Genomic DNA, 115,343 nt, shown 5'->3' on the forward strand with positions numbered 1-115,343 from the left:
TGGCTTATAAGATCATGCGGGACATTGGGGATGAGTTCGGGCTTTCGGATATGGGTTGCCATACACTGCGGAAAACATTCGGTTATATCTTCTATAACGAAACAACTGACAAGGACATTGGCATGCTGATGGACTTCTTTAATCATGCTTCACCTAAGATTACGCTGCGCTATATTGGCATGGCTCAAGACAGCATGGATATGGCTCTCAAGCGTCACAAAGTGTAGTCAGTTACACATATTAAGGATAGGTGAAACTCGTTTCTGGGACAGGCTGAGAAGCCTTACAGGACAAGGGATTATGGTAGGTGCATGAGTTTAACACAATGTAAGATATGTGTAATTAAATCGCACAGGATTTACCAGTTATTTAATAGCAGCAGAGGGGTTAATTATGGGGCAATCACCACTTAAACCATGTAGTCGTGTGGGCTGTAGTAACCTCTCTAGAGGGCGTTACTGTGCCGACCATACACAAGAGAAACACCGCTATGATAGATACCGTGGGACAGCCGCACAGCGCGGTTATGACGGTCAGTGGCGCAAGGCTCGGCTCGGGTTCCTGCGGAAGCATCCACTGTGTGTATATTGCTTGAAGGTCGATAAGATTGAGGCTGCTACAGTGGTTGACCATATCGAACCGCATAAGGGTGACAAGGAATTGTTCTGGAGGCGCAGCAACTGGCAGTCACTTTGTAAGGTGTGTCATGATGCCAAGACAGCAAAAGAGGATGGAGGGTTTGGAAATGATGTGAGATAATGATAGCAAGGAGTGTGACTGCAAATGATAGTTAGATATACAAACCCTAGTCGAATAAGGGATCAGCTCTTACATTGTCTAGATGTATTGGGTGAGGAATACAACGAATTAGATTATGTGGTCGATGTCTACAAGAATGAGGATAGATTGAGAAAAGAAATGGTTGAATGTCCTGATATGTCACCGGAGGAATATCAACAGATACTTCATGGGGCGACACGGCCTCCTGCTATTGCAATGATGGAGTCTCGTACAATCAAGATTTTTTATTTTAACTTATCCAAGGAGAAACATAAACAAGATTTAGATTTAGCTTTTTTTCTCTTTCATGAAATGCGTCATGCATGGCAGAATCATCACGGATTATATCTTGATGAAGAAGGGGTGGCAAACCTTGATGAAAATATGGAAGAGTACAAGAATAGTGCCGCCGAGAAAGACGCCAATGAATTTGCAATGGTAACGATAATGGAGAACAAAGATAAGATCAGAAAAATTTTCAAAATGCCTGATTTCGAATTGAATTTGAAATGGTAAAGTCGCCATTACGGGATTTTTTTTTAATTTCTTAGGCCCCCCACCATCTTAAAAAATTTTTTTGTTCGTAATAGACCGCATCGGACTCTTGTGTGAAAAAAAGTCCCCAGTGAAAGTTTCTAAAGGAGGTGCGGAAGATATGCCAGATATTGTAAATTTTAATCACATGCGGGTGGGACAGAAAGGCGGTGGCAAGCATTGGACGGAGGCTGAGGTAATTGCTCGGGAAGCTGCTTCGAAAAAGTTTGATCGCAAGAAAAAGCTGACTTTGAAAATTCCCGGCTGGCTGAACGATGAAGCCCGGAAGGTTTGGCGCAAGACAGTAAAGGATATGGCCGAGTTTGAAGTCCTGGATAAAGTGGATGAAGATGTGCTGGGAGCTTATTGTGATGCGGTGGCAAAATATCAGGATGCGAACCGGCTTATTGACATTGAAGGGTATACGGAAACAAATGCTCAAGGGAATATGGTTGTCAGTGCTTATGTGAAAATGGCACAGAGCTATTCGCGTCTTATTCTTTCTTACTCCAACAAGCTTGGACTCAATGCGGAATCGCGGGCGCGGTTAGCGAAAAAGACGGCGGACCAGGAGGAAGATGAGAATGCCGGACTCTTCGATTAATTGGGAGGATGTTCACCCGACTAATCGCTACGCCGCCGAAGTTGTCATGGGATTACGGCCAGCCTGCAAGCGTGAGCAGCAGGCGTGCCAGCGACATTTATCCGATTTACAGCGGCAGGCGACGACTGATTTCCCTTACGTCTTCGATGAGTCCAGGGCTGACCGTATATTCGAATGGTTTGAGCGCTGCTGCCGTCATGTTCGCGGTCCGTTTTCCGGACAGCTTATAGAACTGCTGCCCTTCCAAAAGTTTGATTTGGGATGCGTCTACGGTTGGGTGCATATGGACAGTGGAAAGAGGCGCTTCACCAAGGCACTGCATCTTCGGGCGCGGGGGAATGTCAAATCAACTGAAATGTCTGGCCTGTCCCTTTATGGCATGTGCGGGGATTGTGTGTATCCGCCTGGAAAGCCACATTTGAAGCGTTACGAAGAAAGCCCGGAAGTTGAATGTGCGGCTGTCGATAAACAGCAGGCGAAGCGGGTCTGGTTGGATGCGAAGGCCATGGGGGAGAACAGCCCGGACATTTCCAAGCGGCTGCGGATCAAACGCACATACATCGAACACGCCCGGCGCGGCGGCTGGCTGCGTCCGTTGTCTAAGGATACTAAAAATAAGGACTCAGGCGCTCCGTGTCTGGTCATTATTGATGAGTATCATGCGCACCCGACCAGTGAAATCCTTGACGTATCTTATTCCGGCTTCGGTAAACGGCTGCAATCCTTAATGCAAATCATTTCTACTGCCGGTAAGGATGCCGAAAATAGTCCCTGTAAAAAGGAATATGATTCCCTGTGTAAGATGTTGGACGGCGATACTCCAATGATAGAAACCTATTATGTGATGATTCGGGAGCTAGAAAAGGCAGACGATCCACATAATGAACAAAATTGGGTCAAAGCCAACCCTATCCTACAGGAAGACAATGAATATGCCCAAGAGCTGAAGAAACAAATACGAATTGAGCATGACGAAGCGTATAATTCAGCAGATCCGCAGAAAATTCGGGAGTGGTTGACCAAACGTGTGAATCTCTGGCAGGCAGATAGCGAAAATAAATACATGTCCGGCATTATGGACAAATGGAAAGCACTCGCAGTGTCACGGAGTGCTTTTTTGGATTTGGTTCGCGGTTATGCTGCGCACAATGGACTTGACTTGTCTAAATCCACGGATTTAACCGCATCTGGCTTTGTGTTTCGGCTGGAAGACGGCCGTTATGCGGTCACTGCTCACGGATTTATGCCGGATGAAACAGCGACTAAGCATGAACACGGTGACCGTGTGCCTTATCGGGATTGGGCGGCAGGGGATTGGTGTACCCTTACACCGGGTTCTGCCGTGGACTACAGTTACATTAAAACCCATATGCAGAATCTGGAGCGGGAACAATCCTGGTTCATTGAGGAGGTTTGTTATGATCCATATAACGCCACTCACTTTACACAGGAGCTTGAGGCGGAAGGATACAACCGGGTAGAGATCCGGCAGGGCGTTCAAACCCTTTCGGAACCAACAAAGTTCTTCCGTGAGCTGATTCTGCGCAGCCTAATTGTTCATGATGGCAGTCCATTGCTAACCTGGTGCTTGTCTAATGCCATTGAAGTTTCGGATAACAACGGAAATATTAAACTTTCCAAGAAGCACAAGGATGACAGTCAGCGAATCGATTTATTGGCGGCCATTATTAACGCCATGGTCAGGGCCATGGTGGGCGACTCCACCATTAACCTGAATGATCACATCATGAGCGAGGACTTTTCCTTTTAGTAAGGAGGTGAAATGTGAAACGAAGAAACTTTGTGCAGCGCTGGTGGGACCGGCGATCTTCTGAGGACAGTTTACTTCATCCCCCGCAGTGGCTGCTTGATCTTTTTGGTGTCTCCAACACGGCAAGCGGCGAAACGGTAACCCCGGATTCTGCGCTGCTAAACAGCAACGTGTACACCTGTGCTTCCGTTCTTGGCGGGGATATTGGGAAACTGCCGATTCAAGTCTTTAAAAAGCGTGGGGCTGGGATCGAGCGTGACAGTAGTCACCCTGTCTCTCGGCTGCTGGGTTCTCGTCCCAATCCGTACATGAGCGCCTATACATTCAAAGAATTGATGATGGTTCATGTCACGGTTTGGGGCAATGGGTACGCAAACATTGAGTGGGAGACCAGCGGTCCCAATAACGGACAGCCAAAGGGGCTTTGGCCTCTTGATCCTTCCAAGACTGACGTTCAAGTCGATAAGGATACAGGACAGGTATGGTATGTGACGACGCTGCCGAATGGAGAAATGCGGAAGCTGAGACACTTTGATGTGCTTCATTTCAAGTCGATCAGCAAAAGCGGCCTAAAGGGAATCACGCCTATTTCCGTTATCCGGGAAGAACTTGGAGTGCAGAAGGCCCAGCGGAAGTTCTTAGGTGCCTTTTACGCTAACGGAACAGCCACACGCGGGATTCTCAAAATACCGAATGGCACTTTGGACAAACCGGCTAAGGATAAGGCTCGGGACGAATGGCAGAAAGCGAATTCAGGCTTGAACAATGCTCACCGGATAGCCATCCTGGATGCGGGCATGGAATATCAGAACCTTGGTATGCCTCTGAATGACGCTCAGTTCATTGAGACCAGTAAATTCGGCATCATGGAAACGGCAAAGATATACAAGGTTCCAGGGTACAAGCTGGGATTAACCGATGTGAAGTTCAGCAATATGGAGAACCAGTCCCTGGAGTATGTGAAGAGTACGCTACAGCCGATCTTCACGAATTGGGAGCAGGAATGTGATTATAAGCTGTTTACGGAGTCGGATCAAAGGAAATATTACACCAAATTTAATGTAACTGGCGAATTGAGAGGAGATAGCGCCAGCCGCGCAGCCTATTACAAAGAAATGATTACAATGGGAGTTTACACCATCAATGAAGTGCGGGAGCTCGAGGAGCAAGACAATATCGGTGACAAAGGAGACGTACACTTTGTCAGTCTGAACTATGTCAACCTGGAGAAGATGGACCAGTATCAAATGCTGAAAGCGGGCCTCGGGAAAGAGGCTACGAATGAAGGGGGGTGACAACAACAATGAGTGAAAAGGTTATTCGCTACTTGCCTGCCAAAATTGAGGTGCGTAGTACGGAGGGCGAAGGCGAAAGTCAGACGCAGACAATCGGCGGGTATGTAGTCAAGTTTAATCAGCGCAGCCAATTGATTTGGGGTGAATTTTACGAGCGTGTAGCCAAGGGGGCGTTTTCCCGCAGTCTTTCGGAGAACGTGATTAAGGCATTTTGGAATCATCGTAGTGATTTTGTTCTTGGATCGACAAAGCCGGGGACGCTGCGATTGCTGGAAGATGATGTGGGCCTGTCGTTTGAAATTGATTTGCCTAACAATACATGGGGCAATGATGCCTATGAATCTGTACGGCGCGGCGATGTTGACGGTGTGAGCTTCGGCTTTTATGTTCGGAGTAACGGCGATGCCTGGGAGTATATAAAGGAAGAGGATGTGTATATCCGTACCTTGCTTGATATCAATTTATTCGAAGTATCACCGACTCCCTTCCCGGCATACCTGGACAGCGAAGTGGATCAGCGTAGCATTGATCAGCTGGGCATTACGTCCAAAGAGCAGCGGAAAAATGAAAAAGAAAAACTATTACTCGAAATCGACCTGTTAGGGCTTGCCTAATAAGTCGATTTTTTGTTTTCCCAAAAAAATAAGCGGAGGTACATTATGGATCCGAAAGAACGCGAATTACGCCAGAAACTGGCGGCAAAGTTGGAAGAAGCTCGGTCACTTATGGAAGGCGGCAAGATGGAAGAAGCTCGGAACGCAAAGGATGCAGCTGCGGAATTGCGTGCACAAATTGATTTGATGGTGGAAATGCGGGGTCTGGATACGCCGGGTGATGTTGCACCGGTTGCAGAGCCAGAACATCGGGATAACAAGCCAAACAAGGAAGAGCAGTACCGTAACGCTTTCCTAAAGGAGCTGCGCAAGCGCAATCTGACAACGGAAGAACGCACTTTGTTGGATGCTTCAGCAGAAGAAACTCGTGCAGGCATGAGCGGCGAAACCGGAGAAGACGGCGGGCTTATTGTTCCACAGGATATTCAAACGATGATCCTGGAAAGAAAGCGTCAGTTTGTGTCACTGGAATCCTATATCACCGTAGAACCTGTATCGACTCGTTCCGGTTCGCGGGTTATCGAGAAAAATGCTGATATTACGGAATTTACTGAGATTACGGAATTGACTGACCTTGACGATATGGACAATCCCAAGTTTACACCAATCTCTTACACCATCAAGGATCGGGGTGGCATCCTTCCTATTTCCAATAGCTTGATCCAGGACACAGATCAAAACCTGATGTCCTATATTGCCAAGTGGATTGCAAAGAAATCCGTAATCACACGTAATAAGCTTGTCTTGAATTTGCTGGAAACGCTGACCAAAGTAGCTGTCTCAGGGCTGGATGCGATTAAAACGATTTTGAATGTAACCCTTGATCCGTCTATCAGTCTGGGAGCAACCATTATTACGAACCAAGATGGATTTAATTTCCTTGATTTGTTAAAAGATTCTGACGGAAAGGCCCTGTTGCAACCCAATCCGACACAACCCACACAGAAATTACTGTATGGTAAGCCGGTTGTCGTCATTGCTAATCGCTGGTTGCCTACTACTGGAACCACCACGAAGAAAGCGCCGATTATCATCGGCGATCTGAAAGAAGCGATTGTACTCTTTGACCGCCAGCAGTATTCCTTGGCTTCGACAAATGTCGGTGGGAAATCCTTTGGACGTAATTCGACCGATGTTCGTGCCATTCAGCGGGAAGATGTTAAATTTTTCGATAACGAAGCGGTTGTCTATGGTCAGTTGACCATTTCCGGTTCTGGTGCCTAATGCTGACTACAATTGATCGTCTACAGAAAGCAATGGGCGTTCAAGGTGATTCCTACGAAGATGAAATGCTGCAGATCCAAATTACAGCATCTTCCCAGGTCATTGAAAACTACTGCAAACGTTCATTCAAGCTGCAAAGTTATATTGAACGCCATAGTGGGAATTCCAGTTCCTCATATATTAACCTGCGGAATTATCCAGTGGAGAGCATCGAAGAAGTAGTTATTCCCGGAAAGCCAGTAGGAGATTATGAGCTGCTAGAAGAAGGGCGGATCTTTTGCCCTTCCGGCTGGCCTGTGGGTGAACACAATATAAAGGTAACGTACACCGCCGGTTATGTGTTGCCTGGTGATGCGACTACGGAAAAACCGCGCACGCTGCCGGAAGTGTTGGAGCTGGCATGTATATTTCATTCCCAATTAATGCTCCGTACACCTGGTGTGACTGCGGAGCGGGTAGGCGATATCTCGGTCAACTACAGCGCAGACGGTGACGGTTTACCACAAACTTTGGTATCTCTTATTTCTCCGTATGTTGGAAGGTGGGTATAGACATGGCAAGCCAAAGAGCAAGAGCACGACGGGTCGGTGTGCAAGTCACCGGCGAAGATAACCTGCGGTTGCTAGCCGAGCGACTTCGCCCATTGACCAAGAATAAGATTCGTATTGGTATGCAGGGTGATGCCGAACTGGCTATGATTGCCGGAGTCCATGAATACGGCTCGGTGAAAATGAAGATTCCAGCCCGTTCGTTTATCGGGACCGGAAAAAAGAAAGGACAGGCTCCTATAGGCAAGTTGGTCCGGGTTGGGGTGACAGAGATTGCCCACGGTCGCAAGCGGGTAGACGAATTGTTTACGGAGATTGGCGAAACCGGGCTAGACCGAATGAAGAAGAATTTTGAACGGATCAAGCAGCCACCCTTATCCGCCCGTTATGCCTCAAGAAAGACCGGCTCCCGAAAGCTGCTGCACCGGGAAGACGAGCTGCGCGACTCCCTGATTTATGACATTGTACCGAAGGGAAGGTAATCATGCGGAATTTCAGATTTGCTGGTACGCTTCGAAAATATGCTGAATCATACAAGTTAATTCGGGAAGCTGGAGGAACGCGTGACGATGCGGGAGATTGGATAGCTCAAGAACCAGAAACTATTTTGCTTAGGGGTAGCGTTCAGCCCATCAATACCCGGTTGTTGGCTGTGGAGGGTGGAAACTACACTGAATCTGACCGCAGGTTGTTTACAGTTTATAAGCACAAAAGTGACGAACTGATTCTGCATGCAGGTATTAAATACCGGGTTGTAGAACTGACGGAGCGGAATTATAGCGATGTCAATCAATATGTATTAAGGCGGGTGGTTGCTCATGCTGCCGGTTAGAAAAATCCGTGTGACAATCAAACAAGGGATAGAAGACGCCTTGTCCATTCCTGTCATTCCAATGAATAGCGGGGGAGACATTCCAGATGGGGATTTTATCACATATCATCTTGTTGGCGGATTTAAGCCTGTCGGTGGACAACCAGTAATAACCCAGCAATCCGAACAGAAGTACAGGCGGGAGACGGTGACTTTTACCGTCTCTTTCAATGTTTATGCCGATACAGAAGATGATTGTTTAGTTAACGCCATGAGGGTGAGAGATTGGTTTAAGTCAGACGGACATGAGCTGTTAAAGGACACACTTGACGTGATCGTGATTGAGATTGGAGAGATCCAGAACCGGGACATCAACATTGGTGAAGAGTGGGAAAGGCGTCAGGGCTTTGATGTTGAGTTTCGGGCCACGGATGTTGTGATAACGGATATGTCAGGCTGGATTGAGACAGCACCAACAACAAAGGAGTGAGTATTTTGAGTATTAGTGATGTTACGGTAACCATTGCCGTACAGCAGCCTACGCCGATCTTGGGCGGATTCGGGAAGCCCTTAATCTTGGGTAGCAGTACGGGAGGCAAGAATTTTAAAAACTACGCAGATATCAACGCGGTAAAGGCGGATTATCCGGCTTCGACGGAGGAATATAAGGCTGCATTTGCTCTGTTTGCCCAAAAAAATCCACCAGCAGAGATTGCAATTGTGTCTCGTAAGACGGGGGCGCCTACGGTAACACTAGAAGATTTGCTACCGTCCCTGTTCCTCAAGGATTGGCACTTCCTGATTACGACATCAACTGTAGTAGCAGACATTATTGCAATAGCTGACGCCGTGGAGGCAGATAAGTCTAGGCAATTTGTAGCCCGGACCAGTAACAAAGAGGATTTAGCCACCATCAAGGCTAAGGGGTATAAGAGGACGTTTGGAACGTATCACAAAACCATTGAAAACTATCCAGATGCAGCTTGGGTCGGGGCTGTGGGAAGTCTTCCCGTGGGCAGTGTGACTTGGAAGGGCTGGACGTTGGTTGGCATTGAACCTATGGACATTGACGCCACTGAACTTAATGCAATTCACGCACTGGGTGCTAATACCTATTTGACTAGAGCGGGAACCAACGTCACTAGTGAGGGGAAGTCGTTCAGCGGTGATTACATTGATTTTATTCACTGCCAGGATTACATCGTGTTTTCCATTCAGTATGCAGTGCAAGACTTATTTAACCAGGCGCAAGCTGCGCTTACGAAGATTCCATATGATAACCGCGGAATCGCTCAAATTGAGAGTGCAGTACGCACTGTTCTTCAGCGGTCTTTTCTTCAAGGAATGATCGCTGCTGATGATGATGGTGTACCACTGTATAACACTACGTTTCCACCACGTAGCCAAGTGGACCCGGCGAATATCGAGGCGCGTACTTACCCTGATGGTAAGTTTGAGTTTGTGATTGCTGGAGCAATTCATAAAGCTGCCATTAGCGGTACTATCAAATTTGCGTAATTTAAGGAGGGATTTAAGTGTCAGAAGCAAAAACATATGACCCTATGGACGTCACCGCAATTGTGGGTGGCGTTTTTTTAACGGGATTCGCAGAAGACTTAGTCACCGTGGCTAAGGATGAGGAAAATTTCAGTACAAAGGTAGGAGCGCAAGGTGATGTGGTCCGAACAAAGGTAAACAATCCACTCGGTACGATTACAATCACCCTTCAATGTACCAGCCCGCAAGTGCCTTATTTAGATGGACTTGGCAACAGCGGAAAACTGGTTCCGGTGTCCGTTGTTTATTCGGGGACACCCAAAGAAACAAACACCGCAACGCAGGCCTATCTTAAAAAACCATCAGACCGAGAGTATGGCGCGGAAGCTGGAGATCGTTCGTATGAATTTCAATGTCTTGACTTAAGCATGAACTAAAATCCAAAACTTGAGAGGAGCCAATATCCATGGCTAATACAAATTTTAAACAAAAAGAGATTACTACAAAAGCAGGTAAGACTTATACGCTTCAACATCCAGGTGTGCGCAATGTTACCCGAATTAATGACCGGGTAAAAAATAAGCATGGTGTGAATTCCGAAGAAAAGATTTGCGATGAAATGTTCAAACATGTTGTCGTACAACCCAAGGTAACTATTGACGATTTTGAGGACTACGGAGAAATGGTTGAGGTCGCCAACAAAGCCTTTTACTTTGTTACTGGCACTCCTGATCCAGACGAAGTAGACCCGGAAGAAGACAATGACGATAAGTAAAGAAGAAGCAAAGCGGCGGGCTAAAGAGAATTGGTCTTTGTGGCGGCTTTTACTGTCGGATATGGGCATTACCTATAATGACCTGGACAATATGGATCAGGATGACGTCGCCGAAGCCAACGCTGCCTTAGATATTCATATTGAACAACAGAATAAGCAAAGTAAGAAATAACAGGCGTCCTCCGGGGCGCCTATTTCTATTGCTAGAAAGGAGGGCATATGGCAGGTGGAATAATTGGATCATTAATGTACTCCGTGGGGTTCAAGTTTAACAGCAAGGGCTTGAATGATGCAGATAAGAAGGTTGGAAAGCTCACAAAAACGGTTGTTGGTCTTGGAGCTGCGGCTGGCGTTGCAATGGTCGGTATTGCGGCAGCTGGTATAAAAGCAGCCTCTAACTTTGAAACAGCAATGAAGCAAGTCGAAGGAGCTACCGGGGCAACGGCGGAACAGATGGAAGCTACTCGGGGGATTGCTAAGGATCTTTATTCCAACAACTTCGGTGAGGACTGGAACGATTTAGGGGCTGCCATTGCTAATGTACAGCAAGTTACCGGGCAGACTGGGGTTGAGTTGGAAAATACTACACGAAACGCCATTCTGATGCGGGATCAATTCGGGTTTGAAATACCGGAATCCATCAAATCTGTAGATACCATGATGAAACAGTTTGGTATAACCTCTGAGGAATCTTATAACCTGCTTGCTCAAGGTGCGCAGCGGGGGCTTGATAAATCAGGTGAGCTGGTGGATTCAGCGAATGAGTATGCCAACCAATTTAAATCGTTAGGCTTTACCGCTGACGAAATGTTTGATGTCTTCGCCGCTGGATCTGCGGAAGGTGTTTTTCAAGTTGATAAGGTGGGGGATGCGGTCAAAGAGTTTAACATCCGTTCCAAGGATGGCAGTAAAACATCTTCTGATGCATTTACAGCTTTGGGACTTAATGCAGAAGCCATGATGCAAGTCTTTGCTAAGGGTGGTCCAGACTCGAAGCAGGCATTCAGTGATATCGTATCCATGATATCGGATATTGAGGACCCCGTAGCTAGGAATAATATAGGCGTTGCGCTCATGGGTTCACAGTTTGAAGACCTTGAGGTTAATGTCATATCGGCAATGGGCGCTGCAACGCGGTCGTTTGATAAGACGAAAAAGACCATGGATGATTTGAACCGAATCAAGTTTGAAAAGCCTGGAGAAGCGATGAAAATGTTTGGTCGTCAGATCGAGGTCGGCATACTGATTCCTGTTGGACAAAAGTTGTTACCGTATTTAAACCGATTCGGTCAATGGCTATCTGACCATAAGCCGCAGATCGAGGCGGTGGGCAATGCAATTGGTGACGGTCTTGGGGCAGCAATCAATATGGTAAGCGGCTGGATTCAGGCGGCAATGCCTTATCTACAACAATTTGGAACACAAGCATTGCAAGTGTTTGGGTACCTGATTGATAAGGGGAAAGAATTGTGGACCTCTATCCAGCCGGTGGCCGTGATGATTGGGGAGACCTTGTTAAATGCCGCAATTCAATTATGGCCACATATCCAGCAAATCGGTTCATCAATTGCTGATGCAGCTAAAGCATTCTACGATTGGGAAGGATTTGCACCGGTGGTGAGCGGAATTGTCGCGGCACTGGTCACATATAAAACAGTCGTAGGCACGATAACAGTCGCAACCAAGATTGCGGCAGCAGCGACCAAAGCATGGACTGCAATTCAGAAGGCTTTTAGTATAGTCATGGCTGCCAACCCTATTGGCATAATTATCGCCGCCCTAGTGGGTTTAGGCGTGGCGCTGGTAGTCGCTTATAAAAAATCAGATAAGTTCCGGGCGTTTATTGACGGGATGTGGTCTGGAATCAAGACGGCTACCATGGCGGTACTGAATTTTTTCAAAATTACGGTTCCCCAGACCTTCATGACGGCCTTTAACGCAGTGACTGGATTTTTGAAGACTTGGGGAGTAACGATCCTGGTTGTGATTGGAGGCCCCATTGCATGGATCGTTGCCTTGGTCGTTAAATACTGGGACGAAATTAAGGCAGTGACATTTGCAGTGTTCAGCGCAATTGGTAGCTGGTTATCATCCATATGGAGCAGTATTAGTAATACTGTTTCTGGAGCTGCAAACGCCGTTTGGAATGCGATCACCGGCGCTTGGAATAGTGTTCTATCTACTACGTCAAACCTGATGACACAGGTATGGAATAAGATAACAAGCATTTGGGATTCAATCGTAAATGGAATTAAGACAGCTGGGACAAATGTTTGGAATGCCGTGACCACGATGTGGGGGAAGGTAACTGGTTTTTTTGATGGAATTAACCTTATGGACACAGGCAAAAAAATTATTCAAGGTCTGATCGATGGAATTAGTAATATGGCGGACACTCTTATGACTAAGGTCAAGGGGATTGCAGACAACATCAAAGGATTTTTTGGGTTTAAAACATCTGCGAGTGTGTCCGTTTCCACCGAAACTACAGGTTCCGCGGCGGTTGATGGTAGTCACGCGAACGGACTAGCAAATGTACCGTTTGACGGATATATTGGCGAACTGCACAAGGGCGAACGCGTTCTAACCGCCGAGGAAAACAAAGACTACAACAGAGTATACACGCCGGATTCGGCTCCTGCCCGGACAAGCAATAATCAAAAGATGAGCATCCCAGCACCAATAATCAACATTACGGTGCAAGGCAATGCGGATACAAATACGGTTCAGGAGATCGGAAGCGTTGTAGATCAAAAACTACAAGACTTTTTAGAAGCAGCAGCCCGGATCATGGGGGTGGAGATCGTTGGCGCTAATTGATGGTAAGTATATCACTGTAGAGTCTGAATCTCCGTCCTTTCCAGTGACTGTTACAGAGCAGCCAGTGGAAAAGGGGATTACCCTTATCGACCATGTGCAGCCCCAGGCTCGGATGTTGTCTTTATCTGGTGTGATCGTCGGACCCGAAGCAGCGAAGATCCGAGCCTATGTCATTGGGGCTAAGGATAAGGGTCAGATTATCAACTATATTGGCCGTAACCAATTCAAGGGCTTAATCACTGATTTTTCTACCGGGCATGAATATACCATTGCGGATGGCTTCACATTTTCCATGGAGCTGCGAGAGATAAGAATTGCAATGTCTTCGTATGTGGACACTCTTCCAGCACCTATAAAGACACAAGCTGCCAAAATCGTCAATTCTGGAACGAAACAGACCAAGGAGAAGTCTAGTAGTAAAAATAAGAAAACAACAACTACAAAGACTAAAACTAAAACAACCACCACTAAGAAAAAAGAAAAAGAGAAAGAAAAGGTCCAAAAGGTTAAGTTTAAGGAAGGTAGTAAGTGGAGGGAATAATATGAAGATTATCGAGATCGAGAAGGAAAACATTCCATATCGGTTTGATATATCCATCGCTGATGAAATCTTTACTTTCGAAGTTCATTATAATTCGGATTATGATTTCTTCACTGTGGATCTTGAAGGTGGTGGCGAGCAACTAGTATTTGGCGAAAAGCTTATCTATGGATTACCACTTTTTTATGACGTTCAGGATAACCGATTTCCCAAGTTGCTTATCGTACCCTGGGATGAATCGGGAAATAGCACAGCAGTATCTTGGGAGACGCTTGAGACAAGCGTCTTTTTGTATGTTATGGATGAGGATGAGGATAATGGCGAGTAGAAATTTCGGGCGGGTTGCGGAGATTATGACTGCCAATATGAAAATCATGCTTGATAAATACACGATGGAAGGATCTGTGCCTTTTGACAATGACGCGCTACCGAACGAGTCGGAGTTGCGGTTGTGGAATCTGGCACAGACCACCATTAATAACATCAAGCGTAACGCTGTAATCATGGTTAATGCAGGCTACCGTGGAGATATTGGACTTATCCTACATGGTCGTATTTCATCGGTCAGAACCAAGTGGGAGGGCGTGGACAAGATCACTACCATTAATGTCCTGGATAGTGAGGACTTGAGCAAACGCGAGGTTACAGAGATTGCCTTTGCTAAAGGCACCCTTGCCAGTGCGATCATTAAGCAAATGGCAGGATACATTGGCTTGCCGGTGGCACAAATGACACTTAATCAAGATTACAGATATCAAGATGGGTATACGGCAAAAGGAAAGGTAACGGATATCATTACAGAGGTTTGTAAAGATTGCGGAACTTCATGTTTTATTAATCAGAGTAAGTTATATGTTCGAAATCTCCGCAGCGGTGCTGACGGAGTCTTTGCCTTGTCACCAGATACTGGTTTGATCGGCAGCCCGGAGTATTTTGAAGACAACGGCATCCAGGGCTTTAAGATACAGGCTCAACTACAGCGCCGTTTAACCACAGCATCGGTCATTAACTTAACCTGTCGTGAGTGGTCAGGCAAGTTACATGTCCGCAGCGGTAGTCATAGGTTTTCGAATACCGGCGACTTTATCACAGAAGTGGAGGCGATTATGTGAATAAGACAGACCCAGCTGGAGCGCTGGCCCGTATGCTGGGCGGGCATGGAGCAAAGCAAGCTGACAATATCAACGTGGCTTTGCCGTGCAAGGTAATAACCTTTGACCCTGTGACGCTTACAGCCTCCGTGCAGCCTTTGCTCAAACTGTCCGCCGCTGCTCCTGCTCAAATCATGTCCGTACCCGTTAGCGGGCAGAAATTTAAATTTGAATTGGATATCGGTAACGGTCTCCGGGAGTTTGAAACGATCATGCGCCCAGCACTGGAACCGGGAGACACTGTCTTTGTCGTTTGCGCAGATGCTGAGATTAGAAAAACACTAACTGGTCGCGTGGCTGCGCCAGACTCTGTCAGGCGGCATAGTCGTATGGATGCCGTAATTGTGGGGGTGATGCCGTGTTCACTTTAAAAATTGACGATACCGGTGATATTGAGCTGAAATCTGGACAACTACAAATGGTTTCGGGTCAGGATGAAATCGCTCAATCCTGCCGGATTATCCTGGGCATAAACAAGGGCGAATGGTTTCTTAACCCAGAACTAGGCATTGATCATTCTAAATTTCTAGGCAAAGGTGTATCTGAGGATGAAATGCGAGATGAAATCATGTCAGGGCTTCTGCAAGAACCTCGGGTGCAAACAGTGGAATCCATAGATATAGAGATCGACCGTGCCAATCGGAGACTTATGATTGCATTTGTAGCGACTTCGAAAGAGGGTCAAGTCATAACGGCTGAGGGGGTAGAGATCGGTGGATGAACAAGGATTTAAGCGTCTCCGCTTTGTAGACTTTTTGGACGAAATGACTGATAAAGCAAAATCAGCGTTTGGCGACGAGGTGGACACCTCAGAAAATTCACCACTTGGAATGATCCTGCGCTTGTTCGCTTGGCATCTAGGCAAGGAAGATGAAAGATTAGAGGATGTCTACAACTCAGCCTCTCTCAACGCCTCCACGGGGGCAAACCTTTATAAACTTGGGGGTAATGATGGGTTGTCTATTTATAGTGAAGAATTTGCAAGTGGACAGTTAACGGTAATGGGTACACCGGGTTATGTGTTGCAGGCTGGATTTTTGGGCGCTACAGATTCCGGGGTGAGTTTTGAGACCATGGAGGATCTCACGCTCTCTGCAACTGGAAACGGGATAGTTGAAATTATGGCGATGGAAATGGGGGCGGCAGGTAATGTAGAAGCTCACAAAATAACTGTTATTATCAACCCTAATCCAGATGTGTTCAGCATTACCAATGTCACACCTACCAAGGATGGGCGTGACCGCGAGACTGATTTAGCTTTTCGGGAACGCATTTTGCAACGGAAGCAAAATCCTGGTACGAGTGGCAATAAAGCGGACTATCTTCGCTGGAGCCGGGAAGTTCCAGGTGTGGGGGCGGCAAGAGTGTTTCCGCTGTGGGCAGGTCCTAAAACAGTAAAGGTTGTCATCGCAGATACTGAAAAATTGCCCGCCTCTGCTAACTTGGTTGCCGAGGTTCAGGCATATATTGACCCGGATCCTGGGCTAGGAGAGGGGCAAGCACCTATTGGTGCTGTGGTAACAGTTTCCGCCGCCGTTGCTAAAACGATTAACATTGCTGCTAAGGTTGCTCTAGTTTCCGGTTATGCACTACAGGATGTCATTGAAGCGTTTCGCCTTAAGGTTGAGGACTGGCGAAAGAAAGCTGCGTTTGAAGTTTCCTATATCAGTCAGGCAGTGCTTGGTGCGCTGCTACTTGGAACGGATGGGGTGCTTGATTATTCATCTCTGACTTTGAACGGCAGCGGAGCAAATATTGCACTGACTGATGAAGAAGTGCCACTTCTTGGTACTGTAAATCTGGGGGTGTGATATGTCCTATCCAAACGACATTGATGTTTTTAACGAGAAGCTGAATAAGAATCAAACCGGGAAGAGTTACGTGATCGAGGAACGTCTGTCGATTGTAGGCGGTGTCTACGATGGTCCACTACGGCACGATAATATCAATAACCAAACGATCCGGGTGTTTGCCGGTTCCCGGTTTACAGGAGAAGAAATAAAAAACTATAGTATATCATTCCCTGATGCTACGCCATGGCGCCGGTTAATCAAGATTTTCACCTCTTTGTCTGAAGTTTACGTAACTTACGAAACACCAGGTGACACGGTAGAGGCTGATGATATTAATGCGCTACAAAGTGCAGTAACAGCCACACAAACAGAGGTAGAGCGGTATAAATCGAGTGGACTTATAGACGGCGGTTCATTTACGAGAGGGGTATAAGATGGCACAGACGATACAAATAAAACGTGGTACCAAAGCTCAACTTAGCACTTATGGGGCTTTGCTTACTGGTGAAATGGGTTTTTGTACAGATACGAAGGAAATATATATCGGAGATGGCACAACAAACTCAATGGTTGGGCGAGCTTTATCCGGTGCAGAGGCTTCGCGTCCGGTGGCCGCATCAGTCGGACGTCTGTTTTATGTCACGAGCGGTGCCAATAGCGGATATCTTTATTTTGATGATGGAACCACTTGGAGGCGAGTGAATGCTCAAGCACTCAGTGATTTAACGGGGTCGCTTGATAATATAGCGGATGGTGCTACTTATGCAAAGGTATTAAAGGCTGATGTCAGTGCGGGTCATATCAATAAGGTATCAGATGGCACGAATACTAAAACTGCTGCTGAAATCAAAAATCATATTGATGATGCAATTAAACACCGAGTCATTAATGATAGTGGGATTGCTATTACGGACTTATGGTCTGCTCAAAAAATCAAGAATGAGATTGAGTTAGCCAAGCATAACATCGAGCCGCAGGCGTCAGTTAAAGATCAGCATTTGTCCGCCCCGCCGGCAAGTCCCGTAGAAGCTGACCGTTATATTATTCCAGCATCAGCGACAGGGGCATGGGCAGGTAAGACAAACCAGATAGCAGAGTATCAGTCTGGAGCCTGGGCTTACTATATGCCTGCTGTCGGTTGGACTGCTTACGTTGACGATGAACAAAAAATCTATAGTTGGAACGGTACGGCTTGGGTTCGGACAGGTGGCGCCTTACAGACAATTACAGCGGGTAACGGTCTAACCGGTGGCGGACAGTCTGACAGTGTTACATTGACGGTTGGAGCCGGGAACGGGGTTGTTGTGGATTCTACAACCGTTGCAGCCAAGGCAGGCAAAGGCATTGTTGTTAACGTGACCGGGATCGAGGCTAATATTGATAGTTCCAGCATCGTCTACGATACAGCTAATGGCAATAAACTTACGGTGGCTACGATTGATGGCGGTACGTTCTAGGAGGTGAGGCAATGGCTAGAAAAGTAATGATTCAGATCCGACGAGGTCTAGAAAGTGCTATCGGCACACTAGCTGTCGGCGAGCTTGGCTATTGTACTGATACAAGCAAGTTATATATTGGTGGGACTACCGGTAATGTCTTACTGGTGGCTGCTCAAAGCTCAGGGGATATGCTTAAAAGTATCTATGATACAAACAATGACGGTAAAGTGGACTATGCTGCCAATGCTGATGCTGTTCCGTGGTCTGGCGTTTCAGGCAAGCCGGCAACATATCCACCATCATCCCATACGCACTCTGAATATATGGTTAAGGGTCCGGTAACGTGGAACCAGATTAAGGGGGTATAGTGTATGGCCTATGGAGAATCTCAATATGGCACATTACTATTTTCTGAACAGTCGGAAGATTCAGATCCTTCGATCGTTCCGATTCCTGATATAAGTAAATCCTTACCTGATATTTATCATAAATCTCAGAACGGAAATCTCAAAAAGCTACTGGATATCCTTGCAGAACAAATTGCAATTCTCAATAATCGAACGGAGGACATAAGGGCGCAAAACATTGTGGATATGTCCACATGGAGCCTGAGCCGTTGGGAGCAAGAGCTAGGTTTATCCGTTGACACCTCTAAATCATTTGATACCAGAAGGGAAATGATTAAGGCAAAGTTGCGAGGAATAGGGACAACCACTCCCCAAATGATTCAACGGACAGCCTCTGCATTTTCTGGCGGTGATGTATCAGTAGAAGAGGTTTCAAATGAGTATAAATTTATCGTTCGCTTTATCGGTGTTTTGGGCATACCGCCTAACATGACTGGTCTGATTCAGATTCTTGAAGAGATCAAACCTGCTCATTTGGCTTATGAATTTGCCTACACCTATACGTTTTGGGAGTCGGTAAAATCTCTGCTATGGTCCTCAGCTGCAAACAAAACATGGAATGAATTAAGAACCTTCGGATAGGAGAGAGGAAATGAAAAATACAGGAAATTTAGGTCTGAAAAAGCCAGAAGGCACAGATTTGGTTGATATTGACGATCTTAACTATAATGCTGACATAATAGATACTGCTATTAATAACAAGGTTGATAAAGTCACAGGCAAACAGTTATCGACCAATGATTACACAACAGCCGAGAAAACAAAGCTGACGGGTATCGCAACAGGAGCAAATAACTACGCACATCCTAATCATACGGGGGATGTAACCAGTAACGGAGATGGAGTAACAGCTATTGCTCCAGGCGTGATTGTGGATACTGATGTAAGTGCCTCCGCTGCCATTGCGTGGAACAAACTCAATAAAACAGGTGCATCCCTTGCGGATCTGCCCACACGTTCAGCCGCAGACCTTAACAGCGGCACACTCCCAGCAGCAAGACTCCCGGCGATTTCAGGTGATATTACAATGGCGGCTGGTACGAGTTCAGCGGCAATAACAGCTGGAGTAATTGTGAATGCAGACGTAAACGCCAATGCTGCAATTGCTTTTAGTAAGATAAATTCCGCGGATTCAATCATGGACAGTGATATCTCTTCCGAAGCATATATTGACATGAAGAAAATCGGCACCGGTCAGGTAGACAATACGAAGCTTGGTTATCTATCAACTGTAACTTCCAACATTCAAACGCAATTAAATAACAAAGCTTCTTTAGTTACCACACCGCAACAAACAACAGCAGATATTACCTACTATGTCCGTACAGATGGTAATGACGGGAATACGGGGCTGGCGAATACGGCTGGCGGGGCATTTAAGACAATCGGCAAGGCAGTCAGTATGATTCCGAAAATTGTTAATCATGCGGTGGTTATAAATGTTGGCGTGGGCACCTATCCAGAGCAAGTAATAATTGCGGGATTCAGCGGCTCTGGCTATATTACTGTTTCCGGGGATGCCGCAGCCAGTACAAGCCGTAGCGTTAATATCTTCACGGTGTACAGAAACCCAATACAGATAACTGTCAAGGGATTCAACATTACAAGCACAACAACCACAGCGCTCTACGTGGAGGGGTGCGCAAATGTGATTTTGCAGTATCTGAATATAGTAGGTGCAGCAACTGGTCAGCTAGGAATTCAAGTGCATTCATCAAAAGTCTTCATTAATGCAAGTGTTATCTCTAATAGAACCGCAGCCATGCAGGCTGTAATCAATGGAGAAATCATTTCAGATTCCAACTCGGGAACAGGCAACTACGATGCAGCTAATGCCGGATCTGGCGGAAAAGTGACGCTTACCGGAAGTAAACCGGCGGGAATTAATGAGACATCGGCGGGGGGAACGATATTTGTCGGTGGTGGTGTTATTAACCCATGGGGAGATAATACAATGAACAGCAGGAGTACAGTGGGCGCGTTTCAAACAACGGGCCAACTACAATCACTTAGTGCTGGTGTAACGACAAAAGTATTATTTCCAGGTCTAAACTATGACCATCTTGGTGAGTTTGTATCAAGTAGATTTACTGCGAAAAAATTAGGAATATACCTTATTACCACTACAATTGCATTTCCCAATCCAGCCATAAACAATCCGGTAAATGTATCCGTTTATCTTAATAATGTGGATACCGGACAACTGTACAATGGAACACAACTAACGGGCGCTACCGGAGTTGTGAACGGTGCTATTCAGTTGAAACTAGCCGCTGGTGATTATGTTGAAATATTTGCAATATCAACTCAAGCCGCTACATTAGGCGCATCAAGTTTATTCGCAATCACACAAATTGCATAAAGGGAGGCAATCCGATGAATATACCAACAGCAATTATGTACCTGTATTCTAACGCTGACCCAATGCGGGATTTTGTCGTGCAGGACAACGGACCAGAGCCAGTGTTGCGCCCGGGAGCCGAAGACAAAGGCCGTGTCCGGTATGAGATTAAGCAGCCGGACGAGGGCGAGGAACCCATTGAGGGTATACATTACCGTTACGGCATCGACTACAACTTACTCACTGAAGGCGAGGATTACGACCTTGTAGAGCGTGGGCAATTTATCGCGGTGTGGAATCTGAATGATCCGCAACCCACAGAGGCAGAGCTGCAAGCAGCTTGGACAGCCTACCAGGAAGCCGAAGCTAATAAGCCGCCAGAGCTGACGGAAACCGAGCAACTACGCGCTGATAACGCAGCTTTATTACTAGAGCTAGTTCAAACGCAGGCTAGGCAAGATCAAGCTGAACAAGATCAGGCTGCCTTACTGCTGAGCCTCGTGGAAGGAGGTGTGCTATAAATGAACTGGTACGCACTGGTTAAGCGATACTTTGACGCAGGGTTGTATACGGGGGAGCAGTTACAGGTATTTGTTACCGCCAAAAAGATAACAGCTAAACAAGCAGAAGAGATTACAGCCAACGCCGAATAGTAGGCGTTTTTATTTTGCCCTCGGATCTCCGGGGGCTTTCATTTTGGGGAGATAGATGGGGGGAGGGGCAATCGTGACAGAAATGGATGTACTTAAATATTTTTTAACGCAAGGTCCATTCGCGGTGTTATTCGTTTGGCTGCTGATCTACGTAATGCGCGCGAATAAAGAGAGGGAAGGACGATTGCAGGATCTACTAGGTAAGTTTTCTGAAAAATACGATGTAATCATCGTGGAGCTGCGTGAAATGAAAGAGCGTTTTCCACACAGAAATTAATAATATTGAGAGGATGAATTGATATGGAATGGAATGTAGTTGCGAATTTTATTAAACCGGAATTATTACTTATTGTTGCTGTATGTTGGGTGATTGGCTTTTGCTTAAAACAAACTCCGAGAGTACCAGATTGGACAATCATTTATCTGGTCACATTGGCCGCGATCATCATTGTATGTCTTACTCTTGGCTTTAATGTAGATAGTTTTGTACAAGGCATCTTGTGCGGAGCTGTGGCTGTATATGGTAATCAGTTGCTTAAGCAGGCAAAAAAGGGGGTTGATGAGTAATGCAAATCTTTCAGAAGGGAAATAAGCACACAAATTGTAGCGGTCGAGGTGGTCATATACCGATTGCTATTGTAAATCATATAAGTGGCGGTACGATGAGTTCTATGGATAGTTGGTTTCAATCTTCTGGTAATTTAGTTAGTAGCGCTCATTTTGGCGTTTCTAAATTGGGGGAGATCCACCAATACGTTGATATAACAAAAATGGCTTGGTGTAACGGAATCACAGTCGATTCAATTCCCAAAGCCAAGGCGGCAATCGTCAAGGAACAAGCACCAACAAATCCTAATAAGTACACTATCAGTATCGAGCATGAGGGTATGGATGGTAGTTTGACAGAGGCGCAGTTTGCTGCCTCCGTATGGCTACATAAATTTATTAGTGACGAAGTAAAAAGGCTCTACGGTAAAGCTATTATTCTGGATGAGAAACATGTGATAGGTCATTTTCAAATTGATCCGGTGCGAAAGCCTTATTGTCCCGGTGCGAAATTTCCATGGAGTCGGTTGTATACTGCTCTAAAAACTAAGGAGGTGGAAGATGTGAGGGTGGATAAGGCTAGCACTGTAGTAAATGGGGAAAAACTGAATGAAGGTAGTTTTCTGATCGAGGGGCGTACTTACGTACCATTGGCAGCCATCGGCAAAGCGTTGGGTGCAGTAGTATCTTTTGATAATGAAACTAAAACGGCTACTATCACTACCAAAAAGTAAATATCTAACTATTAGAGATACGAAAAAGCCTCACTAACCTATATAAGGTCAGTGGGGCTTTTTTTATTATAAGGATTAACGGCGTCCACTGGCTTTAATTAGTGCTGCAATCGAGAGGACCAATGCAGCAACAATTACTATCCAGGTAATCACGTTCAACATAATTTATTCCTCCTTTAGAGGGGCCGCAGCCCCCCGTTACTTAAAGAAAATCTTCGAAACTGACGGTGACTGTTCAAGATCAAAAAGCTCATCTTCAGTCACCCAAATTTCATTTGATCCCCCAAAACTCCAGAGAATTATAGCTAATCTCGCCATTTCCGTATTTCCTCCTGTGTATGCCCGCCGGCTAATTGTATCGTTCAAACCGTTTATGTTATGATTGGGTGGAGAGCAAGGGGTGCAACCCTTACTCTCCGGGAACCTATTTACGTTTGCGTGGTCCGCGGCGTTTTTTGGTTCCTTTCTTTTTGTCCTTTAGCAGCAGCGTTGCGGTAATGAGTTGAATGATTGCTGTAAGGAGCGTAACCCAATCTTTCATGTGCCTTGTTCACCTCCTTTCTATCTTTATTATACAACGAAATTCGTTGAATGTCAACGAATAACGTTGAACTATTTATTGTAATAGTGTATATTCTAGTTGAGGTGAAAAGGATGCTTAGGTTAAAAATTAAACAACTAAGAGAATTAGAAGATCTGAGTGTACGTCAATTAAGCGAAGCAACTGGTATACGTTGGAACACCCTAAGCGATATGGAGAAGAACACTGCTAAACATTGGCCGCATGAACACTTAGAAACGCTCATGAAATACTTCAAGTTAAAACACATCGATCAATTGATTGAATACGTGGAGGAACCCGGAGAATAACCGTGGCTCCTTTTTTTTACATTGATTTAAGAACGTACGTTTGGTTATAATACAAACAAATGTTCTTGTTTTGGAGGGGAAACAATGCTCAGTGACACAGCACGGAAACTGCTCATGATCATGACTCACTCAGCGAATCATCATGCTCATATGCCGAGTCTGCCTGAACTGGAACGTCTAAGTGGACGTATGCCAGTACCAATTAAAGCGGCTTTACTTGAATTGATACAAGAAAACTATATCGAGTGGAATCCAAACACACCGCCTGAGACAGCAATCATAATTGAGGGCTGGGAACGCCCAGATTCTCGTTTTAAAAGGCTTGGGACAGTGACCAATGAGATACAGTGGGGCATGGATGGCGGAAACATCGAATATTGGACTAAGTACTAGGAGGATTTGGGATGGCTGGAAAATTAGAAGCTAATGGACTATGGGAGGGAAGTCGAATGATTATGCCTGAGCACAAGCAGCGTATTCTTTCTGATTCGCGGCAAGAAGAGGTTCGTAGCAAGCCTGAGCTAGATCCTCAAGCGATAGAAGAGATCCAACAAATAATAACTCAATCAATGGAGGATCATAGCCCAATCACACTAGCGTTGTTTGATCCGATTGAGGATAAATCAATTCATGGCATAGTTATGAGGGTTGACCGTCAGCTGGGTCAGATAAAGATTCGTCGTGATGATGATTGGGATTGGATTAAAATAGAGGATGTTGTAGGTGCGAATACATAGTAAATTCCCAAGCGCTTACGAATTTAAAAACCCCGCCATTCAAAAGGCGGGGTTTAGCTATGTTCTATGTAAAGATGATAAGAATCACAATCAATACGGCAAAGGCAATACCTATAAACTTAAATATAGTAAGATTCTTTTTTCGATTTTCAATTTGTTTTGGTGTCATTTCATCCACATTTAGTGTCGGGGTACTACGACTAGAATGTGAAGATTTCCCTCCACCAATTTTTTTAGAGTATGAAAGCCCAGTTCCAGGAAGGGATACCGTAGCCCTTTTCCCACTAGGACCAGCACTAACTCGCGCACCTTTTACACCGGCGCTAATTCCAACGCCTTTTTTACCTACATTCAACTTCACTCCGCCACCAAGATTTATAGACTTTCTAAATCTGAACGATCCCATATTAATCACTCCAACAAGGAAATTTATTCCTAGTGTATAATATATTATTGAATGATGATATATAAGTTATCATTTATTAGTGGTTTGTATAAAAATAAAGGGGACAAGTCTATTTATGCAGACTTCCATAACTAATAAAAATCCCATCGACCATTTTTAATCGACGGGATAATATTTGTTTTCATAAAAAAAGTAACGTAAAAAATAACGGAATCGGAAAAGGATAGAAAAGATAATAAAAGGAATAATTCTCAGATGTCATTATATATACCGATGTTAAAGGCGAAAAAAAGTTCACGTAAGTCTTGAAAGGGGTAGGAAGTAATTCCTCCGATTTTTTAAAAATATACTACAACACTTTCTGGTATATCGGCAATGGTTAATGCTGCTATTTCTGACAACACTGTTTAAGTTTCTTTCAGAACAGCTACGCTTATGATATATTTTTAATATCTAATTACAATATTACATTAGGGAGCGATATAGAATGATCAAACATATTGTGTTTTTCAAATTAAAAGATCGGTCCGAAGAAAGCGTAGCGGCAACGGTAGCGGTATTGCGTAATATGGAAGGCAAGATTCCGCAGCTTCTCTCCATCGAGGTGGGTACTGACATCATTCATTCCGATCGTTCCTTTGATATTGCTCTAGTCACAGAAGTAGCTTCTCTAGAGGATTTACAGGCGTATCAGGTTCATCCGGCTCATAAAGAAGTTATTGCTCATATTAATGAAGTCAAAGAGCTCTCAATTGCTGTAGATTACGAAATTTAAGCTGCTGCTTGAATATAGTATCATCATTTTATACCGGAAGCGGTGACAGGAATGCGTGAGCTTGAGTATCCAATGGAAGCGTTAACTTATTTAGTCGTTTTTCTCGGAGCATGTTTCGTAATGTTCTTCTGGCTGAAACGCCGTGGCAAACGCGGTAAGTAGAGATTAGGACGATTCTCTAACTATTATCGATATGGGGGTATTGCTGTGTATTATGTCAACCGCAATCAAATCGAAACCATTCTAGCTCAAATCCCTGATATTACCGCTGGTCTTCGGACTGTAGCAGCTTCCTGGGATGGTACAACACTAACCGGACTAATACAGGAACGCAGCCTCCATCTGGCAATAGAGGTTGTAACAGACGTTGGTAGCTGTCTCATTGACGGGTTTATTATGCGTGATGCTGGAAGTTATGAGGATATAATTTCTATTATTCATGAAGAGAAAGTGCTAGGTCAAAGTGAGATTTATGAGAGATTGATAGAATTAGTTTCTCTGCGTAAGCCACTCGTTCAGGATTATTATGCCTGGGAGAGAGGTGATCTGCATCCACTTACCCCCATTCTTTCGGAAGTGCTTGAGCAGTTTGCCGTTGAGGTACGGAAATATTTGGACCAGGAGCTTGGAGCCAGTGTACCGCTATAATAGCATAGGATAGAATCACATAGAATAGGCGATAGCCGTGAAAGAGAGGGGTTCCTTTATGATGAAGATGGGGCAGGAAAGCGGATCGACAAGACAAATGATTATGACGCTCCTGAAGACGAAAGGAACACTGACCATCGGCGCGCTGGCAGAAGAATTGGGAATTACAGAGATGGGTGTCCGTCGTCATGTGCTTCAGCTGGAGCAAGAAGGGCTTGCAAAGACAAAAGTGGTCCGGCAAGCGATGGGGCGGCCTTTACATATGTACTCATTAACGGAGAGAGCCGAAGAATATTTTCCAAAAAGTTATCACAACTTGGCTTTGGAGCTTCTGCGTGAATTGGATTACGGCAGTGGACTGGATGCTGTTAATACATTATTTGAAGGCCGCCGCCGCCGGATGCTCGCTCAGTATGCTCCGATGATGGAACGGCGCAATTTGGAAGAACGCGTCGCCGAATTATCTTCTATCCAAAATGCCGGTGGATATATGGCAGAATGGAACCGTGAAGAGGATGGCTCATATGTCATAAGGGAGTACAATTGCCCGATTCGCCAAGTGGCTACCCAGTATCGTAAGGCTTGCCAATGTGAGCATAGTCTTTTCGAAGAACTGCTGGATGCTAAGGTAACACGTAATGAATGTATGGCAGAGGGCGGCCATTGCTGCCGCTACGCTATCGTACCCAAAAATGTTACAGACAAAACTTCTGAAAAGTTATAATAATTAGTCACAAGACAATCCCCTGCTGCTTATGATATAGCAGATATAGGCATTAGCCCGGTAGAGCGGGGAGCAATGAATTTAAAGGAGAGATGAAACGATGAAAAAGGACACCAAAGGTTTATTATGGGGCGCTTTAGTCGGCAGTGTGGTTGGATCGGTGACAGCATTGCTGTTCGCGCCTAAACCAGGTAAAGAGCTGCGCAAGGATATTGCAGAAGGAACTACCGCTGGTATTGAAAAGGTTCAAGAACTTGCCGTTCAAGCGGGAGATAAGAGCATTGAGATTTATGACAAGGCAAAAGATTCGATTGGGCATGTAGTGCATGAAGTTCGGGAATGGAGCAAATCATGTGCGAATGCTGTTGATGAAGAAGAAAAAATTACAGTAACTGTCAGCGGCATCGCTACAGAAGAAGCTGTAGAAGCAGTTGACGCTGTAGAAGCTGTTGAAGAGGCTGCTGCCACTTTGGAAGTGGAAACTGAGTTGGTTGAGGCCACTATAAGTGAAGATGTAAGTGAAGAATCCAGCTTTGAAGAAGTCGTTCAAGATGACAAGGTTAATAAAGAAATTCTATAATGGAACCGTGGTTTAAATCCTCTGTTTCAGTGGTAAAAGAGTACTCATTCTCTTATAATAGAGCCGCTTTTTCGCATTGGGCGGAGGGTGGCTTTTTTAATTAGTTTGCACCCGCTTGTTAAATGATGGAAGAAGACTAGTCTTGAACTCAGAGGGCAAAAGGAGTAATATCTGCAATTGGGGCTGAAAGCCAGGTACATTTTGTTTTCACCTTACATAAGCTACACAAAACAAGTAGAAGGAAGCGGTGTGTTCGTGCAGCAAGCTATAGCAATATTAGACTCAGGTGTGGGAGGGTTAACAGTTGTCAAAGAAGTGATGAGGCAACTCCCGCGGGAGAAGATCATTTATTTCGGAGATACTGCCCGAGCTCCGTACGGACCCCGTTCGACCGAGGAAGTACAACTGTTTACTGAACAAATTGTAGATTATTTGATCCAGTTTAATCCTAAAATGATCGTTATCGCTTGTAATACCGCAACAGCTGCGGCACTCGATTATATCTCAGCTAAGGTCTCCATCCCTGTAATTGGGGTGATTCATCCCGGAGCCCGCGCAGCAATTAGCGCAACCAAAAGCGGACATGTCGGCGTGATCGGTACGGTAGGAACCATCAACAGCGGTGCTTATACTAACGCATTAAAGCAGTTGTCCCCTTTTGTTGAGGTTGTAAGTCAAGCCTGTCCAGCGCTTGTCCCACTCGTCGAGCAAGGCAAGTTCCGCTCAGAGAAAAGTTACGATATCGTAGAAGAGGCACTAGAAGGCATTAAAGACACTAACATCGATACTTTAATTTTAGGATGCACTCATTATCCATTTCTTGTAGAACCCATTGGTGAGACTATGGGATCGGGAGTCAAGCTGATCAGTTCTGCAGATGAGACCGCTCGTGAGATCAGCACAATTTTATATGATAAAGGCAAGCTGTCCATCGGGGATGAAAGTCCAATTCACCAGTTTTTCTGCAGCGGTGATGCTGAGATGTTTCAAAGCATCGCGCGAGACTGGCTTGGAGAACAAATTAGACGCACCCCAGTAGTGTGGCAAGTATCCACGTTATAAGCAGGAGCAATGTTGAATTGAATAGGGACAAACTCCATGGGAGTGTAAAAGAAAAACAGACTGGGAAAGCACATTTCCCAGTCTGTTTTTTTGAAATATAAGCACTTATATGCTGCGGAACTGTAATATCCTTATTTTTCATGAGAAACGGTTGCCATCTATAAAGGGCGATGACGTTGTTTTTTCTTGTGATTCATTTCTCCTTCATGCCGGGTAGTGGCGCTTGCATACAATAGAGTTAAGTGCTGTATGCCGCTGTTTTTGTATTGCTGTATCAGCAATTTAAGGCCGAGAGGATGAGACCTAATGCGACAATATATTGCAAACAGGGGAGATACCGTAAGCCGAATTGCCGCTCTACATGGATTAACTCCTGAGCATGTTATTCAAGGTAATCCATGGGTTGGGAGACAATCTTATTTATACCCAGGTCAGGTTTTATTTCTGCCATCTTCGCCGCGTAAAAGGTATGCTGTGCAGGAAGGGGACACTCCAGAACGGATAACCTCATTATTTAAGGTGAATTTAGAGGATTTGGAGAAGCTTAATCCTGGTGTGACCTCAGGGCGCTGCTGTACACCTGGAAAAATACTTGTCATTCCACCCCCAATTCCAGACCGCGTGGTGTTTCTGCGCGGGGAGTACGGTCCGGCTGAGGTTGAGAGCGACATTGACAGCTTGCTTGTCCAATACCCGTTTATACAAGCAGCCACAATAGGCACGAGCGTGCTCGGCAAGCCGCTCCATGTACTCAAGATCGGGAACGGCACTCGTCATCTGCATGTTAACGCCGCTTTGCATGCCAATGAATGGCTGACTTCGCCATGCTTGATGTCCTTCATAGAGGAGTATGCAGCAGCTTATGCTGAAGGCTTGGAATGGAATGGACACAATCCTGAGGTTTGGTTCCAAAACTGGACATTATGGGTCGTGCCTATGGCTAATCCAGATGGCGTGGAGCTGGTTCAGGAAGGGGTTTTGCCAGACCATCCGTTTTATGATGACCTCATGAAATGGAATGGTGGACGAAGCAGCTTCCGGCATTGGAAAGCTAACATCCGCGGTGTGGATCTTGGGGATCAATTTCCCGCTCATTGGGAAGAGGAGCGGGAACGTCGGGGAGTAAGGCAGCCCTCACCGCGGGATTACAGCGGCCCTGAGCCGCTGAGTGAGCCAGAAGCAGCCGCTCTGGCTGCCCTGGCTGAGGCAGCGCCTGGCGAAGCTGCAGTGTCTCTGCATAGCCAAGGAGGAGAGATTTATTGGAACTACCGGGGGTATGAACCTCCCGAGAGCCGTGAATTAGCCGCGCAGCTGGCAGTTGCGAGCAGTTACCGGGCAGTGGAGCTGACTGGAAGTGATGCCGGATATAAGGATTGGTTTATTCAGACCTTCCGCAAACCTGGATTTACGGTGGAGCTGGGGATCGGCAAAAATCCGCTGCCACTAGCAGATTTTGAAGATATGGCCTTGGAAACAGGACTTATATTGGCAACGCTCCTTTCTAATGTGAAATAATTATGAAACATTTGCAGTAAACTTGCGTAAAATAAAACATGGGGTATGGCCGCTGTCGTCACTACACGTTATCCGCGGCTGTATCCTTTTTACTTGGGAGGAGGGTCACCATGAAACTGAAAAAAATACTGTCACTAAAACAATGGTCCCATATCTTCAGTAGCTCCTGGCAATACATCCGCTCCCCTAAAGTAGCAATGGGGGACAAGCTGTTATTTACAATTCCAGTACTGCTCTATTGGGTCTTGCCGGACTTCATGCCATTTATTCCGATCGATGATATTGGAGTGACCATGCTGCTAATGGGCTGGTTCGTGTCACGAATGGGGCGGAAATATCCTACACTTCAGCAGGGTGAATAGGATCGCACCACACATTTTCGACAAGAACTTCAGAGCTAATTAGCTAATATAGTTGCTTTTAGATGTCATTTACCTTTAAAATAAGTAATTGAGTATTTAATTTTCGGACTAGGAGATGGAATATAGATGAAGGTCAAAATTACCCGCAATGCGGCTAAAGTGATAAAGAAACAAATGGAGCTTGAAGGAAACAGCGAGTTGAAGCTGCGCGTAGCAATTACACATGCACACGGTGATCATGCTCACTACGGACTGGACTTGGACACGCCTAAAGAGAACGATGTTGTAGTGTCGACAGATAAGGAAATCGATGTTATTCTTGATCCGAGCCAACCACTCCTTGATGGTGTGGTCGTTGATTATTTGTATCTTCCACAAGAAGGTTTTGTCATTACGAATCCCTCTAAAGGTAATCACGGCGATCACTAGACACTCGCCTGTAAATTTCGAACACAAAGAAGGGTTGCTCCATGGCTAACGAAATACAAGTGTGCGATGAATGTAATTTCATGAAGTTGAAAAGTATTATCCCTAAGCTGCAAAAAATGGCACCTGATGCCGAGATCAAGGTCGGCTGCAAGTCGTACTGCGGTCCATGTGGCAAACGGGCTTTTGTTTATGTGAATGGTCGTTATGTGAGTGCTCCAACGGAGGATGAAGTGTTGAAGAAAGCAGAAGCTTTTATCAAACAGCCCTCCGTTCAGAAATAATACTGAGTTCTTATCAACTAAGATAATAGGGTCGATCCCTCTTCATTCTCAGAATAAGTAAAAGTAAACAGAGCAGCGATTCTCCTGTTATTTGGAGGATCGCTGCTCTGTGTTTTCAGGTCATTGGTGGCTTACTTCAATCGTGTCCATCATCCCATCATCTCACCATCTCACCATCTCATCGACCCACCATCATCTCCTCATCCCATCATCCTATCATTCCACCATCCTATCATTCCACCATCCCACCATCTCCTCATCCTACAGGGGTTACGGACTGGATGACGTTATTTGCGTGTTTTTAGCTGTTAATGCAAGATTTCGGACCCCAGGGACGCTATTCCTCAGAAAAGAGGCTCATATCGGCGTTTTTCAGGCTAATAGCTGCTCTGGAGTCCGTTAGCATTCCAAATCTCGGATATTGCTGGGTTTAAGGTCAGCTGTGTCCGTTAGTGAGATACTTCGCGTATCTAAGTCGGAAAACCCAACGTGCTTCCAACAACGATCAAGGAGTAAATGTCCAAAATACAAAGGATGTCGCAGCAGCCTTTTTCGATAGTTTTGTGGACAGTCTCTTCATTTAACGGGATATAATCTTAAGGTGCAGATTGTGTATTCTTAAGCTTTTTGATTCCATCATATTTCATGATATCGTCGGAGATCTGTAGGCGGAGCTTGCTGGTCTCATACCCGATGCTGCACTCCCCTACGTCCACGGCTTCGCGGCTTTCGAGACTATAACAGGTTCCGCTGGCAAATTGCCCATTCTCGCTGGGGAGATAAGACAGCTTTGCATCGGCATAGGCGCCGGATCGCAGCGTTACAAGACGCTCATGCCCGCTAAACAGATTATTGCCCATGAGATAATAAGGATCACGTGAGATCCCCAGCAAATGGAGCAAGGAAGGTGTAAGATCCAACTGACCAGCTGGAGCTGAATCTAGGACAGAGGCGTTAGAGCCTGGCAGATGAATGAGCAAGGGAACCTGATGCATTATTTGCTGCATATCGAGTGCGCTAAGGCTTTTGCCGAGAAATTGTTCGTAATAAGCGATCTCCTGGATCGAATTATCATGATCTCCATAGAAAGCAACAATGGTATTATCCCACAGCCCACGCTGCTTCATCTCTTTGACCATTTCCCCTAAAGCTTCATCCGTATAGTGAACAGCCTGCAAATAATCTCCGAAGATCGTGCCCTTGAACTCTCCAGTATCAAGCCCTTGTTTATCTGCAGGGAGAGAATAAGGATGATGGCTGGATAGTGTAGTCAAAAATGAATAAAAAGGCTGCTGTATCGTTTCTGAAGTGTTCATAATATCGAGGGATTGCCGTAAAAAGGATTTGTCACCCAGAGACCAGCCTAGAGGTTCGTCTATTGTATAGTCTTTTTTGTTATAAAAATGGTCATAACCCATCGCGTTATACATAATCTGCCGATTCCAGAAGCTGCCTTCGTACGCATGAAAAGCATTGGTACTGTAGCCCTTTGATTTCAAAATAGCAGGCAGCGTGTCAAACTGATGATCCGGGTAACGGACAAATACCGAGCCGGAGACCAGCGGGTACAGGGAAGCGTTGGACGTGAAATCCGCATCGGAAGTTCGGCCTTGTGAGGTCTGATGGTAGTAATTGCTGAAATAGGTGTTTTCTTTGATTAGAGCGTTCAGATTAGGCGTGATCTCCTGGCCGGATATTGAGCGTCCAACTACAAAGTTCATAAAAGCTTCAGCTTGAATAACAACAATGTTGCTTCCGCTGTATTTTCCAAAGCTGTCATTATTGGCACTTTGCTCAGTGTTTTGTTCATTGAACCAGAGCTGCATCGAGGTGGCTTCTTCTTGTGAAAGCTCGGGCTGCGGACCTAGATGATCTTTAGCATATAAGTAAATATCATAACCGTGAAAACCGATTAGTCCGGTTACGTTATACATGGCGAGACTCCACCAGTTGCCAGTGAATAGATCTTTAGCCCAGGTAGTAGCGTAGGTGTGGATAGGTCCAAAGGTCAGCACGCAACCTAGCACCAGAGCAACGATCCCATTCACGCTTCTTTTTAGCGTCCTGCTTAGGCGTGAAGAGCGGCGGGAATAACCGGTTTGAGAATAAGAGTGAGATTGCCCATAACGGCGAGGGACGGCATTAGACAAGTATGTATGGGATTTGCGGCGGTATAATCCTACGCCGATTCCGTATGCAATAAGAAATAGCCAGTCAGCGAACAAATAAAGATCGGAAGGACGCAGTAGGGCGAAGATACTTCCACCAAGCGCATCCATCTGTCCAGCCTGAAACAATACGGGTACCGTGATAAAATCCTTAAAATAACGATAGTAGACGATATCCGAATAAATAAGCAGCGTCAGAAGCAAGTTTATACTTAACAACGTTATCGTCTGTCCCCGGCGGGGAAGCCACAGGGTCCAAAAAGACAATAACATGACTGAACCTACAGCAATCCATTTGTCCTGCCGGTTCATATCTATATTGGGAGCATGCAGCCCACTATGCAGAAATAATAACTTGGCCAGCATGATGCCAAGAAAAAGGAGATAACCGATATATCGGGAGCGAATCACAGCAGCTATTGTACTTGTTACGGTTGTGCTGCTCCGACTTGATGGAAAAACTGACATTTTGAAGCCTCCTAGCACAGAAAATAAATAAAACGAGAAGAAACAACGTTGTTGTCTTTTTTAGATGACAAACGTTTCTCTTAGAAATATAAGAGCGTAAAGGATGGGTGTTAAACCAAAACTGTCTTATACTCGGAGAAAAACGGACACCCTCCTCATACGATACGAGGTAGATGTCCGTTCTGCATTCAAACCAATGGTGATCCTAATTATTTCGGATTTCTAGGTGGAAGTGGACCCAAGTATTGATAATATTGACACTCGATACGTCCGTTATACAGTTTGCGGCGTTTGTCTGCCTTACGACCGTAAAATTGTTCGAATTCCTTGTAAGGGCTAATCGCAAAAAATGACCATGTTGGCAGATATATCATCATTTCACCAAACTGGCGGGTCAGCTTCTCCACTTCTTTGTCATTACTGATCCGTTCACCATATGGAGGGTTGGTGATGATACAACCATATTCTCCTTCAGGTCTTGCTTTGGCGGCAGCCATCACTTTGAAGGTGATTTCTCCGGACAGTCCAGCACTCTTGGCGGCGGCTTCAGCAATTTCAATTGCTTCTGGATCGATGTCCGTACCCGTTAATTGCAAAGGATAATCGTCGCGCACAGCATCGAAAGCTTCTTCGCGAGCCTCTTCCCAAAGATGTTTCGGAATGACTGGCCAATTTTCAGATGGAAATGAGCGGCGTAGTCCTGGAGCAATATTCCAAGCGATCATGGCGGCTTCAATTAACAGTGTTCCCGAACCACAACATGGGTCGAACAGCGGCCGATGGCCATTCCAGCGGCTAAGCTGGATTAGTGCAGCAGCCATTGTTTCCTTCAGTGGAGCCTCTGTTGCATGTCTGCGGTAACCACGTTTGTGAAGCGCGGGTCCTGTGGTATCTAATGTGATCAAAGCGATGTCATTTAATAAAATCACTTCGATCACATATCGAGGACCGTTCTCCGGGAACCAGTCTGTATGATACGAAAGCTTCAGCTTCTCGACGATTGCTTTTTTGACAATCCCTTGGCAAGCGGGTACACTCGTTAGTTGTGATTTATGGGACCGTCCTTCAACCGGGAATTCTCCATTCTCTGGAATCCAGTCTTCCCAAGGCAAAGCTTTAACCCCTTCGAATAACTCGTCAAAGGTTTTAGCAGGGAATTGGCCCATTTTAACCAATACGCGGTCAGATGTACGCAGCCACAAGTTACAGCGACAGATATCGATGTAATCACCGCTGAATAATACTCGTCCGTTCTCGACCTTGGTCTCATAACCCAGTTCGTTTAATTCGCGCGCTACCACAGCTTCTAAACCCATAGGGGCAGTAGCGATTAATTGTAATTTGCTCAAATACTCTCAACTCCGTTTAACTTGTAGATAAATACAAAAAGCCAGTACAATAAGAAGAGACGACATTGTCGTCCTTTAAAGCATCCATACAAGTATAGGGGAATGTGGGACACTTCACAATGCCCGGCATTCCATAAATCATAAAATGTTCCCCGTCATCCCTTACTATGAGCAAACGGGGGATCCTCAAAGGAGAATCTTTATGCTTACGCAAGAAGAATACAGTGAACAACTTTATACAGAGGACGAAATTCTGCTTCAAGTAAAAGAAGCAATCGTCCAAGCAGGCATGCCGCCGGTGTCTGTCGAGCCGGGGTACGGAAGACTGCTCACCATGCTTGTTAGACTGTCTCGCTCTAAGCGTATTTTGGAAATTGGCGCACTTGGCGGTTACAGCGGAATTTGCTTGTCCCGCGGTTTCTCTGAAGGCGGCACACTGACTTCGCTAGAGCTGAGAGCCGACTATGCCGAGCTTGCCCGCCGTAATTTAGAGCTGGCAGGCTTCGGGGATACTACGGAGTATAGAATAGGACCCGCAATGGACAGCCTGAAGGCACTGGAAGCAGAGGGCGCTAGGTTCGATTTCTTTTTCATTGACGCAGATAAGTTGAACTACACTAACTACTTGGAATATGCCATCAAGCTGGCCAATCCAGGAGCGATCATTGCGGGTGATAATATTTTTCTCCGTGGACGGACCTTAAATACAGATAGAAATGGTCCTGCCATCCTGGCTGTGCGCCACTTCAATGAGATGATCGCCACGGATGAACGTCTTATCAGTACATGTCTGCCTGCCTATGATGGATTGGCGCTAGCGATGGTGAAATAGCTGATTAGCGAAATAACCGCGGTGTTGTTACTTTGTACAGCTTCAATCGAACCCAAATCGTATTAACCAGCAGCAAGCAGCCGGATATAATGAAAAGCCCCTCAATTCCGATGTAACCTGATAGAAAGCCGCCCAAGATAGCTCCCAGCATATTGCCTAGCGCCAATGTACTGCTGTTGAAGCCGAATGCGCGGCTTTCTTTTCCGTCAGGGGTATAGGAGCGGATAAGCGCATTAACGCTGGGCAACAGTCCACCCATGAAGACTCCCATTAGGAAACGGACTATAATCAGCTGCCAGACACTAGTTACGAATGCCTGCGGAATTAGGAATAGTGAAGCGCCAATTAACGCATAGGTCAGAATACGATGTGCGCCGACTTTGTCACTTAGCTTACCAAGCAAGGGAGAAGCCAGCATATTGGAGATCCCTGTAACGGCACTGACCATTCCGGCCAAGAAGGCTATATTCTCGGCGGGTCCATTTAATTTTTCTACATAAAGTGGCAACAAGGCCATAGGACTAATCATTGCAAATTGCAGCAGAAAGGTTACACCGAATAGAGCTGGCAGCTGAGGGATTTTGATTAATTCCTTCAAACCTGCGAGTACAGAAACCTGCGGCTCCTGTGCAGCTTCGGCGCGGTCGAATTTTTCCTTAACAAGAAATAATGCCAGGAGAGAGGCGATAAAGAGCAAGGCCCCAACGACATAAAAAATCGGCCGAAATCCGATTAAATCGGCAAGTAAGCCACCAATCAGTGGCCCTAGAATTGTTCCTGCTACAGATCCTGATTGCATTAATCCCATGGAGAAGCCCATACGTTCTTTGGGGGTAGTACCTGACACCAGTGCGATGGAGGCGGGATTGAAGCCAGAGATTGTACCGTTTAAGAGACGGAGCAGGAGCAGCTGTAAAGGGGATTGTGCGAAGCCCATTAATACCATGACAATAGCCATCCCAAAGCTGGAACGCAGCAACATGATCTTACGGCCATACTTGTCTGCAAGCTTGCCCCATAATGGCTGGAATATGAAAGAGGTTAAGAAGTTTGCGGCAAAAATAAGTCCCGCCCAGATTCCAATTTCATGTTCACCCTGGACACCAAGATCCTTCGCAAGGTACAAGGTCAGGAAGGGTGTAATCATTGTCATTCCAGCATTCACCAAAAATTGCCCGAACCAAAGCACTAAGAGGTTGACCTTCCAGGTCTCCCATTTCTTCATAGTGCTTTCACATCCTTTCAAAGAATTTCAGAGAATATATGATTCACGGAAAAAATGCCATTTTATCAGTATATCATTTTTTGCAGCTTAATGTGTGCAACACATGTCATAGTAATGTCATAGGATTGTCATTCCAAACTCTTCGTATTAGTTGTTACAAGCTTTTAAAAAGGGCATAATAGTAGATATGCCGATTAAAAAAATCTAATAAAATATAATGGAGATCTTATCATGACCTACAATGACACTTTTATCCGCGCCTGTAGAAAGCAGGACACGGAGCACGTTCCCGTATGGTACATGCGGCAGGCCGGCCGTTATGATCCCGAGTACCGTAAAATCAAGGAAAAGTATTCGTTGCTTGAAATCTGCAAGCAGCCTGAGCTGGCGGCAGAAGTAACCATGATGCCCGTTCGCAAGCTGGGTGTGGATGCGGCCATTTTGTATTCCGACATTATGAATCCAGTTGCTTCAATCGGAGTGAAATTCGATATCGTTAAGGAGATCGGTCCAGTGATTGAGAATCCGATCCGTAGTGCAGCTGATGTGGAGAGACTAAAACCCATTGATGTGGAGGGTGATCTGAGCCACATTTTGGAAACGATTGCTATTCTCGATAAGGAACTGGACGTTCCTTTGATCACTTTTGCAGGCGCGCCGTTTACAATTGCCAGCTATTTGATCGAAGGTAGACCTTCCAAAGGATATATCCGTACGAAAGAGCTAATGTACAGTGAACCCCGTGTCTGGGAAATGCTGATGGACAAGCTGGGCGATATGATTATCACGTACCTCCGAAGTCATGTGCGGAGTGGAGGAAAGGCCTTCCAATTGTTCGACAGTTGGGTTGGTGCGCTTGCTCCACGCGATTTTGAAACGTATGTGCTGCCGACGGTTTCTCGTATTTTTTCCGAATTATCTGATCTTGATGTACCGAAAATATACTTTCCTGGTGTGAGCTCTGGAGAATTGCTGCCAAGTCTTACGAAGCTTCAAGCAGACGTAATCGGGCTGGATTGGCGTGTTAGCTTGACTGAAGGCCGACGCAGAACAGGCAATAAATTTGCGATTCAAGGAAATCTTGATCCATATTTGCTTACAGCTCCGATGGACCTTTTGAAGGAACGCGCGAAAGCACTGATCGATGAAGGTGTGCTTGAGCCAGGTTATATCTTCAATCTGGGCCATGGATTATTCCCGGAGGCTTCATTAGATAAACTTAGAGAATTGACGGAGTATATTCACACTTATTCTCAGGAAGTATTACAAAAAACGGCTAAGCAACGTTCGTAAAAAATATAAGAATTTATATGTTCCACGCTATTAAATTGTAAAGGGGACGGAATCCGTGACAGTAAAAATAGGTGTTCTCGTCATGTCGTATGGCACTCCTAAGAGCCTAGAAGATGTTAAAGCTTATTACACGCATATTAGACGGGGGAATCCGCCAACAGCGGAGCAGCTTAAAGAGTTAACCGACCGTTATGAAGCAATCGTCGGGGGGGTATTCCCACTGCGGGAGAATACAGACCGGCAAGTAGAAGCTTTACAAGCAGCATTAAATGCGGATAAAGCGGGAGCAGATGTTGAATTTGTCTGCTATCAAGGCTTGAAGCATGCCAGTCCCTTTATTGAGGACGGCGTGGAGGCTATGGCGAAGGATGGCATTACTCAAGCAGTGGGTATTGTTTTGGCGCCACACTATTCCAGTATGAGTGTGGGGAGCTACATCAAGCGTGCACAGGAAAAGGCTGATGCATGCAAGATTGACATGGGTTTTGTAGAGAGTTACCATATGCATCCTGAATTGATCGATGTGTTAAGCCAAAGAGTGTCGGCGAAGCTGGATCAATATATTGAAGCAGGCGCGACCCGTGATGAGATTCGCGTATTATTCAGCGCTCATAGTCTTCCAGAACGTATTCTGGCTATGGGTGATCCATATCGGGATCAACTGCTGGAAACTTCGCAAGCAATTGCAGCTCAGGCAGGCGTAACCAACTGGCAGTTTACTTGGCAAAGTGCTGGTCGCACAGCTGAACCGTGGCTCGGTCCGGATATTCTGGACACGCTGCAACAGCTTAGTAAAGAACAGGTGGAATACGTATTGGTGGCCCCTATCGGATTCGTATCCGATCATTTAGAGGTACTGTACGATCTTGATATTGAGGCAACAGCCGTAGCTTCGGAGCTTGATATGCGTCTTATGCGGATTGACTCACTGAATAGTGATCCCGCATATATGTCTGTATTGAGCGATGTAATTCGTAAACGACTGGAGCAGATGAAGGCCGCTCAATCATGATTGGCCCCACAAGAAAAATTGTTATCATAGGCGGAGGGCTGAGCGGACTCAGCGCCGCCTTTTATATTCGTAAATTTTATAAAGAAGCGGGTATTAAGCCTGATATAGTCTTGCTTGAGAAAGAGAAAAACCTCGGTGGAAAGATTGAAACCTTACATCGCGATGGTTTTGTGATTGAAAAGGGCCCAGATTCATTTCTAGCGGAAAGGGCGGAGATGTGCGAGCTGGCTAAGGAATTGGAATTGGATCACGAGCTGGTATCCTCCAACCCTCTTGCTAAGAAGCGATATATCTTGCAGCGGGACAAGCTTAATCCTCTGCCAACCGGTCTTGTACTCGGTATCCCTACCGAACTGAAACCTTTTTTATCAAGTGGGTTAGTTTCGTTTGGGGGCAAAATACGTGCGATGATGGATTTTATTCTTCCTCCGCGGCGTAATGATGAGGACGAATCGCTTGGTGAGCTTATTGCGCGACGTCTAGGATCTGAAGTGCTGGAGAATTTAACTGAGCCGCTCCTTTCTGGCATGTACGGCGGAGATATACAAAAGATTAGCCTGCAAGCTACATTTCCGCAATTTGGAGAATTAGAGCAGCAGTATGGGAGCCTTATTCGTGGAATGCGCACAGGGCGAAAGAATAAAAAGGCACAGGAAGGTACTACACAGAGTACCTTCCTCACGTTCCGCAAAGGGCTGCAAAGTCTCGTGCATAGTCTGATTTATGAGCTGCATGATGTAGAACAACGGACGGAGTCTAACGTAGTTTCTATTCAGGCTGCTGGGAGTCCTTCTATCTATGAGGTAGAGCTGGAGAATGGCGAACGGTTGCTTGCGGATGATGTATATATCACTGCGCCTAATTTTTCGGCTGCTGACTTACTTCGTCCCTATATGGATGTTACAGCGCTGGAAGCGGTGGATTATGTTTCAGTAGCGAATCTAGTCATGGCTTTTAACAAAAAGGATATTGTTAACGAATATGATGGATCGGGTTTTTTTGTGCCTCGTAAAGAAGGGCGAAATATTACTGCCTGCACATGGACATCTACGAAATGGCCGCATACGGCTCCTGATGATAAGGTGCTTTTACGCTGTTATGTGGGTCGTTCTGATGATGAACAGAATGTTCAGCTGCCTGGTGAGGCTTTGACGGAGCTTGTACTTAAAGATTTGCGAGAGATCATGGGCATTACTGCGAATCCAATATTTACGGAAATCACCCGCTTAGAGCATTCCATGCCGCAGTATCCTATAGGACATCTTGATAATATTACCGAATTCCGCAAAGAATTAGCAGCTTCGCTTCCTGGTGTGTATGTCATTGGCGCCGGATTTAATGGCATAGCAATGCCGGATTGCATCAAGCAGTCCAAGCTTATTGCGGAAAGCGTTGCTAAACAGCTAATGAATGAAATGTGAGTACGATGACTAAATAAAACAGTGAAGCGAAGCATGAGGCGCTTCACTGTTTTTCTTTAGTTAGTAAAATTTTCTATTTCTATCGACTCTCTTATTTGTAGGGTGCTGTGATAGATATGCTATAATAAAAACAATTTGAGAGTAGAGGAGATCACAGAAACCATGTATCCGCCGCGATCGCGTTCTAGACAAAAGAACAAACATAAGAGCAAACGCAAGCGCAGAACGGCCTGGGCTTGGATCAATGCAGGTCTTCTTCTGATGATTACCGTGTTATTGACTTATAGCTTTACGAATGACCCTGACAAGAAAAGCGCCTCACCGCCTCCGGTTGCAGAAGCGACAGCTACGCCTATACCGGAGAGTAGTGATCAGCCTCAGACAGCACCTCCGGTGGTTGCAGTTGCAACGCCTGAAGCTACAGAGACGCCAAGCCCTTCTCCTACGGCAACTCCAGAGCCAACGCCTACACCGCAGGAGGAGCCCGAAGAGATCATTGAAACACAAGCTCCTGAAGCGACAGCGACCCCTGCGAAGGATGAGGACAGCTCGGAAGCGGCAAATAATGATCCTGTGTCTGGTCTGCCGTCAGATGATGACGCGTCTGGTAAGACGGTGACTTTGAATTTTGGTGGAGATGTTATATTTTCCGGGAAAGCTGGAGAACTGCTGGAGAAGAAAGGTTATGATTATTCGTATGCCGCATTGGAGGGTCTGTTCAAGAAAGATGATCTTACGATCTTGAATCTGGAAACTCCAGTGACCACAGGTGGCGTAAGTGCCACTAATAAGCAATTTGTATTCAAAGGATCACCACTCGCTCTGGATGCGCTTAAGTCAGCTGGTGTGGACGCAGTAAATATGGCGAATAATCACACGCTTGATCAAGGAGAGCAAGGCTTGCGGGATACCCTTAACCACCTTGCTGAAAGAGGAATTCCTTATGTGGGTGCGGGGCTTAACAGTAAAGAAGCATATTCGGCGCAATATTTTGAACGTAAGGGCATTAAGATCGCTTTGCTGGGATTCACCCGGGTGATTCCTGCGTCGGATTGGATGGCAGGAAAAAATAAGCCGGGACTTGCCTCCGTATACGATAGTGCAGAAGGACTGAAGGCTATTGCTGCAGCCAAAAAGAAAGCCGATTTGGTGGTCGTAGTTGTCCATTGGGGTAAAGAACGGGTAGAACAATATGATAAAACGCAACAGTCGCTGGGCCATAGCTTTATCGATGCAGGAGCCGATCTTGTCATTGGCGGCCATCCACACGTGCTACAAGGCGTGGAGCCATATAAGGGCAAATGGATTGCCTACAGCACCGGGAATTTTATTTTTACGAGATCTACAGTGCCTGCCACTTGGGAAACTGCGGTTTTTCAGGCGGAATGTAGTGTAAAAGGTCAATGTTCCCTAAAGCTGAAGCCTATGAAAGCCGAGCTAGCACAGCCTGTGCCGATGAACGCAGTGGATGGACAACTTTTGTTAAAAAGAGTAGAAGCTCTATCCGCAGGACGGGTAAAGATCGGCAGCGACGGTAAAGTCACTCAAGTTACCAAATAGGGTTCCTGGGAGGTCCTTATGATGAACAATTTGTGTGTAGCCCATCGAGGGTTTTCCGGTAAAGCTCCAGAGAATACATTGGCAGCCATTCGGATGGCGATTGCCATGCCCTATGTCCACTGGATGGAAATTGATGTCCAGCTCTCCAAAGACGGCGTTCCTGTTGTCATTCATGATTATACGTTGGACCGGACGACCAATGGTCATGGCAAGGTGAAGAACATGGACTGGGAATATATCCGGCGTCTGGATGCGGGGAGCTGGAAAGGGCGTTCTTTTCAGGGCGAGCGGGTGCCTTCTTTGGAAGAGGTGCTGTCACTAGCCTCCGGAAGATTGCGTCTGAATATTGAACTGAAAACAGTGGGAGATATGTATCCTGGCATTGAGAAGACGGTGACGGATCTTATTTCTGCAAAAGGTATGCGGGACGACGTAATCTTGACCTCTTTTGATACTGGAGCATTAAAAAAAGTCAAGGAAATTGATTCCCGTTTTCGCACCGGATTGATCTTTGATTCCAGATTTGGCAATCCCGCACGCAGGCTGCATGAACTGGATTGCTCTTTACTTTCGATTAGCTTCTCGCGTCTGAATCCTAGACTGGCTAAGCTTTTGTCCGAGCGAGGGGTGGAAATTATGGCTTGGACTGTGAACAAAGCGAAAGAGATGCGTCGCTTAGCCGACATGCATTCTGATATAATGATCTGTACAAACCGCCCGGATATATGGGGCGACACCTTTCTGAAGGTATAAATAATCCAAATCGATGGGAAAGAGAGCTGACTGTTTATGTGCGCTGCTGTTAATAATCTTTATTGTGTTGGACGCAACTACAAGCTACACGCGGAGGAATTGGGTAACAATGTGCCAGTGGAGCCGCTCATTTTCATGAAGCCCTCACATGCGGCTGTTTCCCTCGATAAAGCAGTAATTAAGCTGCCAAAGGATGCGGGTCAGATTCATTATGAAGGTGAACTTGTACTGCGTATTGCACGTGATTATACACCAGGCATGAGCGTGGAGGATCTGGTAGATGTAATGGCACTGGGACTGGATTTCACGCTGCGTGATGTGCATAATGATCTGCAGAAGAAAGGTTTGCCATGGACGCCAGCTAAAGGCTTTAAAAATGCCGCACCACTCACCCCTTACATAGCGTTTCCAGATAAGGAAGAGCTGGAGGGAACTGATTTTACAGTGGTGAAAAACGGGGTGGAAGTACAACGCGGCAATGTTAAAAACATGATTTTTTCACTTCAAAAAATTGTTGATTTTATCGCCGAGCGCTACGGGTTAGGGAAAGACGATGTGATATTTACAGGTACTCCGGCAGGCGTGGGTCCTACTGTAGCTGGCGACGCTTTCGAGCTGTACTGGGGCGACAAGCTGATGGGGACTTGCCTGATCGGTTAATAGATCTGTTGGAGATGAATCTATGCAGTGGGTTATTGGCGCTTTAGGCGCTTTGATTGTTGCGGGAGCGGCATATTGGAAGCAGTCTTTAAGTCTCTCTGGCATGATTGCCGCGGTAGTGATGGGCACTATTTATTTTGGTGCCGGAAATGCTTTTTGGTTTGGGATATTGCTGATCTTCTTCATCACTTCAAGCCTGCTGTCCAAACTTCATCATGATAATAAAGCAGAATTAGAGCTGACGTATGCTAAGACGGGCCGCCGCGATGCCGGGCAGGTCTTTGCTAACGGTGGACTTGGCATGGTTCTGGTTCTCCTGAATGCGATCTTCCCGCATGAGCTGTGGGGGTTCCTATTTATTGGTGTAATGGCTACAGTAACCTCGGATACATGGGCTACGGAGATCGGAACACTGAGCAAGAAACCGCCTCGTTCTGTCCTTACGGGTAAAGTTCTTGCTGCCGGAGCTTCGGGAGGTGTATCCAGCTTGGGTACGCTGGCGGCAGCAGCAGGAGGCGCACTCATCGGTGCGTCAGCTTGGCTGCTGCGAATGATATCCGGCATGCCGGATCACTCTTTCGTGCTGCTTACCCTAGCAGGACTTGCCGGAGGACTAGTCGGCGCCTTTGCCGACTCTATCCTTGGTGCAACCGTGCAGCAGATGAACCGCTGTACCGTATGCGGCCGCGAAGTGGAAGGCTCACAGCATTGTGGGGCTCCAGCTGTACACGCAAGAGGCTGGAAGTGGATGAGCAATGATGCAGTCAATGTCATCAGCTCTATCCTCGGCGGTGCAGCTGCCTTACTGCTGAGCATGATCATTTAGCATTTGAATTTAAGCTTTGAACGGCACAGTTTAGGGAGGGACCGATGAGTAGCGCATCCAATCAAAAACATACTGCTATTCTGGATGCCGCATACGAGCTCTTCGGTTCAGGTGGATTTTACGAAACGAAGATGTCGGAAGTGGCGGAGCAAGCCGGGATAGCAAAGGGCACCGTTTATTTATACTTCAAGAGCAAGGAAGAATTATTCATGGCAGTGACGCGCCGCGATTGTGAGGGATTTCTCCTGCAATTACAGGAAAGGCTGAAGGCTAGTGATACTTTGGCCGGTAAACTGTCGATCATTGCTAAACATCACCTGAATTATTATTATGAACGCAAGCGGCATACGAAGCTCTTTTTCCGTGCCCCTAACAATAATCCTGAATTAGTGGCGTATATGACACAATTTATGGAGCAATACATGCAAGATGTGGTCAAGGTATTATTAGAAGGTGGAGCATCCGAGCCTGAGCTTATGGCACAGTCCTACATAGGGATGTTGGATCGTTTGAAGATGGATATCTTATTTGATCCGTCTTTTACGGAGGAGGACGCGTATAAACGCGCTGATTTCGCTGCTGGTCTTTTTATTAGAGGGGCCATGATCACCTGAATTTTGGATAGGATGATAGACCGGATAAATAGCATTGGTTAGATGCGGCCGGTTTTATGAAAATATAAGGCAAGCGAGGAAATAGCATGAATATTATGACCGTGGAACATCTTTCCAAGAGTTATGGCGAGAAAGTACTCTTTAGCGAAGCTTCATTTGGTATGGACGATCGGGATAAAATTGGCTTGATCGGTGTGAATGGAACGGGTAAATCAACCTTTTTACGGATTATTGCCGGTCTGGATACTCCGGATGGTGGGCAAATTGCCATCGGGAATAATGTAAGAGTACAATATTTGGCGCAGAATCCTCCTTATGATCCTATGAATACAGTTTTGCAGCAAGTGTTCGCCGGGGATGATCCAGACCTTGCTACCATGCGTGAGTATATGGAGACTATGTCTCTACTTGAACAGCAGCCTGGTAATGCTGAACTGGAAGGAAAACTAGTAAAGATTGGGCAGGCGATCGACGCTGCGGGAACATGGCATTTGGAGAGTGAAGCCAAAAGTGTGCTTACCAAGCTAGGCATCTTAAAGTTTGATGCGCTAATGGACACACTTTCTGGTGGACAACGTAAACGTGTAGCTCTGGCAGCTGCACTGATTACCCCCTCTGAACTGCTGATTCTTGATGAGCCTACCAACCATATTGATACGGATTCCGTGGCTTGGCTGGAGCAATATTTGCAGAAACGGCGCGGCGCTCTTTTGATGGTGACGCATGATCGTTACTTCCTGGAGCGTGTGGCTAGTGTCATGCTAGAGCTAGATGGTGGCCAGCTTTATCGTTATGAAGCTAACTATTCACGGTTTCTAGAGCTTAAAGCCGATCGCGAAGAACGAGAAGCCTCTGCCGAACAGAAGCGTAAGAACCTGCTGCGTACAGAGCTGGCTTGGATTCGTCGCGGTGCCAAAGCCCGTTCAACAAAACAGAAGGCAAGAATCGACCGCTTCGAAAAGCTGAAAGAGAGTACAGGAAGCAGCTCGAACGGTTCATTGGATATTTCTGTGGCTTCTACACGTTTAGGTCGCAAGATCATTGAAATTAATGACCTGTCGAAAGCGTTGGATGGTCGACAGCTAATCAAAGATCTCAGCTATATCGCTGTACCCCAGGATAGAGTGGGCATCGTCGGCCCGAACGGCAGCGGCAAATCAACACTCTTAAATATGATTGCAGGTCAGCTGCAACCCGATAAAGGTGAAGTTCAGCTTGGCGCTACGGTTAAGCTTGGTTACTTTACACAAGAGCATCAGGATATGGATGACAGTATGCGTGCCATTGAATACGTGAAGGAAGAAGCAGAAGTGATACGGACAGCAGACGGCAGTGTGATTACGGCGGGTCAAATGCTGGAACGCTTCTTGTTCCCTCCTGCGATGCAATGGACACCGATCTCGAAGCTGTCCGGGGGCGAAAAAAGACGCTTGTATCTGCTTCGTGTATTGATGGGAGCACCTAACGTATTGCTTTTGGATGAACCTACGAACGATTTGGATATCGGCACATTGGCTGTATTGGAAGATTATCTGGATGAATTTCCGGGTGTCGTCTTTACCGTATCCCATGACCGTTATTTCTTGGACCGTACGATAGATAAGCTGATTGCTTTTGAAAATGGCGATATCCGGATTCACGTTGGCGATTATACGGAATATGAAGAATGGCTGGCCAAAAATGTACCGTCACGCATTGGAGAATCGAACAAAGAAGATGGAAGCTCAAAGCGAAAAGAGGCCGCGGACACTGGCAGCAACCCTGCATCTTCAACGGCTCCCAAAACAAAACTCAAATTCAGCTTCAAGGAACAGCGTGAATATGAGGGCATTGATGAGCAAATTGAGCTTGCAGAGCAACGTTTGACGGATATTAGTGTACAGATGGAGGCGGCTTTTGCTGACTCTGGAAGGCTGCAGGAGCTAGTAGAGGAGCAACGCCTAGCCGAAGCAGAGCTGGAGCGTCTTATGGAACGCTGGACCTATCTGAACGAGCTTGCGGAGAAAATCGCTGGTAAGGCTTAAACCAGTTGGATGGCTTTTAATGAAAATAGGGGAGGGCTCTGTGTGGAAGATAAACTTAAAGCTGCCGTAGCCCTACGCAACGCTGGTAAAGCGGAAGAAGCCAAAATGATGTTGTTTGAGCTATATGAGCAGAATGCTGGGGACGCTGAACTTCTATATCAATTGGCCTGGACGCATGATGTGCTGGGTTTGGAGCGGGCGGCAGTACCCTTTTATGAGAAAAGCTTGGCGTTAGGATTACCCTCTGAGCAGAGAGTTGGCGCTCTATTGGGACTGGGCAGCACCTACCGGACACTCGGAGAATACGAGAAGTCAAAAGGTCTTCTGATGCAGGCTGTTCAGGAGTACCCGGAGAATAAGGAATTTCCGGCGTTCCTAGCCATGACCTTGCACAATCTTGGAGAGCATAGTCAAGCGATGGAGCTGCTGCTTAAGCTGTTGGCAGAAACCTCTGCGGATGAAGGGATAAGAAGTTACAGTAAGGCCATTTCTTATTATTCAGATAAGCTGGAGCAAGTCTGGGATTGATGCTAGCTTTTAGATTGCATTAATACTTACGAAGTACTATCCGGACACCACTGACCTTAAACGCAGCATTATTGCACATTTGGAATTTTAACGGACACCACAGTCGTTATTGACACTAAAAGCACCCAATACGTTCCTTTTTAGCGTGAATAACGTCGCTTGGGTCCGAAACAATGCTCCAAAGGCTAATAATTTGCGAATAACGTCATCTGGGTCCATAAGCACCCACCGAAGGAGTTTGACCCCCGAAAATTCCGGCAGTGTCTGTTGAAGAACAAGCGAACCACCAATAAACAAAAAAAAGAGTAGGGTCCTCCATTAATTGGAGAATTCTACTCTTTTATTTTTCTACTCTTTTATTTCGTTCCGTCCACAGCAATCATTTGCACTACAGACCGAGAATCGCCGGGTACAATGATTTCCTTCGCATTCATCTGGGAAGAGCCATCTCCGTCCAAGAAGATACCCTCCAGACCCTTGGCAGGAACTGTCTGGAGGATCGCTGAGCGGAAATCTGCCGCTGTTGAGAGCGTTGGGGTAACAATCAGCCAGAGCTTTCCTGTGTTGTCATACACCATGCCTGAACGCAGGCGTTTCTCATCAGCGTAAGGAAGATGCTCTTCAGCTACTGCCGCTTCCCATAAGTCTTCGTGTCCCAGATTCATACTAATGCCACCTTGCGCAAAATAATGCTGGCGATCAGTAATCTTCAATTCTTCTCCAGAAGAGACAACCTGTACGGAGAAGTTGCGGGTGGCACCATCCCAGACAAGAGTTCCACGTGCGTATTTAGCATTGAACCAGCCAGACCCATAACCCTTCTGGGCCCCGTTGACTGGAGTATCATTCATGATAGCCATGGATAAAAGCGCATCTTGATAGAAAAAACCACCGTTAATCCCATATGCATTAACTTGCCGTAAAGGGACACCCGCGGCCCTGAGCTTAATATCTTCAGGTGAAAGTGACATCATATAGAGCTGCACATTATCTGCACTCACTGTTTCCAAAAAGCTATAGGCGTGAGGAAGACCTTTAAAGGGATCTTCCTTGTGATTTCTAAATACCAGAAACAACGATAGCGCTAACCCCGCTATCAATAACACCAGGAGTGAGACGATAAGTCTCTGTCTGTGCCTCCAGAGCTGTTTTAGCTTGCCAGAGCTAGCCTCAGTTTGTACCCACATAAGCAGCGAGAAGCTTAGCAGTGTTCACTACAGCTTGCTTATGCGTACGTTCCATGGAGTGGGAGGCATGTACACCTGGGCCAATCAATGCTGCGCGGATATTGTTTCCGCCTCTGAGCGCTGCGGAAGCATCGGAGCCGTACATAGGATAAATATCAACTGCATAAGGAATCGCGAGTGCCTCTGCCAGTTCAATCAAACGGCCTGTCATAACATAATCGTAAGGGCCGGAAGAGTCTTTTGCACAGATGGATACATCGGTTTCTTTACAGCTGAGATCATCACCCATGGCGCCCATATCGACGGCAATCATTTCATTGATTTCACCAGGAATCCAAGCTGTACCATGTCCCACTTCCTCGTAGTTAGAGATGAGGAAAGAAAGGTTGTGGAGAGGTTTCCAGCCTTCACGTTTAATACTTTCCAGTAATCCAAGAAGGGCAGCCACGCTTGCCTTGTCGTCTAAATGACGGGATTTAATGTAGCCGCTAGGCGTAATCACTGCACGTGCATCGAAAGAAATGAAATCTCCGACGGAAATGCCAAGCTTGAGTACGTCTTCTTTAGAAGATACCAGCTCATCAATACGTACTTCCATGTTCTCCTCTGATCGTTTGAAGTCACGAGCGTCTGGATATACGTGAACAGATGGATGGCTGGTTAAGATGGTTCCTGTATAAGTTTTGCCGCTGCGGGTATGGATCGTGCAATATTCATTCTCAATGCTGTGCATGGCGAAGCCGCCTACTGAGGTCAGACGCAGTGTACCATTAGCTTTAATCGAGCGGACCATGGCACCAAGTGTATCCACGTGAGCGCTGATGCCAATAGTACGAGAGGGATCTAGGCCCGGGACGTTAAGAATTACGCCGCCTTTTTCATTCCAGCTTAAAGGTATGTTCAGCGCAGCTGCTTCTTCAGCAACTAGTGTCATTACCTGTGCGGTGAAACCGCTTGGGCTGGGGGTATCGAGTAATTTTTTTAGGATGGAAAGTATGTAGTCTTCATTAGGTTGAATGGTAATCATTAGTTAAGCCCTCCTGTTAAGCCATCATTGTCTGTGTTAAAAGAATCCAGTGAAGTGTCGGCATCACGAAGCTTGGTAAGCTCAGCAGTTAAGCTTTTAATTTGCTTTTGTAGTTTGTATTGACGAAAAATGCCGTAAGAGCCCACGATGATTCCGCCAATTAACGCGCAGCCAAGAATAACGAGTATAAGTGGTATATTAACCACATCAAAACCGAAATTGACTTGAACGGGATCAACGTTGATGACTGCGAATATGGCGGTTAGCAGCGCGAAGATTAGACCCGCAATTAGTGACCATTGAATTCTCATTGAATTCTTCCTCCTCAGGGGGATATAACAATATAAAATCCCCTGCCCAGATAGGGCAAGGGATTAATGTAATACTAAGCTCTCTGCCTTATTTGGTCAACTGTTCCATTTGCGCGATAACACTTTCGAACACACTCATCGCTTCGCGAATCGGCTCAGGAGACGACATGTCAACGCCTGCTTTTGACAAAATATTGATGGAGTAATCACTGCCACCGCTCTTCAGGAAGCCGAGGTAACGATCTACCGCCGGTTTACCTTCTTCAAGGATTTGTTTGGCAAAGCTAGTCGCTGCCGAGAAGCCTGTTGCATATTTGTAAACATAGAAGCTGTTATAGAAATGCGGAATTCGTGCCCATTCCATCTCGATATCCTGATCTACAACCATTTCTTTGCCGTAGTATTTGACATTCAGGTCGTAGTAGATACTCGAAAGATCTTGTGGGGTAAGCGAATCGCCCTCTTCAACACGCTGATGAATGATCTTTTCGAATTCTGCGAACATCGTTTGCCGGAAAATCGTTGTCCGGAATTGATCGGCATAGTAAGTGAGCAGATACATTTTTTCCTTAGGATCTGTAGACTTTTTGAGTAGATAATCCATAAGCAAAGCTTCATTGGTAGTCGAGGCAACCTCTGCAAGGAAAATGGTATACTGTGCATCCCGATAGTTCAGAGCGTTGTCTGAAAAATAAGAGTGTAGAGCATGACCCATCTCATGTGCCAGAGTAAACATACTGTTCAGATTATCGTTATGGTTCAGCAGGACGTATGGGTGTGTGCCATAAGGGCCCCAGCTGTAAGCTCCAGAGCGTTTATTCTCGTTCTCATAGACATCAATCCAGCCATTGTCGTAGCCTTTTTGCAGCACATTCAGATAATCTTCACCCAGCGGTTTGAGGCCTTCTTTGGTAATTTTCTTCGCTTCTTCGTACGTGATATCCAGCTTATATTCATCTACTAGTGGTGCAAATAGGTCATACATATGTAACTCATCCACACCAAGCAGCTTTTGACGCAACTTCATGTAACGGTGCATTAAAGGAAGACTCTCATGAATCGTATCAATCAGGTTGGTGTATACCTCTTTTGGAATGTTATCACCGTAAAGAGACATTTCCATTACAGATGGATACTTGCGGACGTGTGAGAAAAAGACGTTTTTGTTCACATTGGCGCTAAGCGTTGCTGCGATGGTGTTTTTTTGCTTACGATAGGTGTCATAGACTGCTTTAAAAGCATTTCGGCGAACCTCGCGATCGGAGCTTTCCAAGAACTTGATATAGTTGCCGTGAGTCAGCTCGACCTCTTTGCCATCTTCATCTTTAATCTTAGGGAATTTCAGATCTGCGTTGTTCAGCATACTAAAAATGTTCTGAGGCGCTTGTGCTAGGTTTCCAACTTGGGCAAGCAGAGCTTCCTCAGCCTTGGACAATACATGCGCTTTCTCACGTTTCATCTCTTTTAAAGTGAAGGTGTAAGCGGACAGTTCAGGATCAGCAATAAATTGATCCAGCTTCTCAATAGGCAGTGCCAAGATTTCTGGGGTTACAAAAGAAAAGGCTTCGCCTGCTTCGATCCCAAGCTTCTTCGCTTTGGAGGACAAAGCTTGATATTCAGGATTAGCAGTGTCTTCATCCTGACGCATATGAGCATAGACAAAAAGTCGCTCAGTGGAGACTGACAGCTTGTCATCCAGCTCAAAACATTGTTTCACAGCTTCTGCGGAATCAAGTTTACCTTGGAAATCAGCAGCTTTTTTGATCAGTGATTTAGCTTCAGCATATTCTGCATCCCAATCCTTCTGAGAGGCAAATATATCTTCAAGCTTCCAACGATTCTCAGCAGGTACTTCACTTCTCTTCAATAATTGTTCCATAGAAACCCTCCTAGAATGATGAGATGTAGTAGGCATAATCTCCCTCGGCAATACTGTGGATGATATTTCACCCGGTAGCAAGCTGAGCACAAGTAGAAGAGGGATGGACTTGAGTGTAATAGGCATGACGTCCTCCTCTTTGAAAAGTAGAGTCAGCTTATTATGTCCTGCTAAGTCCTGATTATTAATATTTAGTCTTCTTTATATGGTAGTTATGCCAACAAGCTATAAATAACAAAGATGAAAGCAAACAGAATCATTACGACCGCTGCCATGGCCATGCCCCGCTTTAATTTCGGCGGGACACGATCCTTGGTCATAATTAATACTGCGCCTAGACAGAGGACTAGGACAACATAAATCGTGAGATTTTCGTTATTCATTTCCTGTTATACCTGTTTGAAAGCTGCAATGATGTTTTTGTACTCTTCTTCATTGTCTTTATAAGATTCTTTGTTGAAGCGGTTATTCACCCATTGCATCATCGCTGGACGACTCAGGAAGGTATGTGTTTCTTCTCCCCATTGATCGGAAATTTCGCGGAGTACAATGTAGCGGCCTTGAACTTCTACCGTCATCATATTCCATTTGTCTGTTTTGTATATTTCATGTTTTTTGATCATTATCATTACCACCCTGGCGATTTTTGGCTTTTGGCTCAATGATAACGCACTGGAGAAGGGAAAAGCAAATTAAATCATATATTAAGGGTTGGGTTTGATTGATTTGAACAGAAGATTGCAGTATACTATAGTTATACGCCATATATGGCGGTTATTTTTAGGAGGTTGTTCAATTGAAAGGTACAGTAAAATGGTTTAACGCAGAAAAAGGTTATGGTTTTCTTCAAGTAGAAGGCGGCGAAGATGTATTCGTACACTTCTCAGCAATTCAAGGTGAAGGATTCAAGACTTTGGACGAAGGTCAAGAAGTAGAATTCGACATCACTGATGGTAGTCGTGGACCGCAAGCTGAAAACGTAGTAAAATTATAAGAAACAGCAGGACAGTTAAGCTGTCTGCTACAAATATATAATTTACTTGGCAAGCCCTTGCAAGAGTGGTTACCAACTTACAGAACACAGTTCTTTCGGGAACTGTGTTTTTTTACGCCCACTATAGAAGTTATCCAAAATGAAAAAAGTCGTTACACTCCAGTGAAGGGGAGTGCAACGACCTTTTTGTATTATGAAATAATACCAACCCTAATTATAGGGAGGCTTTTTTGTTCTTTTTTCTGAAATAATTGATCGGATCCAGGTTGGATTTCAATAAATGCTGTCCCAGAAACCCTGCAAAAGCGAGTAAGCTGAAACCCGTAGCCACTATATAAAAAATATAACGCCCCGCCTCTTGATAAATAATGCCGCCAAAGGTACCGCTAAGCAGCCCAGACGCACTTGACCAAACGACGGTGAAAATGGCAAGACCTGTTGCCCGAAGGCGATCCGGAATAATCCGGGTGATATAACGGACAGATGTTACATAAAAAACACCAAATGATATACTGTGCATGGCTTGAATGGCAATCATTGAGCCTGGATGATCCGCTAGGGACATCAAAAGAAAACGCAGAGCATACATCAGACTCCCCAAGGCCAGCAAGGGCAATTCTTTGAATTTGTCGCCGTATCTGCTGAGGATAAATAATACAGGGATCTCACTAAGAGCTGACGCGAGCAGTGCCCAGCCAATGATTTCCTCACCAGCGCCTAGTTGTTTTAGACTGATCGTCAGAAAGGCTTCGTTCATTCTATGGCCTAACGCGAGTACAAACACACACCCGAAGAACCACAGCACCTCTTTTTGCAACAATATATCTTTAAGTCCATTTTTGCTATTATCAGCTTCAGCTGTGTCCTTATCTTGATTCGTTGTTTCTATAACAGCAGGTCTCTTAACATCCTTAAGTCCTAGGGTAATTAAAAGTGCAGCAATAATGATGATGATACATAGGGTCAAGCTCCAAGTAGAGCCCAATGCTCTTAATGCATAGCCAACGGTTAGAGCAAAGAAAGAATAGCCTAAGGAGCCAAAAACGCGAATGGTAATGAAGTTCCGTCCGTGTCTTTCGGCAACTTTGATAGCCATTGTATCGGCAAGCGGAAAAACTGGGTAATAGAAGAAGTAGAAGAAGGACAAAATAAGCATGACAGATGAAAATTCGGTCGCTCTGGCTAATAGAAGACCAGTTACTAATTGACCCGCAAGTAGTATGAACATGATCTTTCGAACGGTGCCTAACTTATCGCTTATCATACTCCAGAATAGATTGGATAGGATGGAGATAAGGGGGCCGAGAGAATACAAGTAGCCTATCTGAGAACTGCTAAACCCTAAATGTGTGTAGAATAAAGGAAAGTATGATACTACAAGGACGCTGGTACCATATATGGTAAAGAGAAAGGAACGCAGCCAGTTTTGATCGCTGTAAAGGCTGCCGGTCCGTTTTGAAAACATGGATTGCACTCCTCCGAAATTGAAATATGCCTAGTATAGCATAAAGCAATGAGGAGATGTTTTTAAAAACTGCTGTATTTCTGAATCTTTCATGATTTTACGAAAGTGATTTTGTTGTTTGTACAAATACGCCTGATCATATTATAATAAGTGGTGATTTGGATAAGGAGACAACAATGTGGAGGCACTGTCATTGAGTGAATTAGAGCAAGGCCGTTACCTTAGCCCGCGTGGTCCACTGGGACTTATGAACAGGGTCTATAAGTACGTGCTGCCGGAAGTGAGAGAATGTCTCCATTTCTGGCGCCAAGATGCGAACGGGATTCCCGATCCCGAGCTCCGGAAGCAAGCACTTGCCAGCATTGAAACTAAAGAGTTTCATTGCATAGGCGGTGGTATTTATGCCGCCGGCAATTTATCGATGAAACATATACTGATTCCGCTAATTGTTGCTTATCAAACTATCAGTGATTATCTGGACAACTTATGTGATCGCAGTACTTCGCTTGATCCTGCAGATTTCAGGCTGCTGCATCAATCTATGCTGGATGCTATTGATCCAAATGCTGAGCCAGGTAATTATTATGCGCTTCGAAGTGAACAGAATGACGGCGGATATTTGTACAGGCTGGTTCGCAAATGCCAAGAGATGATTTCTTTGTTGCCAGGTTATTCCGCTGCTGCAGCGGAGATTCGAGAACTGGCTGTGCTCTATACAGATTTACAAGTGTATAAGCACATCCGCCCGGAACTCAGGGAAACAGCCCTGAAGGAGTGGTGGGAGGAACAGGGCAGTCGAGCACCACATCTGCAATGGAATGAATTTTCGGCTGCAACGGGATCAACGCTAGGTGTATTTATGTTATTTCTATCCGCATGTGATCCGAAGCTGAACCAAGCTTCTGCGGCTTCGATTCGAGCCGCGTATTTTCCGCATGTATGTGGTCTGCACATTATGCTGGATTATCTGATTGATCAGGAAGAGGACCGAGCAGGCGGTGATCTTAATTTCTGCAATTATTATGATGACACGGATACCATGCTGAGTCGGATCGCTGCAATGGTTGAGTGGGCCCGTAAGGATGTTCGTAATCTTCCAGAGTCTTCGATGCATCGTATGGTGATTGAGGGATTGCTGGCACTTTATTTATCTGATCCGAAAGTTAGCGAACAGCGGGAAGTTCGCTCTGTATCTAAAAGCCTGATGAAAGGCAGTCCGCTTACAAGACTGTTCTTCTTCGCTAACAGCCGTTGGATACGCAAACGCTTTTTGTAACCATGTCGCGAAGTTATTTTTATAAGAAGTATCAGGCTTCGCACAATTTTAAGGAGGAACAACAGAATGTCTAAAATTCAAAAAATCGCAGTATTGACTAGTGGTGGAGATTCACAGGGAATGAACGCCGCTGTTCGTGCGGTTGTAAGAAGCGCACTTTATTTCGGTATTGAGGTATTTGGGGTGCAACGTGGTTATCAAGGTCTGCTGAATCGCGATATCTTCCCAATGGATCTTCGCAGTGTAGGAGATATTATTCAACGTGGCGGTACTGTTCTGCAGTCTGCAAGATGTCTGGAGTTCACGAAACCGGAAGGACAGCAAAAAGGCGCGGATATCCTTAATGAACTGGGTATCGATGGTCTAGTAGTTATCGGTGGAGATGGTTCCTATAAAGGAGCTAACAAATTAAGTAAACTCGGTATCAAGACTATGGCTTTGCCAGGTACGATTGATAACGATATCTCCTTCACAGACTACACTATCGGGTTTGATACAGCGGTTGGCGTTGTTGTAGACGCTATTAACAAGTTGCGTGACACTATGTCCTCCCATGAACGTTCTTCGATTGTAGAGGTTATGGGACGCCACTGTGGCGATATCGCGCTGCATGCTGGACTGGCTTCCGGAGCAGAAACAATTCTTGTGCCGGAAATGCCGTATGATTTGAATGAAGTTGCTGACCGGATGCGCGATAATTTTATCAGAGGTAAACGTCACAGTATCGTAATTGTTGCCGAAGGCGTTGGCAAAGGTGAAGATGTGGCTCAAGCTCTGAAAGACCGTCATGCTTCTCTGGATGCACGTGTTACTGTACTCGGACATATCCAACGTGGTGGAACACCAACTCCTGGAGACCGGAATTTGGCTAGCCGTCTTGGCGATTTTGCCGTACGTAAGCTAATCGAAGGTGAATCCGACAAGGCTTGTGGTATCATCAAAGGTGAATTAACCCTTACGGATATTGATCTCGTTGTAAATACGAAAAAGGGCTTTGACCTGGAGCTGTATGAGCTGGCTTCCCGTCTTTCCCAATAATTAGCGACCCTATATATAAAAAGGAACAGCTGCGAGATTCGCACTGTTCCTTTTTTGTGTAATATGGATCGTTAACTCTGTGGTTGTTCCTGTGTGTATTGTGCGGCATAACGCCGTTGAACTTTGATAAGCCGAGACAATAGCAGGGTCGCACCGATGGCAAGACCGGTGATAAGACCAATCCAGTAGCCGAATGCTCCTAGATCTGTGTAAGTTGCAAGTACATAACCTGTAGGTAAACCAATTACCCAATAGGCAATAAAACAAATGATAAAGGCTGGGTTAACATCCTTATATCCGCGAAGCGCACCTTGAGTAGGTGTAGCAATCGCATCTGAGATTTGAAAAAAGATTGCATAGATCAGGAAATGCTGAATTAACGAGATGACATCGGGTTCATCTGAATATAGACCAGCTACATGATTTCCGGCAAACAAGAGTAATAAAGCTGTGGCCAGCGAAAGGATTGCCGCCAGTCCGATACCCATTATGGCATATTGGCGTGCATCTTTTTGTCTGCCAGACCCCGTCTCGAAGCCGACGAGGATGGTAAGGCTGATGCAAATACTGAGCGGAATCATATAAAGTGTTGTTGCAAAATTGATTGCTGCCTGATGCGCGGCAATTGTTACGGTATCAAATCGGCTCATTAACAAGGTTACAGCGGAAAAGACAGCTGTTTCGAAAAAAATTGAGAAACCGATGGGTACTCCGATTTTGAGCAAATCTTTAATGCTGTTTAACGATATAAAATAGAACTTACGGAATAATCTGAGATTTACAAAGGCCTGAGAACGATATATGAACAGTAGAGCAACGGCAAATATAACCCAATAGGTAATAGCTGAAGCGACCCCAGCACCAACGCCCCCGAGACGAGGGAATCCGAAGTTCCCGAAGATGAGCAAATAGTTCAAACCTACATTTACAGGCAAAGCTATTAGTGTAATACACATGGATACGCGTGTTTGCCCTAAAGCGTCTATACAGCTACGAAGTACCGTATATCCAAACAGGGGGATAATTCCGAACGAAATAGCACTGAGAAAGCGGAAAGCAACATCTCTTACACCAGACTCCAAGTTCATAAAATTAAGAATAGGTGACAAGGCAAAGCTGCCAATTAGCAAGACGATGATCGAAACAATCAGTGACAGCCAAATACCTTGTGTGACTTGAAAGGCAACATCCTTATCCTTTTTGCTCCCGATGAGCTGTGAAACAATAGGTGTGATCCCCATAAGAATACCGCTGAGACCGGTTTGGATTGGAATCCAAAGACTAGTTCCTATCGCAACTCCTGCCAGATCGACGGTTCCGAATTTACCGGACATATTAGTATCAAAGAAGGTGATCGCGGATAAAGCAATTTGTGTAACAAGGATTGGGAATAAAATATGAAAAAATTGTCCTGCCTTTTGTTTTAAAGAGGTGGTCTGTATCATAATTCTGTGCCTCATTCTTTATGATTTTTCAAGGAATAGGTTAAATAGTTCAATAAGTTTCCGTTAAAAGACCCGGCAGACGCCGGGTCTTTAGCATACATATATCAGATCAGCTATAAATAATAAGGGCTGTATTCATTGTTTTTCGTAATCAACATCGGCAGTATAGCGATTGTTGGCGTTCCAGAGAAGGAACTCATCCACGTTCTCATCTTTTAAAGCGCGGATTTGATCTTCCACCTGTTTTTTACCATATTTTACATAATGACCACTTCCGAGCCAGCTTGCTGTAAAGTCTTGAATCCAAGGCCGAATAACGGGTTTGTAGCTGCCCAGTGGATCAAGCTTCTTATGTGTGTCAACCATGGAACCTTTAATTGTAGCGTAAGGATCTAAGTCGGGCTCTTTCACGCCAAACCAGCCGGTTGAATAGTGACTTGGATAAACCATTGGACTGATAACATCCACATTCTTGGATATTTTAACAAAGTCTTGGCCAATACCCTCAGCAGGGGCAGATGCGGCATATCCAAAAATATCTACGGATACACGGACACCAAGTGGAGCTAGCTCTGCTTTGGCATATTTAACAAAATTAGATACGATTTCTACGCGTGAGTCAGTGGTTTTAGTGTATTTAAGGGTATCAGCACGTTTTTCGAATCCTTCCGGAAAGCGAACATAGTCAAACTGAATCTCTTTGAAGCCGAGCTTAACAGCTTCCTTGGCGATATCCACATTGTATTTCCACACATCTTCATTATAAGGATTAACAAAGCTGTCGCCGCCTTTATTCTTCCATACAGTGCCATCAGTATTAACAAAAGACATCTGCGGGTTCTTTTTGGCAAGAATGGAGTCTTTAAAAACAACAATCCGGGCGATAGGATAGACATCATGTTTCTTCAAACGTTCCATTAACTTATTGATATCTCCAATAAAAGGCTGAGGGTTACCGAGCTTCTGGAGGTCGGTATTATCGGTCTTATACGTGATATAACCCGCATCGTCCTTAATGTCTATTACCATTGAGTTAAGTTCGGTTTGGTCAAGTAATGTAAGCAGCTTTTCCATTCGTTCCCCACCAGCACTGTAGGCGGTAACATAAATGCCTTTTACTTTGGGTGCGTCTGGTTGTGGATCGGTGTGTAACATACTTTCTGAGTTTGTTGCTTCAGGTGAAGCGCTTGGAGCTGGAGTTGCTACATTCGAATTGTTGTTTTGTTGTGCAATGATGGGGGGATTCATGGCGGACTTCAAAGCGATCGCCACTTCAGCGTCATGTTGGTTCTGTTGTACGCCTACGCTTCCCAAGGCCATCATCAGTAGAGCCCAGGTGATGTTCATTCGTTTTTCTCTCCCTTTATGTACTTTCCCCTAAATTATATAGGAACGGTTGCTCCCAAAAAGAACAGTGTTGTAACAATATTAGCTCAGATTGGGAATAAAAAACCGCCTTTGTTGTTTATAAACGAGATGTATGGATTCGAAACGGTATGAAAAAAGTAAATGCCGCCTTAAATCGGCAACAGGGCCGAACCCAAGGCGGCAACTATCAAGACTTCTCTTGCGGCTTGCTCATTGAAGATACGCAGAATTCTGATGTTCACAGATGCTGTAATGGATAATATCCATGGCATCTGCAGGTTCCAGAATACTTAGCCCGTCTCGCAGAACGATTACTGAATTTAATTCGTCCTGTTTGAGAAACGGCATCATATCAGGATACCACCTCATGACGATTGCTGACAGTTTTACCGTTTCCATTTCCACAAAAATCACCCTTTCCTTTTTCGATAGTTCTGAATAGATTCAGTGTTCATCGGAAAACGAAGTGCTTTGGAAAAAAGAGGGGTAAATCTCAATCTTTATGAAATTGTTAGGGTTCTGCGTGTGTATAATATATCATAATTCTGAGGTTGGTGCATTTTCCAATACTAGGAATTTTTATTTCCTCATTTTGTCTTTCCGGAAGGAACCCATAACACCAACTGTTTCAACAATATTTACAAAAGCTTGAGGATCTGTCGTGCGGATGATACGTTGCAGCTCTGCAAGTTCGTAGCGGGTTGTTACCGTCATTAGCATGTCCTTTTCAACGTGAGAATAAGCACCTTCTGTTTTAATCTTTGTGACACCTCGTTGAAGGCCTATTAGATGTTGTAGTAATTCATCTGTACGGTTTGTTACAATATATACGGTTACCTTTAAGTGGCTGATATGAATCATATCCAACACTTTACCTGTTACATATATAGATACCATTGATGAAAGTGCTAAATTCCAGTTCTGGTCAAGATAAGCGGCCGCCAGGATAACAAGTCCATTTAAACTTACTACTACATTGCCGACCGGGAAATCTCGGTATTTAGTGATAATTGAACCCAAGATGTCAAAACCTCCGGAAGAACCTCCTGCACGGAAGGAGATACCACAGCCAATCCCAACGAGAACTCCGCCAAACACAGAGGACAGCAGCATATCTGTAGCCACCAGATGCTCGGGAATCACTGTTAAGAACCAGGTTGTAAACACAACGGACAACATGCTCATAATAATAAATCTCCGGCCTAACTGGAACCAGCCTGCAGCCAGCAGAGGAATATTAAAGAGCAAGTATAGGAGGCTTATGTTTAATGGAGTGAAATAACCCACTAACATGGAAAGCCCAGATACACCACCACTTAGTAAACGGTGTGGAATTAAAAATAGATTAAATCCACTGGCGATCAGTGCTGCCCCTAAAAAAACAACCAAACAATTCAAAATCTGTCTTAACAAGTAAATCCACCCTTATATATATATTTAAAAAAATAAAACATGAAAGCAATGAAAAGAAAGGAACCCACTGGTATTCTCACATGTGTTTGTGATATAATGTATAGGATATTCTTGAGTAGAACGTTACAATGGTATTTTTGCATTGCATCGGATGTAAAGCTACAGTTGCTCAGGTACAACAAGGTACCTGATGATTAGGGAGGCTTTTCGTCCCAAAAGCGCTATATCATGCAGAAAATAGAGCATGATTGGACAGCCTATAAATGTGTTTACCGCTACTTAAGAATACAGACAAGCATGTGGAATGTCCACTGTATAGAAGGAGCATGAATAATTTGAAAACATTCGCAGAATTTGGCTTGGAGCCAAAAGTGCTACAAGCAATCACAGAGTTAGGATTTGAGGAGGCAACACCGATACAGGAACAGTCGATCCCATTAGCATTGACTGGGTCGGATCTGATCGGTCAAGCTCAGACTGGTACAGGTAAGACTGCTGCTTTTGGTATCCCCCTCATTTCGAAGATTAACCGTGAAGACGAAAAAATCTTGGCCCTTATTATGGCACCAACACGTGAGTTGGCCATCCAAGTGTCAGAAGAAATTGGCAAACTAAGCCGTTTCAAAGGTCTTCGCTCGTTGGCGATTTATGGCGGACAGGATATTGGACGTCAAATCCGTGGATTGAAAAAGAAACCACAAATCATTATTGGTACACCTGGTCGTTTGCTCGATCACATCAACCGTAAAACGATCCGTTTGGATGATGTTCAAACCGTTGTATTGGATGAAGCAGATGAAATGCTGGATATGGGCTTTATGGAAGATATTCAGACTATCCTGAAGCTCGTTCCTGTAGAACGTCAAACCATGTTGTTCTCTGCTACAATGCCACCAAACATTCAACGCCTAGCTCAACAATTTCTTAACAACCCGCAACATGTCTCCGTTATTCCGAAACAAATCAGTGCCCCACTGATTGATCAAGCTTATGTGGAAGTGCCTGAGCGTCAAAAGTTTGAAGCTCTTAGTCGTTTGATTGATATGGAATCACCTGAATTAGCTATCGTATTCGGACGTACTAAGCGCCGGGTTGATGAGCTTGCTGAAGCTTTGCAAAAACGCGGATATTCTGCTGATGGATTGCATGGTGACTTGTCACAGAACCAACGTGATGCTGTAATGCGTAAATTCCGTGATGGCAGCATTGACGTGCTGGTAGCTACTGACGTAGCGGCACGTGGTCTGGACGTATCCGGCGTAACTCACGTAATTAACTTTGACTTGCCACAAGATCCTGAAAGCTATGTACACCGTATTGGTCGTACAGGACGCGCAGGTAAAGAAGGTACGGCTTGGTCATTCGTTACTCCACGCGAAATTGATCACCTGCATTTGATCGAACGTGTTACTCGTCACCGGATTACTCGTAAACCTTTGCCAACAATGGCTGAAGCTATTGAAGGTAAACAACGCGTTACTGCTGAGCGTTTGCTTGAAGTGGTAGAAAGTGGAGAGTTGAACGAGTACAAAGGAATTTCTATTCAATTGCTTGAGCAATATGATTCCGTACAATTGTTGTCCGCAGCTATGAAGCTTCTCACTGGCGACAAGAAGGATTCCGCAATTGAATTGACTCCTGAAGATCCAATTCGTGCTAAACGTCGTGGTGGCAAAAACGATATCCGCAGTGGCCGTAAACCTAATGGTGGTTATGGCGGAAACCGTGGTACTTCCGGTGGCAGCGGTAGCGGTGGCGGATACCGTGGTAACCGTGATAATAACGGTGGCGGTAGTCGTGGTGGCTATAGCAGCGGTGGCAGCAACTACGGTAGCGGCAGTGGCGGCTATGGCGGTGGCTATAAAGGCAACCGTGATGGCGCACCAGCTCGTGACGGTGGTGCAAACCGCAGCGCAGAGCGTAAACCATACACTCGTCCAAGCAGCACGAGCACTCGTCCTGCAAAACGTGAAGATTTCGATAATTAATACTTCGTCAAGATACCAAAGAAGACGAGATGCCGCATTGCGGTTCTCGTCTTCTTTTTGCTGAAATATAAGGATGTTTGGTGAATTGTTATGTCCTTAGTAGGGCGCGAATTTGTTTTGTGTGATATTAGTATCCGAATGTACGAGTGATGATAACGAGCAAGATAAACAATACGAGGATCGTGCCTGTAGAAGTCCAACCGCCGAAGCCAACAGGTGTAGACATGAGATAACCTCCTTTAGAATGTGGGGATTTTGGTATTTCTTATGGTTACAATCCTAATATATGGACTATAAAGGCTTTACGTATAGACGATAGTCTATAATTCAGAAAGTTGGGCTATGGAAATGAGGAGGTCAAATGAGGTATAGTTAAGATATGTAGTATGTAAGAGACAGAGGAGGAAGGGAATTGGAGTTTAAAGGAGCAATGGGCGGCTTATACCGCGTGACAGAATGGATTTCACGTATCGCAGGCAGTAATATCTTATGGGCACTATGTTCCGCCCCGTTTTTGTTTTTTGGTGTTTTAAAGATGATTATGTTAGGGACAGGCGCAGGTGGAGCGAACGAGCAAATTACATTGAACTGGGCAATGGGGATTTTAGCGCCCTTTACGGTGTTTCCAGCTTCAGCCGCTTTATTTACCGTAGTGCGTAAATGGGTAATGGGGAATACGGATGTAGGAACTTTTCGTACATTTTTTCAGGGGTATAAAGAGAACTATGTAAAAAGTATGCTCGGAGGAGTTATCTATACATTGATGTTCGTTGTTATGTACGTTGATGTAACAGTTTACATGACACAAATGCCTAACTTCAGAATTGTTGGTATTTTGATGTTGGTGCTGATGATACTTTTGTCGGTATCCATGTTTAACTTCTTTTCCATTGTGGTTCATTACCAAATGGGCTTCAAGCAAGTGATGACCAATTCTATATTGCTGACTATAGCACGCCCAATTCGTGTGTTCTCTACATTGATTGCAGCCGCAGTTCTTGTTTATATCGGTCTTAGATATCCGGCTCTTTATTTCATTTGTATTCCAACGTTGATTGCAATGGCGGCCTTCTTTAACTTCTACGCTACTTATAATAAGCTACAGCTGCAAGTAGAAAAGAAGAAGCTGAAAGAGCAGGAAGAAGCAGAAGCAGCAGCATTGAACAATCGGAATGAATATGACGACGATGACGACGATGATGATGACTACGAGGATGAAATTGATGAAAAGGACACCAAACGCATTTAACAAAAAACTGGATTAGCGTTGGATATTTCCAGGTAATTAATTCCTGTGTAAAAATAAAGCGCATACAGGTTTACTTTTTCGTTAAAACGCAATATAATAATAACAAATCCTGCGATGTACGTTACGGTTACTCGTTGTTTTGAACCAATGATAATGTCTTGGGAGATCTACACGAAGCGCAGCTGAACCGCCCTGTCTATATGACTTGGGGAATTCAAAAACGTTTTCTGCGATCACCCACCTGCTCTAGCAGGTTCAGAAGACACTGTAGCCGGACGGCATAAGCGGGTTTTCTCTTGTTTAAGCCAAGGCGCCCTGTTTCCCGTGAATAATGGGAGCGGGCGCTTTTTTGTATGTCTGGAATAAAGGGAAAGTGAGTTATACCCTTTTGTTCCTGAGACAAGAGTGTTACACTTAGAATAATGAACTTGGGATTTGTAGAGGGGGAAGAATTTTGTCGTTAAAAAGAACCTTGGTTGGCTTATTCCGCAGTCATGATGGAACAAGCGACCGCGCCAAAGATCCGACATTAAAAACGCGTTATTACAATCTAACTAAAGACAAAGCATGGGAAGAAGTTTCATCGACTTTAAAGAAAGTTCCTGGATTTAAGGTGCTTCACGAAGTGGAGTCTGTAGGTGAGATTACTCTTGAGAAGAGAACGGCATTTGGCCGTACGCTGGACATTACGGTATCGGTGCTTAATACGACGCCTGTTCGTTGTGGTGTAGATATGTATTCTGCATCTAGAGGTTCACTTGGTGATCTCGGGGCGAATTACCGTGTGATTCAACGCTTGTATGCATCTTTGGACAAAAAATTAGGAAAATACAAAGCAGACTGATTTTTAGAGGCCCGTCAAACCCTTCTTGCTTAGGGATAGTATGAATGCGTTTACGTAAACGGTGAGCTGCTCAGTGTGTTATCGATAAATCTTTCTATTACAAAAAAAGCGGGAGAAGGATGGACCTTCTGCCGCTTTTTTAACAGAGATTATTAAGTATTGTTGTAATAACCGCTACTGATTGGAGAATTAGAGCAGCTTCTTCACAGCAGCAATAGCATCTTCATAGTTAGGGTGCTCGGTCATTTCACTCAAATATTCAACATATACGATCTTGTCGTTCTTATCCAGAACAAAAATGGAGCGCATATCTAAGCGGAATTCTTTAATCAGCACACCATAGGCTTGTCCGAATGAGGTTGCTTTGTGATCGGATAGAGTAATAACTCGATCGATGCCGGCAGCACCGCACCAGCGAGCTTGGGCAAACGGCAGGTCCGTGCTTACAGTGAGAATTACCACATCGTCACCAAGCTCTGCGGCTTCACTGTTGAACCGGCGGGTCTGTGCGTCACATACCCCGGTATCAAGAGAAGGGACAACACTGATCAGCTTGATTTTACCGGCATAATCACTTAGAGACACGTCTTCCAGGAGATTTTTGCTCAGAACAAAATCGGGTGCAGGATCACCAGTTGTTAGCTTAGGTCCTACGAGAGTGATGGGGTTGCCTTTAAAAGTAGCTACGCCTGTTTTTTCTTGCGTCATATCCTTGTTTTCCTCCTCGAATTATAATATTGGATTCTTACTGCCACAATAAATTATAATCTTAATAGCAGGAAGATGTCCAACCGGACAAGATATATATGTAAAGGGATGGGTGTTATGATATTTATTCGGTACGAAAATTGGAAAAGTTATGTCCGGTATTATCCGGTAACCTGTCTGCTCATATTGGCCAATGTGATCATGTTTATCCTGATGGCAGTTAACGGAGGATCAACAAATATTCAAACGCTTGTTGATTTTGGTGCTATAGTTGATGTGAGTCCGTACAAAGAGGAACTGTGGCGCTATCTGGCCGCTATTTTTTTACATAATGGGTTTTCCCATCTGTTCTTTAATTGCTTCGCTCTCCTGGTGTTTGCACCGCCTCTGGAGCGATTGCTGGGCTGGTGGCGTTATGCGCTGCTCTATCTGGTGGGCGGATTTCTGGCAAATGTGCTTACAATTGCGATTAGTGCTCGCTCAGTAGTAGAGTTTGGTACGGTCTCGGTTGGTGCTTCTGGAGCAATCTACGCCATTTATGGTGCATTTTTATACATTGCAGTTATTCAACGGGCCATGATGGATGAGGGCTCGCGTAAAACTTTATATGGATTGTTAATAATCGGGATCATTATGTCGTTTGCTACACCGAATGTGAATTGGGTTGCGCATCTCGGAGGTTTGGTTTCTGGCTTTTTCGTATATGGGCTAATTATTCGTATATTCAAAAAAAGCCTAAGACAGGGGCGATGATGGAGTGGAGCTAAGACAGCTGCAATATTTTTTAAAGGTAGCTCAAAAAGAACACGTAACAAGAGCGGCAGAAGAGCTTCATGTAGCGCAGTCTGCGGTAAGCCGTCAGATTCATCAGCTGGAGCAAGAGCTTGGGGTTGATCTATTCATGCAAAAAGGGCGCAATCTGCAGCTTACGCCTGTTGGACAGCTCTTTTGCAAGAAGGTTGAGAGTATCCTTAAAGAGTTGGAGCATTCGGTAAATGAGGTGCATGAATTTCTGGATCCTGAGCGTGGAGAGATTCGGATCGGATTCCCGCATAGTCTTGGCACACATCTCATCCCGACTATCGTTGCAGATTTTCGTAAATATTATCCTCATGTCAAATTTCGTTTTAAACAAGGATCTTACCCTTCTTTGATAAAAGACGTATTGTCTGGAGAAGTGGATTTAACTTTCATTTCGCCTTTTCCGGAGAATGATGAGCATGTCTCGGGGGATATTGTAATGACTGAAGAGTTGTTTGCGATTCTTCCGCAGAATCACAGGTTGGCAGGAGAGTCTGAGATCCGGTTGGAACAGCTGCAAAAAGAGAAGTTTGTTCTATTCAGCCAAGGCTATTCGTTAAGACCTATCGTTTGGCAAGCTTGCTTGCAGGCGGGATTTCAACCGCAGATTGCATTTGAAGGCGGAGAGACCGATACCATTCGTGGTTTGGTGGCCGCAGGGATGGGTGTAAGCCTGCTTCCGGAGATGGCGTTCTATCAGACGAATCCTCTTCAACCAGCTCAGGTGAGGGTTGTGGAGCCTGCGGTGACGAGAACGGTTGGCTTGATCTACCGTACAGATAGTAAATTGCCGCTGGTGGCACGTTCCTTTCGGACTTTTTTAATCTCCTACTTTAAAGCTAGACAAAATAATACCCCGGTCGGCTCTTAGCCTTCCGGGGTTTTTGTTGTTTAGAGGTATGCGATATTAGTCGCGGTTGCCTAAAAAGACGGTGATTAAGCGAAGCAGTTCAAGCAAGGATACTAGAGCAGCGGCAACATAAGTTAATGCAGCGGCGTTGAGAACCTTTGCTACTCCGCGTTCTTCTTCGTTACGGATGAAACCTTGTTCTACCATGACCTGACGAGCCCGGTTACTGGCGTTGAATTCTACAGGCAGGGTTACGAGCTGGAATGCAACAGCAGCTGAGAAGAAAATGATACCCAAGCCTATAAGATTAAAGTAACCGAAGATGAAACCTGCCATCAGCATGAAAGGCGCGACACCTGATGCGAAATTAACTACCGGGAACATCCGGTGACGAAGTGTCAACATAGGGTAACTTACTTTATGCTGAATCGCGTGGCCTACTTCGTGACAAGCGACAGAGATTGCAGAGATGGAGCTTTCATAATACACAGGCTCTGATAAGCGTACAACCCTGTGGATGGGGTCATAATGGTCTGAAAGTGTGCCTCTTACAGGTTCAATCGGAACATCGTGTAAGCCATTGGCGTCGAGCATACGTCTAGCTGCTTCATATCCAGTCAGGCCGTTCGAATTAGCTACCTTCGACCATTTGCTGAAGGTTCCTTTAACTCTAAACTGTGCCCACAATGAGAAAAGAAAGGCAATAATTACTAACAGGTACATAAACATAGGTGCATTCCTCCACTGTATTGTAAATATGGTATTTACATTGGCGGTCCTTGCGTAAGCAATAGCCGGATCGCTTCCATGCAGGCTAATCCCTGAGGGAGCAGATTTGAAAGTACGCGACTGGCCTGTCCTGGCTTCAAACCACTTATAAGAGGTTCAAGGGCTTTTACTTCCCGTTCTAGCCGCTGCATTTGCTGCTCTAACTCGACTAATTTATCAGAGACGTCGGTTTCTGGTGTTGCCTCATTCCATTTGCCTAGCATAGATTTGATTTCTTCCAATGAATACTTGTCATGCTTTAATTGAGTAATACGTTCTAAAGCAGCCAAGGTTTCATGGCTGTATAGCCGATAATTTTTGGTGCTTCTAGATTCCGGGGAGATTAATCCCAGTTTCGTGTAATAATCAATAGTTCGTTCACTAATGTGAGCAGCCTTAGCTAATTCTCCAATTCGATACAAAATCATATCCCCATTTAATCTCGCCTCACTAATTGAATACGACTGCCGATAAGTGGCGGTCATCTTCTAAATTGATGGTTTCTTATGCTATCTGTAATGATAACAAACTGGAAACCATACAGTCAAACGTCATACTTTCATAAAGTATATGCAGCAAAGAAGGGTTAATTCATGAACGGTGATCTGTAGTTTCTATACAATACACTCAAACTCAAAGGGATATCAAATTTGAAGAATGATTGGGGATGAAAACTATAAGTTACCCCAATACATAACATTAAATGTTATGTATTTTGTGATTTTGGTAAAAGATGCGTTCAATAATTAGGTAATATATAGGTAATATAAATGAGATTGTACACGTAGTTATTTTAATGAAAATGCAGCTAGAATCAGGCCTTTAGGACCTCTAGTCCATTAGTACTGTGAAAATTTCGTGTGCTCAAATAAAATAAAATAAAAACATTCCCAAAATAGTCTTGTCAATTTACCTGACTTCTGATTATAATGACATTAAGAGTTTCACGCTTTGTTAGAAAATATAACATTGGGGAGTGGGGTAAAAATGAAAAAGAAATGGTTGATGATGTTACTGGCCATGATTACACTGATGATTTATCCGGTAAGTGCTTTTGCAGCGGACGGTCCGACGAACGTTGACTTACAAGTCGGATTGGACACAGCGTTTACCTTCCTGGCATTCATTTTAGTATTCTTTATGCAAGCAGGGTTTGCAATGCTCGAAGCGGGTTCGGTTCGGATGAAGAATGCAGGGCACGTAGCAGGTAAGACAGTACTCACCCTGGCTATCGCAAGTCTTTGCTTCTGGGCTATCGGCTTTGGACTTGGTTTCGGTAACGGCAATGGCTTCTTCGGTACTACAGGCTTCTTGTACGGAGGAGATTCAACCGCAGCTTCTTTTGAATCACTTGCATTTTCTGATGTTACTTTAAATGTTAAATTCTTATTCCAAATGGCCTTTGCAGCAGTTTCCTTGGCTATCGTATCTGGTGGTATGGCAGAACGTGCGAAGCTAAGTGTGTATATCATTTTCGGAATTTTGTTCTCCGTCGTAATTTATCCAGTTGTAGCTCACTGGGTATGGGGCGGTGGCTGGTTGGCTGAGCTGGGAATGCAAGATTATGCAGGTTCCACAGTTGTCCATCTTACAGGTGCAACGGCAGCAGTGGTAGCAACCATATTGCTTAAGCCTCGGCTTGGTAAGTTTAATAAAGAAGGAAAACCAGTGATTATTCCAGGTCATAACCAAGTATTTACTGTACTCGGTGTTATTATCCTCTGGTTTGGTTGGTTCGGATTCAATCCAGGTAGTGCTTTGTCCCCAATGGGCGGTTTCTTCGGTCACGTAGCCCTAACAACGAACATCGCAGCAGCAGCAGGTGGTTTGGCGGCATTGATTGCTTCTTGGTTGTACTTTGGTAAGTCTGATATTCCAGCAATGCTGAATGGTGTTCTGGCTGCATTGGTTGCAATCACAGGAGCGTGTGCTTTCGTTGATCCATGGGCAGCAATCATTATTGGTTTTGTAGCCGGTGCTTTTACATTCATGACTTCCCAATGGCTGGAACGTGCAGGGCTTGATGATCCAATCTATGCTTTCTCGGTGCATGGTATTGCGGGGATGTGGGGTGCAGTTTCAACGGGTCTGTTCGCTGTACCTGAGCTTATTACTAAAGGCGGCTTGGTAGGTGAAGCTGGGTTGTTCTACGGTGGCGGTTTCCATCAACTAGGGGTTCAAGTGCTGGGTGTGGTTGGAACATTTGTTTTCGTAGCCGTTCTTTCTTTCATCATCTTATATGTAATGAAGGTAACTATCGGACTTCGTGTTACAGAAGAAGAAGAATTGATGGGTCTGGATATCAGTGAGCATGGTACTTACGGATACCCTGAACAAATGAAATTGATCGCAGATTCGGAATCCAAAACCCTTAAACAATAATATTTCACCTCGGACAGGGAGGCGGACCGTGTGGCATCGATGGAGTTAACAGATGAGTATAATGAAGAAAGCTTTAGGACCATCGTATTGGCCGGTTCGTCAGAGGAGCTTAGGGAGAGGCGTGTTGCCTGTCAAAAAGTACTTCTCGAACAGTTGAATGTTATTCCTATAGAGGAATGGATGTTCCGTGTGAATACTATGCATGATCTTATTGCCCAAACCGCAGTACTCATATGTGAGGCGCAGTTGAAAGAGGCGGGCTATGGCCCGCCTCCCTGTGCCTATTCCTTTATTGTGTTTGGCAGCAGTGGGAGGCAGGAGGCAACGCTTTGGAGCGATCAGGATAATGGCCTGATAGTCGAAGGAGAGCCTGATGGGGAAAAAAATCGCTATTTCGAATTTTTCGGAACTTTGTTATCCGATATGCTTGAAGAAGTAGGGTATGAGAAATGTGCGGGGAAGGTGATGTGCTCCCAAGTTATGTGGCGTAAGACATTATCTGAATGGATAGAGCAGCTTGATAGCTGGAGAAATCAGTTGGAATGGGAGCCGATCCGGTATCTTATTATCTCTTCTGATATGCGTCATGTGGCAGGAAGCGTGGAGTTATCAGCGAAGTGGCAAGAAGCTTTCTATGAAGGCTTTCCGGACAATGAGCAGCTGTCTAATGCTGTTCTTCGCAATACAGTACGCCATAAAGCGACTTTGAATTTACTGGGACAGGTGTTAACAGAGCGGTTTGGTGATTATGCAGGCGGATTTGATGTTAAGTATGGGGTCTATATTCCGTTAGTGAACATTGTTAGACGGTTGTCCTTACTACATGGCATTAGAGCTGGCTCGACATTAGAGCGGATTGAAGCGCTTGATAGGCTTGGGAAATATCAACATTTAGAGGATATTCGCAGAGCTTTCTTATTAGCAATGCGGTTGCGAGTGAACACGCCATATAGTGTTCAGGATGGATTGTTAATCAGCAGTGATTATGTAGCTGAGAGTGAATTGAAGAATAAGCAGCTGCTGTCTGAGCTGCGTGAAAGCCTGCTGCTTGTCAGACGCCTTCACCGGGCGCTGCAGCGTCAGCTCCGCTCAGCGGAAAGGTGGCGGTCATGAGGGAGCCGAACAAAAGCGGAGGATTCTGGAGTAATCTAAGACAAGGTGGAATGCCCTCGGCTATCGCTTCGATGAGAGGTGGGGAAACTGCGCAACAGACTGCGCAGCAAATGGCCTTTATTCGATCTTTGATGCGAGAGAAGCGGCGTCCTGAGGTCCTGCATACCCCATTGTCTGAACTAGAGACAGTGATCTTTGATTTAGAGACGACAGGCTTTTCCCATCAGCATGGGGATGAGATTATGTCTTTTGGAGCCGTCAAGGTTGTTGGAGAGCAGATTAAAGAAGAAGAATGCTTTTATACACTGGTGAACTGTCAGACGGCTATTCCGGAGGATATTACAAGGCTGACTGGGATTACGGAAGAAATGACACAATCCGCTCCCTCCTTAATGGATGGTCTTCATAATTTTATGTCCTTTGTAGGTCAGAATGTGCTGGTGGCACATGCAAGCTCACATGATAAGGCTTTTCTTAATGCTGCTTTATGGAAAACCTCTAAAGTTCAGCTTACACACCGTGTGCTGGACACGATGATGTTAGCGCGTTGGCTTGAGCCACAACGAAGTAATTATTCGCTGGATGAGCTGCTATATGTGCACGAAATTCCGATTCATAGCCGTCATCATGCCTTGGAAGACGCAAAGATGACAGCGCAGCTGTGGGTGATCTACCTTCGGGAAATTTCGGAGCGCGGCCAAGTGGATACCTTGGGAGATCTCTATGCTTATTTAAGTAGAACGTGAAGCGGGGCTTGGGATAAACCGCGGGACAAATTACCGTGGTCATCAGGCAAACGCTCAATATAAAATCCGTTCAGAATTGGATTGCCGCTGTCTTTGGTGTTGGGAGAACCTATAAGATAGAGGGCAAACTCAGGTCCTAGTGCTGTTAATCCTTTATAATCGGCAACTGAAGGGATAGGTGCTGAATGTGGGTGGGAATGAAATAGACCGATGATTGTCGGTTCGTTGTAAAGAACATTAATCCACTCTTCGGGGTGGGGAGTGAAGGTGTGCAGCGGGTCTGGCGCTACGTTGCGCAAGGGTACGTAAGTATCAATGAGCATGCCACCCGCTGCGGCAGCACCCAGCAGGACTCCGCATGCTTCATGCGGATAACAGGACAGCAGGTGCTTCCCCAGTGCTTGCTGTACGGAATATTTCAGTCTTATTGGCTGGACATTTCCCTGGAATGCTGCCATTTGTTCACCCCTCTCTCTTCTTTAGGGTTTCGTCGCAGACGAAACCCTCTTTTTTATTATAAAAGTATATATTATTGTGTAAAATATGAATGGTTTGAAATTTAACCTAATGAGGGTACAATAGTAGAAAACTATTCCAATTGTAAAGGAACAGATGACTATGAAAGCAAGTAACAAATTAAATATAACAGTGTTGCTCATAGTTGTATGTGTTGCTGTGTTTGCGGTGTGGCATAATCGTGAGCCAAAAGCAGAAGCTGTGCTTGCGCAGCAAAATGAGCTGCCGATGAAGAGTGGACCTAAGGCTGGACTGCGTGCACCTTCGTTTTCACTTCAGGGAACAGATGGGACTACCTATGTTGTTGATGGCCCCAGAGATAAAGCGGTAATCCTTAATTTCTGGGCTTCATGGTGTGATCCCTGCCAGCAGGAAGCTCCTGAACTTAATACCATGGCCACTAAGTATAAGGATGTTCTAGATATTTACGGTATTAATGTGAGCAGTCAGGATTATAAACCCAATGCTGAACGTTTTATCAAGAAATACGGTCTTGTGTTTCCGGTTATGTTTGATGTAAAAGATGAGGTGTACAGCAAATATAATGGAGCTGTTTTTCCCACCAATGTGCTCATTGATAAGAATGGAGTGATCTCCGAGATTATTTTAGGTATTCTTAGCCCTGAAGAGTTGGAAAAGAAAATAATCAAGCTTACCGAATCATGAAGCGGGCTGTCCATATAAGAGACAGATCTGCTTTTTTCTCCAAACAGCAAAAGTCTAAAGATCAGCGATTCTTCTTATTGGAGGATCGCTGATCTGCGTTTTTGGTCATACGCGATTTGCTTTAGTGGACCACAAGCATTAATTTCACTATACCGTGGAGCAGAAATGGCTGGAACCCCGAAGGAAGCCGCGTTAGAACAATTAGGGAATTTCTCCCCATAAATTTGAGATCTCGGGTCATTCAACGAATAATTAGGGAAAATATCCCTTTAATTTAGCTGTTTTGGTAAAAAATAATGAAATCACCCTAATTTTTAGGGAGGAATTCCCTATTTCTGTTCATTTATAGCGAATATCGGCTACTTTCAGGGAGTTTTTCCCTAATTACTCTACCGCACCCGCACTCCGCGCACCCCGCGCATCCGTACATCCCGCGCCGCCCACTGCCCACTACCCATAGTTTATGGGCTAAAGTAATAGTCCGTTATATAGCCTATTTAATAAAAAAGAAGCTGCCCTATAAGTAGAATTCTACTTTTGGGAAGCTTCTTTTTTTGTCTTACAAAAGTCTATAAGTGATCAATTAATGATTGACCAGGCCTCTAGGTTCATTGCTGGTTGTCTTCTCATTCTCCAAAGAGAGCTCATTGAGAAGCGCGTAGCGCATACTGTCAACAAGTGCCTCCCAGCTGGCTTCAATTACGTTACTGGAGACACCAACCGTACTCCAGGTGTCTGTGAAGTTCTTGGATTCAATCAATACCCTTACCTTCGCTGCAGTCTGATCCTGTTCATCTATTACACGGACTTTATAGTCGGATAGATGCATTTCCTTTAATTGTGGGAAATAGGTCTGTAATGCTTTACGAAGCGCGTTATCGAGTGCGTTGACTGGACCGTTACCTTCAGCAGCAGTATAAAGATTCTCACTGCCAACTTTCAGTTTAACGAACGCTTCAGATACTACTGGATGTTCTGCGGTTTTCTCAACTAACATCTTAAAGGATTCAAAGGTAAAGGTTTCATTCATCTCGCCGGTAGCTTCCCGAAGGAGTAGCTCCAGTGAGGCATCGGCACCTTCAAATTGATAACCTTGATGTTCCATCGTTTTAATCTTCTCGATCACCCGGCGAGCCTGCTCGCTGCTTGGATCCAGATTTAAACCCATATCCTGCGCTTTGGAGAGTACATTGCTCTGTCCAGCCAGTTCGGAGACCAGCACACGCTGCTTGTTCCCGACAAGCTCAGGAGCGATATGCTCATAGGTCCGTGAATCACGCATGATGGCGGAGACATGGATTCCACCTTTGTGGGCGAAAGCTGCATTTCCGACATAAGGCTGATTTACCGGCAGATTAACATTGGCCACTTCACTAATATAGCGGGCAGTGTTGGTAAGCTGTGATAATGAATCGCCTGGAATACAGTGATAACCCATTTTGATCTGTAGTGTAGGAATAATAGAACATAGGTTGGCGTTGCCACACCGTTCACCGTAACCATTAATGGTACCTTGTACTTGCCGTGCTCCAGCTCCGATGGCGCTAAGTGCATTGGCAACCGCCAGCTCACAGTCATTATGAGTGTGAATTCCGAGATTGGCTCCGGGTAATTGTTGATTTAGAGCGGTAACAATCTCATGAATTTCATAAGGTAAGGTTCCACCGTTGGTATCGCACATTACAAGCCAATCTGCTCCGGCTTCCCGGGCTTTGGACAGAACAGCTGCTGCATATTCAGGATTATTCTTGTATCCGTCGAAGAAATGCTCGGCATCAAAAATCACTTCAAGGCCTTGGCGTTTCAAGTAGGATATGGAGTCGCCGATCATGGCGAGGTTCTCCTCAAGCGTAGTCTGTAATGCAGTGTGTACATGGAAATCCCAAGATTTTCCGACGAGTGTAGCAGCAGGAACCCCTGCGTCAATCATACGTTTTAAATTGTCATCGTTTTCGGCCAAGGAATTCTTACGCCGAGTGCTGCCGAACGCTGTAATTTTGGCGTTCAGATGAAGCTCCTTGACTCTTTTGAAAAATTCAATGTCTTTATTGTTGCTTCCCGGGATGCCACCTTCAATATAGTGCGCACCCAGATCATCGAGTTTCTTGGCAATCTTCAGTTTGTCGTCAGCCGACAGACTGATGCCTTCACCTTGGGTGCCGTCGCGTAATGTAGTATCGAAGATGGAGATGGACTTAGACATGAGAGTCCTCCTTATAGGGAAATGAATTTATATATTATAGCATTTTTACGCGGGAATGTAACAAAGAACTTTACAGCCTCTTAAGTTGACCTAACCGCAGCGGAGAGTTATTCTAAATTGGACAATAGAAAACCTGAGGATAAGAAGGTAGATATTGTGCAGAATGTTGATCAGTATTATCCAACGAGCGGCAGGGTTATCCTGCATGTCGATATGAATGCTTTTTACTGCTCTGTGCATGAGGCAGAGGACCCTGACCAATATAGAGGCAAAGCTACTGCGGTTGCGGGTAGTGTTGAATTGCGGAAAGGGATCATAGTGACTTGTTCCTACGTCGCCCGCAGAATGGGGATTTCGACGGGAATGCAAGTTCAGAAGGCGCTTCGTATTTGTCCATCGCTTATCGTTATTAAACCGGACTTCCATTTATACCGCAAATATTCTAATGCTTTTATGCAGATTGCATATAGCTATACTCCGTTACTGGAAGCAGTGTCCATCGATGAATGTTACCTTGATATAACTGGCTCCAGACAATTCGGTACACCCATGGAAATAGCGGAGACGATTCAGCGCCGTATAATGGAAGAATTGGGCTTGCCATGCTCAGTGGGGATCGCTCCCAATAAGCTGCTTGCGAAGATGGCTTCCGATTTAAAAAAGCCAAACGGCATTTCGGTGCTGCGGCTGCGGGATGTGCCTAAGATTTTATGGGACAAGCCCTGTAATGAAATGTTCGGCATTGGTGGAAAAACAGCAGAAAAGCTCCGCAAACTGGGCATTTACAGTATTGGTCAATTAGCAGCGGCTGATGAAAATATGCTGGTTGAGAATTTCGGAGTTATGGGCTCATGGCTAAAGCGTGCCGGCAACGGTATTGATCATGGGATCGTTAACCCTGAGCGGGAGCAGAGTAAGTCGATTGGGCACACCACAACATTGCCGCGGGATGTCGTAGGTCTTGCTGAGGTACGACCGATTTTGCTGAATTTAAGTGATCAGGTAGCTCGGCGATTGCGTAAGCAAGGTCTTGTTGCCTCAGGGGTACAGCTGACCATTCGGACGCCCGATATGAAGACTATAACCCGCTCGCGTCAGCTAGAGGCTCCTTCGGAGAGTGGGGAGGATATCTACAAGTCCGTCTGCGATCTATATGTTCGTCATTGGAATGGGGAGAAGCCTGTGCGGTTGCTGGGTGTGACCCTGCAGGGCTTGATTGCTAAAGAGGATTCCGCCATTCAGCTTGATTTGTTCGATTACGAACGTCAGCCTAAGAAAGAGTCTCTTAACAAGACTATGGATATGCTGCGTAATAAATTCGGTGAAAATGCAGTGTTAACTGCCGGGATGTTAAGCGATTCTCACTCTGCAAGGCTCCGCAATCATAAAGAACGGGGCACTTCACTGCAAAAGGATAATCTTCTATCTGTCGAGTCTGATAAAGAGTGACAAGAACATTCTATGACATGTCAAAATAGGTGTCGTAGAATGCGTCAGAAATGCAAACGTATTGAAAATCGATTGAAATTGTATTCTTTTTATATTAATATGAGAAAAATAAGACGCTGGTACAACAGCGCTGTATTGCTCAACGGGAGGCAGAGATAAAATGGCTAAGTACACTTGGGTCGAAAAAGACACTTGTATCGCTTGCGGTGCATGTGGCGCAACGGCTCCTGATATTTTTGATTACGATGATGAAGGTTTGGCAGAAGTTATTTATGAAAATGACGGAAACCACGGCATCACAGCGATTCCGGATGATTTGTTTGATGATCTCCAGGATTCTTGTGATGGATGCCCAACCGATTCTATTAAAATTGCGGATGAGCCTTTTAACAAAGAGGGCTAATTAACCGGGGTTTTGTAACTTCCAGCACAACATAAAGACATCTCCTGCGAACTTTTGTTCAGCTAGGGATGTCTTTTTTGCGATGTCTGACCGATATTAATGTAGGAAGGAATTATAAAATTTCGGAGGTTCCGATGAAAAATTCTCAGCACCTCAAAGCATATGTACAGATGCATCCAGACAATAAGATGGCATGGTACTTGCTGGGTAAGGAATACTATAAGAACGGTCAACAGGGGAAAGCTAACTATTGCTTCAATCAGGCTGGAGAAGTATATGAAGCTTTCGAGCATAGTAAGGTGCCTGCGGAAACGCTGCGGGAATATGAGGAAGGGCTGCTTCAGGCAAGCCGCCAGCGGGACCGAAGGCAGCAAAGATTCCGCTACATTATGCTTGGGCTGATGCTTCTATTACTGGTTATGGTGCCATCGGCTGTAGCTCCGGGTCTAGATATTGCGGGAGATCAGGATACGGTCCAAGACACGGTTACTTCTGAAGTTAAAGATCCGCTTGATCAAAAAGATATTGAGAAGGAACCCGTTCTAGAGGCACGAAAAATGATGTATACAGCGCAAGAGAGTGGAGCTTCGGCTTCGTCAGGGAAGCTGATGGCAACTATGCTAATGCGCGAGGAACCGTTTCAAGCTGCTATTTTGGGCATGGAGCGGGAAGGGAAGTGGCTGCTGTGGAAAGAGAAGCTTCCGCTTAATTCCACACTGCAGAAGAATGGGAATGGACGGTTGGTATACCAATCCTATGATTCAGCGGCATGTGCATGCGAACCGCCAGAGCAAGGGGAAGTTGCGGAGGATGCAGCTGAGTGGCAGGGTGATCAAGAGGAGCTAGCTACATTATGGAGTGCAATGAGGGCTTATCAGAATCATAAAGGCAAGCTTCCGGTTTCCTTGGCGGAATTGACTAGACCTTTTCCGGAGAATTGGATTGGCGGGACGACACCAGTCATGAAGCGTGATTTCAATTCTCTAAAGGAAGTAGCGACTGCTAAGGCACTTGGGATACCAGAAGTTGCGGAGGAGCCTCCAAGCTCAATTGTTGAGGCGGGAATGGGCATACCGACGGCGTTAAGCGAGAGTGGAAGTAATGGAAAGGGTGTTCCCTTTTTTGACCAGCCGCTTAGAGTGATTGTGGATAAACAAAAACACCGCTTGGCAGTAGTCAGCGGCTCTGTTATTCTGCGGAATTATGAGGTAGGTCTTGGGGGAGACAAGACTCCAGAAGGCAACTTCATCATTACAGATAAAGTGGTCAATCCAAACGGTCATGATAATGGGGAGTTCGGAAGCCGCGGACTACAACTTTCAGATAGTAATTACGCTATTCATGGCACCAATGAGCCAGAAAGTGTCGGCAAGGATGAATCCCTTGGCTGTATTCGGATGAGTCGAGAAGATGTGGAAGAACTATTCGCTATGATTCCAAAAGGAACAAAAGTGGTGATCAGTAAAGGGGTTCTGCCTGAAAAGCAGCTGCTGCCGGCGAAACGCTTCAACCCTGCTGCTCCGTATGATCAGACCAACCCCCACAAAGTATATCACTGGCTGAATTAGTTCCCGGCAACTATAAACAGAACGATGATGAGAAGAATTAGTAAAGTTAAACTTACGCCGATCCACATTAGCGCTTTACGATTAACTTCTTCTTTCTTTTGCTGCAAAGTTGGTGGTTTACGTTTAGTTGACATCCAGCATACCTTCTTTCTCTCTTAATCGCTGATTACCCCTATATTGTAATGCGTTTACAAGAAAATTACTATACTTTGGGTTAAGCTCTCTGCACACTTACAGGGTAAAATGCTTTTCTTTTGTTCAAGAAAAGGCTAAAATTAAGAAGAAACCTACAGAATCGGGTAGACACGTGGATTAGTGAAGTACCCCTTAAGGAGCGAGAACGGTGTTGTATCGTAATTTTGGTAAACCAATTTTCTTTAAGCTGGACCCTGAGAAGGCTCACCATCTCGTCATAGGTGGATTGGACAAATCATCGTCAGTTCCAGGGGGAAGCGCGGCATTGCGTTTAATGTATGGCGTTCCTGAAACGGCAGATTTAGCAGTTGATCTGTTTGGCATACATTTTCCGACTCCAGTTGGACTGGCAGCAGGCTTGGATAAGAATGCTGAGGCTGTTTCTGGATTCTCTTCGATCGGATTCGGATTTATGGAAGTGGGGACGGTTACCCCTAAGGGTCAACCGGGAAATGATAGCCCGCGTTTGTTCCGTCTTCCCTCTGATGAAGCTCTGATCAATCGTATGGGCTTCAATAACGAAGGGGCTGACGCTATGGCAGAGCGTCTAAAAAAATTAAAAAATCGCAGAGTTCCAATAGCAGTAAATATTGGACGGAATAAAATAACTAGTAATGAAGCGGCTCATGAAGATTATCGTCAGTGTATCCGTACGCTTTATCCGTACGGTGATTTTTTTGTGGTCAATATCAGCTCACCAAATACGCCGGGGCTGCGCAGTCTCCAGCATGGCAGCGAATTAGCGTTCCTGCTAGCACAAGTAAAGGAAGAAATGGAGATTCAGCGTAAAGCCACAGGCATGAATAAGAGCTTGTTGGTTAAGATTGCTCCAGATGTCAGTGATTCTGAATTGGAGTATATGGTTCAATCACTGACAGAAGCTGGTATGGATGGTATTATTGCTACGAATACTACATTGAACCGGGATGGACTTAGTCATGAAAAGGCTAATGAGACAGGTGGATTAAGCGGTAAGCCGCTTCGTGACCGGTCAACGGAAATCATCCGTAGGATTTATCGCCAGACTGAAGGGAAGATGCCGATCATAGGTTCAGGGGGCATATTCACCAGTCAGGATGCGTATGACAAGATAAGAGCAGGCGCAAGTCTGGTCGAAATTTATACAGCACTTATCTACGAAGGACCGGAGGTTAACCGCAGGCTGCATGCCGGATTACGGCAGCTCTTACGGCGGGACGGATTCAGTCATATCTCTGAAGCAGTGGGTGCTGATCATCACTGATTGAAGGAGTCGAAAGGACAGGAGGACGAAGGCGATGGACGGCAGGGACTGGGGAACTTTTTTGCTTCCATATGAACAGACTGTGGAAGAATTGAAAGTTAAATTCAAAACAATGCGTTCGGAGTTGAAGAAAAGAGAGGAATACACGCCGATTGAATTCGTAACTGGTCGTGTAAAGCGGCTGTCAAGCATTTTGGAGAAGGCTAAGCGCCTGAATGTGAAGATGGAAGATCTGGAGACGGGCATTGAAGATATAGCCGGGATCCGGATTATGTGCCAGTTCGTGGAGGATATCCGCAGAGTGGCTGAATATATCCGGGCTCGTAAGGATCTTGAAGTCCTGTATGAGAAGGATTACATCACCAATTATAAAGAGAGCGGCTATCGCAGCTTTCATATGATTATTAAATATCCTGTGCAGACAGCTCTGGGACAAAAAATAGTGCTCGCAGAGATCCAGATTCGTACACTAGCTATGAATTTCTGGGCAACCATAGAGCACTCTCTGAATTATAAATATCGGGAAAGCTTGCCGGATGAAATGCGAGTGCGCTTGAAAACTGCAGCTGAAGCAGCCTCCATCTTGGACAGCGAAATGTCCAGTATTCGTGATGAAATCCTGGAAGCACAAAAGACCTTCGAGGAAAACTCGAATATGACGACTCAAATTCTCAAATCTATTCATCAATTGTATTTCTATCATTTGGTGAATGAGGCTATAGATACTCAGGCTCGATTTAACGAAATATGGCAGGCTCAGGACATGGAAGCGATGAAGGAGCTTCTGAATCATGTACGGGGACTTCTCTCCGCAGCTAAAAAGGATAGTTTGCCGGATGGCTTATGATCCGTTGTACTTGGCTTATCTAGTGTACTTTAATCGTGACCGGGATTATTTCGAATGTCACGAGGTGCTCGAAGAGCTATGGCTTGCCAAGCAACGCGACCCATTGTACAAAGCACTTCTCCAAGTAGCTGTTGGGTTGTACCATTGCCGCAATAATAATATGCGTGGTGCAACGATTATGCTAAGTGGGGCTGCTGCCAAGCTGGAAGAATATTCAGCAGTGACACTTGGCATTAATTTGGCTAAGCTAGTGGTGGAAGTGAAGGATTATGTTCGCCGCTTGGAGTCGTGTGAGCAGCAGCCATTTTCTTATTATGATCTGACTATAGAAATCATTGATCAAGGTCTGGCGGACGAAGTGAACTCTGCGGCTATGGCGATCACACCGAATAATCCTCAACGACGAGGTCCTCAAAGACCGACCTCTTCTCATCGTAAATAATGAACCTCTATAAATGAGTATTGCCAAAGGGACACCCGTAAGGGTGTTCCTTGAATCTTTAAACACCTAAATTTTAGCAGTACTATCAGGAGGACGGCATCATGGCGGCACAACTGCCCAGTTCTTTCAGCGAGCGTATGATGGACTTGCTGGGAACGGATTATAATCAATTTGCGGATTCGTACAAGGAGACCCCTAACGGAGGCGTTCGTGTTAATACATTGAAAATTTCAGTGGAGAAATTGAAAGCTCTTTCCACTTTAGAGCTGGAACCCATTCCGTGGTGTCCAACCGGATTCTATACAGAGGATGGGGCCAGACCAGGTAAACATCCACATTATCACGCAGGATTGTATTACATTCAAGAGCCAAGCGCTATGGCACCTGTGGAACTGCTTGATGTACAGCCAGGAGATCGTGTCCTTGATTTATGCGCTGCACCTGGGGGCAAATCCACACAGATTTCTGCCAAGCTCTCAGGAGAAGGCTTGTTGGTTACCAATGATCTTCATCCAGAACGCACGAAAGCCTTAGCCAAAAATCTAGAGCTGTATGGGGTGCGCAACGGTATCGTATTAAACGAAAGTCCAGATCATATTGCAGCGGCATTCCCGCTTTATTTTGACAAAATCTTGATTGATGCTCCATGCTCAGGTGAAGGGATGTTCCGTAAAGACGAAGACATGGTGAAGCAGTGGGATTCAGGTACACCTGCCAAATATGCTGCCATGCAGCGGGATATTTTACGTTCTGCTGCAACAGCGTTGGCACCGGGAGGTACACTTGTCTATTCCACCTGTACATTTGCTACAGAAGAAAATGAGGAAATTATAGCGGAGTTTATTTCTGAACATCCACAGTTTTCGGTGATTACAGTTGGAGGCACTGGCTCGTTTGCTCCAGGTTTTGGAGAATTATCAGGGACGGCAAGACTATGGCCGCATAAAGTAAAAGGTGAAGGACATTTCATGGCTGTGCTGCAGCATGTAGGGCCAAAGGTATCTGCGGAGGAACGTGATCAAGCCGAAGTTAAGTTGAGCGCAGTTACACGGAATACGAATAAAAAAGGCACTGCTCATGTTAAATCCTCAAACAAACCAGAAGCCAGACGAGGGAAAGAAGGTAAGTTCTCTAATAAATCTGCTGCTGGCGCTGAACGTGGCCGTCAAGGTTCAGGAGAAGAGCAAGCATTGGCTGCATATGGAGATTTTATAAAAGATCAGCTTGGCTGGGAGCCAAAAGGGTATCCGATTTTCTTCGGTGATCATCTGTACATCTCCCCACTACCTAAGGAAAGATTAAATGGATTAAAGGCGATTCGTCCAGGATGGTATGTAGGACATGTCCGTAACGGCAGATTTATCCCAGGACATCCAATGGCTACCGCGTTACACCCTGAAGAGAGCTGCCGAAGTGTCTCACTTTCCAGTACGAGTAATGAAGCTATTTCCTATCTTAAAGGAGAGACATTGTTGATTAGTCAAGAACGTCTCTCTATTAAAATAGGAACTACCCAAAAAGGATACGTACTGGTCTGCATAGATGGTTATAGTGCAGGCTGGGGGAAGTGGCAGGACGGTGTGCTCAAGAATGAATATCCCGCAGGCTGGAGGTGGATGTAAGAATGAGCCTATCAGGGAAAACTGCAAAAAAGCAGCGTTTAGATAAAGTATTGTCCCATATGGGGGTAGGATCACGCAGCGATATTCGTAAACAAGCCAAGCAAGGTTTAATTACCGTGAATGGTGCAGTCGTCAAGGATAGTGGATTTCATGTAGACCCTTATCACGATGAAATTGTGGTTGGCGGCGAGCTTGTTACCTATCGTGAATTTATTTATCTTATGATGAATAAGCCACCGGGAGTTCTGTCGGCAACAGAGGACAAGCGGGATCGGACTGTTCTGGATCTTTTAAAGCAGGAATATGTACAGTTTGAACCTTTTCCTGTAGGAAGGTTAGATAAGGACACAGTAGGGCTGCTTCTGCTCACCAATGATGGACAGCTTGCCCACGAACTACTATCGCCACGCAAGCATGTCCCTAAGACTTATGAAGCTACAGTTGAGGGAGACGTAGATGCAGACGATGTAGCGGCTTTTGCGGCAGGTGTCGAGCTGGAAGATGGATATGTTACTTTACCTGCACAGCTAACTATATTGGGAAGAGAACGTGGCAGTAAAGTAATCTCACATATTTCGCTGATCATCACAGAAGGAAAGTTTCACCAGGTGAAGCGAATGTTCCAAGCTGTCGGCAAAAAAGTCACTTTTCTGAAACGAGTATCTATGGGAGAATTGAGGCTGGACGAAAGTCTGCCACTGGGAGCTAGCCGGGAACTTACGCTAGAGGAACTGGCACTCTTAAGTACAGAAGCACCAGAACAATAATATATAGAAAAAATGGTATATAAATTGAATTTGGAAACTTGGGATAAGGGAATGGAGTGACGGAGGGGAAATTTGGAACTGTAAGAGCGATAGCGACCGCCTTTGTTTCCGGATTTCAACCACTATTAAACGGTATAAATCAAGAAATCTGGAAACAACAGCGGCTGGAAGCCCAAATATTCACCGCAGTTGCGACTGAAACTTAACTCAAATAGCCAGGTTCAATATATATAGAAAAAGAAAGACAAGGATGGTGGGAGTATGAGATACAAACTGATTGCACTAGATGTGGATGGTACACTGTTGAATGATGATCACCACTTGAGCACTGAGAATAAAGAAGCCATTGCTGAGGTTACGCGTCTTGGCGGGCAAATCGTGTTATGTACCGGCCGCAGTCCGCAGAACTCGATTCCTTTTATGGAGGAAATGGGGTTGTCTGGTTATGTGCTGGGTCATAACGGAGCTGCAACGGTTCGTGTGAAAGATCGGGAAGTGCTGCATCAATACGGTATGGATGCTCGTGGTCTTGACCCTTATATTGATTATTGTAGAAAGCATGATATTCATTATGATGTGAATACGGCTTTTGATATGTATGTAGATAATGTAGAAAACCTGACCAAAGAAGCCAATTATATGTATGAACACTTCCGTATCGTGCCGGCTACACTGCCAGCATGGGAAGATTTCCGTGAACCGGTTGTTAAGTTTACTGTATTTACACAACCAGAAATCCTTGACGAAGCTGAACGTGAATGGCGTACTTGGACCCATGAGTACAATATTTTGCGCAGTGGTGAATTTTTCGTTGATTTGATGCATCCGGAAGCCTCCAAGGGCAACGCCTTAAAGAATCTGGCTGTGAAGCTGGGAATTCCGCAAGAGGAAGTTCTTTCGATCGGTAATTATTTTAATGATATTTCTATGCTTACATACGCGGGTATGGGCGTTGCGATGGATAATTCTCCGGTTGAGGTCAAAGCGGCAGCGAATGCTGTAACGGGGTCTAACAACGAGCATGGTGTGCGAGATGCGCTGGTTAAATATTGTTTATCTTAAGTTTTTAGGATTTGTAAAATAAATGTAAAAGGAAAGCATAAAGCGGACTTGAATCCGTTTTATGCTTTTTTTACGTAATATACTTTAACTCAGGCTTTTTTGGCGATAATTTTTTTTAACTTTATTTCGGACTTCTTCCCGGTTGAAGGTCCAACTTGTTTGATGAAGAAGGAAAGTAGTAAACCAAGGATGCCAATTCCTACAATAACGAGGTAGGCATCATTGATGCCCTGGATGGTAGCTTCCATCATCATGTGATCCTGTGTTGCACTCTTTGCGACATTTGTCGCCATCAGCTTCTGCATATGAGTCGCGGTACGGCTCATCATGATAGTTACAAGCAAAGAAGTACCTATAGCGCCGGCGACTTGTTTTACGGTATTGGAAATGGCGGTTCCGTGTGCATTAAGCTTAGCCGGCAATTGATTTAATCCTGCAGTTTGTATAGGCATAAGGAACATTGCCATTCCGATCTGCCGGCCTGTTGACATGAAAACCAGATAGATGTAGCTAGTTGAGTCCGTTAAGTTAATAAAGCTTAGAGTCGTGGAGATTGTTATTAGCAGACCGATGATGGCAAGCCATTTTGCCCCGAACCGGTCGAACAGCTTTCCGGTGACTGGCATGAGTAGTCCCATCACAAGCGAGCCGGGAAGCAGAAGCAAGCCCGACTCCATAGCCGAATAGCCGCGGGCACTCTGAAGGTACAGAGGAAGCAAAATCATATCTGCATACATCACGATTGTAACTGCGATGCTTATAACGGTGGTTAAGGAGAACATATTGTATTTGAAGGCCCGGAGATCAAGAAGCGGGTTGTGAGAAGCCAGCTGCCGCCAAATAAATAAACCAAGGGATAGGGTGCCCGCACCAAGAGCCAAGAGCACCTCCGCACTCGTCCACCCCGCGCTGCCAGCCCGGCTGAACCCATAAAGCAAAGATCCAAATCCGATAGTGGATAGGGCGACACTAATCATATCAAGCTTGGGATAGGAGCGTTTCGATACATTTTTCAAATATATAAATCCGCAGACAATAACAACGACAGTGGGTGGAATTATTCCATAGAACATGGTTTCCCAACTGTAATGTTCCAAAACATATCCGGCCAGAGTAGGTCCGATCGCAGGGGCAAAAATGATGGCCAATCCGACCGTGCCCATGGCAGCACCTCTTTTTTCAGGAGGGAATAGCGTTAAAATGACATTGATGAGCAGTGGCATGATAATCCCTGCGCCGGTTGCCTGAATCAAACGTCCTGTCAACAGAACCGGGAAGCTTGCCGCGATGGCCGCAACGATCGTTCCAGTCAGGAAAATGAACATGGAAGTCTGGAAAAGCTGGCGGGTAGTGAAACGCTGCATTAAAAAAGCTGTAATCGGGATCAACACACCGTTCACCAGCATGTAACCAGTTGTTAGCCACTGAGCGGTTGCAGCAGAAATATTGAAATCATTCATTAATTCTGGCATGGCAACACCCATTACCGTCTGATTCAACGTCGCAAGAAAGGCGCCGAAAATCATTACGAACAAAATGGGTCCTTTTCTTAAGGTACTGATGTTTACTTCTCTCTCTCTACTCACTCCACTACATCCTTTCAAATCTTTATTTACAATCAGTTGCTGGTCCTCTTATAGGCATAACGCCACCAATTCTGTGTCGCAACTTCTCAAGCAACATCCTCAGTGTGTACTTAAAATGTTGCTGAGTTGTTAGGCACTTGTTAATGAGATATTAATTCTAATAACCACGACTTGTTTAACATTTATTTAACATCTGTACAAGATAATAGAGCAGCATCAGATAAACAGACTACAGCACAGAATGCTTGGAGGAATGTTAATGAATGATAGTTTTTTGAAGGCCTACGCAGCAAAAGTCAACAAAATTATTGCAAGTATTTTATGGTTTGCTTTGATCGGATTTTGTTTTTTTCTTGGTGGCGATCAGGTAAGAGTGGAGGTGGTTTTCTCACTTTTGCTGGAACTGCTGTTTGTCACATTTTTTATTTTCAAAAAGAAATATCAGCTTCAGACTACAGTCATTTTAGTAGTTGCCATTTTGACATGTACCATTCCATATATAGAATCGCCCGGTGCGGGAATGTTGATCGTGGTTGTACTCTGCGTGGTTTCCTTGTATTTAAACAAAGCTTTGCTTTATGGTTTTGGCGGGATGTATAATCTTTCGTATTTCGTAATCTATTATTCAGAACATCATCAATTCGATACAACCTTCTTTATGACCATAGGTTTTATTGAACTGACTATTGTGGCTTTATACTTTGTTTGTAAACGAAGTTCCGATTTGATCCAGTTATCTCTTCGCAAAGAGGCCGAAGCCCAAGAGCTTTTGGCGGCGATGGATAAAATGGTCAGTGTTATTCATGAAAACACATCCGGGTTAAATGTCGATATCGCGCATTGCAATAACGATATCGGATTTTTAAAGGATATCAGCGATACGATAACTGCGAATATCCAGGAAGTAGCGGAAGGAATTATAGACCAGTCGGAAAGCATCACTCATATCAGCGGAATGATGCATGAGGCAGATAGGAAGATGTCCGAAATCAACCAGTTGTCCCAAAGTCTGGCCGGCACCTCGGAAGCTACTGGTCAAGTAGTCCGCCAAAGCTCAGACAGGATTCATCAAATGGGCGAACAAATGAACATTATCAACACAGCGGTAACGGACTCATTGACCACAGTCGAGGAATTAAACCAAAGCATGGATGATGTAAATACTTTCCTGGGTGCGATCAACCAGATTTCTGATCAAACTAATCTGCTAGCTTTAAACGCTAATATTGAAGCCGCAAGGGCTGGAGATGCCGGTGCGGGGTTTGCTGTCGTAGCCAAAGAAATCCAAAAACTAGCTCAGCAATGCTTAAATACAGTTAAGCAAATCGACGGAATTATTAACAATATCAAAAGTAAGACGCAGCTTGTAGTTGAGAAGGCGAATAATGGTATTATCGCTGTTAAAGAAGGAGAGACGATCAGCGGGCAAGTACTCGAAAGCTTCGACAGCATTAAGACTGCATTTGAGCGTATTGATCGATTCATAGCAAACGAACTGGATATGACCGATCATGTGAGTGTAATCTTTTCACAAGTGAGCGTACAAGTTGAGAATATCTCTGATATCTCCCAAAAGCATGCTGCGGCAACGGAAGAGATGCTGGCAACGACTCAGGAACAGGAGAAAAATATCGATATCATTTACGAATTTATCGGCAGTATCAACAGCTCAAGTATTCGGTTGCAGCAACTGATTGAGAATAGGTCGAAGTAGAACTATTTAAGGTAGCTATAAACTGTGGCCGTTTCTCGGTATTTTACCAAGGAACGGTTTTTTCTCGATTTCCCAGCAGAAATTGCAGGCCTCCTCACTTAGTGAAGGCTTCCGTTTCACTGTAAACAAATAAACAACTCATTAATAAACGAGTTGTTTTTCTTACACAGATATTAATTATTAGCAATCACAAAGGTTGCAAACACTAGGCATGATTAAAGTACTCTCTGAGGATGAGATAGCCAACAAACAGGACAATAAACTCTCTAACCATTCCTTATTCACTCCTCATGTGAGGCTCAGTCTCACTAATCATTGTCTCACTGATCATTTTTGGGGTTTCAATTTCACGTTACTTCACTTTGTTGTACACCCTCTGGAAGTGGAATCTTTTTCTTTTTTAGCAGCATGTAAATCCCTAGAAGAAAAAATAAAACACTGCATCCCATCCCGAACAATGCGCTGGAGCTGATTGCATTAGCGGATTTTTCCATCAAAAGCAGAGTGTATTGAGTCACCACAATGGAAACCATTGCATCTATAAAGCTAATTATTTTCAGCGTAGAGACAATAGGACCTTTCAGATGCCGGTTAGCCATAGTTCCGTAAATGGCAAACCCAAGCTTGGAGAAAGCAATAGTTGCTACCAGATAAACAATGTAACCTCTGAATATTATCACATCACCGACAAAGTACATCCTCATACAGACTAACAGATAAGTGATTCCTAGAAGACAAAGGAAAGCACCACTTCGCTGATAGACATGAAATTCTATATTATATCTTTGTTCGGGGTCCTCGGTATTCTTGGCCACTGTATATTTATACAGTGCCTGACCTCTTGCGGCACAAAGGATTAAGTAATACAACGCGTTTATGATGAACCATCCGGAAAGGAGATAGAGACCGAGGATCAACTTGCCGATGCCCATCAAAGCATTAATAATAAGTGAAGCAACGTTTGTTACGGCAGCTCGGTCTTGATAATCTAACAGGTTGCGGTCAAGTAAATCCTTAATATTTATCTCCTCCCTTCATGTTGTAATGGGTCTTCAGAATCTCGTATCAGTGTCTTACTTTCCTAGTAGAGCATTAGCTTTTTCACACACCTCGTAAATCTTGTCAAACTTCTGATCGATCAGAGGCGCTACCTTGTTCGTTTTTTTCTTGCTGATACTGCTGAAGAGAAAATATGGGATGATCCAGCCTACGAAACCGGGGACTGCTAGAATTATAGAAAGCGGCAGCATGTCAGCTTGATTAGCAAATACAGAACCAGCCATAAACGATGTTCCAATAACACCAATAACATAGGCAACCACAGAAGCACCGATGACTTTGGAACTCTCCAGTGTCTCAATTTCGGCAACAGCGGCGTCAAACTGGCGTTGCAGGCGGGTCAGTTCAACTTTATTACGGATCTTGCGGTCCCGCTTGAACTTTATGGTTACGGAACCAACATTCTGAACTGAGGTTGAAGTACCTTCCAGCGTCCAGCCAAAATTGTTATATCCGTTTGTATATACCGACTCCATTTTGCGTTTTACTGTAATATCTTTGTACTCATAGCCGATAAAATTAGATTCATTTCTTGTGATCTCACTCATGATAATTTCTCCTTTATTTTAAAAAGTTAATTTGTCGAACAATTGCTGCCTCACCTGATGTGATCATTTTACCGTCGATATATTTATGAATTGCTTGCAAATTGTTTATAAAATATTAATTGAAGAATCGTAATGAACTGGAATTGAGGTGTATTTCTGTTTAATGAAAAAAACAGTCTGAATTCGTTTTGCGAATTCAGACTGCTTTTTTTGATCTTATCAAGATAATGAATTATGGTTTAAGGGAATTACTTATTTCTCAGCTTTTAATTGGACTGTGAATGTCGTGCCCTTGCGTAGCTCACTCTTAACAGATATGGTTCCACCGACTAGTTCAATAACACGCAGTGAAAGAGCAAGACCAAGGCCGTTACCCTCCCCGGAGTGAGAAGTATCGCCTTGATAGAATTTATCGAAAATATGTTTCATCGTCTCCTCGTCCATTCCGCAGCCAGTATCTGATACCATAACCGTAATTGTATCTTCATCTGAAGTCTGCGATAAGGTGATGCTACCGCCAGGGGGTGTGAATTTCAAAGCATTGGAGAGGAGATTAAGCCATACGATCTCTAGCATGCTTTCGTCGGCATGAATGATAGCACGGTCCTCTATATCCGCCACAAATTCGATGTTCTTTTCTTCCCAATAATTTTCAAAAGTAAGGGCGCAGTCGCATAGCTGCCTGCACAGATCATAGGGCTCTGCAACGTGATTAATCTCCTGATTGTCCAATTTGTTTAGCTTCAGAATATTGATCACCAGTGTCGTTAATTTTTGGGAGGCCGAAATGATAGTTTCAGTATATTCCGTTCGAAGTTTTGGCGACAAATCAACAGTTTGCAATGCCATTGCGTAACTATGAATGACGGATAATGGTGTTTTAATCTCATGGGATACATTCGATATAAAATCATTTTTGAGGGTTTCAATACTGCCCAGTTCTTCAACCATCTTATTAAAATCCTCGAACATCACGTCTACATAATCCTTTTTATCCGCTCTGTGAAGCGGCTCAAGATAGACTGAAAAATCTCCCTCTGCTACCTGGTTTGCCGCCTCGCTGAGTTTACGCATGGGTTTATCAAAGGCGATGTACTTTTGCCGTGCGGTGACAAGGCAAAAAATGAAGGCAACAATGATCCAATATCCAGTGATTCCAAAGATGTATTGAGTTGGAACGCGTTCTACTGAAATGTAGGCGTCGTATATAAGTGCTTGACCTGCTGTTAGCGTGGACAGCACAATAAAGGTCCACAAAAACTCTTTCCATGAAAAACGCTTGGACTTGAACCGGGCATGCTGCTCCTGCCTCTTACTCATTGCAGCACTGCCTTGTAGCCAAGCCCATGCACTGTCATGATCTTGAAGTCCACACAACAAGAGAACTTGTCGCGAAGTTTGACGATGTATACATCTACGGCACGCAGGCTGGTTTCGCTGCCAATGCCCCAGAACTCGTCCATTAGCTGGGCACGGGAAAAGGTATGTTTGGGGTAGGAAAGCATTTTGTAGAGTATGTTGAATTCCCGTACCGTCACAGGGATTTCCTCATCGTTTACCGTTGCTGTCATATCATCCGCGTCCATCATAAGACTTCCTACCCTCAGTTTTTTTTCGTGGGCAATATTTGCACGTCGAAGTAAAGCGCCCACACGCATTACCAGTTCGTCCATATTGACCGGTTTGACCATGTAATCATCAATTCCAGCGCGAAACCCTTTTTGTTTTGAGGAAATATCATCACGAGCGGTAACAAAAAGAAGGGGGATCGTTTTGTTAATAGCCCTAACCGTTTCCGCAAATTCAAAGCCGTCAATCTCTGGCATCATAACGTCTGAGATGATAAGGTCATACAGGCTGTTATACATCAAATCATATGCTTCTCGTGGGTTTAAACACCCTTTAGCGTCGTATCCATTATTGCAAAGATAGGTGCAGATAATTTGATTAAGCTTTATATCATCCTCGACAACAAGGATATTAACCATGAAAATCATCCTTTCTAAGAAAACTAAAATAATTATAAGAGTTATATGTTAAGAAAATGTTTGGATGGATAGAGAAACTAAAAAACATACTTATCATAGCATAGTGATATACCGAAACGGATTGATAGTATAACTCAGCTGAACCTCAGATATCTGGAAAACTTGGACGAATTGGAAAAATGCAAAACTTTAGTATTTCTTCTGAGTATCATAGCGAATTCGAATGGAAGATAAGTCGTTTACAGGTAATTATAACCATGATAAAATTAGCGGTGGGACATGCGTCCCTAATCTATTAAAACTAATTGAATGTCCGCGTTAAAGGTAAAATCATCGAAAGATGATGACACAAAGCCATGGGTCTAAAGCCTTTCGACAGAAGGAAATGATCGCCAGGCCGCCATAGGGATGTCTTATGAAGCATAAAGGATAGCTCTAAGAATATGTAGTCTATTTTGAGCTCTTTTATTATTTCGACCTATACGGCGTTACATTATCGCAAGGGGCCGAAAGGGGAAGTACATGAACAGTTTTTTCAAAACAATAGGTACTAGTTTGGCAGTAGGTGCTTTATTGCTGTCCGGAACGATCGGATGGATGTCTAATCCAGGAGTAGTGTCTGCAGCTACCTCAACAGTAGTAACCGCGGATCAGATGATCAGCAAAGTAACGGCAGCCTCCAAAGCAATAAAGAATTTCCATCTGGATGTGACCAAAAAACAGGATATTCAAAGCGGCGGGGTGCGTATCAGCAACACCAACACTCTGAAGCTGGATATCAACCGTCTGCCGAATTTTGCCGCAGCAGGCACTGTCGCTAGTAGTCTTTTAGAAACATCGTACAGTCTATATGCCAATGACAAGGAGTTTTACTATCTTGTAGACGGAAGTGAACTGATCGATGAATCTGAAGATGAAGGTTACGACGATGACGGGGAGCCGATCGATCCTGATGCACAGTATTGGCTTGGACTGGAGAAAACGGAATGGGATGCCTTTTACTCTAAAGGCCAATACGATCCTGTTTCCATGCTTGATTCGGTCAAAAGTTATAAAAAATCCATGAAAGTCAGCACGGCTGGCGCACAAACGGTCTTACAATTCACGGTAACCGATCCGACAGCAGCTAAGGGGATAATCAAACTCTATGACCAGGAGAACCTCTGGGATGGTGAGACAGTTCAACCCAAAAGCGTAACGTGGAAATTATTCGTCAATACTAAGACCTGGCAAACGGAAAAGCTGACAGTCGATCTGAGTTATGTGCTGGTAAGTGATGGAGCAAAAGATACATACACCACGAAAATTGAAGCTAAATACTCCAAGAATAATAAAGGTACAGCCATTGTAAAACCGGCCGAACTAGAATAATAAGGACGATTCATATCGAGCAAAAAGCGCTGTTCCGCTGAACAGTGCTTTTTGCTGTATTCAACAGTAGTTGTTTATTAGTTGACAAGAATAAATCATTGCTGTAATTTATATGTATGCGCATGTATATAATATTTTGTTTAAATATAATTTAATGAAAGTTGGGAAAAAGATGATAGCACTAGACACAACATTAACTTTTCGCAGAGGACTGACATTAAAAAACCGAGTGGTTATGGCTCCAATGACCACGCGAATGAGCTTTTATGACGGTGTAGTAACACAAGATGAATTGAAATACTATTCACTAAGAACGGGCGAAGTAGGTGCGGTCATCACTGCGGCAGCAAATGTACAAGAGGGTGGAAAAGGATGGGAAGGTGAACTTAGTGTTTCCTCCGATCAATTTATTCCTAGCCTTAGCCGATTAGCATCTACTATTAAACGAAATGGAACAAAAGCTATTTTACAACTATTCCATGCAGGAAGAATGACAGATTCAAAAATACTACGTGGCGTACAACCAGTTTCCTCCAGCGCCATTGCTGCCGAACGTCCGAATGCAGAAATTCCAAGAGCATTAACAGAAGATGAAATTTTCGGTGTAATTGAGGATTTTAAAAAAGCGACTCAACGTGCTATTCAAGCTGGATTTGACGGGGTAGAAATTCATGGAGCAAACACATATTTAGTCCAACAGTTCTTCTCTCCACACTCCAACCGTCGTGATGATCAATGGGGCGGAAGCTTAGAGAAAAGATTTAATTTCATTAACCAATTAGTGGATGCAGTTATTGCTGTCGTTGACAATTCAAAGGTTAAGGATTTTATTGTCGGCTATCGTTTTTCTCCAGAAGAATATGAAGAGCCTGGAATTAAAATCACCGATACCTTTTATCTTATTGATAAATTAGCTGATAAAAAGCTAGATTATCTGCATATTTCATTAGGGGATTTTAAGAAAGTATCTGCATCAGAAGATTTTAAAGAAAAATCAATCCTGCAATATGTACATGAGAAAATCAATGGCCGTGTACCTTTAATTGGGGTCGGAGATATCCGTACCAAACAGGACGCAGAGGACACGTTGACAAATGCTGAATTAGTAGCAGTAGGACGTTCTCTTATCATTGATCCTCATTGGACAAGTAAAGTGCTGGAGGGTAAAGAAGATATCATCAGAAGAGTACTTGCTGATCAAGATAGAGAAGAACTCGTAGTAGAGAATGGTATTCTAGAATTCCTTAAATTAATGATGCCTGATCGTTTACGCTAAACCCAAACACAGTTTTGAGCGCTATATCTATAACGTTCCGCGGTAATTCCGCGGAACGTTATTTTTCTGTAACGACTCTATTCCCTCTTTAAGATTGTTGTCGTATGTTTCAACATTCGATTCATGAGATTTCGCCGTTCTGTTTTTATGTCGGTGTCGCTTCTCTTTAATGCGTCGCGGATGGGGATGATCTCTGTAATTTTCCTGCCGCTTTTTATTCTTCGATCTACACAAGTCGGAATGTAACCTACGTTAGTTATACTCGTGTGTCCTTTTTCATCCTTCTTTATTTTAAGCGTAAGAATGATACCGCTTTGTGTATAAGGAATATTCATTAGTTTAGTCGAAACAAAATTCCCCAATGAGTAAATAACGAATTGTTTTTTTCCACGAAGCGCTAACGGTTGTAGAACATGTGGGTGAGACCCCAGTATGATGTCGGCGCCATTTTTAAAGAAGAGATTGACCAGCTCTTTTTGCCTCTTGTTTGGAGTGTAACGGTATTCGCTTCCGAAATGCAGATAAAGCAAGACTAGATCGACTTTCTTTTTTAAATCTCGAATCTCCCGAATGATTTTGGGCGTAGATATCCGGTTAACCAGCCATGGCTTACTCACTGGTACAGGAATTCGGTTGGTTCCTGCTGTGTAGGAGAGGATGCCGATCGTAATTCCTTTGACGTTTTTAATAAGAGTTCTCTTGGATTCTTCTAATGATTTAGCTGTTCCCGTGTGGTCGATTCCATTACGGTCTAGAACTCGTAACGTCCGAACCAGACCCGGGGCACCATAATCCATGCAATGATTGTTGGCCGTTACTAATACGTCGAATCCGGCTTGCTTAAGTGCAGGGGCCAGTTCGTCTGGACATTTGAATATCGGACCGCCTGAACGTGGGCTTTTCCGGCATTCGGGGCCACTTCCAGCAAAGGTGGTTTCGAGATTGCCAATTGTCAAATCAGCCTGTTTTAGATAAGGAGCTACTTTTGCAAACAGGGGGCTGAACGAATAGGTTCCGTCAGGCTGTTTAGCATCCGAAATAATATAACGTTTGACCATTAGATCTCCCACAGCAGCTATTTGTATTTCAGTCATGGATATCCACCTTTTTATTATTTTCATTAGGATATGGCATAAAGTTGTTATGGGTTATTCTTTCTTTAAGGCGAAGTGCAAACATTTGTGTGGCTTTTTATTTAAAATGTGACCCAACGCATAATCACTTTATTTAGATCGTCTAAATTTAAGGTATTCATTTTTTTTCAAACTTTTATAATTTGATTCAAATCCTCTTTTTTGTTTGGCAACCATAATAAAATAAGGTTGTTGATAAACATTATCAATCAAACATTGGAGGTTAAAGAAATGAGTACACAATTCAAAAAAATCGCCGAGGATACTTACTGGATAGGCAAAATCGATAACCGCCAGGTTCCGTTTCACCGCCTGATTCTGGCAAAAGGAACTACCTATAATTCTTATTTATTAAAAACAGGTAAGCCAACTGTCATTGATACCGTAGATATGGAATTCGGACGTGAATATGCCGAGTGCCTGGGTGAAATGATTGATCTTCTAGATATTCATTACATTGTAATTAATCATACAGAGCCTGATCACTCTGGTGGACTGGCAGCTCTCGCTGCCAAGGCTGCAAATGCCACGATCGTATGCACCGAGATTGCTGTTCCAGAATTGCAGGAAATGTACAAGCTTCATAGCCGGAACTTCCTGGTGGTTAAAGACGGAGACAAGCTGGATATTGGCGGGAAAACGCTGCTGTTTAAAGAAACACCGTATCTCCATACCGCCGAAACGATGATAACCTATTGTATCGAAGATCAAATCTTATTTCCTTGTGATATTTTCAGCACGCATGTTGCGGTGGAGAATCTATTCAGCGATGAAGCCGGGTTTGATATTACGGAAGATTTCCAGGGCTATTACGCAGCTATTATACATCCTCATAGAAGATATGTAAGAACACTGTTAGAGGCTGTTAAGGATCTTGAGATCCGGATGATCGCTCCTTCCCATGGGTTTGTGATCCGGGAGGACATACGTAAATATATCGGGATGTACGCCACATTGAGCCGCGAAACGACGCAAGGAAAAAAGGCAACCATCGTTTATACCACCATCAAAAACAGTACCAAGAAGATGGCCAAAATTATACAGGATTGCTTGCAGGAAAATAATATTGAGACAGAGGTCTGGGATGCAGATAAAAGCAGTGCCACCGATATTCTGAACAGCATAACGTCAGCTGACGCGGTCTTTATTGGCAGCTCCACTAAATACGCGGACATGATTGGGAATCTGGAGAACATTCTGAAAGAATTGCACAATATGAATCTGGAAGGCAAACTTGCTGCAGCCTTTGGCTCCTACGGTTGGAGTGGTGAAGCCATTGAAGTCATTCAGGATTATCTGAATGGAACAAACATGACGGTGCAAAGCACATCTGAGGTTATTAAATCCACGGGGATGACACATGTAGAGTTCCCTGTACGAATCAGGTTTTCCCCGAAAGAGCCTGAGAAAGTTCAAAAAATTAAAAATGCGGCTGAATTTGTATCGGATTTGCTGCTGAGTTCATTTTAGGGAGGGGAGCATAGGATGACAAAACATTACGTTATTGTTGGCGGCGGAGTAGCCGCCGTCCATGCCGCCAAAGCCATCCGTGATCAAGACGCAGATTCGGAAATTTCGATCCTCGGGGAGGAAAGCCAACTGCCCTATAACCGGATTAAGCTGACTAAAGGGCTGTTTACCGACCTGCACAGTGAGAAGGTGCTGATTAAAAAGGAAAAGTGGTACCGCGATAACCGTATATCCGTAAAAACCTCGACCCGAATCCGTTCTGTCCACCCGGACCGGCAAATTGTTGTGACAGAAGATGGGCAGAGTGTTTCTTATCATAAGCTTTTACTGTGTATGGGAGCGAAGAATCGTGAACTTTCCCTTGAGGGCTCCGGCCTGAACAATGTCCATACCCTCCGGGACATGAACGACGCGGACAGATTGAAAGAAAACCTGCAGGATGGCAGCCATGTAGCCGTAATCGGTGGTGGAGTGCAGGGAATCGAAACCGCTTGGGCGCTGCATGTAGCTGGATATCAGGTAACGGTGATCGAAGCTTTTCACCGGTTGATGGGCAGACAGCTTGATGAGAAATCCTCACAGCTACTTAAGGAGAACCTTGAACAAGCAGGTGTGAAGGTTATTCTTCAAGCAGATGTGGCGTCTATTACAGGAACAGAGTTTGTTACCGGAATTACGCTGGACGACCAATCTCATTTTTCCTGTGACCATGTGGTCTACTCCATTGGTATTGTACCGAATACGGAACTGGTAAGTGGCTCGAGTATTCAAGTCCGGCAGGGCATTATCGTAAATGAACAAATGCAAACAAATGATCCACATGTGTACGCAGCCGGAGATGTGGCTGAAGTTAACGGGCATGTGGAAGGACTGTGGGGCGGAGCGATTGAGCAGGGCCGGATTGCCGGCAGTAATATGGTTGCCAATCTGACTGCGTATCGTAGAGCTGTTCCGGTTACCTTATTTAACGCCTTTGGCATCTCTTTATTTTCGATAGGCAACGTGGATGAACGGTATTGCGATACGGTGGTAAGCGGAGAAGAAAATGGGGCGTATACGCGAATCTATGTGAAAGATAACACAATGATTGGTGCGATATCCTGGCAAGGAGCAGCTGCTTCACTGGGGTATAAAACCGCTGTAGAGCAAGGCATCCCCCTTGAGGGGATCGTTGTTAACGGGAGCAGCATCGAGGAGATTATGGCTGAAGTACAAACCAGGTTGAACTAAACTATTAACTTTTTAGGAGATGATAAAGATGAAAAAATACATTTGTCTACCCTGTGGTTATATCTATGATCCGGCATTAGGCGATCCCGATGAGGATGTTGTTGCAGGCACCGCATTTGAAGACTTGCCTGAAGATTGGGTCTGTCCGGTATGCGGTGAAGATACCAGTCATTTTGCAGCGGTTGAAGACAAAAAAACTTTTGTATCCTAAAGGAAAGTAAAAGTTGTACAAAAAAAATGAACAACAGGGGGGACAGTTATGAAGGAGTATTCTTGCCGATACGCTGCTGAACCTTGTACCCGCAAGGTGCCTATTTTTGCTGCGTTAAGCGATGACGATCTCTCCCGGATCAGCGCTATGATCAAGCATCGTAAGTTTACTAAAGGTCAACCTTTAATTCTGGAAGGGGCGCCGTCAGATACGCTGTACATTATTCAGCGAGGGCATGTTAAATTATCTAAAACAACTCCTGAGGGCAAGGAACAAATTTTGCACATCTTGACGAATGGAGACTTTTTCGGGGAACTGAGCATTTTTAACAGCGATGAGCTGAGTAACTTCAGTGCTTATGCTCTGAAAGACACTAACATTTGCATGCTGACCCGAACGGATATGGAGCAGCTGATGAGGGATAATCTGGATATTTCGCTCAGGCTACTGAAGAGTGTGACCAAAAGACTAGCCCATACGGAAAATCTGGCGCAAAGCCTGGCGACCAAAGATCCCGAAATACGAATTGCTTATATGATCATGGAACTCAGCGACAAATATGGTAAGCAGCGTGGCGCTCATATTCATATTGACCTTCCGTTGTCTCGTGAAGAGCTGGCCAGTTATGTTGGGGTCACCCGCGAAACTATTAGCAGAAAATTCTCAAGGTTCGAAGATTCAGGTCTTATTGAGCTAATCGGAAACAAGCAAATGATCATTATAGATCCAGCCGGTTTGGAGAGTTATATGGGGTATTAAGAGGATTACGGTGTATTGACTGTCCTGTATGACACCGTTGGTGCAGAACATACGCTATATGGGGCCAGACTCCGAATACTTGTCGTTCCCAAAGGATTTCAGTATGATGAATACTATATAAACTTGTCCCTATGGGCTCGATTAATCGGAAGATGGCGAGGAAACCCAATGCAGAAAAGGAATAGCAGAAAATTTTTCAGGATTAGGCTAGAGGAAATGATTCAAACCTTGCGACATGAAATTCGTTCGGGAAGTATAGCGATCGGCAGTTATCTTCCTTCAGAAAGCGACTTAGAGGTGCGTTTCGGACTTAGTAACGCTTCTGTGCGCAACGGGCTCAAGGTGCTGGTGGATGAAGGCTTAATTGAGAAAATTCCGCGTGTTGGCAATCGGGTCATCCCTCCGGTAGAGGAAGGCAGAACGACGATCAAGTTCGGATATGTGAACACCATCCCCAAGCTTGTAGAGATGCAAGAGTTACTGAATGAGTTCGGCAAACGCTATCCGCATATCGACGTTCAGCCGCTCGAGTTGTCTTCAGGAAACTACTCAACATCTTTGAAAGAATATTTGCAATCGGAAATCATGGATGTCGTACTGATGAATAATAACAATTACCAGGATTTTTTGGAGCAAGGCTGTACAGAGCTGCTGGAGCCGATGGAGGAACAGCCGGACACGTATCGTTTTCTTTCCGACCCGTTCCGGTACGGTGACCGTAATCGCGTTCGCCCCTTCATTTATTCTCCAGTTGTGCTTTGTTATAATAAACAGCACTTTAAGGAAGCCGGCGTATCACCACCCGACAGTAGCTGGACCTGGGACGATTTGTTCGCTAATGGTCGAAAGGTAGCAGAAGGTCATGACTGGTACGGTTTTTATTTTTATTTGCCTTCTCGTAACCGGTGGCCGTTGTTCCTGCTTCAAAGCGGCACAACGTTTGCGGCAGAACAGGATGACGAAGGCAAATACCGGTTCAGTGGCTCAAAGCTACTCGACAGTTTAGGAACCATCCGAAAGCTGATAGGCATGAAGGATGTATTTCCAGCCGTATTGTCCGAGAGCGATGCGGATGCGGAAGCCTTGTTCTTGCAAGGCAAAGTGTCCATGATAATGACGACCTATTATTTCTTGAATCAATTGCGTCAATCCGATTTGGCATTCGATATTGCTCCATTGCCTCGGCTGCAAAATGCTGATACGCTGCTGATTATAAATGGACTGGCGGTTAACAGCAAATCACAGAACAAGGATGCATCCATGCTACTCGTTGATTTTCTCACCTCACACGAGGCGCAACTGATCATTAGGCGCAAGACACTGAATATTGCAGCCAACCGTTTGGTGATGGATTGGGAAGGCGAGGAAGTGGGGTATCGTCCGGCCCGGTTTCAGCTTTACCGTGAGATCTTCCCTACCTATCGTCTGGTCACGGAGCTGGGTTTAAGCAACCGCCAGTTGAAAGAGATCCAACGCGATATCATGATGTTTGTATCAGGCCTACTGGACAACGACGAGTTATGCCGCAGGCTTGAGGAGATATTGAATACGGTAAATCAGGAGACTCAGCACTCTTGAGGGCTGAAAGTTTTTTTGAAAATTCCGGCACAGGTTCAATTCTGAACCTGTGCTTTTTGTTATGTTAAAGTATTTGTTTGTCGCACAATAATTGACTCATATATGACTCATAAAAACATGTTGACTATACTTTTATTATTATTATATGATGCAATAGAAGTCAGATATGAGTTAACACGAACTCATTATTATTAAGGTGGTGTAGCTGCAAAGATGGAAAAGGAAGGCGTTTATTTTCACAATGTTTCGGAGCTGGTTCATAAACCCTATCAATCTGGATTGCATCTCCAGCGTTTTCCACAGCATGTGCGCAATGGCTTGTCAGAGAAAGGAAGAACCAAAGCTATACAATCGAACGGCTGCGAATTGCGGTTTGTCACCGAATCCAAGCATGTTAGGGTCACTGTCGGATCGAATGATAGTAACGGCCGAGTTGTGGTATGCAGAGGGGATTTTTTTCATTCTCAGCATTTTTTGCAGGCGGGTACGGTAACCACTCTGCACTTGGAGGAGCCGGAACGTTTTACAGAGGTATCAAGTAAGCGGCTGAATCAGTCTGGATTTTCCTCTAACGTATGGCGTTTGCATTTTGATCGTTTCGGAGCTGTTTTCTACGATGTGGATGCTTTTGGTTGTGAAGTACGTGCGCCTAGACTGGATGAGGTACCGAAGCTTACGATGCTCGCCTATGGATCTTCCATCAGCCAGAGCGCGGGATCCACGCATCATTTCAATGGTTACTTACAGCAGACAGCGCGCAGACTTGGTGTGGATGTGCTAAATCTTGCGCTTAGCGGATCTTGTTATTGCGAGGACGTAGTTGCCGATCATCTGGCTGAACGTGAGGATTGGGATTTTCTGTTTCTGGAACTTGGTGTCAATATGCGTGCTGTAGTGTCTCCCGAGGAATTCAAGCGTAGAGTGTCTTACATGCTGGACCGGGTTATCGAAAATCATCCTGACAAACCTGTGTTTGTTACTACGATTTATCCGAATCGTGCAACGTATTTTCTTGATGCAGGCCATCTTCTTCATGTCCAAGAGGGGATTTTTAACGAAGTGCTGCTTCGTTACTGTGAGAGCAATAAACATCCACAACTACATCTGCTGGATGGCGCATCAGTCATGCGCGATCTTACCTCGCTGACCTCCGATCTGATTCATCCTTCCGATTATGGACACACGCTAATGAGCGAGCATTTAGCAAAACTGTTGCGGCCCATGATCGAGCCCCTCCGAACTTCTAGTCATTCTAGTGCCGTGTCCCAAATTTTGTAATAGGGAGTTGATGGAAATGAAGCGTTGGATGCTTACCATGGTGGGAGTTTCATTATTAGCCGCCTCTATGAATGGATGTTCCTCTTCTAATAAGGGGGGAGAAGAGCAAGCGGGGGAGAGTCCAGAAAAAACCACTGCTATCTCCATATCGTTCCGGAGCGGAAACATTTCGTATGCAGACAATCATCCGAATATCAATGATGACAAATGGGTCAAAAAGCTGGAGGAACTTACAAATACAGATCTTAACATCCGTTTGATGCAGCAGAAAAATTTTGATTCCCAAATGATCCAAATGTTCGCGATCAACGACATTCCGGATGTCGTGCAAGCAAGCTCTGGGCTGACGAACCCTCAGTTGGCAGGTTCCGTGGAGGCTGGAGTATTCATGCCACTTAATGAATTGCTTGAGCAGTATGGGCAAGATCTTCTCAAGAAAGTTCCGAAGGAGGCATGGGACAAGGAGACCGATGCGAAAGGTAATATCTACGCGATTCCGGAATGGCTGTCCAATCCGTCACGCCGGGCAACTTGGATTCGTGCGGATCTTTTGGAACAAACAGGGCTGCCAGAGCCTAAAACAGTCGATGACTTCCTGAATGTCATGCGTGCTTTTAAGAAGATGGGTGTGGAGAATCCTTATATGGGCCGGGAGGACTTTGTATATTCGGATATGTTCTTCGGATCTTACGATACCTTTGCCAATTTCTTTATGAAACAAGGGGATCAAATTGTCCCGAAATTTATGAATATCGAAAATATGCAAAAGACGATCCAAACGTACAAGACAATGTTCGACGAAGGACTGATAAACAAAGAGTTCGTCACAATTAATCCCACGAAATTCAAGAACGATATTCTTGCAGGCAAGGCGGGTATCTGGAACATGAATGCCAACCTGTTGATCCAATGGGATCAGCAGCTAAGAGAACAGGTGCCTACTGGTAAAATGAAGCTGATCGCCTCGCCCACAGGACCTGACGGTAAGGGGGGACTTCGTCTTGTCGGTACGGTGCCGCGAGCGTATTTAATTAACAAGGATGCGAAAGATCCTGCCGGGATCATCAAGTTTTTCAACTGGATGGTTAGTGACGAAGCGGAAAAGTTTTTTACCTTCGGAATTGAAGGGGAAAACTACACTGTAGAGAACGGAAATATTAACTATAACAGACCGAAAACAGCCGATGAAGCTGATGAGGAAACGTTCCGTCAAATCCTGCTGTGGTTCGTACAGGATACTACCTACAATAAAGGCGCGCTTAGTCTCACACCCGAAGGAAAAGATTTGATGAAGCTCTACGACACAGTACTTGCGAATGAGGGACGCGACGGGATTCAATTTGAACCGCAAGTAAAAGGCTATCAGAAAAACCCGGACATCACTCCAGGTGGAGATAAATTGCCGCCTGTTATATTGACGCATGTGATCAATATGGTATACGGCAAAAAGCCGATCTCAGACTATCCGAAGGTGGTGGAGGAATGGCTGCAGAAAGGGGGAAGTGACGTCGTCAAGGAAGCAACAGAACGTTATAACAATAACGACGGTGTAATTTTGTCCCGACATTAATAAGCTGCATCTCAAAAGAGGTTTGAACTCCATAATGCTTGTGATTACCTATACCATGTCAGGGAGGAATTCATTTGAGAAACGGACTATATAGGAAAGCTTTTCGAGTGGGCATTAGAGTACTGTTGGCGTTGGCTTTGTTATATTCGCCTTTGGAAATGCAAGCGCTTACCAAAGTTTATGCAGACGGAATAAACGATGACTATGTTACGCTCTACGAGGAAAACTTCGATGACCCTGACAATTTTGGATCGACCGGTGGCGTTACCATTCCGGGGCCTTGGCTGCAGGAAGGTGAAGGAAACAGCATGGCGAAAACTTCGGTTTCGTCCACGGCCCCGTCCGTACCGAATCTGGTGAAAATCGATGGCAAGGATGCATTGGCGCTGCCAGTGAATTCGACGGGGTACCGCAATCTTCAATTGAGTTATTATACACGGGCATCCTCCTACATCGGAGGAAGCGTCATCGTAGAATGGTCAGGTGACGGAGGGATAAATTGGACAACGTTGGAGGAATTTAAGCTGCTCCCAGGGACGCTGGAACAAAAGAACAGTGAGCCGAACCAACTCAAAGTCCAAAACATGGGCAGCGGAGCTGACAACAACCCGAACGTCAAGATCCGGGTCCGTGTGGGGGAATTGATGAGCGCGAATATGTACATCGATAGTGTGGCCCTCAAAGCTCAAGCGATTCCTGGAATACCGCCCGCAGAGACACCGGTGCCAATCCCTACACCGGTTGAAACTAAGCCGTTTGTGGTTCCTGAAGGCGTTAAGCTGTCTGAAGATGTGCTGATTGGGAACGCTGGAACGCGGCCGATTTATACTTCGATTGCCGTACCTAAGATCCCGCCTCATGCACCGATGCCAGTGATGGTATACATTCATGGCGGAGGTTGGAACCATGGGGAGCGGAAGCAAGCCCTTGCCAGTATCTGCAACTATGTAACCAAGCGAGGATATATCGGAGTATCGCTGGATTACCGCCTAACCCCGGAAGCGCCATTCCCGGCGCAAATTCAGGATGTGAAGCTTGCTATCCGTTACTTGCGCGCGCATTCGGCAGAATACCATTTGGACCCGAGTCGGATCGGTGTATGGGGTTCGTCGTCAGGGGGGCATCTGGCCTCACTGCTCGGTACCACTGGGGACATCAAGTCAGGCGAGACAATCACATTGGATACTGGACATACCGTAAACGTTCCGGATTTGGAGGGGAATGGCGGTTGGCAGCAATATTCTGATCAAGTGCAAGCCGTTGTCGATCTGTACGGTCCAGCGGATTTTACAACAAATTTCGCTAATAGCTATAAATCCGTGAAAGCGCTTTTAGGCGGGAACGACGCGTTCTCTGTGCCAGACCAGGCAAGGTTGGCCATGCCTGGCACTTACGCATCACCGGACGATCCGCCTTTTTTCATCCGCCATGGGGATGTGGATGCAACGATCCCATACACGGACAGTATTACGTTCTCCAATCAATTGAAGGATGCAGGCGTGGAAGTGGTCGATGTCAAAATTGTACCTAAACAAGGTCACGGTTTTATAGGCGAAGCGGCTGAGCAAGCAAGCGCCGAGGCTTGGGCTTTTATGGATCAATATGTAAAGAATCGAACGGCAACAACATCTGATGATGAGGTTGTATACCGCGATCTAGCCAGTCTGACACCGAGCGACGATGCAGTCATCGACAGTAGCAAGCCCACTGTAAACTTCAATAGCGCGACGGGCAGCAGCAATGGATTGTTCAGTATTTCGTCTGGCGCCGAGAACAAGAAATATGTGTATTTTAAATTTGATGTCTCTTCATATAGCAATCCTGCAAACAGGTATATTTTTAATGTTGCTGCCAAAAAGGGTTCATCCAATGCGGACCTCGAACTTTCGTTATTCGGCCTAAAGGATACAAATTGGACTGAATCGGAGCTGACTTGGAGCAATGCGCCTGTCACGGATCTGACCATTGCTTCGTTAAGTGGGAAATTTACCGTAACGGCAGACAAATCAGGAGCTCCACAGGTTTACAGCATCGATGTGTCCGAGTTTGTCAGAGACAGATTGTCCGCATCGGGCGGTAATATCGCTTTTCTGCTTGGTGATACGGCAAGCACTGGAATTTCCCTCAATGTCTATTCGAAAGAAGCTAATGGCAACAGCAACCCCCGTCCACAGCTTGTTGTTCAAGAAGCGGTTGAACCTTCAAGTGACCTTGAGAAACCTTCCTGGCCGGATGGAAGTTCTCTGAAGGCTGTCAATATAGGTACAGAGTTCATTCAACTTTCATGGCCGGCCGCCAGCGATAATCAAGGTATCGCCTCCTATCGCGTATACCGGGATAACACCCTGTTATCCAATGTTAACGATGCAACGTATACAGTCGTTGGGCTTAGCCCTAGCACGGCGTACAGCTTTAAGGTTGAAGCGGTGGATCAGTCGGGCAATACATCCGTACCGCTTGCTTTTACCCGGTCAACGCTTACAGAACCCATCATTCCTTATGCGATTGCAAACGTGACAGCCAGCGACAGCGATGGCAATATCGCAACGAATACCATCGATAATAACTTGTTCACCCGTTGGTCCGCTGCAGGTAACAGCCCGTGGATCCAATACGATTTAGGCGAAGAGAAGCAGATCAGTTATTTAGGTATTGCCGTTTATAAAGGTGATACGCGCACGGCTCAATTGAGTATCGAAACTTCAAATGACGGTTTGGCTTGGACTACGATATGGACTGGTGCAAGTATGTTCAGGACGATAGAGATGCAACCTTTCGATCTTCCTGACACAGAAGCAAGATATGTGCGCATCGTAGGTCTTGGGAATTCTGATGGCAGCGCGTTTACAAGTTTATCGGAGGTAAACATCTATGCGCCGTTCGCAAATGGAGATACACCTGTAGCCAGCATTCCGAATTACACGCCTAATCCACCCCGGGAACCGATCCCATTCACAGCTCCCGGATTAACTGAACCTGATGGTACGGTGCATCCGGTTCATTCCTCACCTACTACCACTGGGCGCCTCTTGAACGTGCTGGACTATAATGCTGATCTCGCCGATAACGACACAGATGACGGTATTGCTATTCAAGCTGCCATAAACAGTGCTGAGCCCGGCGATGAGGTCTATTTGCCGTCTGGGGTTTATAATTTGAACTCAACATTGGATACCCTTGTCAATTTGAAGCTCAAGTCAGGTGTAAACCTTCGCGGTGAGGATCAATCAACAACCATCCTCAAGACATCTCTCAATAAGGTGAAAAACAGCACCTTGATGAAAGTATCCGGACAGCATGATCTGTCCATATCCAACCTCACATTGACTTCTACCTGGAACGGTGTCTACACGACGGATCATAAAGTGAACAACCCGGACGCAGGTGGTCCCGACAGCATGATTACCATCGCAAATTTTGGTGAGGTTCCGTCATACAACATCACGGTTGATGGGGTTACTGTAGAGAAGTATTCACGTATGGGTGTGCGTATCGACAACAGCCGTGATATTGTCGTACGCCGCAGCACGTTCCGAAATGCGACAGATGTAGGGCCGGGCGGTGCTGGCTATGGTGTGTCGATTCAGGGCATGGCCAAACAGGACCGCAACGGGTATGAGAACGACACGGTTTGGAATGTTGTGGAGGACTCCCATTTCGAAGGCCCTTATTTGCGGCATGGGGCGCTGATCCAATTTGTTGCCCATAACAATGTCCTGCGAAACAATCAGTTTATGAATACAAAGCTGGATGCCATCGATCTGCATGGAGAACTCGAATATTTGAACGAGATATACGGCAATTTGATTAGTGACATTCCCTACGGCGCGGCGATCGGGCTGGGAAACACCGGGGGTACAGCACCCAGCAATCACAGTAAGTCAGGACCGCGCAACTATATCCATGACAATACGATTCGTAATACAAGAGAAGGAATCAATGTAACTATGGGCACTCCGGATACAGTCATCGAGCGAAATGTGATTGAAAATACAACTCATATAGAGGACGCCAAAGGCATTCAGATTTTGAACGGGCCAGGTACAATCATTAAGGAGAATATCATTCGCAACAATACTGCGTCGAATTATTGGGCTGTATCCCTTGAGCATGATCCCGGCGACAGCAAAGCAAATGATATCGGAGCGGGCGACCCGCAGGACGTTCAATTGATCGGAAATTCGCTGATTGGTAATACGAACGGCATTCGACTTCTTGCTGGAAAAGGGATCATCCTGCAGGGGAATCTTATTGACAGTATAAGTCGCAATTATTTCAAAAATGATCATGTGGTAGTAGAGGGTTGGCCGTTACCGAATATACCCTAAAGAAAACACAAGCTCACTCATAGAAACTCCATATTGCAAGCGCTTTATTGTAGGTAGAATGAGGTTAGATTCATTCACTATTCAAGGAAATGGAGGAAGGCCGATGCCACATATTGAGATTAGGATGTACGAAGGCCGAACGAGTGAGCAAAAGGAGGAGATAGTCACCGTATTCACGCGGGAGTTATCCCGAATTATTGAACGGGATGAACGATTTATTACCGTCGAATTTCAAGAAATTCCCCTGGATGAGAATGCTCCGGCGAACCTGCTGAAAACAGGATCTATAGGAAACGGTTATGAAAGCTAAGTTAACTGGGGTTGACCTTATTAACTACAAAGCCGACACGAAAAGATCCTTGCTTTTAAACATGTGGAAATTCAGAGCACTCTATGTGATTGCGATTCCCGGGATCTTGTATTTCATCATTTTCAAGTACTTGCCGTTGGCTGGTTCAGTTATTGCATTTCAAAACTACAACATTTTTAAAGGCTTTACAGGCAGTGAATGGGTGGGACTTGAGCACTTTAGGACGATGTTTCAATACCAGGATTTCGGAAGAATCTTGAGCAATACAATTCTTCTAGGCTTGTATGATCTTATATTCGCCTTTCCGGCTCCAATATTGCTTGCGCTTCTGCTGAATGAAATTCGGCTTGTGTTTTACAAACGGTTTTTGCAAACGGTGGTTTATATGCCCCACTTCCTGTCTTGGGTAATTGTCAGCGGTATCGCCTTGGGTATCCTCTCCCCAGGAACAGGGATTGTGAATCAGGTTTTACAAGCCTTCGGCTTTGAACCAATTTATTTTCTTGGTGAAAATTCATACATTCGCACGATTTTGATCAGTTCCGGTATCTGGAGGGATTCCGGGTACGGTACGATCATTTATCTGGCCGCGTTGGCAGGAATAAACCCAGATCTTTATGAGGCTGCTGAAGTAGACGGAGCCGGGCGCTGGAAACAAACCTTAGCCATTACACTGCCGTCTCTGATACCGACGATTATGATTTTGTTCCTTCTCCATATCGGGAGATTTCTTGATCTTGGCTTCGAGCGGGTATGGGTATTCCTGAACGCGCTTAATACCGGGAACGGGGAGATTCTGGACACTTATATCTATAAGGCGGGGCTGCTGTCTCAGCAATACAGCTATACAACAGCAGTGGGGCTATTCAAGTCGGTAGTTGGACTCATTCTGGTGCTCATCGGCAACATTTTGAGCAAAAAAACAACCGGTGAATCGCTGTATTAATCGCTCTTTATGGAGGTAGGGATGATGAGAGTACGCTATACTCGCGGCCAGAATCTATTTAATGTGTTCAATCTTTTGTTTCTGACCGCTCTCGCTTTGGCTATGTTTCTGCCGTTTCTGAATGTGATTGCCCAGTCCTTTAGCAGCTCTGAAGCAATTATTAATGGCAGGGTAGGTTTGCTGCCAAAGGAATTTACCGCGATCAATTATCAGTACGTTTTCAGCGATCATTCCATTTGGCGGGCGTTCGGTGTCTCCGTCTATATTACGGTACTGGGCACCGCAATTAATCTGATTGCGACAGCGTCTCTCGCTTATCCGGTGTCGCGGCCGGAATTCCTAGGACGTAAATACATCGTCATGATGGTATTGTTCACTATGGTATTCAGCGCCCCTCTTATTCCAAATTTTATCCTGATAAAAAATTTGGGGCTTATGAACTCCTTATGGGCACTTATGATTCCGGGCGCCATCAGCGCTTTTAACTTTTTCGTGATGAGAAGCTTCTTCATGCAGCTGCCTCAGGAGCTGATAGATTCCTCTAGAATCGATGGGTGTGGCGAGCTGCGGATCATTGTCAACATGGTACTGCCGTTGTCCAAACCGGTAATGGCCTCATTGGGGATTTTCTACGCCGTCGGGCACTGGAATACGTACATGAGCGCTCTGTATTATATCAACAAGCCGTCTTTATGGCCTCTGCAGGTGATGTTGAAGAAGCTCTTCGAGACGGACGATATCAGCATTGATCCGGCTTCCTCAGTGTATAGCTCTTTGGCCCACACCTCACCTGAGGGCATTAAAATGGCTGTTATCATTGTCGCTACTATTCCGATTATCATGATTTACCCGTTTCTTCAACGCCATTTCGTTAAAGGAATGATGGTCGGATCCGTCAAATCCTGATCTATCATAGTGTGGTAGAATAGGAACGCGTTAAGCGAGACGAATCGGAAGGTGGTATCCATGGATGAGATGTGTATTAATCGTAGACGACGAGCCCATGATTCGAAAGGGACTTTCTATCATGATCCAGCAATGCGGCGAGCATCCGTATAACATTAAGCTGGCCCAGAATGGCGAAGAGGCCATCCAGCTCATTATGGAGGAGCAGCCGGATTTTCTTTTTACAGATATCCGTATGCCCAAGGTAGACGGACTGGAGCTGTGCCGGCGGCTGTCGGAGATGGAGACGGATATTCAGACTGTTGTCATCTCGGGTTATGGGGATTTTGAATACGCCCGCCAATGCGTGTCCTATGGAGTGAAAGAATATCTCCTGAAACCCGTGAGCAAAGGGAACCTTCAAAATGTGATCGCCAAACTGGAAGCGCATAGAGAGAAGTTAGAGAGTTTTGTCTCTGTCGCTAAGCTCGATGAATGGGTCGTGCGTATGGATGATGCCATCTGGACCTTGGATAAAGAAAGGCTGTACCTTGTACTGAAGGAATGGGAAACTGACTTCCTCCAGCGTAAGATGAGCCGAAGTCAGCAAAAAGAGCTTCTGGGAGAGGGCTACGCTTTGCTCGTGAAGAAGCTGCTTGTCAATTCAGTTACACCCGGTAAAAGCGTGTTAGACTTGTCCGCAGCAGCTGGACCTGAGCAGTTATTCCGCTGTTTCGCAGAAGCGTCAGCAGCAATATTGGAAGAGCTTCGTAGAAAGCGCAAGGGTAAAGCGAAGGATCCGATAGAGGAAGCTAAAGCATTTATAGAAAAGCATCTCGCTCAGGAAGTATCGCTGGAAGAAGTGGCGGAAGTGCTTGGACTAAATGCCTCTTATTTCAGCCAGATGTTTAAGCACTCAACGGGAGAGACCTTTGTACATTACCGCATAAAACGCAGGATGGAGAAGGCCAAAAGATTGCTTGCCGATGCAAGCTATCGGATCACCGATATTTCCTATGAGGTCGGGTATGCAGACCATCCTCATTTTACGAAAACGTTCAAAAAGTTCACCGGGCTGGCTCCTTCCGAGTATCGCAACCAGCTGGGGATCGATTGATGAGAAAGAGTCTGTCGAACAAGCTGTTCGCCTCCTTTCTCACCGTCATTCTTCTATCCTTGTCCATGGTTGGATTTATCTCCTATTTTCAGGCTTCGGCTGAGCTGGATAAGTCTTCAGAGAAGTCCATTGCCCAAGTTATCAGAAGTGCGTCTTATCAAACGGATCTGTATTTGCAAAATTATGAAAAGGCTAGCGATTCCATCCTGTCCTACAATCAAGTCAAGGAGTTCCTGGATATGGACCCGGAGGATAGCTTCTCCTACTATCAATATACGAATGACATTCAGAAGTATTTGTTTCGTTCTTTGTTTATTCTGTATCCTCAGATTAATCTGATGTACATCATCGGTGAACACGGCAAGGCCATTAGCGATGATAACTCCTATCAGGCGCATAGCCTGCAGTTTCATCCTCAGGAACGCTACCGTTTCTTAAGCGAACATACGCCGGAGAGCGGCCGCATCACCATTCTCAACACGAATGTGATGAATGAAGGGGATAAGAACATTATTACGATGGTCCGACGAATCAGAGGGGTCTCTTCCTATCGTCCTAAAGGTATAGTGGCCATTGAATTTAAGGCAGAGGATCTGGCCCGCATATGGGAACCTCTTGATCTGGGACAGGGCGGGTCCTACTTTATCATGGACGAATTCGGCAAACTCCTCTATCGGGCGGAAGGGAATAATAACCACCCTGGGTTATCTGCTGAGCACATTCAGAACGTATTTCAACACCCAAATGACTCTGTGGTGGAAAAAGTAGACGGGAAAGAGTATTTGTTCGTGTCGAGAAAATCCGAATATTCCAAATGGCAGCTTGTAGTATCCATACCCGTTGGTGAGCTGCGCAAGCCTATTTCTACCATTCGTACGACCACGCTGGTGGTGGGAGTTCTCACGCTTGTAGGCACACTGCTCCTTGCAACCTGGTTCGGACGATCCATCACGAAGCCCATCCTGATTCTTAAGGAGGGCATGAGGGAAACGGAAAAAGGCAAGTGGCGCAGGCTTGAGATGAACGGCCGTCAGGATGAGCTGGGGGGATTGATGCGCAGCTACAACCTCATGGTGACCCGGCTGTCCGAAATGATTGAGCGGGTATACGAAGCGGAGCTTACCACCCAGAAGGAGGCTCTGGAGCGTCATCAAGCTGAATTCCAGGCACTCCAGCTGCAGATTAATCCTCACTATCTATATAACACATTAGAGACTATCAAATGTTACGCGGTCGTTCAGGATTCGGACGAAATCACAGAAATAGTGGAGGCCATGGCCTTCATGCTTCGCTACTCCATCCAAACTAATCTGGAGGAGATTACGATTGCCAATGAGCTTAATCATGTACTGAGCTACATGACGATTCTCAAGCACAGGATCGGCAGGGAGTTCGAAATTGACGTAGTAATTCCGCCGACGCTGCTACTGGCTAAGATGGTCAGGCTTACACTTCAGCCCTTGATCGAAAATATTTTTCAGCATGCATTTCCCGAGGGAATTGAAGACAAGCACTATATTAGAATCGACGCCAGAATAGAGGGAGACCGTTTTCTAGTTCTTGTAGAGGATAACGGCGCAGGGATGTCCCGCGAACGGCTTGATAAGCTTCGTGAGAAGCTGAATCTGAATCAGCTGGCGGATACGGAAGGAGATTCCCTCTATCATAGAGGTGGAATCGGGCTCATGAACGTGCACCGGAGAATTCAAATGGTGTTCGATGAACAATACGGGTTAAGTGTCGAAAGCGTGGAGAATGAGGGAACCCGGCTGATCTTATCTATGCCTGCGGAGTGAGAAGATAGATGTTTTCAGAAAAAACTACTACTAGGAGGAAATATGCAATGAAAATTGATTTGACTGGTAAAATTGCGCTTGTTACAGGGTCCAATGCAGGGATAGGCCGACAAATCTTGGAGACTTTGGCTGCTTCCGGCGCCAAAGTGGCGGTAAACTATTTGTTTGGTTCTGCGGAGGAGACGGTTGACGCGATCCGTCAGGCCGGAGGAGAAGCTTATGCTTTTCAGGCAGACGCAACAAGTCCTGCCCAATTGGACAATATGGTAAAGGGAATAGAGGAGCATTTCGGCGGAACCATCGATATTCTCGTCAACAATGCAGGCGGTATGATCAATAGGGTTCCAAATACTGAAATGAACGAAGAGCATTACAACAAGGTGATGGACGTAAATTTTAAATCATGCGTGTTTGCCTGCAAAGCCGTAGCAGCAGGAATGATTGCCAAGAAAAGCGGTAAAATCATCAATGTATCTTCCCTTGCGGCCCATGACGGCGGCGGACCGGGGGCTTCCATTTATGCAGCGGGCAAAGCTGCGGTATGGTCTTATACCAAGGGACTTGCCAAAGAGCTGAGTCCTCATGGAATTAATGTAAACGCTATCTCTCCCGGATTTATCGGTCAGACCGCTTTCCATGCTACCTTTACTGCGGATGCGGCAAGACAGGCAACGATTGCAAAGATTCCGCTGGGCCGGGAAGGTGCTCCACAGGATGTGAGCAATGTGGCACTCTTCCTCGCTTCAGAGCTGTCGGATTATCTGACAGGCGAAATTATTGAAATTAACGGAGGCTTGTTCATGCGATGATGAACCTTAAGGAGAAAGCAGATACTTTTTCCTGGGTTGGTCTTGAGGTGGATAAATTGAAAATGGAGCTGGATCCCTTCCGGAGAGAAGAGATTCTGCTCCCGTCAGAGCCTGGTGGCTGGTGGCACCAATATGTATGTCCCCAGCATCATACTGAGCTAATCTTCGATGTTATGGAGCAAGATGCGTTTGTTTTTTCTTGCCCGAAGGGCTGCAAGCTGGAAGGTGAACCCTACCGGGGAGCATGGCTGGTATACCGGCATCAGGCGATGGCGCGATACGCCCTGCAAGCTGCCGCGGTATTCGCCGCAGACGGAGAAGAATTCTATAGCAGCTTAGCCCGGAAGATTCTTGTCGGTTATGCAGAGCAGTTCCCCTTGTATCCGGTTCATCCCGATGCCCAACCCTGGATGCTTAGTGGCCGTGCCTTTCATCAGGCGCTGACAGAGGCTATCTGGTCCACCACGCTTATTCGGGCCTATCTGCTTCTTGTGGACTATGGAGTAACGTTCACTGAGGAAGAAGAGTTGAGGCTTCAAACATTCT

Annotated in this window: 122 protein-coding genes, 1 other RNA gene, 1 pseudogene and 1 riboswitch (2 of these 125 running past the window's edge); of the genes and pseudogenes, 96 read left to right on the top strand and 28 right to left on the bottom strand. The window is 45.1% G+C overall.

Going from position 1 to position 115,343, the window contains the following annotated elements; all coding sequences use genetic code 11:
- The 36 genes from NYE72_RS09990 to NYE72_RS10165 form a co-directional block, all read left to right on the top strand.
- A protein-coding gene (locus NYE72_RS09990) for a site-specific integrase (protein WP_076098445.1) crosses the window boundary here: on the top strand, positions 1-227 show its final stretch. Its footprint begins 322 nt before the window's first position; 227 of the gene's 549 nt are visible here — the last part of the coding sequence; the start codon falls outside the window, past its left edge; its stop codon occupies positions 225-227.
- A gap of 166 nt (positions 228-393) precedes the next feature.
- The gene (locus NYE72_RS09995) at positions 394-759 is read left to right on the top strand and encodes an HNH endonuclease signature motif containing protein (RefSeq protein ID WP_076098444.1); all 366 of its coding nucleotides are present in this window, start codon (positions 394-396) and stop codon (positions 757-759) included.
- 24 nt (positions 760-783) lie between these two features.
- A complete protein-coding gene (locus NYE72_RS10000) occupies positions 784-1,296 on the top strand; it encodes a hypothetical protein (protein ID WP_076098443.1) in 513 nt (170 codons plus the stop codon).
- 139 nt (positions 1,297-1,435) lie between these two features.
- A complete protein-coding gene (locus tag NYE72_RS10005) occupies positions 1,436-1,918 on the top strand; it encodes a phage terminase small subunit P27 family (RefSeq protein ID WP_076098442.1) in 483 nt (160 codons plus the stop codon).
- A complete protein-coding gene (locus tag NYE72_RS10010) occupies positions 1,899-3,689 on the top strand; it encodes a terminase TerL endonuclease subunit (RefSeq protein WP_076098441.1) in 1,791 nt (596 codons plus the stop codon). The genes NYE72_RS10005 and NYE72_RS10010 overlap by 20 nt, the downstream gene beginning before the upstream one ends.
- Positions 3,690-3,703: 14 nt before the next feature.
- Positions 3,704-4,984 (top strand): phage portal protein, encoded by a 1,281-nt coding sequence (locus NYE72_RS10015; protein WP_076098440.1) that lies wholly within the window; start codon positions 3,704-3,706, stop codon positions 4,982-4,984.
- 8 nt (positions 4,985-4,992) lie between these two features.
- Positions 4,993-5,598, top strand: a complete 606-nt coding sequence (locus NYE72_RS10020) for an HK97 family phage prohead protease (RefSeq protein WP_076098439.1) — start codon at positions 4,993-4,995, stop codon at positions 5,596-5,598.
- Between the two features lie 45 nt (positions 5,599-5,643).
- Positions 5,644-6,822, top strand: a complete 1,179-nt coding sequence (locus NYE72_RS10025; RefSeq protein WP_076098438.1) for a phage major capsid protein — start codon at positions 5,644-5,646, stop codon at positions 6,820-6,822.
- The gene (locus NYE72_RS10030) at positions 6,822-7,373 is read left to right on the top strand and encodes a phage head-tail connector protein (protein WP_076098437.1); all 552 of its coding nucleotides are present in this window, start codon (positions 6,822-6,824) and stop codon (positions 7,371-7,373) included. The genes NYE72_RS10025 and NYE72_RS10030 overlap by 1 nt, the downstream gene beginning before the upstream one ends.
- Positions 7,374-7,375: 2 nt before the next feature.
- Positions 7,376-7,852 carry a hypothetical protein gene (locus NYE72_RS10035; RefSeq protein ID WP_076098436.1) on the top strand — a complete coding sequence of 159 codons (477 nt, stop codon included), beginning with the start codon at positions 7,376-7,378 and terminating at the stop codon, positions 7,850-7,852.
- 2 nt (positions 7,853-7,854) lie between these two features.
- Positions 7,855-8,202: a hypothetical protein gene (locus NYE72_RS10040; RefSeq protein WP_036681186.1), complete on the top strand. Its 348-nt coding sequence runs from the start codon at positions 7,855-7,857 to the stop codon at positions 8,200-8,202.
- A complete protein-coding gene (locus NYE72_RS10045; RefSeq protein ID WP_076098435.1) occupies positions 8,189-8,671 on the top strand; it encodes a hypothetical protein in 483 nt (160 codons plus the stop codon). Before NYE72_RS10040 ends, NYE72_RS10045 begins: the two co-directional genes overlap by 14 nt.
- Complete coding sequence (locus NYE72_RS10050) at positions 8,668-9,699, top strand: DUF3383 family protein (RefSeq protein ID WP_339211750.1); 1,032 nt, start codon at positions 8,668-8,670, stop codon at positions 9,697-9,699. Before NYE72_RS10045 ends, NYE72_RS10050 begins: the two co-directional genes overlap by 4 nt.
- 17 nt (positions 9,700-9,716) lie before the next feature.
- Positions 9,717-10,115: a phage protein gene (locus NYE72_RS10055; RefSeq protein WP_081382348.1), complete on the top strand. Its 399-nt coding sequence runs from the start codon at positions 9,717-9,719 to the stop codon at positions 10,113-10,115.
- A gap of 29 nt (positions 10,116-10,144) precedes the next feature.
- The gene (locus NYE72_RS10060) at positions 10,145-10,453 is read left to right on the top strand and encodes a hypothetical protein (protein WP_036681193.1); all 309 of its coding nucleotides are present in this window, start codon (positions 10,145-10,147) and stop codon (positions 10,451-10,453) included.
- A complete protein-coding gene (locus tag NYE72_RS10065; protein WP_076098433.1) occupies positions 10,440-10,625 on the top strand; it encodes a hypothetical protein in 186 nt (61 codons plus the stop codon). The genes NYE72_RS10060 and NYE72_RS10065 overlap by 14 nt, the downstream gene beginning before the upstream one ends.
- A gap of 47 nt (positions 10,626-10,672) precedes the next feature.
- Positions 10,673-13,273 (top strand): phage tail tape measure protein, encoded by a 2,601-nt coding sequence (locus NYE72_RS10070; RefSeq protein WP_076098432.1) that lies wholly within the window; start codon positions 10,673-10,675, stop codon positions 13,271-13,273.
- Positions 13,260-13,814, top strand: a complete 555-nt coding sequence (locus NYE72_RS10075; RefSeq protein ID WP_076098431.1) for a phage baseplate protein — start codon at positions 13,260-13,262, stop codon at positions 13,812-13,814. The genes NYE72_RS10070 and NYE72_RS10075 overlap by 14 nt, the downstream gene beginning before the upstream one ends.
- A gap of 1 nt (position 13,815) precedes the next feature.
- A complete protein-coding gene (locus NYE72_RS10080; RefSeq protein WP_036681202.1) occupies positions 13,816-14,142 on the top strand; it encodes a hypothetical protein in 327 nt (108 codons plus the stop codon).
- Positions 14,132-14,926 (top strand): hypothetical protein, encoded by a 795-nt coding sequence (locus tag NYE72_RS10085; RefSeq protein ID WP_076098430.1) that lies wholly within the window; start codon positions 14,132-14,134, stop codon positions 14,924-14,926. The genes NYE72_RS10080 and NYE72_RS10085 overlap by 11 nt, the downstream gene beginning before the upstream one ends.
- Complete coding sequence (locus NYE72_RS10090) at positions 14,923-15,336, top strand: Gp138 family membrane-puncturing spike protein (protein WP_036681206.1); 414 nt, start codon at positions 14,923-14,925, stop codon at positions 15,334-15,336. Before NYE72_RS10085 ends, NYE72_RS10090 begins: the two co-directional genes overlap by 4 nt.
- Entirely contained in the window at positions 15,324-15,686 is a 363-nt protein-coding gene (locus tag NYE72_RS10095) for a DUF2634 domain-containing protein (RefSeq protein ID WP_076098429.1), read from the top strand. The genes NYE72_RS10090 and NYE72_RS10095 overlap by 13 nt, the downstream gene beginning before the upstream one ends.
- On the top strand, positions 15,679-16,776 hold the full coding sequence (locus NYE72_RS10100; protein ID WP_076098428.1) for a baseplate J/gp47 family protein: 1,098 nt from the start codon (positions 15,679-15,681) through the stop codon (positions 16,774-16,776). The genes NYE72_RS10095 and NYE72_RS10100 overlap by 8 nt, the downstream gene beginning before the upstream one ends.
- Before the next feature lies 1 nt (position 16,777).
- A complete protein-coding gene (locus tag NYE72_RS10105) occupies positions 16,778-17,191 on the top strand; it encodes a phosphoglucomutase (RefSeq protein ID WP_076098427.1) in 414 nt (137 codons plus the stop codon).
- Between the two features lies 1 nt (position 17,192).
- Positions 17,193-18,215 (top strand): DUF2793 domain-containing protein, encoded by a 1,023-nt coding sequence (locus NYE72_RS10110; protein WP_076098426.1) that lies wholly within the window; start codon positions 17,193-17,195, stop codon positions 18,213-18,215.
- A gap of 11 nt (positions 18,216-18,226) precedes the next feature.
- Positions 18,227-18,565 (top strand): hypothetical protein, encoded by a 339-nt coding sequence (locus tag NYE72_RS10115; RefSeq protein WP_076098425.1) that lies wholly within the window; start codon positions 18,227-18,229, stop codon positions 18,563-18,565.
- 3 nt (positions 18,566-18,568) lie between these two features.
- Positions 18,569-19,186 carry a putative phage tail protein gene (locus NYE72_RS10120; protein WP_076098424.1) on the top strand — a complete coding sequence of 206 codons (618 nt, stop codon included), beginning with the start codon at positions 18,569-18,571 and terminating at the stop codon, positions 19,184-19,186.
- A gap of 10 nt (positions 19,187-19,196) precedes the next feature.
- Positions 19,197-20,966 carry a hypothetical protein gene (locus NYE72_RS10125; protein WP_076098423.1) on the top strand — a complete coding sequence of 590 codons (1,770 nt, stop codon included), beginning with the start codon at positions 19,197-19,199 and terminating at the stop codon, positions 20,964-20,966.
- A 14-nt stretch (positions 20,967-20,980) separates the two neighbouring features.
- On the top strand, positions 20,981-21,466 hold the full coding sequence (locus NYE72_RS10130) for an XkdW family protein (RefSeq protein WP_076098422.1): 486 nt from the start codon (positions 20,981-20,983) through the stop codon (positions 21,464-21,466).
- On the top strand, positions 21,467-21,598 hold the full coding sequence (locus NYE72_RS10135) for an XkdX family protein (RefSeq protein ID WP_081382347.1): 132 nt from the start codon (positions 21,467-21,469) through the stop codon (positions 21,596-21,598).
- A gap of 55 nt (positions 21,599-21,653) precedes the next feature.
- Complete coding sequence (locus NYE72_RS10140) at positions 21,654-21,875, top strand: BhlA/UviB family holin-like peptide (RefSeq protein ID WP_051491604.1); 222 nt, start codon at positions 21,654-21,656, stop codon at positions 21,873-21,875.
- A gap of 23 nt (positions 21,876-21,898) precedes the next feature.
- Positions 21,899-22,165 carry a phage holin family protein gene (locus NYE72_RS10145; RefSeq protein WP_036689199.1) on the top strand — a complete coding sequence of 89 codons (267 nt, stop codon included), beginning with the start codon at positions 21,899-21,901 and terminating at the stop codon, positions 22,163-22,165.
- The gene (locus NYE72_RS10150; protein WP_076098421.1) at positions 22,165-22,878 is read left to right on the top strand and encodes an N-acetylmuramoyl-L-alanine amidase; all 714 of its coding nucleotides are present in this window, start codon (positions 22,165-22,167) and stop codon (positions 22,876-22,878) included. Before NYE72_RS10145 ends, NYE72_RS10150 begins: the two co-directional genes overlap by 1 nt.
- Positions 22,879-23,532: 654 nt before the next feature.
- A complete protein-coding gene (locus tag NYE72_RS10155) occupies positions 23,533-23,748 on the top strand; it encodes a helix-turn-helix transcriptional regulator (RefSeq protein ID WP_076098420.1) in 216 nt (71 codons plus the stop codon).
- A gap of 84 nt (positions 23,749-23,832) precedes the next feature.
- On the top strand, positions 23,833-24,141 hold the full coding sequence (locus NYE72_RS10160; protein ID WP_076098419.1) for a hypothetical protein: 309 nt from the start codon (positions 23,833-23,835) through the stop codon (positions 24,139-24,141).
- Positions 24,142-24,152: 11 nt separating this feature from the next.
- Complete coding sequence (locus NYE72_RS10165) at positions 24,153-24,485, top strand: YolD-like family protein (protein WP_076098418.1); 333 nt, start codon at positions 24,153-24,155, stop codon at positions 24,483-24,485.
- Positions 24,486-24,708: 223 nt separating this feature from the next.
- On the opposite strand, the pseudogene NYE72_RS10170 reads toward NYE72_RS10165, so the two are convergent.
- Positions 24,709-24,891: pseudogene (locus NYE72_RS10170) on the bottom strand (DUF4236 domain-containing protein); the annotation flags it as partial.
- Positions 24,892-25,378: 487 nt separating this feature from the next.
- Between NYE72_RS10170 and NYE72_RS10175 the strand changes: the two are divergent.
- From NYE72_RS10175 to NYE72_RS10215, 9 genes are all read left to right on the top strand, one after another.
- Positions 25,379-25,666: a Dabb family protein gene (locus tag NYE72_RS10175; RefSeq protein WP_339211752.1), complete on the top strand. Its 288-nt coding sequence runs from the start codon at positions 25,379-25,381 to the stop codon at positions 25,664-25,666.
- A 207-nt stretch (positions 25,667-25,873) separates the two neighbouring features.
- Positions 25,874-26,314: a HepT-like ribonuclease domain-containing protein gene (locus NYE72_RS10180; RefSeq protein WP_076098416.1), complete on the top strand. Its 441-nt coding sequence runs from the start codon at positions 25,874-25,876 to the stop codon at positions 26,312-26,314.
- A gap of 58 nt (positions 26,315-26,372) precedes the next feature.
- The gene (locus NYE72_RS10185) at positions 26,373-27,038 is read left to right on the top strand and encodes a metalloregulator ArsR/SmtB family transcription factor (RefSeq protein WP_036689218.1); all 666 of its coding nucleotides are present in this window, start codon (positions 26,373-26,375) and stop codon (positions 27,036-27,038) included.
- A 100-nt stretch (positions 27,039-27,138) separates the two neighbouring features.
- Positions 27,139-27,618: a YtxH domain-containing protein gene (locus NYE72_RS10190; RefSeq protein ID WP_339211753.1), complete on the top strand. Its 480-nt coding sequence runs from the start codon at positions 27,139-27,141 to the stop codon at positions 27,616-27,618.
- Between the two features lie 255 nt (positions 27,619-27,873).
- Positions 27,874-28,680 carry a glutamate racemase gene (gene racE, locus NYE72_RS10195; protein WP_036689641.1) on the top strand — a complete coding sequence of 269 codons (807 nt, stop codon included), beginning with the start codon at positions 27,874-27,876 and terminating at the stop codon, positions 28,678-28,680.
- Between the two features lie 306 nt (positions 28,681-28,986).
- On the top strand, positions 28,987-30,195 hold the full coding sequence (locus tag NYE72_RS10200; protein WP_076275013.1) for a M14 family metallopeptidase: 1,209 nt from the start codon (positions 28,987-28,989) through the stop codon (positions 30,193-30,195).
- Between the two features lie 110 nt (positions 30,196-30,305).
- Complete coding sequence (locus NYE72_RS10205; RefSeq protein ID WP_036689222.1) at positions 30,306-30,557, top strand: hypothetical protein; 252 nt, start codon at positions 30,306-30,308, stop codon at positions 30,555-30,557.
- Between the two features lie 126 nt (positions 30,558-30,683).
- The gene (locus tag NYE72_RS10210; RefSeq protein ID WP_036689223.1) at positions 30,684-30,986 is read left to right on the top strand and encodes a heme biosynthesis protein HemY; all 303 of its coding nucleotides are present in this window, start codon (positions 30,684-30,686) and stop codon (positions 30,984-30,986) included.
- 41 nt (positions 30,987-31,027) lie between these two features.
- Positions 31,028-31,267, top strand: coding sequence for a DUF1450 domain-containing protein (locus NYE72_RS10215; protein ID WP_036689224.1), 240 nt, complete (start codon positions 31,028-31,030; stop codon positions 31,265-31,267).
- Between the two features lie 596 nt (positions 31,268-31,863).
- On the opposite strand, the gene NYE72_RS10220 is transcribed toward NYE72_RS10215, so the two are convergent.
- Together NYE72_RS10220 and NYE72_RS10225 are read right to left on the bottom strand one after the other, a co-directional pair.
- A complete protein-coding gene (locus NYE72_RS10220) occupies positions 31,864-33,903 on the bottom strand; it encodes an LTA synthase family protein (protein ID WP_076275012.1) in 2,040 nt (679 codons plus the stop codon).
- Positions 33,904-34,112: 209 nt separating this feature from the next.
- On the bottom strand, positions 34,113-35,252 hold the full coding sequence (locus tag NYE72_RS10225; protein WP_076275011.1) for a class I SAM-dependent RNA methyltransferase: 1,140 nt from the start codon (positions 35,250-35,252) through the stop codon (positions 34,113-34,115).
- A gap of 202 nt (positions 35,253-35,454) precedes the next feature.
- Between NYE72_RS10225 and NYE72_RS10230 the strand changes: the two genes are divergently transcribed.
- Entirely contained in the window at positions 35,455-36,084 is a 630-nt protein-coding gene (locus tag NYE72_RS10230) for an O-methyltransferase (RefSeq protein ID WP_036689230.1), read from the top strand.
- A gap of 4 nt (positions 36,085-36,088) precedes the next feature.
- Here NYE72_RS10230 and NYE72_RS10235 read toward each other — a convergent pair whose 3' ends face one another.
- Entirely contained in the window at positions 36,089-37,309 is a 1,221-nt protein-coding gene (locus NYE72_RS10235) for an MFS transporter (RefSeq protein WP_038569803.1), read from the bottom strand.
- A 231-nt stretch (positions 37,310-37,540) separates the two neighbouring features.
- Between NYE72_RS10235 and hemE the strand changes: the two genes are divergently transcribed.
- The 10 genes from hemE (at position 37,541) to NYE72_RS10285 (ending at position 48,000) form a co-directional block, all read left to right on the top strand.
- Positions 37,541-38,602: a uroporphyrinogen decarboxylase gene (gene hemE, locus NYE72_RS10240; protein ID WP_339211754.1), complete on the top strand. Its 1,062-nt coding sequence runs from the start codon at positions 37,541-37,543 to the stop codon at positions 38,600-38,602.
- A 55-nt stretch (positions 38,603-38,657) separates the two neighbouring features.
- Positions 38,658-39,614 (top strand): ferrochelatase, encoded by a 957-nt coding sequence (gene hemH, locus NYE72_RS10245; protein ID WP_076098411.1) that lies wholly within the window; start codon positions 38,658-38,660, stop codon positions 39,612-39,614.
- Complete coding sequence (gene hemG / locus NYE72_RS10250; RefSeq protein ID WP_339211755.1) at positions 39,611-41,035, top strand: protoporphyrinogen oxidase; 1,425 nt, start codon at positions 39,611-39,613, stop codon at positions 41,033-41,035. The genes hemH and hemG overlap by 4 nt, the downstream gene beginning before the upstream one ends.
- A gap of 162 nt (positions 41,036-41,197) precedes the next feature.
- Positions 41,198-42,595, top strand: coding sequence for a CapA family protein (locus NYE72_RS10255; protein ID WP_339211756.1), 1,398 nt, complete (start codon positions 41,198-41,200; stop codon positions 42,593-42,595).
- 18 nt (positions 42,596-42,613) lie between these two features.
- Positions 42,614-43,348: a glycerophosphodiester phosphodiesterase family protein gene (locus NYE72_RS10260; protein WP_244886457.1), complete on the top strand. Its 735-nt coding sequence runs from the start codon at positions 42,614-42,616 to the stop codon at positions 43,346-43,348.
- 36 nt (positions 43,349-43,384) lie between these two features.
- A complete protein-coding gene (locus NYE72_RS10265) occupies positions 43,385-44,008 on the top strand; it encodes a fumarylacetoacetate hydrolase family protein (RefSeq protein WP_036689251.1) in 624 nt (207 codons plus the stop codon).
- Positions 44,009-44,030: 22 nt separating this feature from the next.
- Positions 44,031-44,834 (top strand): DUF92 domain-containing protein, encoded by an 804-nt coding sequence (locus tag NYE72_RS10270; RefSeq protein ID WP_339211757.1) that lies wholly within the window; start codon positions 44,031-44,033, stop codon positions 44,832-44,834.
- A 44-nt stretch (positions 44,835-44,878) separates the two neighbouring features.
- Positions 44,879-45,448: a TetR/AcrR family transcriptional regulator gene (locus NYE72_RS10275; RefSeq protein ID WP_076098408.1), complete on the top strand. Its 570-nt coding sequence runs from the start codon at positions 44,879-44,881 to the stop codon at positions 45,446-45,448.
- Between the two features lie 86 nt (positions 45,449-45,534).
- Positions 45,535-47,472: an ABC-F family ATP-binding cassette domain-containing protein gene (locus NYE72_RS10280; protein ID WP_339211758.1), complete on the top strand. Its 1,938-nt coding sequence runs from the start codon at positions 45,535-45,537 to the stop codon at positions 47,470-47,472.
- Positions 47,473-47,514: 42 nt separating this feature from the next.
- Positions 47,515-48,000 (top strand): tetratricopeptide repeat protein, encoded by a 486-nt coding sequence (locus tag NYE72_RS10285; protein WP_249267663.1) that lies wholly within the window; start codon positions 47,515-47,517, stop codon positions 47,998-48,000.
- A gap of 356 nt (positions 48,001-48,356) precedes the next feature.
- Here NYE72_RS10285 and NYE72_RS10290 read toward each other — a convergent pair whose 3' ends face one another.
- From NYE72_RS10290 to NYE72_RS10315, 6 genes are all read right to left on the bottom strand, one after another.
- Positions 48,357-49,076: a hypothetical protein gene (locus NYE72_RS10290; RefSeq protein WP_339211759.1), complete on the bottom strand. Its 720-nt coding sequence runs from the start codon at positions 49,074-49,076 to the stop codon at positions 48,357-48,359.
- 94 nt (positions 49,077-49,170) lie between these two features.
- Positions 49,171-50,211: a M42 family metallopeptidase gene (locus tag NYE72_RS10295; protein ID WP_036689645.1), complete on the bottom strand. Its 1,041-nt coding sequence runs from the start codon at positions 50,209-50,211 to the stop codon at positions 49,171-49,173.
- 2 nt (positions 50,212-50,213) lie between these two features.
- On the bottom strand, positions 50,214-50,525 hold the full coding sequence (locus NYE72_RS10300; protein ID WP_042126298.1) for a lipopolysaccharide assembly protein LapA domain-containing protein: 312 nt from the start codon (positions 50,523-50,525) through the stop codon (positions 50,214-50,216).
- Positions 50,526-50,613: 88 nt separating this feature from the next.
- Entirely contained in the window at positions 50,614-52,404 is a 1,791-nt protein-coding gene (pepF, locus tag NYE72_RS10305; RefSeq protein ID WP_036689265.1) for an oligoendopeptidase F, read from the bottom strand.
- 212 nt (positions 52,405-52,616) lie between these two features.
- Positions 52,617-52,787 (bottom strand): hypothetical protein, encoded by a 171-nt coding sequence (locus tag NYE72_RS10310; protein WP_036689267.1) that lies wholly within the window; start codon positions 52,785-52,787, stop codon positions 52,617-52,619.
- A 6-nt stretch (positions 52,788-52,793) separates the two neighbouring features.
- Positions 52,794-53,027, bottom strand: coding sequence for a hypothetical protein (locus NYE72_RS10315; protein WP_036689271.1), 234 nt, complete (start codon positions 53,025-53,027; stop codon positions 52,794-52,796).
- Between the two features lie 173 nt (positions 53,028-53,200).
- On the opposite strand from NYE72_RS10315, the gene NYE72_RS10320 reads away from it, so the two are divergent.
- Entirely contained in the window at positions 53,201-53,398 is a 198-nt protein-coding gene (locus NYE72_RS10320) for a cold shock domain-containing protein (RefSeq protein WP_036689272.1), read from the top strand.
- 214 nt (positions 53,399-53,612) lie between these two features.
- Here the strand turns inward: NYE72_RS10320 and NYE72_RS10325 are convergent, their stop codons facing one another.
- Entirely contained in the window at positions 53,613-54,863 is a 1,251-nt protein-coding gene (locus NYE72_RS10325; protein ID WP_076098403.1) for an MFS transporter, read from the bottom strand.
- A gap of 193 nt (positions 54,864-55,056) precedes the next feature.
- Here NYE72_RS10325 and NYE72_RS10330 point away from each other — a divergent pair, with 193 nt between their 5' ends.
- Both NYE72_RS10330 and pfkA read left to right on the top strand, forming a co-directional pair.
- Entirely contained in the window at positions 55,057-56,139 is a 1,083-nt protein-coding gene (locus NYE72_RS10330) for a tetraprenyl-beta-curcumene synthase family protein (protein WP_036689648.1), read from the top strand.
- 66 nt (positions 56,140-56,205) lie between these two features.
- Complete coding sequence (gene pfkA, locus NYE72_RS10335) at positions 56,206-57,177, top strand: 6-phosphofructokinase (protein ID WP_036689277.1); 972 nt, start codon at positions 56,206-56,208, stop codon at positions 57,175-57,177.
- Between the two features lie 71 nt (positions 57,178-57,248).
- Here pfkA and NYE72_RS10340 read toward each other — a convergent pair whose 3' ends face one another.
- The 4 genes from NYE72_RS10340 to NYE72_RS10355 form a co-directional block, all read right to left on the bottom strand.
- Complete coding sequence (locus NYE72_RS10340; protein WP_036689279.1) at positions 57,249-58,622, bottom strand: MATE family efflux transporter; 1,374 nt, start codon at positions 58,620-58,622, stop codon at positions 57,249-57,251.
- A gap of 135 nt (positions 58,623-58,757) precedes the next feature.
- On the bottom strand, positions 58,758-59,969 hold the full coding sequence (locus tag NYE72_RS10345) for a putative glycoside hydrolase (RefSeq protein WP_339211760.1): 1,212 nt from the start codon (positions 59,967-59,969) through the stop codon (positions 58,758-58,760).
- A gap of 231 nt (positions 59,970-60,200) precedes the next feature.
- Positions 60,201-60,389 (bottom strand): hypothetical protein, encoded by a 189-nt coding sequence (locus tag NYE72_RS10350; protein ID WP_036689649.1) that lies wholly within the window; start codon positions 60,387-60,389, stop codon positions 60,201-60,203.
- A gap of 180 nt (positions 60,390-60,569) precedes the next feature.
- A complete protein-coding gene (locus NYE72_RS10355) occupies positions 60,570-61,403 on the bottom strand; it encodes a YitT family protein (RefSeq protein ID WP_036689285.1) in 834 nt (277 codons plus the stop codon).
- Between the two features lie 335 nt (positions 61,404-61,738).
- On the opposite strand from NYE72_RS10355, the gene NYE72_RS10360 reads away from it, so the two are divergent.
- A complete protein-coding gene (locus NYE72_RS10360; protein WP_036689288.1) occupies positions 61,739-63,391 on the top strand; it encodes a DEAD/DEAH box helicase in 1,653 nt (550 codons plus the stop codon).
- Positions 63,392-63,518: 127 nt separating this feature from the next.
- On the opposite strand, the gene NYE72_RS10365 is transcribed toward NYE72_RS10360, so the two are convergent.
- Positions 63,519-63,617: a hypothetical protein gene (locus NYE72_RS10365; protein ID WP_036689290.1), complete on the bottom strand. Its 99-nt coding sequence runs from the start codon at positions 63,615-63,617 to the stop codon at positions 63,519-63,521.
- Positions 63,618-63,803: 186 nt separating this feature from the next.
- Here NYE72_RS10365 and NYE72_RS10370 point away from each other — a divergent pair, with 186 nt between their 5' ends.
- The 3 genes from NYE72_RS10370 to NYE72_RS10380 all read left to right on the top strand — a co-directional run bounded on the left by NYE72_RS10370 (position 63,804) and on the right by NYE72_RS10380 (position 65,484).
- Complete coding sequence (locus tag NYE72_RS10370) at positions 63,804-64,640, top strand: DUF624 domain-containing protein (protein ID WP_036689293.1); 837 nt, start codon at positions 63,804-63,806, stop codon at positions 64,638-64,640.
- Positions 64,641-64,743: 103 nt separating this feature from the next.
- Positions 64,744-64,935, top strand: a non-coding RNA gene (ssrS, locus tag NYE72_RS10375) — 6S RNA.
- A 159-nt stretch (positions 64,936-65,094) separates the two neighbouring features.
- Positions 65,095-65,484 carry a DUF1499 domain-containing protein gene (locus tag NYE72_RS10380; RefSeq protein WP_036689295.1) on the top strand — a complete coding sequence of 130 codons (390 nt, stop codon included), beginning with the start codon at positions 65,095-65,097 and terminating at the stop codon, positions 65,482-65,484.
- A gap of 189 nt (positions 65,485-65,673) precedes the next feature.
- On the opposite strand, the gene tpx is transcribed toward NYE72_RS10380, so the two are convergent.
- On the bottom strand, positions 65,674-66,192 hold the full coding sequence (gene tpx / locus NYE72_RS10385; protein WP_038569826.1) for a thiol peroxidase: 519 nt from the start codon (positions 66,190-66,192) through the stop codon (positions 65,674-65,676).
- A gap of 117 nt (positions 66,193-66,309) precedes the next feature.
- On the opposite strand from tpx, the gene NYE72_RS10390 reads away from it, so the two are divergent.
- Positions 66,310-66,945 carry a rhomboid family intramembrane serine protease gene (locus NYE72_RS10390; RefSeq protein WP_076223329.1) on the top strand — a complete coding sequence of 212 codons (636 nt, stop codon included), beginning with the start codon at positions 66,310-66,312 and terminating at the stop codon, positions 66,943-66,945.
- 4 nt (positions 66,946-66,949) lie between these two features.
- Positions 66,950-67,864, top strand: coding sequence for a LysR family transcriptional regulator (locus NYE72_RS10395; RefSeq protein ID WP_036689300.1), 915 nt, complete (start codon positions 66,950-66,952; stop codon positions 67,862-67,864).
- A gap of 36 nt (positions 67,865-67,900) precedes the next feature.
- Here NYE72_RS10395 and NYE72_RS10400 read toward each other — a convergent pair whose 3' ends face one another.
- Both NYE72_RS10400 and NYE72_RS10405 read right to left on the bottom strand, forming a co-directional pair.
- Positions 67,901-68,572 carry a zinc metallopeptidase gene (locus tag NYE72_RS10400; protein ID WP_036689302.1) on the bottom strand — a complete coding sequence of 224 codons (672 nt, stop codon included), beginning with the start codon at positions 68,570-68,572 and terminating at the stop codon, positions 67,901-67,903.
- A 35-nt stretch (positions 68,573-68,607) separates the two neighbouring features.
- Positions 68,608-69,039, bottom strand: coding sequence for a MerR family transcriptional regulator (locus tag NYE72_RS10405; RefSeq protein ID WP_036689305.1), 432 nt, complete (start codon positions 69,037-69,039; stop codon positions 68,608-68,610).
- Between the two features lie 559 nt (positions 69,040-69,598).
- On the opposite strand from NYE72_RS10405, the gene NYE72_RS10410 reads away from it, so the two are divergent.
- The 3 genes from NYE72_RS10410 to NYE72_RS10420 are packed head-to-tail and all read left to right on the top strand — an operon-like array spanning position 69,599 to position 72,852.
- Complete coding sequence (locus NYE72_RS10410) at positions 69,599-70,993, top strand: ammonium transporter (RefSeq protein ID WP_036689307.1); 1,395 nt, start codon at positions 69,599-69,601, stop codon at positions 70,991-70,993.
- Positions 70,994-71,032: 39 nt separating this feature from the next.
- Complete coding sequence (locus tag NYE72_RS10415; RefSeq protein WP_076098509.1) at positions 71,033-72,106, top strand: DUF294 nucleotidyltransferase-like domain-containing protein; 1,074 nt, start codon at positions 71,033-71,035, stop codon at positions 72,104-72,106.
- A complete protein-coding gene (locus NYE72_RS10420) occupies positions 72,103-72,852 on the top strand; it encodes an exonuclease domain-containing protein (protein ID WP_076223250.1) in 750 nt (249 codons plus the stop codon). Before NYE72_RS10415 ends, NYE72_RS10420 begins: the two co-directional genes overlap by 4 nt.
- Here the strand turns inward: NYE72_RS10420 and NYE72_RS10425 are convergent.
- Positions 72,834-73,310 carry a M67 family metallopeptidase gene (locus NYE72_RS10425; protein WP_051491608.1) on the bottom strand — a complete coding sequence of 159 codons (477 nt, stop codon included), beginning with the start codon at positions 73,308-73,310 and terminating at the stop codon, positions 72,834-72,836. The two genes, NYE72_RS10420 and NYE72_RS10425, sit on opposite strands and share 19 nt — an antisense overlap.
- Before the next feature lie 160 nt (positions 73,311-73,470).
- Here NYE72_RS10425 and NYE72_RS10430 point away from each other — a divergent pair, with 160 nt between their 5' ends.
- A complete protein-coding gene (locus tag NYE72_RS10430) occupies positions 73,471-74,034 on the top strand; it encodes a TlpA disulfide reductase family protein (protein WP_076100887.1) in 564 nt (187 codons plus the stop codon).
- Positions 74,035-74,617: 583 nt separating this feature from the next.
- Here the strand turns inward: NYE72_RS10430 and cimA are convergent.
- Positions 74,618-76,237, bottom strand: coding sequence for a citramalate synthase (gene cimA / locus NYE72_RS10435; RefSeq protein WP_339211761.1), 1,620 nt, complete (start codon positions 76,235-76,237; stop codon positions 74,618-74,620).
- A 156-nt stretch (positions 76,238-76,393) separates the two neighbouring features.
- On the opposite strand from cimA, the gene NYE72_RS10440 reads away from it, so the two are divergent.
- The 3 genes from NYE72_RS10440 to NYE72_RS10450 all read left to right on the top strand — a co-directional run bounded on the left by NYE72_RS10440 (position 76,394) and on the right by NYE72_RS10450 (position 79,657).
- Positions 76,394-77,686 carry a DNA polymerase IV gene (locus tag NYE72_RS10440; RefSeq protein WP_036689656.1) on the top strand — a complete coding sequence of 431 codons (1,293 nt, stop codon included), beginning with the start codon at positions 76,394-76,396 and terminating at the stop codon, positions 77,684-77,686.
- A gap of 160 nt (positions 77,687-77,846) precedes the next feature.
- Complete coding sequence (locus NYE72_RS10445) at positions 77,847-78,089, top strand: ferredoxin (RefSeq protein WP_036689316.1); 243 nt, start codon at positions 77,847-77,849, stop codon at positions 78,087-78,089.
- 134 nt (positions 78,090-78,223) lie between these two features.
- Positions 78,224-79,657 (top strand): L,D-transpeptidase, encoded by a 1,434-nt coding sequence (locus NYE72_RS10450; RefSeq protein WP_076140923.1) that lies wholly within the window; start codon positions 78,224-78,226, stop codon positions 79,655-79,657.
- Here the strand turns inward: NYE72_RS10450 and NYE72_RS10455 are convergent.
- A complete protein-coding gene (locus NYE72_RS10455; RefSeq protein WP_167348489.1) occupies positions 79,654-79,791 on the bottom strand; it encodes a hypothetical protein in 138 nt (45 codons plus the stop codon). The two genes, NYE72_RS10450 and NYE72_RS10455, sit on opposite strands and share 4 nt — an antisense overlap.
- A 209-nt stretch (positions 79,792-80,000) precedes the next feature.
- On the opposite strand from NYE72_RS10455, the gene NYE72_RS10460 reads away from it, so the two are divergent.
- The 6 genes from NYE72_RS10460 (at position 80,001) to NYE72_RS10485 (ending at position 85,835) form a co-directional block, all read left to right on the top strand.
- On the top strand, positions 80,001-81,095 hold the full coding sequence (locus NYE72_RS10460; RefSeq protein ID WP_036689322.1) for a quinone-dependent dihydroorotate dehydrogenase: 1,095 nt from the start codon (positions 80,001-80,003) through the stop codon (positions 81,093-81,095).
- A gap of 34 nt (positions 81,096-81,129) precedes the next feature.
- On the top strand, positions 81,130-81,942 hold the full coding sequence (locus NYE72_RS10465; protein WP_076223245.1) for a GTP pyrophosphokinase family protein: 813 nt from the start codon (positions 81,130-81,132) through the stop codon (positions 81,940-81,942).
- Positions 81,932-82,384 (top strand): DUF309 domain-containing protein, encoded by a 453-nt coding sequence (locus tag NYE72_RS10470; protein ID WP_036689328.1) that lies wholly within the window; start codon positions 81,932-81,934, stop codon positions 82,382-82,384. The genes NYE72_RS10465 and NYE72_RS10470 overlap by 11 nt, the downstream gene beginning before the upstream one ends.
- A 101-nt stretch (positions 82,385-82,485) precedes the next feature.
- Complete coding sequence (locus NYE72_RS10475) at positions 82,486-84,006, top strand: RsmB/NOP family class I SAM-dependent RNA methyltransferase (protein ID WP_076100884.1); 1,521 nt, start codon at positions 82,486-82,488, stop codon at positions 84,004-84,006.
- A gap of 2 nt (positions 84,007-84,008) precedes the next feature.
- Complete coding sequence (locus tag NYE72_RS10480) at positions 84,009-84,773, top strand: pseudouridine synthase (protein ID WP_036689333.1); 765 nt, start codon at positions 84,009-84,011, stop codon at positions 84,771-84,773.
- A gap of 261 nt (positions 84,774-85,034) precedes the next feature.
- On the top strand, positions 85,035-85,835 hold the full coding sequence (locus NYE72_RS10485; RefSeq protein WP_036689337.1) for a Cof-type HAD-IIB family hydrolase: 801 nt from the start codon (positions 85,035-85,037) through the stop codon (positions 85,833-85,835).
- Between the two features lie 89 nt (positions 85,836-85,924).
- On the opposite strand, the gene NYE72_RS10490 is transcribed toward NYE72_RS10485, so the two are convergent.
- Positions 85,925-87,361 (bottom strand): DHA2 family efflux MFS transporter permease subunit, encoded by a 1,437-nt coding sequence (locus NYE72_RS10490; protein WP_339212066.1) that lies wholly within the window; start codon positions 87,359-87,361, stop codon positions 85,925-85,927.
- 319 nt (positions 87,362-87,680) lie between these two features.
- Between NYE72_RS10490 and NYE72_RS10495 the strand changes: the two genes are divergently transcribed.
- On the top strand, positions 87,681-89,135 hold the full coding sequence (locus NYE72_RS10495) for a methyl-accepting chemotaxis protein (protein WP_339211762.1): 1,455 nt from the start codon (positions 87,681-87,683) through the stop codon (positions 89,133-89,135).
- Positions 89,136-89,482: 347 nt separating this feature from the next.
- Here NYE72_RS10495 and NYE72_RS10500 read toward each other — a convergent pair whose 3' ends face one another.
- From NYE72_RS10500 to NYE72_RS10515, 4 genes are all read right to left on the bottom strand, one after another.
- Positions 89,483-89,833 (bottom strand): hypothetical protein, encoded by a 351-nt coding sequence (locus tag NYE72_RS10500; protein WP_256717608.1) that lies wholly within the window; start codon positions 89,831-89,833, stop codon positions 89,483-89,485.
- Positions 89,834-90,208: 375 nt separating this feature from the next.
- Positions 90,209-90,742: a hypothetical protein gene (locus NYE72_RS10505; RefSeq protein WP_339211763.1), complete on the bottom strand. Its 534-nt coding sequence runs from the start codon at positions 90,740-90,742 to the stop codon at positions 90,209-90,211.
- A gap of 252 nt (positions 90,743-90,994) precedes the next feature.
- Positions 90,995-92,062 carry a HAMP domain-containing sensor histidine kinase gene (locus NYE72_RS10510; protein WP_038569848.1) on the bottom strand — a complete coding sequence of 356 codons (1,068 nt, stop codon included), beginning with the start codon at positions 92,060-92,062 and terminating at the stop codon, positions 90,995-90,997.
- Entirely contained in the window at positions 92,059-92,730 is a 672-nt protein-coding gene (locus NYE72_RS10515) for a response regulator transcription factor (protein ID WP_038569850.1), read from the bottom strand. The genes NYE72_RS10510 and NYE72_RS10515 overlap by 4 nt, the downstream gene beginning before the upstream one ends.
- A 313-nt stretch (positions 92,731-93,043) precedes the next feature.
- A riboswitch (cyclic di-GMP riboswitch) is annotated at positions 93,044-93,135 on the top strand.
- Positions 93,136-93,252: 117 nt separating this feature from the next.
- Here NYE72_RS10515 and NYE72_RS10520 point away from each other — a divergent pair.
- Positions 93,253-94,101 carry a DUF6612 family protein gene (locus NYE72_RS10520; protein WP_036689342.1) on the top strand — a complete coding sequence of 283 codons (849 nt, stop codon included), beginning with the start codon at positions 93,253-93,255 and terminating at the stop codon, positions 94,099-94,101.
- A 112-nt stretch (positions 94,102-94,213) separates the two neighbouring features.
- Positions 94,214-95,377, top strand: a complete 1,164-nt coding sequence (locus NYE72_RS10525; protein WP_256717037.1) for an NADH-dependent flavin oxidoreductase — start codon at positions 94,214-94,216, stop codon at positions 95,375-95,377.
- A 77-nt stretch (positions 95,378-95,454) separates the two neighbouring features.
- Here NYE72_RS10525 and NYE72_RS10530 read toward each other — a convergent pair whose 3' ends face one another.
- Positions 95,455-96,471: a CapA family protein gene (locus NYE72_RS10530; RefSeq protein WP_076100879.1), complete on the bottom strand. Its 1,017-nt coding sequence runs from the start codon at positions 96,469-96,471 to the stop codon at positions 95,455-95,457.
- 270 nt (positions 96,472-96,741) lie between these two features.
- On the opposite strand from NYE72_RS10530, the gene NYE72_RS10535 reads away from it, so the two are divergent.
- The 15 genes from NYE72_RS10535 to NYE72_RS10605 form a co-directional block, all read left to right on the top strand.
- On the top strand, positions 96,742-97,980 hold the full coding sequence (locus NYE72_RS10535; protein ID WP_076100878.1) for an FprA family A-type flavoprotein: 1,239 nt from the start codon (positions 96,742-96,744) through the stop codon (positions 97,978-97,980).
- A gap of 15 nt (positions 97,981-97,995) precedes the next feature.
- Positions 97,996-99,210 (top strand): FAD-dependent oxidoreductase, encoded by a 1,215-nt coding sequence (locus tag NYE72_RS10540; RefSeq protein WP_076100876.1) that lies wholly within the window; start codon positions 97,996-97,998, stop codon positions 99,208-99,210.
- Positions 99,211-99,238: 28 nt separating this feature from the next.
- Positions 99,239-99,421, top strand: coding sequence for a rubredoxin (gene rd, locus NYE72_RS10545; protein WP_038569857.1), 183 nt, complete (start codon positions 99,239-99,241; stop codon positions 99,419-99,421).
- A gap of 48 nt (positions 99,422-99,469) precedes the next feature.
- Positions 99,470-100,180, top strand: a complete 711-nt coding sequence (locus tag NYE72_RS10550; protein ID WP_076100875.1) for a Crp/Fnr family transcriptional regulator — start codon at positions 99,470-99,472, stop codon at positions 100,178-100,180.
- Positions 100,181-100,396: 216 nt separating this feature from the next.
- Positions 100,397-101,758, top strand: coding sequence for an extracellular solute-binding protein (locus NYE72_RS10555; RefSeq protein WP_176462630.1), 1,362 nt, complete (start codon positions 100,397-100,399; stop codon positions 101,756-101,758).
- Positions 101,759-101,971: 213 nt separating this feature from the next.
- Positions 101,972-103,036 (top strand): GDSL-type esterase/lipase family protein, encoded by a 1,065-nt coding sequence (locus NYE72_RS10560; RefSeq protein ID WP_076100872.1) that lies wholly within the window; start codon positions 101,972-101,974, stop codon positions 103,034-103,036.
- A gap of 16 nt (positions 103,037-103,052) precedes the next feature.
- The gene (locus tag NYE72_RS10565) at positions 103,053-104,606 is read left to right on the top strand and encodes an extracellular solute-binding protein (protein WP_076100870.1); all 1,554 of its coding nucleotides are present in this window, start codon (positions 103,053-103,055) and stop codon (positions 104,604-104,606) included.
- Between the two features lie 74 nt (positions 104,607-104,680).
- Positions 104,681-108,934 (top strand): alpha/beta hydrolase fold domain-containing protein, encoded by a 4,254-nt coding sequence (locus tag NYE72_RS10570; protein WP_076100869.1) that lies wholly within the window; start codon positions 104,681-104,683, stop codon positions 108,932-108,934.
- Between the two features lie 103 nt (positions 108,935-109,037).
- Complete coding sequence (locus NYE72_RS10575; protein ID WP_051491612.1) at positions 109,038-109,244, top strand: tautomerase family protein; 207 nt, start codon at positions 109,038-109,040, stop codon at positions 109,242-109,244.
- A complete protein-coding gene (locus tag NYE72_RS10580) occupies positions 109,234-110,190 on the top strand; it encodes an ABC transporter permease subunit (RefSeq protein ID WP_036689353.1) in 957 nt (318 codons plus the stop codon). Before NYE72_RS10575 ends, NYE72_RS10580 begins: the two co-directional genes overlap by 11 nt.
- A gap of 21 nt (positions 110,191-110,211) precedes the next feature.
- Positions 110,212-111,096, top strand: coding sequence for a carbohydrate ABC transporter permease (locus NYE72_RS10585; RefSeq protein WP_094902792.1), 885 nt, complete (start codon positions 110,212-110,214; stop codon positions 111,094-111,096).
- 64 nt (positions 111,097-111,160) lie between these two features.
- Entirely contained in the window at positions 111,161-112,192 is a 1,032-nt protein-coding gene (locus NYE72_RS10590) for a response regulator (protein WP_076100865.1), read from the top strand.
- The gene (locus tag NYE72_RS10595) at positions 112,192-113,988 is read left to right on the top strand and encodes a sensor histidine kinase (protein WP_076100863.1); all 1,797 of its coding nucleotides are present in this window, start codon (positions 112,192-112,194) and stop codon (positions 113,986-113,988) included. The genes NYE72_RS10590 and NYE72_RS10595 overlap by 1 nt, the downstream gene beginning before the upstream one ends.
- Before the next feature lie 47 nt (positions 113,989-114,035).
- On the top strand, positions 114,036-114,797 hold the full coding sequence (locus NYE72_RS10600; RefSeq protein WP_076100861.1) for a glucose 1-dehydrogenase: 762 nt from the start codon (positions 114,036-114,038) through the stop codon (positions 114,795-114,797).
- Positions 114,794-115,343, top strand: partial view of a heparinase II/III family protein gene (locus NYE72_RS10605; protein WP_076100860.1) — the beginning only. Its footprint extends 1,529 nt past the window's final position; 550 of the gene's 2,079 nt are visible here — the first part of the coding sequence; it begins with the start codon at positions 114,794-114,796; its stop codon lies beyond the right edge, outside the window. Before NYE72_RS10600 ends, NYE72_RS10605 begins: the two co-directional genes overlap by 4 nt.

The organism is Paenibacillus sp. FSL L8-0333, from assembly GCF_037965665.1.
GTDB classification, from domain to species: Bacteria; Bacillota; Bacilli; order Paenibacillales; family Paenibacillaceae; genus Paenibacillus_AQ; species Paenibacillus_AQ odorifer.

Bases quoted from the DNA above. Each gene is read 5' to 3' on its own strand.
- NYE72_RS09995 (WP_076098444.1), top strand. From the start codon at position 394: ATGGGGCAATCACCACTTAAACCATGTAGTCGTGTGGGCTGTAGTAAC.
- NYE72_RS10000 (WP_076098443.1), top strand. From the start codon at position 784: ATGATAGTTAGATATACAAACCCTAGTCGAATAAGGGATCAGCTCTTA.
- NYE72_RS10005 (WP_076098442.1), top strand. From the start codon at position 1,436: ATGCCAGATATTGTAAATTTTAATCACATGCGGGTGGGACAGAAAGGC.
- NYE72_RS10010 (WP_076098441.1), top strand. From the start codon at position 1,899: ATGCCGGACTCTTCGATTAATTGGGAGGATGTTCACCCGACTAATCGC.
- NYE72_RS10020 (WP_076098439.1), top strand. From the start codon at position 4,993: ATGAGTGAAAAGGTTATTCGCTACTTGCCTGCCAAAATTGAGGTGCGT.
- NYE72_RS10025 (WP_076098438.1), top strand. From the start codon at position 5,644: ATGGATCCGAAAGAACGCGAATTACGCCAGAAACTGGCGGCAAAGTTG.
- NYE72_RS10030 (WP_076098437.1), top strand. From the start codon at position 6,822: ATGCTGACTACAATTGATCGTCTACAGAAAGCAATGGGCGTTCAAGGT.
- NYE72_RS10035 (WP_076098436.1), top strand. From the start codon at position 7,376: ATGGCAAGCCAAAGAGCAAGAGCACGACGGGTCGGTGTGCAAGTCACC.
- NYE72_RS10040 (WP_036681186.1), top strand. From the start codon at position 7,855: ATGCGGAATTTCAGATTTGCTGGTACGCTTCGAAAATATGCTGAATCA.
- NYE72_RS10045 (WP_076098435.1), top strand. From the start codon at position 8,189: ATGCTGCCGGTTAGAAAAATCCGTGTGACAATCAAACAAGGGATAGAA.
- NYE72_RS10060 (WP_036681193.1), top strand. From the start codon at position 10,145: ATGGCTAATACAAATTTTAAACAAAAAGAGATTACTACAAAAGCAGGT.
- NYE72_RS10065 (WP_076098433.1), top strand. From the start codon at position 10,440: ATGACGATAAGTAAAGAAGAAGCAAAGCGGCGGGCTAAAGAGAATTGG.
- NYE72_RS10070 (WP_076098432.1), top strand. From the start codon at position 10,673: ATGGCAGGTGGAATAATTGGATCATTAATGTACTCCGTGGGGTTCAAG.
- NYE72_RS10080 (WP_036681202.1), top strand. From the start codon at position 13,816: ATGAAGATTATCGAGATCGAGAAGGAAAACATTCCATATCGGTTTGAT.
- NYE72_RS10085 (WP_076098430.1), top strand. From the start codon at position 14,132: ATGGCGAGTAGAAATTTCGGGCGGGTTGCGGAGATTATGACTGCCAAT.
- NYE72_RS10105 (WP_076098427.1), top strand. From the start codon at position 16,778: ATGTCCTATCCAAACGACATTGATGTTTTTAACGAGAAGCTGAATAAG.
- NYE72_RS10110 (WP_076098426.1), top strand. From the start codon at position 17,193: ATGGCACAGACGATACAAATAAAACGTGGTACCAAAGCTCAACTTAGC.
- NYE72_RS10115 (WP_076098425.1), top strand. From the start codon at position 18,227: ATGGCTAGAAAAGTAATGATTCAGATCCGACGAGGTCTAGAAAGTGCT.
- NYE72_RS10120 (WP_076098424.1), top strand. From the start codon at position 18,569: ATGGCCTATGGAGAATCTCAATATGGCACATTACTATTTTCTGAACAG.
- NYE72_RS10125 (WP_076098423.1), top strand. From the start codon at position 19,197: ATGAAAAATACAGGAAATTTAGGTCTGAAAAAGCCAGAAGGCACAGAT.
- NYE72_RS10130 (WP_076098422.1), top strand. From the start codon at position 20,981: ATGAATATACCAACAGCAATTATGTACCTGTATTCTAACGCTGACCCA.
- NYE72_RS10135 (WP_081382347.1), top strand. From the start codon at position 21,467: ATGAACTGGTACGCACTGGTTAAGCGATACTTTGACGCAGGGTTGTAT.
- NYE72_RS10140 (WP_051491604.1), top strand. From the start codon at position 21,654: ATGGGGGGAGGGGCAATCGTGACAGAAATGGATGTACTTAAATATTTT.
- NYE72_RS10145 (WP_036689199.1), top strand. From the start codon at position 21,899: ATGGAATGGAATGTAGTTGCGAATTTTATTAAACCGGAATTATTACTT.
- NYE72_RS10150 (WP_076098421.1), top strand. From the start codon at position 22,165: ATGCAAATCTTTCAGAAGGGAAATAAGCACACAAATTGTAGCGGTCGA.
- NYE72_RS10155 (WP_076098420.1), top strand. From the start codon at position 23,533: ATGCTTAGGTTAAAAATTAAACAACTAAGAGAATTAGAAGATCTGAGT.
- NYE72_RS10160 (WP_076098419.1), top strand. From the start codon at position 23,833: ATGCTCAGTGACACAGCACGGAAACTGCTCATGATCATGACTCACTCA.
- NYE72_RS10165 (WP_076098418.1), top strand. From the start codon at position 24,153: ATGGCTGGAAAATTAGAAGCTAATGGACTATGGGAGGGAAGTCGAATG.
- NYE72_RS10175 (WP_339211752.1), top strand. From the start codon at position 25,379: ATGATCAAACATATTGTGTTTTTCAAATTAAAAGATCGGTCCGAAGAA.
- NYE72_RS10185 (WP_036689218.1), top strand. From the start codon at position 26,373: ATGATGAAGATGGGGCAGGAAAGCGGATCGACAAGACAAATGATTATG.
- NYE72_RS10190 (WP_339211753.1), top strand. From the start codon at position 27,139: ATGAAAAAGGACACCAAAGGTTTATTATGGGGCGCTTTAGTCGGCAGT.
- NYE72_RS10200 (WP_076275013.1), top strand. From the start codon at position 28,987: ATGCGACAATATATTGCAAACAGGGGAGATACCGTAAGCCGAATTGCC.
- NYE72_RS10205 (WP_036689222.1), top strand. From the start codon at position 30,306: ATGAAACTGAAAAAAATACTGTCACTAAAACAATGGTCCCATATCTTC.
- NYE72_RS10210 (WP_036689223.1), top strand. From the start codon at position 30,684: ATGAAGGTCAAAATTACCCGCAATGCGGCTAAAGTGATAAAGAAACAA.
- NYE72_RS10215 (WP_036689224.1), top strand. From the start codon at position 31,028: ATGGCTAACGAAATACAAGTGTGCGATGAATGTAATTTCATGAAGTTG.
- NYE72_RS10220 (WP_076275012.1), bottom strand. From the start codon at position 33,903: ATGTCAGTTTTTCCATCAAGTCGGAGCAGCACAACCGTAACAAGTACA.
- NYE72_RS10230 (WP_036689230.1), top strand. From the start codon at position 35,455: ATGCTTACGCAAGAAGAATACAGTGAACAACTTTATACAGAGGACGAA.
- NYE72_RS10235 (WP_038569803.1), bottom strand. From the start codon at position 37,309: ATGAAGAAATGGGAGACCTGGAAGGTCAACCTCTTAGTGCTTTGGTTC.
- hemE (WP_339211754.1), top strand. From the start codon at position 37,541: ATGACCTACAATGACACTTTTATCCGCGCCTGTAGAAAGCAGGACACG.
- hemG (WP_339211755.1), top strand. From the start codon at position 39,611: ATGATTGGCCCCACAAGAAAAATTGTTATCATAGGCGGAGGGCTGAGC.
- NYE72_RS10255 (WP_339211756.1), top strand. From the start codon at position 41,198: ATGTATCCGCCGCGATCGCGTTCTAGACAAAAGAACAAACATAAGAGC.
- NYE72_RS10260 (WP_244886457.1), top strand. From the start codon at position 42,614: ATGATGAACAATTTGTGTGTAGCCCATCGAGGGTTTTCCGGTAAAGCT.
- NYE72_RS10265 (WP_036689251.1), top strand. From the start codon at position 43,385: ATGTGCGCTGCTGTTAATAATCTTTATTGTGTTGGACGCAACTACAAG.
- NYE72_RS10270 (WP_339211757.1), top strand. From the start codon at position 44,031: ATGCAGTGGGTTATTGGCGCTTTAGGCGCTTTGATTGTTGCGGGAGCG.
- NYE72_RS10275 (WP_076098408.1), top strand. From the start codon at position 44,879: ATGAGTAGCGCATCCAATCAAAAACATACTGCTATTCTGGATGCCGCA.
- NYE72_RS10280 (WP_339211758.1), top strand. From the start codon at position 45,535: ATGAATATTATGACCGTGGAACATCTTTCCAAGAGTTATGGCGAGAAA.
- NYE72_RS10300 (WP_042126298.1), bottom strand. From the start codon at position 50,525: ATGAGAATTCAATGGTCACTAATTGCGGGTCTAATCTTCGCGCTGCTA.
- pepF (WP_036689265.1), bottom strand. From the start codon at position 52,404: ATGGAACAATTATTGAAGAGAAGTGAAGTACCTGCTGAGAATCGTTGG.
- NYE72_RS10310 (WP_036689267.1), bottom strand. From the start codon at position 52,787: ATGAATAACGAAAATCTCACGATTTATGTTGTCCTAGTCCTCTGTCTA.
- NYE72_RS10315 (WP_036689271.1), bottom strand. From the start codon at position 53,027: ATGATCAAAAAACATGAAATATACAAAACAGACAAATGGAATATGATG.
- NYE72_RS10325 (WP_076098403.1), bottom strand. From the start codon at position 54,863: ATGTTTTCAAAACGGACCGGCAGCCTTTACAGCGATCAAAACTGGCTG.
- pfkA (WP_036689277.1), top strand. From the start codon at position 56,206: ATGTCTAAAATTCAAAAAATCGCAGTATTGACTAGTGGTGGAGATTCA.
- NYE72_RS10340 (WP_036689279.1), bottom strand. From the start codon at position 58,622: ATGATACAGACCACCTCTTTAAAACAAAAGGCAGGACAATTTTTTCAT.
- NYE72_RS10345 (WP_339211760.1), bottom strand. From the start codon at position 59,969: ATGAACATCACCTGGGCTCTACTGATGATGGCCTTGGGAAGCGTAGGC.
- NYE72_RS10350 (WP_036689649.1), bottom strand. From the start codon at position 60,389: ATGGAAACGGTAAAACTGTCAGCAATCGTCATGAGGTGGTATCCTGAT.
- NYE72_RS10365 (WP_036689290.1), bottom strand. From the start codon at position 63,617: ATGTCTACACCTGTTGGCTTCGGCGGTTGGACTTCTACAGGCACGATC.
- tpx (WP_038569826.1), bottom strand. From the start codon at position 66,192: ATGACGCAAGAAAAAACAGGCGTAGCTACTTTTAAAGGCAACCCCATC.
- NYE72_RS10390 (WP_076223329.1), top strand. From the start codon at position 66,310: ATGATATTTATTCGGTACGAAAATTGGAAAAGTTATGTCCGGTATTAT.
- NYE72_RS10400 (WP_036689302.1), bottom strand. From the start codon at position 68,572: ATGTTTATGTACCTGTTAGTAATTATTGCCTTTCTTTTCTCATTGTGG.
- NYE72_RS10405 (WP_036689305.1), bottom strand. From the start codon at position 69,039: ATGATTTTGTATCGAATTGGAGAATTAGCTAAGGCTGCTCACATTAGT.
- NYE72_RS10410 (WP_036689307.1), top strand. From the start codon at position 69,599: ATGAAAAAGAAATGGTTGATGATGTTACTGGCCATGATTACACTGATG.
- NYE72_RS10415 (WP_076098509.1), top strand. From the start codon at position 71,033: ATGGAGTTAACAGATGAGTATAATGAAGAAAGCTTTAGGACCATCGTA.
- NYE72_RS10420 (WP_076223250.1), top strand. From the start codon at position 72,103: ATGAGGGAGCCGAACAAAAGCGGAGGATTCTGGAGTAATCTAAGACAA.
- NYE72_RS10425 (WP_051491608.1), bottom strand. From the start codon at position 73,310: ATGGCAGCATTCCAGGGAAATGTCCAGCCAATAAGACTGAAATATTCC.
- NYE72_RS10430 (WP_076100887.1), top strand. From the start codon at position 73,471: ATGAAAGCAAGTAACAAATTAAATATAACAGTGTTGCTCATAGTTGTA.
- cimA (WP_339211761.1), bottom strand. From the start codon at position 76,237: ATGTCTAAGTCCATCTCCATCTTCGATACTACATTACGCGACGGCACC.
- NYE72_RS10445 (WP_036689316.1), top strand. From the start codon at position 77,847: ATGGCTAAGTACACTTGGGTCGAAAAAGACACTTGTATCGCTTGCGGT.
- NYE72_RS10450 (WP_076140923.1), top strand. From the start codon at position 78,224: ATGAAAAATTCTCAGCACCTCAAAGCATATGTACAGATGCATCCAGAC.
- NYE72_RS10455 (WP_167348489.1), bottom strand. From the start codon at position 79,791: ATGTCAACTAAACGTAAACCACCAACTTTGCAGCAAAAGAAAGAAGAA.
- NYE72_RS10465 (WP_076223245.1), top strand. From the start codon at position 81,130: ATGGACGGCAGGGACTGGGGAACTTTTTTGCTTCCATATGAACAGACT.
- NYE72_RS10470 (WP_036689328.1), top strand. From the start codon at position 81,932: ATGGCTTATGATCCGTTGTACTTGGCTTATCTAGTGTACTTTAATCGT.
- NYE72_RS10475 (WP_076100884.1), top strand. From the start codon at position 82,486: ATGGCGGCACAACTGCCCAGTTCTTTCAGCGAGCGTATGATGGACTTG.
- NYE72_RS10480 (WP_036689333.1), top strand. From the start codon at position 84,009: ATGAGCCTATCAGGGAAAACTGCAAAAAAGCAGCGTTTAGATAAAGTA.
- NYE72_RS10485 (WP_036689337.1), top strand. From the start codon at position 85,035: ATGAGATACAAACTGATTGCACTAGATGTGGATGGTACACTGTTGAAT.
- NYE72_RS10490 (WP_339212066.1), bottom strand. From the start codon at position 87,361: ATGATTTTCGGCGCCTTTCTTGCGACGTTGAATCAGACGGTAATGGGT.
- NYE72_RS10495 (WP_339211762.1), top strand. From the start codon at position 87,681: ATGAATGATAGTTTTTTGAAGGCCTACGCAGCAAAAGTCAACAAAATT.
- NYE72_RS10500 (WP_256717608.1), bottom strand. From the start codon at position 89,833: ATGTACTTTGTCGGTGATGTGATAATATTCAGAGGTTACATTGTTTAT.
- NYE72_RS10505 (WP_339211763.1), bottom strand. From the start codon at position 90,742: ATGAGTGAGATCACAAGAAATGAATCTAATTTTATCGGCTATGAGTAC.
- NYE72_RS10510 (WP_038569848.1), bottom strand. From the start codon at position 92,062: ATGAGTAAGAGGCAGGAGCAGCATGCCCGGTTCAAGTCCAAGCGTTTT.
- NYE72_RS10515 (WP_038569850.1), bottom strand. From the start codon at position 92,730: ATGGTTAATATCCTTGTTGTCGAGGATGATATAAAGCTTAATCAAATT.
- NYE72_RS10520 (WP_036689342.1), top strand. From the start codon at position 93,253: ATGAACAGTTTTTTCAAAACAATAGGTACTAGTTTGGCAGTAGGTGCT.
- NYE72_RS10525 (WP_256717037.1), top strand. From the start codon at position 94,214: ATGTATGCGCATGTATATAATATTTTGTTTAAATATAATTTAATGAAA.
- NYE72_RS10530 (WP_076100879.1), bottom strand. From the start codon at position 96,471: ATGACTGAAATACAAATAGCTGCTGTGGGAGATCTAATGGTCAAACGT.
- NYE72_RS10535 (WP_076100878.1), top strand. From the start codon at position 96,742: ATGAGTACACAATTCAAAAAAATCGCCGAGGATACTTACTGGATAGGC.
- NYE72_RS10540 (WP_076100876.1), top strand. From the start codon at position 97,996: ATGACAAAACATTACGTTATTGTTGGCGGCGGAGTAGCCGCCGTCCAT.
- rd (WP_038569857.1), top strand. From the start codon at position 99,239: ATGAAAAAATACATTTGTCTACCCTGTGGTTATATCTATGATCCGGCA.
- NYE72_RS10550 (WP_076100875.1), top strand. From the start codon at position 99,470: ATGAAGGAGTATTCTTGCCGATACGCTGCTGAACCTTGTACCCGCAAG.
- NYE72_RS10555 (WP_176462630.1), top strand. From the start codon at position 100,397: ATGATTCAAACCTTGCGACATGAAATTCGTTCGGGAAGTATAGCGATC.
- NYE72_RS10560 (WP_076100872.1), top strand. From the start codon at position 101,972: ATGGAAAAGGAAGGCGTTTATTTTCACAATGTTTCGGAGCTGGTTCAT.
- NYE72_RS10565 (WP_076100870.1), top strand. From the start codon at position 103,053: ATGAAGCGTTGGATGCTTACCATGGTGGGAGTTTCATTATTAGCCGCC.
- NYE72_RS10575 (WP_051491612.1), top strand. From the start codon at position 109,038: ATGCCACATATTGAGATTAGGATGTACGAAGGCCGAACGAGTGAGCAA.
- NYE72_RS10580 (WP_036689353.1), top strand. From the start codon at position 109,234: ATGAAAGCTAAGTTAACTGGGGTTGACCTTATTAACTACAAAGCCGAC.
- NYE72_RS10585 (WP_094902792.1), top strand. From the start codon at position 110,212: ATGATGAGAGTACGCTATACTCGCGGCCAGAATCTATTTAATGTGTTC.
- NYE72_RS10590 (WP_076100865.1), top strand. From the start codon at position 111,161: ATGAGATGTGTATTAATCGTAGACGACGAGCCCATGATTCGAAAGGGA.
- NYE72_RS10595 (WP_076100863.1), top strand. From the start codon at position 112,192: ATGAGAAAGAGTCTGTCGAACAAGCTGTTCGCCTCCTTTCTCACCGTC.
- NYE72_RS10600 (WP_076100861.1), top strand. From the start codon at position 114,036: ATGAAAATTGATTTGACTGGTAAAATTGCGCTTGTTACAGGGTCCAAT.